The sequence below is a fragment of the Kribbella sp. NPDC051952 genome (assembly GCF_040680855.1).
Lineage (GTDB): Bacteria > Actinomycetota > Actinomycetes > Propionibacteriales > Kribbellaceae > Kribbella.
Genome location: NZ_JBFAXQ010000006.1, coordinates 1 through 113,078 on the forward strand (window position 1 = coordinate 1; position 113,078 = coordinate 113,078).

106 protein-coding genes, 1 tRNA gene, 2 pseudogenes and 1 riboswitch (1 of these 110 running past the window's edge) are annotated in these 113,078 nt (G+C 67.1%); of the genes and pseudogenes, 54 read left to right on the plus strand and 55 right to left on the minus strand.

Translation table 11 applies throughout. The features are described 5' to 3' along the window. Window positions 1-154 precede the first annotated feature (154 nt). Both AB0L70_RS13290 and AB0L70_RS13295 read left to right on the plus strand, forming a co-directional pair. A tRNA-Thr gene (locus tag AB0L70_RS13290) sits at window positions 155-230 on the plus strand. 332 nt (window positions 231-562) lie between these two features. Continuing rightward, window positions 563-745 carry a hypothetical protein gene (locus tag AB0L70_RS13295; RefSeq protein WP_363683411.1) on the plus strand — a complete coding sequence of 61 codons (183 nt, stop codon included), beginning with the start codon at window positions 563-565 and terminating at the stop codon, window positions 743-745. A 37-nt stretch (window positions 746-782) separates the two neighbouring features. On the opposite strand, the gene AB0L70_RS13300 is transcribed toward AB0L70_RS13295, so the two are convergent. After that, window positions 783-1,280 (minus strand): hypothetical protein, encoded by a 498-nt coding sequence (locus AB0L70_RS13300; RefSeq protein ID WP_363683413.1) that lies wholly within the window; start codon window positions 1,278-1,280, stop codon window positions 783-785. 176 nt (window positions 1,281-1,456) lie between these two features. On the opposite strand from AB0L70_RS13300, the pseudogene AB0L70_RS13305 reads away from it, so the two are divergent. The 3 genes and pseudogenes from AB0L70_RS13305 to AB0L70_RS13315 form a co-directional block, all read left to right on the plus strand. Continuing rightward, window positions 1,457-1,630 (plus strand): annotated as a pseudogene (locus AB0L70_RS13305) (helix-turn-helix domain-containing protein); the annotation flags it as partial. A gap of 59 nt (window positions 1,631-1,689) precedes the next feature. Continuing rightward, complete coding sequence (locus AB0L70_RS13310; RefSeq protein ID WP_363683415.1) at window positions 1,690-1,992, plus strand: hypothetical protein; 303 nt, start codon at window positions 1,690-1,692, stop codon at window positions 1,990-1,992. Window positions 1,993-2,048: 56 nt separating this feature from the next. Next, window positions 2,049-2,651 carry a hypothetical protein gene (locus AB0L70_RS13315; protein WP_363683417.1) on the plus strand — a complete coding sequence of 201 codons (603 nt, stop codon included), beginning with the start codon at window positions 2,049-2,051 and terminating at the stop codon, window positions 2,649-2,651. 1,006 nt (window positions 2,652-3,657) lie between these two features. Here the strand turns inward: AB0L70_RS13315 and AB0L70_RS13320 are convergent. Next, entirely contained in the window at window positions 3,658-6,093 is a 2,436-nt protein-coding gene (locus AB0L70_RS13320; RefSeq protein WP_363683419.1) for a hypothetical protein, read from the minus strand. 471 nt (window positions 6,094-6,564) lie between these two features. On the opposite strand from AB0L70_RS13320, the gene AB0L70_RS13325 reads away from it, so the two are divergent. Next, a complete protein-coding gene (locus AB0L70_RS13325; RefSeq protein WP_363683421.1) occupies window positions 6,565-7,200 on the plus strand; it encodes a hypothetical protein in 636 nt (211 codons plus the stop codon). Here the strand turns inward: AB0L70_RS13325 and AB0L70_RS13330 are convergent. Further along, window positions 7,107-7,805, minus strand: a complete 699-nt coding sequence (locus AB0L70_RS13330; RefSeq protein WP_363684097.1) for a tyrosine-type recombinase/integrase — start codon at window positions 7,803-7,805, stop codon at window positions 7,107-7,109. The genes AB0L70_RS13325 and AB0L70_RS13330 overlap by 94 nt on opposite strands. Window positions 7,806-8,070: 265 nt before the next feature. Here AB0L70_RS13330 and AB0L70_RS13335 point away from each other — a divergent pair, with 265 nt between their 5' ends. From AB0L70_RS13335 to AB0L70_RS13345, 3 genes are all read left to right on the plus strand, one after another. Next, on the plus strand, window positions 8,071-8,700 hold the full coding sequence (locus tag AB0L70_RS13335) for a hypothetical protein (protein WP_363683423.1): 630 nt from the start codon (window positions 8,071-8,073) through the stop codon (window positions 8,698-8,700). Between the two features lie 309 nt (window positions 8,701-9,009). After that, entirely contained in the window at window positions 9,010-9,903 is an 894-nt protein-coding gene (locus AB0L70_RS13340) for an aminoglycoside phosphotransferase family protein (protein WP_363683425.1), read from the plus strand. A gap of 43 nt (window positions 9,904-9,946) precedes the next feature. Next, a complete protein-coding gene (locus tag AB0L70_RS13345) occupies window positions 9,947-10,954 on the plus strand; it encodes a hypothetical protein (RefSeq protein ID WP_363683427.1) in 1,008 nt (335 codons plus the stop codon). Window positions 10,955-10,964: 10 nt separating this feature from the next. On the opposite strand, the gene AB0L70_RS13350 is transcribed toward AB0L70_RS13345, so the two are convergent. Together AB0L70_RS13350 and AB0L70_RS13355 are read right to left on the minus strand one after the other, a co-directional pair. Then, window positions 10,965-11,339, minus strand: a complete 375-nt coding sequence (locus AB0L70_RS13350; RefSeq protein ID WP_363683429.1) for a hypothetical protein — start codon at window positions 11,337-11,339, stop codon at window positions 10,965-10,967. A gap of 79 nt (window positions 11,340-11,418) precedes the next feature. Further along, a complete protein-coding gene (locus AB0L70_RS13355; protein ID WP_363683431.1) occupies window positions 11,419-12,000 on the minus strand; it encodes a DNA-3-methyladenine glycosylase in 582 nt (193 codons plus the stop codon). A gap of 132 nt (window positions 12,001-12,132) precedes the next feature. Here AB0L70_RS13355 and AB0L70_RS13360 point away from each other — a divergent pair, with 132 nt between their 5' ends. Continuing rightward, window positions 12,133-12,711, plus strand: a complete 579-nt coding sequence (locus AB0L70_RS13360) for a DUF664 domain-containing protein (protein WP_363683433.1) — start codon at window positions 12,133-12,135, stop codon at window positions 12,709-12,711. A 72-nt stretch (window positions 12,712-12,783) separates the two neighbouring features. Here the strand turns inward: AB0L70_RS13360 and AB0L70_RS13365 are convergent, their stop codons facing one another. From AB0L70_RS13365 to AB0L70_RS13375, 3 genes are all read right to left on the minus strand, one after another. Beyond that, window positions 12,784-14,676, minus strand: coding sequence for a heparinase II/III family protein (locus AB0L70_RS13365; RefSeq protein WP_363683435.1), 1,893 nt, complete (start codon window positions 14,674-14,676; stop codon window positions 12,784-12,786). 295 nt (window positions 14,677-14,971) lie between these two features. Then, complete coding sequence (locus AB0L70_RS13370; protein ID WP_363683437.1) at window positions 14,972-15,802, minus strand: GDSL-type esterase/lipase family protein; 831 nt, start codon at window positions 15,800-15,802, stop codon at window positions 14,972-14,974. 205 nt (window positions 15,803-16,007) lie between these two features. Next, a complete protein-coding gene (locus tag AB0L70_RS13375; RefSeq protein WP_363683439.1) occupies window positions 16,008-16,382 on the minus strand; it encodes a VOC family protein in 375 nt (124 codons plus the stop codon). Window positions 16,383-16,489: 107 nt separating this feature from the next. Here AB0L70_RS13375 and AB0L70_RS13380 point away from each other — a divergent pair, with 107 nt between their 5' ends. From AB0L70_RS13380 to AB0L70_RS13390, 3 genes are read left to right on the plus strand one after another with little or no spacing between them, the layout of a single operon-like run. Further along, on the plus strand, window positions 16,490-16,903 hold the full coding sequence (locus AB0L70_RS13380; protein WP_363683441.1) for a VOC family protein: 414 nt from the start codon (window positions 16,490-16,492) through the stop codon (window positions 16,901-16,903). Continuing rightward, window positions 16,791-17,768, plus strand: a complete 978-nt coding sequence (locus tag AB0L70_RS13385) for an alpha/beta hydrolase (RefSeq protein WP_363683443.1) — start codon at window positions 16,791-16,793, stop codon at window positions 17,766-17,768. Before AB0L70_RS13380 ends, AB0L70_RS13385 begins: the two co-directional genes overlap by 113 nt. A 37-nt stretch (window positions 17,769-17,805) precedes the next feature. Next, the gene (locus AB0L70_RS13390; RefSeq protein WP_363683445.1) at window positions 17,806-18,315 is read left to right on the plus strand and encodes a DinB family protein; all 510 of its coding nucleotides are present in this window, start codon (window positions 17,806-17,808) and stop codon (window positions 18,313-18,315) included. On the opposite strand, the gene AB0L70_RS13395 is transcribed toward AB0L70_RS13390, so the two are convergent. After that, window positions 18,308-18,775: a carboxymuconolactone decarboxylase family protein gene (locus tag AB0L70_RS13395; protein ID WP_363683447.1), complete on the minus strand. Its 468-nt coding sequence runs from the start codon at window positions 18,773-18,775 to the stop codon at window positions 18,308-18,310. The two genes, AB0L70_RS13390 and AB0L70_RS13395, sit on opposite strands and share 8 nt — an antisense overlap. 155 nt (window positions 18,776-18,930) lie before the next feature. On the opposite strand from AB0L70_RS13395, the gene AB0L70_RS13400 reads away from it, so the two are divergent. Then, window positions 18,931-19,815 (plus strand): RNA polymerase sigma-70 factor, encoded by an 885-nt coding sequence (locus tag AB0L70_RS13400; RefSeq protein ID WP_363683449.1) that lies wholly within the window; start codon window positions 18,931-18,933, stop codon window positions 19,813-19,815. Here the strand turns inward: AB0L70_RS13400 and AB0L70_RS13405 are convergent. Beyond that, on the minus strand, window positions 19,799-20,764 hold the full coding sequence (locus AB0L70_RS13405; protein ID WP_363683451.1) for a 2-hydroxyacid dehydrogenase: 966 nt from the start codon (window positions 20,762-20,764) through the stop codon (window positions 19,799-19,801). The genes AB0L70_RS13400 and AB0L70_RS13405 overlap by 17 nt on opposite strands. A 120-nt stretch (window positions 20,765-20,884) precedes the next feature. On the opposite strand from AB0L70_RS13405, the gene AB0L70_RS13410 reads away from it, so the two are divergent. Genes AB0L70_RS13410 through AB0L70_RS13420 form a run of 3 tightly spaced genes read left to right on the plus strand, consistent with a single transcriptional unit; the run spans window position 20,885 to window position 22,938 of the window. Beyond that, a complete protein-coding gene (locus AB0L70_RS13410; RefSeq protein WP_363683453.1) occupies window positions 20,885-21,889 on the plus strand; it encodes a magnesium and cobalt transport protein CorA in 1,005 nt (334 codons plus the stop codon). 45 nt (window positions 21,890-21,934) lie between these two features. Further along, window positions 21,935-22,534, plus strand: coding sequence for a hypothetical protein (locus AB0L70_RS13415; RefSeq protein ID WP_363683455.1), 600 nt, complete (start codon window positions 21,935-21,937; stop codon window positions 22,532-22,534). Next, window positions 22,531-22,938, plus strand: coding sequence for a VOC family protein (locus AB0L70_RS13420; protein WP_363683457.1), 408 nt, complete (start codon window positions 22,531-22,533; stop codon window positions 22,936-22,938). The genes AB0L70_RS13415 and AB0L70_RS13420 overlap by 4 nt, the downstream gene beginning before the upstream one ends. A gap of 63 nt (window positions 22,939-23,001) precedes the next feature. Here AB0L70_RS13420 and AB0L70_RS13425 read toward each other — a convergent pair whose 3' ends face one another. Continuing rightward, a complete protein-coding gene (locus AB0L70_RS13425) occupies window positions 23,002-24,315 on the minus strand; it encodes a Gfo/Idh/MocA family oxidoreductase (RefSeq protein ID WP_363683459.1) in 1,314 nt (437 codons plus the stop codon). A gap of 79 nt (window positions 24,316-24,394) precedes the next feature. On the opposite strand from AB0L70_RS13425, the gene AB0L70_RS13430 reads away from it, so the two are divergent. Continuing rightward, window positions 24,395-25,357 carry a LacI family DNA-binding transcriptional regulator gene (locus AB0L70_RS13430; protein WP_363683461.1) on the plus strand — a complete coding sequence of 321 codons (963 nt, stop codon included), beginning with the start codon at window positions 24,395-24,397 and terminating at the stop codon, window positions 25,355-25,357. Here the strand turns inward: AB0L70_RS13430 and AB0L70_RS13435 are convergent, their stop codons facing one another. Next, window positions 25,358-25,846, minus strand: a complete 489-nt coding sequence (locus AB0L70_RS13435) for an Lrp/AsnC family transcriptional regulator (RefSeq protein WP_363683463.1) — start codon at window positions 25,844-25,846, stop codon at window positions 25,358-25,360. 117 nt (window positions 25,847-25,963) lie between these two features. Here AB0L70_RS13435 and AB0L70_RS13440 point away from each other — a divergent pair, with 117 nt between their 5' ends. The 4 genes from AB0L70_RS13440 to AB0L70_RS13455 all read left to right on the plus strand — a co-directional run bounded on the left by AB0L70_RS13440 (window position 25,964) and on the right by AB0L70_RS13455 (window position 30,770). Further along, a complete protein-coding gene (locus tag AB0L70_RS13440) occupies window positions 25,964-27,052 on the plus strand; it encodes a thiamine pyrophosphate-dependent dehydrogenase E1 component subunit alpha (protein ID WP_363683465.1) in 1,089 nt (362 codons plus the stop codon). Between the two features lie 4 nt (window positions 27,053-27,056). Continuing rightward, complete coding sequence (locus tag AB0L70_RS13445) at window positions 27,057-28,043, plus strand: alpha-ketoacid dehydrogenase subunit beta (RefSeq protein WP_363683467.1); 987 nt, start codon at window positions 27,057-27,059, stop codon at window positions 28,041-28,043. Beyond that, on the plus strand, window positions 28,040-29,437 hold the full coding sequence (locus tag AB0L70_RS13450) for a dihydrolipoamide acetyltransferase family protein (RefSeq protein WP_363683469.1): 1,398 nt from the start codon (window positions 28,040-28,042) through the stop codon (window positions 29,435-29,437). Before AB0L70_RS13445 ends, AB0L70_RS13450 begins: the two co-directional genes overlap by 4 nt. Window positions 29,438-29,642: 205 nt before the next feature. After that, a complete protein-coding gene (locus AB0L70_RS13455) occupies window positions 29,643-30,770 on the plus strand; it encodes a hypothetical protein (protein WP_363683471.1) in 1,128 nt (375 codons plus the stop codon). Here AB0L70_RS13455 and AB0L70_RS13460 read toward each other — a convergent pair. Next, window positions 30,759-33,239 carry a glycoside hydrolase domain-containing protein gene (locus tag AB0L70_RS13460; protein WP_363683473.1) on the minus strand — a complete coding sequence of 827 codons (2,481 nt, stop codon included), beginning with the start codon at window positions 33,237-33,239 and terminating at the stop codon, window positions 30,759-30,761. The genes AB0L70_RS13455 and AB0L70_RS13460 overlap by 12 nt on opposite strands. A 167-nt stretch (window positions 33,240-33,406) precedes the next feature. Between AB0L70_RS13460 and AB0L70_RS13465 the strand changes: the two genes are divergently transcribed. After that, window positions 33,407-33,589 (plus strand): DUF3099 domain-containing protein, encoded by a 183-nt coding sequence (locus tag AB0L70_RS13465; RefSeq protein ID WP_363683475.1) that lies wholly within the window; start codon window positions 33,407-33,409, stop codon window positions 33,587-33,589. A gap of 63 nt (window positions 33,590-33,652) precedes the next feature. On the opposite strand, the gene AB0L70_RS13470 is transcribed toward AB0L70_RS13465, so the two are convergent. Together AB0L70_RS13470 and AB0L70_RS13475 are read right to left on the minus strand one after the other, a co-directional pair. Next, window positions 33,653-34,270, minus strand: coding sequence for a LysR family transcriptional regulator substrate-binding protein (locus AB0L70_RS13470; protein ID WP_363683477.1), 618 nt, complete (start codon window positions 34,268-34,270; stop codon window positions 33,653-33,655). Between the two features lie 95 nt (window positions 34,271-34,365). Further along, window positions 34,366-34,494: pseudogene (locus AB0L70_RS13475) on the minus strand (LysR family transcriptional regulator); the annotation flags it as partial. A 71-nt stretch (window positions 34,495-34,565) separates the two neighbouring features. On the opposite strand from AB0L70_RS13475, the gene AB0L70_RS13480 reads away from it, so the two are divergent. The 6 genes from AB0L70_RS13480 (at window position 34,566) to AB0L70_RS13505 (ending at window position 41,429) form a co-directional block, all read left to right on the plus strand. After that, on the plus strand, window positions 34,566-35,618 hold the full coding sequence (locus tag AB0L70_RS13480) for an SDR family oxidoreductase (protein WP_363683479.1): 1,053 nt from the start codon (window positions 34,566-34,568) through the stop codon (window positions 35,616-35,618). Window positions 35,619-35,639: 21 nt separating this feature from the next. After that, window positions 35,640-36,245, plus strand: coding sequence for an XRE family transcriptional regulator (locus tag AB0L70_RS13485; RefSeq protein ID WP_363683481.1), 606 nt, complete (start codon window positions 35,640-35,642; stop codon window positions 36,243-36,245). 102 nt (window positions 36,246-36,347) lie between these two features. Continuing rightward, window positions 36,348-37,508, plus strand: coding sequence for an FAD-binding oxidoreductase (locus AB0L70_RS13490; protein WP_363683483.1), 1,161 nt, complete (start codon window positions 36,348-36,350; stop codon window positions 37,506-37,508). Continuing rightward, window positions 37,505-39,532, plus strand: a complete 2,028-nt coding sequence (locus AB0L70_RS13495) for an FAD-dependent oxidoreductase (RefSeq protein WP_363683485.1) — start codon at window positions 37,505-37,507, stop codon at window positions 39,530-39,532. Before AB0L70_RS13490 ends, AB0L70_RS13495 begins: the two co-directional genes overlap by 4 nt. Then, entirely contained in the window at window positions 39,529-40,431 is a 903-nt protein-coding gene (locus AB0L70_RS13500; RefSeq protein WP_363683487.1) for a dihydrodipicolinate synthase family protein, read from the plus strand. The genes AB0L70_RS13495 and AB0L70_RS13500 overlap by 4 nt, the downstream gene beginning before the upstream one ends. Then, window positions 40,428-41,429 (plus strand): proline racemase family protein, encoded by a 1,002-nt coding sequence (locus tag AB0L70_RS13505; RefSeq protein WP_363683489.1) that lies wholly within the window; start codon window positions 40,428-40,430, stop codon window positions 41,427-41,429. Before AB0L70_RS13500 ends, AB0L70_RS13505 begins: the two co-directional genes overlap by 4 nt. Before the next feature lie 61 nt (window positions 41,430-41,490). Here AB0L70_RS13505 and AB0L70_RS13510 read toward each other — a convergent pair whose 3' ends face one another. Together AB0L70_RS13510 and AB0L70_RS13515 are read right to left on the minus strand one after the other, a co-directional pair. Continuing rightward, window positions 41,491-41,835 carry a UBP-type zinc finger domain-containing protein gene (locus tag AB0L70_RS13510; RefSeq protein ID WP_363683491.1) on the minus strand — a complete coding sequence of 115 codons (345 nt, stop codon included), beginning with the start codon at window positions 41,833-41,835 and terminating at the stop codon, window positions 41,491-41,493. A gap of 186 nt (window positions 41,836-42,021) precedes the next feature. Beyond that, window positions 42,022-42,660, minus strand: a complete 639-nt coding sequence (locus AB0L70_RS13515) for an HD domain-containing protein (RefSeq protein ID WP_363683493.1) — start codon at window positions 42,658-42,660, stop codon at window positions 42,022-42,024. Window positions 42,661-42,725: 65 nt separating this feature from the next. On the opposite strand from AB0L70_RS13515, the gene AB0L70_RS13520 reads away from it, so the two are divergent. After that, window positions 42,726-43,769, plus strand: a complete 1,044-nt coding sequence (locus tag AB0L70_RS13520; RefSeq protein ID WP_363683495.1) for a helix-turn-helix domain-containing protein — start codon at window positions 42,726-42,728, stop codon at window positions 43,767-43,769. Window positions 43,770-43,816: 47 nt separating this feature from the next. Beyond that, complete coding sequence (locus tag AB0L70_RS13525) at window positions 43,817-44,317, plus strand: VOC family protein (RefSeq protein WP_363683497.1); 501 nt, start codon at window positions 43,817-43,819, stop codon at window positions 44,315-44,317. 4 nt (window positions 44,318-44,321) lie between these two features. On the opposite strand, the gene AB0L70_RS13530 is transcribed toward AB0L70_RS13525, so the two are convergent. Genes AB0L70_RS13530 through AB0L70_RS13545 form a run of 4 tightly spaced genes read right to left on the minus strand, consistent with a single transcriptional unit; the run spans window position 44,322 to window position 47,722 of the window. Further along, window positions 44,322-45,158 carry a biotin-dependent carboxyltransferase family protein gene (locus tag AB0L70_RS13530; RefSeq protein ID WP_363683499.1) on the minus strand — a complete coding sequence of 279 codons (837 nt, stop codon included), beginning with the start codon at window positions 45,156-45,158 and terminating at the stop codon, window positions 44,322-44,324. 12 nt (window positions 45,159-45,170) lie between these two features. Then, window positions 45,171-45,776 (minus strand): allophanate hydrolase subunit 1, encoded by a 606-nt coding sequence (locus AB0L70_RS13535; protein ID WP_363683501.1) that lies wholly within the window; start codon window positions 45,774-45,776, stop codon window positions 45,171-45,173. After that, entirely contained in the window at window positions 45,776-46,528 is a 753-nt protein-coding gene (locus AB0L70_RS13540; protein WP_363684099.1) for a 5-oxoprolinase subunit PxpA, read from the minus strand. Before AB0L70_RS13540 ends, AB0L70_RS13535 begins: the two co-directional genes overlap by 1 nt. Before the next feature lie 15 nt (window positions 46,529-46,543). Then, window positions 46,544-47,722: an NRAMP family divalent metal transporter gene (locus AB0L70_RS13545; protein ID WP_363683503.1), complete on the minus strand. Its 1,179-nt coding sequence runs from the start codon at window positions 47,720-47,722 to the stop codon at window positions 46,544-46,546. 313 nt (window positions 47,723-48,035) lie between these two features. Between AB0L70_RS13545 and AB0L70_RS13550 the strand changes: the two genes are divergently transcribed. The 3 genes from AB0L70_RS13550 to AB0L70_RS13560 all read left to right on the plus strand — a co-directional run bounded on the left by AB0L70_RS13550 (window position 48,036) and on the right by AB0L70_RS13560 (window position 50,717). Continuing rightward, window positions 48,036-48,758 carry a GntR family transcriptional regulator gene (locus AB0L70_RS13550; RefSeq protein ID WP_363683505.1) on the plus strand — a complete coding sequence of 241 codons (723 nt, stop codon included), beginning with the start codon at window positions 48,036-48,038 and terminating at the stop codon, window positions 48,756-48,758. 110 nt (window positions 48,759-48,868) lie between these two features. Continuing rightward, on the plus strand, window positions 48,869-50,296 hold the full coding sequence (locus tag AB0L70_RS13555) for an aminopeptidase P family protein (protein ID WP_363683507.1): 1,428 nt from the start codon (window positions 48,869-48,871) through the stop codon (window positions 50,294-50,296). A 205-nt stretch (window positions 50,297-50,501) separates the two neighbouring features. Next, window positions 50,502-50,717 (plus strand): hypothetical protein, encoded by a 216-nt coding sequence (locus AB0L70_RS13560; protein ID WP_363683509.1) that lies wholly within the window; start codon window positions 50,502-50,504, stop codon window positions 50,715-50,717. A 100-nt stretch (window positions 50,718-50,817) separates the two neighbouring features. On the opposite strand, the gene AB0L70_RS13565 is transcribed toward AB0L70_RS13560, so the two are convergent. After that, window positions 50,818-52,296 carry an alpha/beta fold hydrolase gene (locus AB0L70_RS13565; protein ID WP_363683511.1) on the minus strand — a complete coding sequence of 493 codons (1,479 nt, stop codon included), beginning with the start codon at window positions 52,294-52,296 and terminating at the stop codon, window positions 50,818-50,820. A gap of 124 nt (window positions 52,297-52,420) precedes the next feature. On the opposite strand from AB0L70_RS13565, the gene AB0L70_RS13570 reads away from it, so the two are divergent. Next, window positions 52,421-52,786, plus strand: a complete 366-nt coding sequence (locus AB0L70_RS13570) for a DUF3817 domain-containing protein (RefSeq protein WP_363683513.1) — start codon at window positions 52,421-52,423, stop codon at window positions 52,784-52,786. Further along, window positions 52,784-52,876: riboswitch (glycine riboswitch) on the plus strand. (Overlaps the previous gene by 3 nt.) A 78-nt stretch (window positions 52,877-52,954) precedes the next feature. Next, a complete protein-coding gene (locus AB0L70_RS13575) occupies window positions 52,955-54,328 on the plus strand; it encodes an L-serine ammonia-lyase (RefSeq protein WP_363683515.1) in 1,374 nt (457 codons plus the stop codon). On the opposite strand, the gene AB0L70_RS13580 is transcribed toward AB0L70_RS13575, so the two are convergent. Then, a complete protein-coding gene (locus tag AB0L70_RS13580) occupies window positions 54,329-55,036 on the minus strand; it encodes an SDR family oxidoreductase (RefSeq protein WP_363683517.1) in 708 nt (235 codons plus the stop codon). 102 nt (window positions 55,037-55,138) lie between these two features. Here AB0L70_RS13580 and AB0L70_RS13585 point away from each other — a divergent pair, with 102 nt between their 5' ends. Together AB0L70_RS13585 and AB0L70_RS13590 are read left to right on the plus strand one after the other, a co-directional pair. After that, a complete protein-coding gene (locus tag AB0L70_RS13585) occupies window positions 55,139-55,969 on the plus strand; it encodes a helix-turn-helix transcriptional regulator (protein WP_363683519.1) in 831 nt (276 codons plus the stop codon). A gap of 143 nt (window positions 55,970-56,112) precedes the next feature. Next, complete coding sequence (locus AB0L70_RS13590; RefSeq protein WP_363683521.1) at window positions 56,113-56,769, plus strand: hypothetical protein; 657 nt, start codon at window positions 56,113-56,115, stop codon at window positions 56,767-56,769. Between the two features lie 4 nt (window positions 56,770-56,773). On the opposite strand, the gene AB0L70_RS13595 is transcribed toward AB0L70_RS13590, so the two are convergent. The 3 genes from AB0L70_RS13595 to lysX form a co-directional block, all read right to left on the minus strand. Further along, window positions 56,774-57,589 carry an alpha/beta fold hydrolase gene (locus AB0L70_RS13595; RefSeq protein WP_363683523.1) on the minus strand — a complete coding sequence of 272 codons (816 nt, stop codon included), beginning with the start codon at window positions 57,587-57,589 and terminating at the stop codon, window positions 56,774-56,776. Between the two features lie 34 nt (window positions 57,590-57,623). Further along, window positions 57,624-58,502, minus strand: a complete 879-nt coding sequence (locus AB0L70_RS13600; protein ID WP_363683525.1) for a hypothetical protein — start codon at window positions 58,500-58,502, stop codon at window positions 57,624-57,626. 138 nt (window positions 58,503-58,640) lie between these two features. Continuing rightward, a complete protein-coding gene (gene lysX / locus AB0L70_RS13605; protein ID WP_363683527.1) occupies window positions 58,641-61,994 on the minus strand; it encodes a bifunctional lysylphosphatidylglycerol synthetase/lysine--tRNA ligase LysX in 3,354 nt (1,117 codons plus the stop codon). Window positions 61,995-62,103: 109 nt separating this feature from the next. Between lysX and AB0L70_RS13610 the strand changes: the two genes are divergently transcribed. Beyond that, a complete protein-coding gene (locus AB0L70_RS13610; RefSeq protein ID WP_363683529.1) occupies window positions 62,104-62,790 on the plus strand; it encodes a DUF998 domain-containing protein in 687 nt (228 codons plus the stop codon). Continuing rightward, window positions 62,787-63,539 carry an alpha/beta fold hydrolase gene (locus AB0L70_RS13615; RefSeq protein WP_363683531.1) on the plus strand — a complete coding sequence of 251 codons (753 nt, stop codon included), beginning with the start codon at window positions 62,787-62,789 and terminating at the stop codon, window positions 63,537-63,539. Before AB0L70_RS13610 ends, AB0L70_RS13615 begins: the two co-directional genes overlap by 4 nt. On the opposite strand, the gene AB0L70_RS13620 is transcribed toward AB0L70_RS13615, so the two are convergent. The 4 genes from AB0L70_RS13620 to AB0L70_RS13635 form a co-directional block, all read right to left on the minus strand. Further along, complete coding sequence (locus AB0L70_RS13620; RefSeq protein ID WP_363683533.1) at window positions 63,532-64,761, minus strand: ROK family transcriptional regulator; 1,230 nt, start codon at window positions 64,759-64,761, stop codon at window positions 63,532-63,534. The two genes, AB0L70_RS13615 and AB0L70_RS13620, sit on opposite strands and share 8 nt — an antisense overlap. 179 nt (window positions 64,762-64,940) lie before the next feature. Further along, a complete protein-coding gene (locus tag AB0L70_RS13625) occupies window positions 64,941-67,862 on the minus strand; it encodes an AAA family ATPase (RefSeq protein WP_363683535.1) in 2,922 nt (973 codons plus the stop codon). 124 nt (window positions 67,863-67,986) lie between these two features. Continuing rightward, the gene (locus tag AB0L70_RS13630) at window positions 67,987-68,193 is read right to left on the minus strand and encodes a hypothetical protein (protein WP_363683537.1); all 207 of its coding nucleotides are present in this window, start codon (window positions 68,191-68,193) and stop codon (window positions 67,987-67,989) included. Window positions 68,194-68,204: 11 nt separating this feature from the next. Further along, window positions 68,205-70,922 (minus strand): type 2 lanthipeptide synthetase LanM family protein, encoded by a 2,718-nt coding sequence (locus AB0L70_RS13635; protein WP_363683539.1) that lies wholly within the window; start codon window positions 70,920-70,922, stop codon window positions 68,205-68,207. A 592-nt stretch (window positions 70,923-71,514) separates the two neighbouring features. Here AB0L70_RS13635 and AB0L70_RS13640 point away from each other — a divergent pair. Both AB0L70_RS13640 and AB0L70_RS13645 read left to right on the plus strand, forming a co-directional pair. After that, window positions 71,515-72,588, plus strand: a complete 1,074-nt coding sequence (locus tag AB0L70_RS13640; RefSeq protein WP_363683541.1) for an MsnO8 family LLM class oxidoreductase — start codon at window positions 71,515-71,517, stop codon at window positions 72,586-72,588. A gap of 33 nt (window positions 72,589-72,621) precedes the next feature. Further along, complete coding sequence (locus AB0L70_RS13645; protein WP_363683543.1) at window positions 72,622-74,079, plus strand: NAD-dependent succinate-semialdehyde dehydrogenase; 1,458 nt, start codon at window positions 72,622-72,624, stop codon at window positions 74,077-74,079. Here AB0L70_RS13645 and AB0L70_RS13650 read toward each other — a convergent pair. Together AB0L70_RS13650 and AB0L70_RS13655 are read right to left on the minus strand one after the other, a co-directional pair. Next, on the minus strand, window positions 74,076-74,744 hold the full coding sequence (locus AB0L70_RS13650; protein ID WP_363683545.1) for a polysaccharide deacetylase family protein: 669 nt from the start codon (window positions 74,742-74,744) through the stop codon (window positions 74,076-74,078). The two genes, AB0L70_RS13645 and AB0L70_RS13650, sit on opposite strands and share 4 nt — an antisense overlap. A gap of 225 nt (window positions 74,745-74,969) precedes the next feature. Further along, the gene (locus tag AB0L70_RS13655) at window positions 74,970-75,527 is read right to left on the minus strand and encodes a GNAT family protein (protein WP_363683547.1); all 558 of its coding nucleotides are present in this window, start codon (window positions 75,525-75,527) and stop codon (window positions 74,970-74,972) included. Window positions 75,528-75,607: 80 nt separating this feature from the next. Here AB0L70_RS13655 and AB0L70_RS13660 point away from each other — a divergent pair, with 80 nt between their 5' ends. Beyond that, a complete protein-coding gene (locus tag AB0L70_RS13660; RefSeq protein WP_363683550.1) occupies window positions 75,608-76,186 on the plus strand; it encodes a TetR/AcrR family transcriptional regulator in 579 nt (192 codons plus the stop codon). On the opposite strand, the gene AB0L70_RS13665 is transcribed toward AB0L70_RS13660, so the two are convergent. From AB0L70_RS13665 to AB0L70_RS13685, 5 genes are all read right to left on the minus strand, one after another. Then, window positions 76,173-76,919 (minus strand): 3D domain-containing protein, encoded by a 747-nt coding sequence (locus AB0L70_RS13665; RefSeq protein WP_363683552.1) that lies wholly within the window; start codon window positions 76,917-76,919, stop codon window positions 76,173-76,175. The two genes, AB0L70_RS13660 and AB0L70_RS13665, sit on opposite strands and share 14 nt — an antisense overlap. Before the next feature lie 106 nt (window positions 76,920-77,025). Beyond that, window positions 77,026-79,476, minus strand: coding sequence for a glycoside hydrolase family 2 protein (locus AB0L70_RS13670; RefSeq protein WP_363683554.1), 2,451 nt, complete (start codon window positions 79,474-79,476; stop codon window positions 77,026-77,028). Window positions 79,477-79,542: 66 nt separating this feature from the next. Beyond that, entirely contained in the window at window positions 79,543-80,136 is a 594-nt protein-coding gene (locus AB0L70_RS13675) for an SGNH/GDSL hydrolase family protein (RefSeq protein WP_363683556.1), read from the minus strand. A gap of 25 nt (window positions 80,137-80,161) precedes the next feature. Beyond that, a complete protein-coding gene (locus tag AB0L70_RS13680; RefSeq protein ID WP_363683558.1) occupies window positions 80,162-81,259 on the minus strand; it encodes a Gfo/Idh/MocA family oxidoreductase in 1,098 nt (365 codons plus the stop codon). Further along, window positions 81,256-82,005 carry a sugar phosphate isomerase/epimerase gene (locus AB0L70_RS13685; protein ID WP_363683560.1) on the minus strand — a complete coding sequence of 250 codons (750 nt, stop codon included), beginning with the start codon at window positions 82,003-82,005 and terminating at the stop codon, window positions 81,256-81,258. Before AB0L70_RS13685 ends, AB0L70_RS13680 begins: the two co-directional genes overlap by 4 nt. Before the next feature lie 291 nt (window positions 82,006-82,296). Between AB0L70_RS13685 and AB0L70_RS13690 the strand changes: the two genes are divergently transcribed. Next, a complete protein-coding gene (locus tag AB0L70_RS13690) occupies window positions 82,297-83,310 on the plus strand; it encodes a LacI family DNA-binding transcriptional regulator (protein ID WP_363683562.1) in 1,014 nt (337 codons plus the stop codon). Here AB0L70_RS13690 and AB0L70_RS13695 read toward each other — a convergent pair. The 3 genes from AB0L70_RS13695 to AB0L70_RS13705 form a co-directional block, all read right to left on the minus strand. Continuing rightward, window positions 83,307-85,400, minus strand: a complete 2,094-nt coding sequence (locus AB0L70_RS13695) for a molybdopterin-dependent oxidoreductase (protein ID WP_363683564.1) — start codon at window positions 85,398-85,400, stop codon at window positions 83,307-83,309. The genes AB0L70_RS13690 and AB0L70_RS13695 overlap by 4 nt on opposite strands. A gap of 35 nt (window positions 85,401-85,435) precedes the next feature. Beyond that, window positions 85,436-85,948 (minus strand): AAA family ATPase, encoded by a 513-nt coding sequence (locus tag AB0L70_RS13700; RefSeq protein WP_363683566.1) that lies wholly within the window; start codon window positions 85,946-85,948, stop codon window positions 85,436-85,438. Between the two features lie 91 nt (window positions 85,949-86,039). Further along, complete coding sequence (locus AB0L70_RS13705; RefSeq protein ID WP_363683568.1) at window positions 86,040-86,639, minus strand: TetR family transcriptional regulator C-terminal domain-containing protein; 600 nt, start codon at window positions 86,637-86,639, stop codon at window positions 86,040-86,042. An 80-nt stretch (window positions 86,640-86,719) separates the two neighbouring features. On the opposite strand from AB0L70_RS13705, the gene AB0L70_RS13710 reads away from it, so the two are divergent. The 3 genes from AB0L70_RS13710 to AB0L70_RS13720 are packed head-to-tail and all read left to right on the plus strand — an operon-like array spanning window position 86,720 to window position 88,605. Continuing rightward, window positions 86,720-87,268, plus strand: coding sequence for a 2TM domain-containing protein (locus AB0L70_RS13710; RefSeq protein WP_363683570.1), 549 nt, complete (start codon window positions 86,720-86,722; stop codon window positions 87,266-87,268). Window positions 87,269-87,308: 40 nt separating this feature from the next. Beyond that, window positions 87,309-87,950, plus strand: coding sequence for a Pr6Pr family membrane protein (locus tag AB0L70_RS13715; protein ID WP_363683572.1), 642 nt, complete (start codon window positions 87,309-87,311; stop codon window positions 87,948-87,950). A 4-nt stretch (window positions 87,951-87,954) separates the two neighbouring features. Continuing rightward, window positions 87,955-88,605 (plus strand): hypothetical protein, encoded by a 651-nt coding sequence (locus tag AB0L70_RS13720; protein WP_363683574.1) that lies wholly within the window; start codon window positions 87,955-87,957, stop codon window positions 88,603-88,605. A gap of 157 nt (window positions 88,606-88,762) precedes the next feature. On the opposite strand, the gene AB0L70_RS13725 is transcribed toward AB0L70_RS13720, so the two are convergent. Then, window positions 88,763-89,389: a transglycosylase family protein gene (locus AB0L70_RS13725; RefSeq protein ID WP_363683576.1), complete on the minus strand. Its 627-nt coding sequence runs from the start codon at window positions 89,387-89,389 to the stop codon at window positions 88,763-88,765. A gap of 306 nt (window positions 89,390-89,695) precedes the next feature. Then, window positions 89,696-90,223 (minus strand): DUF5946 family protein, encoded by a 528-nt coding sequence (locus tag AB0L70_RS13730; RefSeq protein ID WP_363683578.1) that lies wholly within the window; start codon window positions 90,221-90,223, stop codon window positions 89,696-89,698. Between the two features lie 101 nt (window positions 90,224-90,324). Here AB0L70_RS13730 and AB0L70_RS13735 point away from each other — a divergent pair, with 101 nt between their 5' ends. After that, window positions 90,325-90,924, plus strand: coding sequence for a response regulator transcription factor (locus tag AB0L70_RS13735; protein ID WP_363683581.1), 600 nt, complete (start codon window positions 90,325-90,327; stop codon window positions 90,922-90,924). Here the strand turns inward: AB0L70_RS13735 and AB0L70_RS13740 are convergent. The 5 genes from AB0L70_RS13740 to lanKC form a co-directional block, all read right to left on the minus strand. After that, window positions 90,903-92,603, minus strand: coding sequence for an ABC transporter ATP-binding protein (locus tag AB0L70_RS13740; protein ID WP_363683583.1), 1,701 nt, complete (start codon window positions 92,601-92,603; stop codon window positions 90,903-90,905). The two genes, AB0L70_RS13735 and AB0L70_RS13740, sit on opposite strands and share 22 nt — an antisense overlap. After that, on the minus strand, window positions 92,600-94,252 hold the full coding sequence (locus AB0L70_RS13745) for an ABC transporter ATP-binding protein (RefSeq protein WP_363683585.1): 1,653 nt from the start codon (window positions 94,250-94,252) through the stop codon (window positions 92,600-92,602). Before AB0L70_RS13745 ends, AB0L70_RS13740 begins: the two co-directional genes overlap by 4 nt. Next, complete coding sequence (locus AB0L70_RS13750; protein WP_363683587.1) at window positions 94,249-96,129, minus strand: prolyl oligopeptidase family serine peptidase; 1,881 nt, start codon at window positions 96,127-96,129, stop codon at window positions 94,249-94,251. Before AB0L70_RS13750 ends, AB0L70_RS13745 begins: the two co-directional genes overlap by 4 nt. Before the next feature lie 91 nt (window positions 96,130-96,220). Then, window positions 96,221-96,358, minus strand: a complete 138-nt coding sequence (locus AB0L70_RS13755; RefSeq protein ID WP_130387812.1) for a SapB/AmfS family lanthipeptide — start codon at window positions 96,356-96,358, stop codon at window positions 96,221-96,223. A gap of 5 nt (window positions 96,359-96,363) precedes the next feature. Next, the gene (lanKC, locus tag AB0L70_RS13760; protein WP_363683590.1) at window positions 96,364-98,934 is read right to left on the minus strand and encodes a class III lanthionine synthetase LanKC; all 2,571 of its coding nucleotides are present in this window, start codon (window positions 98,932-98,934) and stop codon (window positions 96,364-96,366) included. Window positions 98,935-99,210: 276 nt separating this feature from the next. Here lanKC and AB0L70_RS13765 point away from each other — a divergent pair, with 276 nt between their 5' ends. Continuing rightward, on the plus strand, window positions 99,211-99,633 hold the full coding sequence (locus AB0L70_RS13765; RefSeq protein WP_363683592.1) for an NUDIX hydrolase: 423 nt from the start codon (window positions 99,211-99,213) through the stop codon (window positions 99,631-99,633). After that, the gene (locus AB0L70_RS13770) at window positions 99,630-100,685 is read left to right on the plus strand and encodes a hypothetical protein (RefSeq protein ID WP_363683594.1); all 1,056 of its coding nucleotides are present in this window, start codon (window positions 99,630-99,632) and stop codon (window positions 100,683-100,685) included. The genes AB0L70_RS13765 and AB0L70_RS13770 overlap by 4 nt, the downstream gene beginning before the upstream one ends. Before the next feature lie 22 nt (window positions 100,686-100,707). On the opposite strand, the gene AB0L70_RS13775 is transcribed toward AB0L70_RS13770, so the two are convergent. Genes AB0L70_RS13775 through AB0L70_RS13800 form a run of 6 tightly spaced genes read right to left on the minus strand, consistent with a single transcriptional unit; the run spans window position 100,708 to window position 104,427 of the window. Beyond that, window positions 100,708-100,941, minus strand: a complete 234-nt coding sequence (locus tag AB0L70_RS13775) for a hypothetical protein (protein WP_363683596.1) — start codon at window positions 100,939-100,941, stop codon at window positions 100,708-100,710. A gap of 8 nt (window positions 100,942-100,949) precedes the next feature. Continuing rightward, the gene (locus tag AB0L70_RS13780; RefSeq protein ID WP_363683598.1) at window positions 100,950-101,333 is read right to left on the minus strand and encodes a DUF6247 family protein; all 384 of its coding nucleotides are present in this window, start codon (window positions 101,331-101,333) and stop codon (window positions 100,950-100,952) included. 18 nt (window positions 101,334-101,351) lie between these two features. After that, window positions 101,352-102,413 carry an ABC transporter ATP-binding protein gene (locus tag AB0L70_RS13785; protein WP_363683600.1) on the minus strand — a complete coding sequence of 354 codons (1,062 nt, stop codon included), beginning with the start codon at window positions 102,411-102,413 and terminating at the stop codon, window positions 101,352-101,354. Beyond that, complete coding sequence (modB, locus tag AB0L70_RS13790) at window positions 102,410-103,183, minus strand: molybdate ABC transporter permease subunit (protein WP_363683602.1); 774 nt, start codon at window positions 103,181-103,183, stop codon at window positions 102,410-102,412. Before modB ends, AB0L70_RS13785 begins: the two co-directional genes overlap by 4 nt. Before the next feature lie 48 nt (window positions 103,184-103,231). Further along, window positions 103,232-104,032 carry a molybdate ABC transporter substrate-binding protein gene (gene modA / locus AB0L70_RS13795; RefSeq protein ID WP_363683604.1) on the minus strand — a complete coding sequence of 267 codons (801 nt, stop codon included), beginning with the start codon at window positions 104,030-104,032 and terminating at the stop codon, window positions 103,232-103,234. Beyond that, window positions 104,032-104,427, minus strand: coding sequence for a helix-turn-helix transcriptional regulator (locus AB0L70_RS13800; protein ID WP_363683606.1), 396 nt, complete (start codon window positions 104,425-104,427; stop codon window positions 104,032-104,034). The genes modA and AB0L70_RS13800 overlap by 1 nt, the downstream gene beginning before the upstream one ends. A 98-nt stretch (window positions 104,428-104,525) precedes the next feature. On the opposite strand from AB0L70_RS13800, the gene AB0L70_RS13805 reads away from it, so the two are divergent. Together AB0L70_RS13805 and AB0L70_RS13810 are read left to right on the plus strand one after the other, a co-directional pair. Then, window positions 104,526-106,448 (plus strand): acyl-CoA dehydrogenase, encoded by a 1,923-nt coding sequence (locus AB0L70_RS13805; RefSeq protein ID WP_363683608.1) that lies wholly within the window; start codon window positions 104,526-104,528, stop codon window positions 106,446-106,448. Then, window positions 106,441-107,067: a hypothetical protein gene (locus AB0L70_RS13810; RefSeq protein WP_363683609.1), complete on the plus strand. Its 627-nt coding sequence runs from the start codon at window positions 106,441-106,443 to the stop codon at window positions 107,065-107,067. The genes AB0L70_RS13805 and AB0L70_RS13810 overlap by 8 nt, the downstream gene beginning before the upstream one ends. Window positions 107,068-107,711: 644 nt before the next feature. On the opposite strand, the gene AB0L70_RS13815 is transcribed toward AB0L70_RS13810, so the two are convergent. Beyond that, a complete protein-coding gene (locus tag AB0L70_RS13815; protein ID WP_363684101.1) occupies window positions 107,712-110,228 on the minus strand; it encodes a bifunctional FO biosynthesis protein CofGH in 2,517 nt (838 codons plus the stop codon). A 106-nt stretch (window positions 110,229-110,334) separates the two neighbouring features. Between AB0L70_RS13815 and AB0L70_RS13820 the strand changes: the two genes are divergently transcribed. Both AB0L70_RS13820 and AB0L70_RS13825 read left to right on the plus strand, forming a co-directional pair. Further along, window positions 110,335-110,889: a TetR family transcriptional regulator gene (locus tag AB0L70_RS13820; protein ID WP_363683610.1), complete on the plus strand. Its 555-nt coding sequence runs from the start codon at window positions 110,335-110,337 to the stop codon at window positions 110,887-110,889. Window positions 110,890-110,982: 93 nt separating this feature from the next. Then, window positions 110,983-112,800, plus strand: a complete 1,818-nt coding sequence (locus AB0L70_RS13825; protein ID WP_363683612.1) for an FtsX-like permease family protein — start codon at window positions 110,983-110,985, stop codon at window positions 112,798-112,800. Here AB0L70_RS13825 and AB0L70_RS13830 read toward each other — a convergent pair. Next, window positions 112,783-113,078: the 3' portion of a DUF2867 domain-containing protein gene (locus tag AB0L70_RS13830; protein WP_363683614.1), read on the minus strand. Its footprint extends 202 nt past the window's final position; the window shows 296 of its 498 coding nt (coding positions 203-498); the start codon falls outside the window, past its right edge — the gene reads right to left on this strand; the stop codon is at window positions 112,783-112,785. The two genes, AB0L70_RS13825 and AB0L70_RS13830, sit on opposite strands and share 18 nt — an antisense overlap.

Here is a 113,078-nt window from a genome sequence, read left to right on the forward strand (position 1 = left end):
GTCGTCGTACAAGGCAGGTCTGGTGGGCAGGAAGGCGTACCCGGCGGCGAGCTCCTTCTGCCGGCGACCCCAGGTCGCCGCCCGGCCCCCGGCCGCCGAACTATCCGATTCGGAATCCTCCCCACCCTCCGGCTACACTCTTGCCTCGGCACCCGCCGCCTTAGCTCAGTCGGCAGAGCGTCTCACTCGTAATGAGAAGGTCGTCGGTTCGATTCCGACAGGCGGCTCCACTCCGGTAGACGGAGAAACCCCAGGTCAGAGCACTGACGACCTGGGGTTCTGCATGTCCGGGCTGACTCGTGGTGCGACTCATGGTTGCGGATTTGCTAACGCCCTTGCTAACTGGGCACCAGCGCGGACGCCGGGACCCTCGTCCTCGTCAGAGTCGTCGGTGTCGTGGTCCTGGCCGTTAGCAAGCTCGGATTTGGCAGCCGCGCTACCGTCGCCCTGGACACCTTCTCCGACCTCCGCCTCTGTACGCCTGAGGAGCAGGCTGACCCGGCGATGTACATGCACCGCCTGATCGTCCCGCCGCAAGCACGCCGGCCTAGGAACCGAAATCATGGACTGGGCCTGCCACCGAGCTCACCGCCTGGGGCTGCACTGGCTCCGCATCGACGTGTGGACGGACAACATCGGCCTCCACAACTACTACCTCCACAACGGCTTCAAGCACGTCCGCACCTTCGACCTCACGGACTACCCGTCCGGTGCGCTGTTCCAGCGGTCGGCCGGGCCTGCGTAGATGTGCGTGCTTCGAGGCGTTATCTCGCCTTCGTGATCTACGCTGAATACAGCCTTCGCAGCTCCTGTGCGATCGCTTCTCGCGCTGGCAAAATGGCTGCGTCGACCCGCTTGAACCGGTCGGATATTTGCCTCGCTGTTCCCTGGCCAACCATGTCAGCAACTGCCTGAGCCATCGTCTCCAGCTCGATCCTCGGTGACTGTGCCTCTGGAAGCAGCACGGCGATTCTGCGAAGCCGCATCGCCTCCTTCCCGACAGCTGTCACAAAAGGTTCGCGGTACGACCAATGCTCATCCGTGGTGATAGCCTCCGCTCCTCCGGCGGTGCCGTGCTTGTCAGAGTTGAGCCCAATCACAACGGCAGCGTCATAGGCGTCGTCCATCGCGTCCAACGCCTCAATGAGCGCGTCGCCGACGAACTTCTCGTAGCGATCCAAACGGGCCGCCGACCGATCCCGGCGCGATCGCCACTGCGTCAGCAGCTCGTTGAGAACGATGCCGATGAGGAGGGTGATTACTGGCAGCAATGTCTTCATGTGCGCAGCCAATCAGCCGTGATGGCTCAGTGTCGCGTCGACGGTCGCTTGATCGGTCCAGGACTGTCCCCTCGGGCTGCGTCGATATCAGACCTGCCGCGCTCTGTTCGTGTGGCGCGACGCGAACCTTGGCCGGCGCGAGTGCTGCATTGCTGATCGGCTCGAAGAATCGAGATATGGGCAACGCGGGACAGGTGGGGGAGCGGACCGCCCTGCTTCGTAAGCATCGGCAGTCGACCCAGCACGGGTTAGCCTCGATGGCGAGCGTTTCCTACAGCTTGTTGACCAAGGTGGAGAGCCGTAGCCAGCCGGCCACGCCGGGGTTCCTGGCGGCCTGTGCCCGAGCGCTCGGCGTCGAAGTATCTGTGCTGCTTGGGACTCGGCGTCCGAGGCGACGCAGGACGAGCAGTTGGGCAAGATGCTCGGACGTATCCGTACCCAACTCGACCTCTACGACCTCGACCCTGACGAGACCATCACGCCACGCCCAGTGCACGTTCTCCGAGAGGCTGTTCGGGGCGCTAATATCGTCGGCCAGGCGGCGCGTTATGAGTCGATGGCTCCAGTGCTGCCAGGTCTATACGCCGAACTTCATACGGCCGCGCACACCTGGACAGGCACCGACCGTGACGATGCTTGGGGCCTGCTCGCCGAGGCATATCGCTGCGCCCACCCGGTGGGGATTGCCGCCGGCTATCCCGTCTCTCGCTGACCGCGCTCAACCGCATGGACTGGGCCGCGTCCCGCTCAGCGGATCGAGCGCCGGCCTTGAGAGCGGCTCGGGAGTACCTGCGGATCACGGCCTACCCGCGTCGCCAGGACTACGAGACGCGCTGGAACCTGAACAACTCCGGCCGCGCGCACCTCGAAGGCACCGACTCGAGGACGCCAGGTGCGCTGATCGCGTTGGGACAGCTCAACCTCGGGGCCGCCGTTCTCTCTGCGCGTGCTGGCGACGCCTCCGCCGTACGCGACTACTTGGACGAGGCCGACCGCTACGCGAGCCGAACCGGCGAGGATCTCGAAACGTTCTGGTTCGGGTTCGGCCCGACCAACGTAAATGTGCATCGCGTCATCACGATGATCGAGCTCGGCGACTACTCCCACACGATCCATCTCGGCGAATTCGTCCGATTCCTCCGCGGCTGGCTGCCGACGCGGATCGGGCATCACCACTTCGACCTGGCCCGTGCGTACCAGCGGCTTAATGTGCCGGACCAGGCGCTACGCCATCTCCAGATCGCCCGCAGAGTCGCGCCCGGCCAAGCCCGCCGGCATCCGCTTGTCCGAGGTGTTGTCATGGACCTGCCCCACGCGTCACGGCATCCGTCCGATGCGCTTACCCGCTATGCGGCGTGGATCGGTGTCTGACAGCCTCACGAGACTTTCACAAGCTGTGAAAGTTGCCCCTTACACCGATAGCCACGATTGATCACGTAGCGCACTGACGCCGCCACCGAAGCTCACCGTTTCGCCCTCGACATACGGGTGTGGATTATGAGTACGGCAACGGAGAAGCCGCTTCGCCGCGTTTGTGTCTGGCTCGGCGAGCACAAGATCATCGATCACGTCGCCGAGCCCGCGAAGGCCGCGTGGTTCGGGAACGCATAGGGCGCCGGTACGCGAGCCTGCGTGTGACGAACGAGCCCGCCGAGGCCGGCTAGTGAGCAAACCGCCGGCGGTTGTCTACGTGAACGCGAACCTGCTCATCAACCCCGCCGAGCTGTCCCGAGTCCGCGAGAGCATGGCGCGGTTCGCCGATGAGTGGGGCTATGACCTCGGACAGCTCCACGTCGAGGACCGTCGCCCGCTCCGGATGCGTTCAACGCCCTGGTCCAGCAGCTCACCACAGAAAGACATCACCACAGTCTTGGTCCCGAGCATTCACCACCTCGCCGGAGTCGGTAACCCGAGCGAGGTGAAGGACCGCCTCCAGACCCTCATGGACGGCCGAGTCTCCCCATTGGCCCCTCCTAGACGGCGGGGTTGGCGTGCCGATCCCTGCGTCCGCGCCGGCCCTGCCCACCACCCCGCGCCCTTGCCCCGGACAACCAGTCCACACCTCTCGGGGCAAGGGCGCGGTCATGTCCAAACCCCCTGACGAACGGACATGACATGCCCAAACCCACCCCACCACCACGCCAGATCTGCCCCACCTGCAAAGGCAAGTCCTTCACCATCGTCCAGAAAAGCCGCATCGAAAACGGCAAGGTCGTCACCAAGCCCGAACACGAGCCCTGCGCAGCTTGTGGTGGTACTGGCTGGACTACCCAGTGAGTTGCTCCGAAACGAATGGAAGCAGCAGGCCGAGCATCTGCTTCGGCTTGATCCGGATTCAAACGAAGACCTGCGCATGTCTTCTCGTGATTGCTCCCGATCAGTCCCCCAAGATTTTGGTGAGGCGGCGCATAGTTTGTGCCCTGTTCATGTCCGTCAGTTTCGTCAGTCCGAACGTACTGACGTCCGCATCCAACTCGGGATTCGGTCCAGGCTCGCGATTGTCGAAGAGGAGGTGGCTGAATGTGCCATCCTCGTTGAACACAATTATGGCGGCACGTAAGGCTTGAGCTTGGTGTTTTTTGGCTGCCAAGTAGCGGAGATGGTGGCGGTCGAACGATTGTTTCGTGACGTTACTGGGACGGCAGGCCCACACGAGCACGGTGAAGTTCTGACGGCGGTCGCCCAGGATGACGGTCAGGGTATGTGGCTGACGGTCGATCCTCGTGGCTTGCGCTAGCTTAGACCCGTACTCGATAAAGTCTTGCCGTGTCGTCTCGTCGCAACTCAAGAGCGAGGTAGACGTTGACAACCAGCCGGGTAGTCCGCTGTCTCGGATTTCATCAACTAATCTGAGGAGATCAGCCTGAACATTCAGCCGAGGCTTTTCTGCCGGAGTCTTCTTGCTGCCTAGCTGGTAGAAATACCAGTCATCGAGCGGGACGGTGCGACTGGTTAAGAACTGAGTCCGCTGCTTCTTGAAACGTCGCCGCTGGTCCGCAGTTGGTGGTATGTTGGGGATCTCTCTTGCGAGAATCTCGGGATCAGGTTCGACGTAAAGGCCCGCTCGCAGCATATGCAGAAAGAAATCGAGTTCGTCTGTGGCCAAGAAGGTGCGGGTTAGTTCAGGCAGTGTACGGCGACGCAAATAAAGTAGCAGTTCAGCCGGCCGCTCCACCAGTTCACCTATGATGCGAAGGTCATGGATGGAGACGGTCCACGGCAGATTTATTCCGGGCAGTAGCCCAGCTCGTACGAGTTCATCAGTCACTGTTACTATGCCCGCGAGATCATCGAGTGTAATCGTGACCGAATAGATCTCGCGGATTCCGCTCAGGTCTAACCAAGTTCTGTTGCGAAGTCTTAGACCACCATCTTTGGTGATTCGTTCTCGCATGCGTTCTGCTTGCGATGCCGCGTCGGATACGAGTTTCGTCAAATCTTGACCAAGCCTCTTCGAGTCTCCTGATCTAGCCCGTTGGGAAAGCGCACCCGACTTGGCTTCGACGATCAAGGCGACGTCATCAACGATGATAAGGCCATCACTCTCTACGAACTTCGTGAACGAGGACGGCTCGACTTCATTCGGCTTCTCTGGATGTGGAATGAAGTACTCAAACGACCCGTGGACGATGCTGTTCGGAAGCATTGATTTCAGATGGGAGAGTGCGGCGTCCTCCAGGTCTTTGGCGCGTCGACGGAGGTACCGGTCCGTTCGCCCGGCTATCTTGAGCGCCTCTTCAATACGCTCGCGAAAGGCGGGCAGGAGGAGGCTCTCGTGGACAACAAGCCGACGTCCAGAGGGGTGACGGAGTATTGGTCTCAGGCGGAGCGGGTTGTCACCGCGAAAGAATCTCTCAACCAAGTCAACGGCGGAATCGTGCTCAAGGCTGCTTGTGAACAGATCCAGGATGGACTCAATCTTGTCCGGCGGCAGGCCTGTTTCGGCCGCCACTTCGGGAATGTCGAGTATGGCTGCATTCGCCGGATTCGCCCAAACTGCTCCGAGCGCCTCGATTGCCTCAGCCTCTGTCAGTTCTGAGCGATCGCCTTCCTGCCACCGCAAGTAGATCGCGTGAACTCTCTCGAGTCCTAGAAGTCGCTCGTTCCAGCGTCGCTCGCGCACGGAATATGCGGCATCTAGTACTCGGAAAATTTCCGTGGGGGTACTGCCGGTTGCTGCGACGCAGTCAGCGATCACGTCGTCATGAGAGAATATCGCGTCAAGCGTTTGGCGCAGCATGTGAGGATAGGAGGTGTTCCGCAGTGAGGTCTCTCGGATAACGGTCTGAAAGCTGAGTCCCGAAGTGGGGTTCTCATCTTGTAGAGCTTCGAATAGACGCCATTTTGATGCAGCGTTGAGTGCCGTCATTCCACATGCTTGAACGCCGTCGACCTCTGGTTGATCCTTCATGTCATAGGCACCCGGTTGAGCCGCATTGCCAACGACGGTCCCACTTCCGGCTATAAGTGCGACCAGTTCAACAACGGCGGCGCTTCCTTCGTGATCAGTCTCGCGATATTCTTCAGGATCGGACATCAAATTTAGATAAACGATGCTTTCAAGAACATCTAAACTGTCATGGTTTCGCATCTTATCGACAATTTCACTGACACTCTGGCGTAAGTTAGCGAGCGCAAGCGCCGAGGCGGACGGCAAGTCCGTCGCCCTCTCAATGTAGCCGGCCAATTCTTGCTGACTTTCCATCATCAGCCTCAGCGGACGAGGGAGATCCGAGAAGTCGAGCCCACGGCGCCGTGCGGCTCGGTTTCTCTTCGCGCGTCGCTTCGCCCGTTTCGCAGCCTTTGAGGTCACCTAACCATCATCCTCCCTCTTCGGGATCGCATCGACGCTTCGTGGCCGGAGACCCTGAGCGAAGTCGGCCAGAATGTAGCCTCGTATGGGAGTGAGCCTCTGCCGCGCGCCCGCATCCTGCCGCGCTCGCGGCGTCGTCTGCCGGATTGACCTCTTAGTATCAAGGCGCGCCGCAAGCGGCGCGCAGCGCGGCCCGGGCTTATTATCTCCGGCCGACGCCCTACACCGCGCGTACCATATGCTCTCGCCAGTTCTTTAAACGGTCGATCGTCACCCGGTCCACTGGCTCCGTGGGGAGGCGGCGGTTTGGCCTCGTCCCCCTGGTCGCTCGATCCTACGGCCACCACGACACGCATCAAGAGCGCCAATGGCGTCCCTGCGGGATCGGCACAGCCGACTCTTGACCCGTGCCGCGGTGACCTGGTTTGGCAGCTAGCAGGGGACGGGGCAGGGTGTCGCATACTGATCGATATGAACTGGGCTCCGTTCGCGTTAGCCAGCATCCCGGCTGTTGTCTCCATTTTTGCTGCGACCACGGCGGCTCGGTCGGCGAGGAAGACCAAACAGCTAGAGCTGCTTTCGGCTCGAAAGACCAAAGAGCTTGAGCTGCAGGCCCAGCGGATCCGCGACCTTGAGAATCGTCTCGCAGAGAAGAAGTACAGCACCTATCAACCGATGACAGACACCTTCAGCAAGATGATCGATCCGAGGATGGCCAAAGCCCTGAGGACCGACGACCTTCTTGAAGAGTTCAGAAAGTTCGACGCGTGGATTGCAATTTACGGCTCAGATGACGCGTTACAAGCATGGCACAACTTCCGGCAAGGTTCGTATCACGATGCGCCTGCCCTCGTCCTGATGCGTCTTTATTCGGACTTCGTTATGGCGGCTCGGCGTGACATGGGCAATCCAGACACGTCGGTTTCGGGGTTCGAAGTGATCGGTATGCGAATCAGTGATCTGTACAGCGAGACGGCCACGGATCTGAAGACCCTGCTTGGCATCGAGTGGTCTCAGGTTGAACAGCAGACTGGGGTGGCGACCGCCATGGTTGGTTGCAGGCGTCGTACCTTCCGACCCTCACGAGGTGAACCGGGGACCAGATGAGGCATATGGCGGGATGACGAGCGACACTGCGATCCTGCTAACAATCGTGCTAACAGCAGGATGGACGGGTGTGGATCTAGAAGGACGATGCGCCCAATGGCTGCGCTCCCGGCTTTGAAGGATGAACTGCTGTAGACGCCAGCCGCGTGAGTCGTATGAGAAGGTCGTCGGTTCGATTCCGACAGGCGGCTCCACCAAACCCACAGGTCAGAGGGAAGTTTCCTCGGCTGGGGGTTCCGTCGTTCCACCCTCAAGCGCCCTCCGTGCCCCCGTGGTGTCCCCGATCTTCCGGGCAGCATCCCAGAGGTCTGATCGATCAGGTGCCCGTAGAGGTCCATCGTCATGGCCGCCGAGGCGTGCCCCGAGATCCTCTGAACGACCTTCGGGTCAGCTCCCGATCCGAGCCATACCGATGCGGCAGTGTGACGCAGGTCGTGGACTCGCAGGGTTGCTACTCCGATTGCTTTGATCACGGCCGACCAGCGGACAGACCGCTTCCAGTTGCCTTCGCTGAGCGGTCCACCTTGGGGAGCGTGGAACAGCCGGGCCACGCTCACCTTCCCGCCCGCCCACCGGTCAACCATCGGGACCAGCTCGTCGACCAGGGGTCCGAATCGGCCGGCCTACTGGGTGGGTGGTCGGGGTTCGTCTTCCCGCCTGCCGCTCAGCCCAGTCAGGACCTATCAGAAGCCACCAGAGGGGCGAAGATCGTTCGTCCAGTAGGGCGCTTCATCTTGACGCCTCTGGCGTCTCCTGATCGCGCTACGCGTGGGCTGAACGGCAGACGGGAAGACGCGCAGGGCAGTCGTTGCTGTGGAAGGGCCGAGCGCAGAGCCAGAATGGGGGCCGGTCTCTCGGAGGAGCATGCGCATGGGCAAGTTGGTGGCTGGTGACGATCCAGATCGCGATTTTGACGAGCTGACGGAGCGAGCGGAGGCCCATCCCGGACGTACCGCCGCGCAGCGATGGGCGATGTGGCGGACCGTGGTCGATATCTACGACGCTAACGAAAGGGAGCTCCTGAAGACGTTAGCACCTGCTGATCTATCGGCGGAAAAGGCGATGGATCTCATCCGCAGCGTCGGGCCTCAGCGAAGGGATCGGCCGGACTATTTCATTGAGGTCTATCGACTGCTTCACAACTACCTGGCATCGGTGAAGACACTCGTGGATCACTCCCGGGTTCTCATGCAGGGATATCCAGAGTCGTCCCCCATCAGAACCGAGTACGAGGCCCGCGCAGCGGCAGTCGGCCAGATCTCCAGTGTCAAATTCATCCAAGAACTACGCAACGTGGTTCTCCATGCTGAGCTGCCTGAACTCATCAGTACCGTCCGTTGGGACGCTGGAGATGACAAGGCGCATCATATCCTCGCTCTCGATCGCGAGGCGTTGTTGGCCAAGGGCGGATGGGCAAAGCAGGCGCGGCTCTTCATCGAGGACCAGCGCCGACCTTCCCGATCCGGAAGGCGATCGACGACTACCGGGCAGAGGTCATGACTCTCTCTGCTTGGCTGCACGCGCAGTTTCGGACGCTTCACGGGGCCGAGGTCGAGGCCTACGAAGGGCAGCTCGACGAGTTCCTTGAGAAGCATGCCCACGACATCGACCATGCCCCCGAGGTGCCCCCGAAGGGCCCTCAACAACCGTCAACGACCCCCGGCCGCTGAGCACGATCGCTGCTCGAGGTCGGGGGTCGTCGGTTCGATTCCGACAGGCGGCTCCACCAAACCCCAGGTCAGAGGTCACTCTGAGGCTGGGGGTTCTGTGATTTCGGGCCCGGATCTGTTAGCTCGAGGGGTGGCGGTGATGAATCCTGACGAGGTCGGGATCAGCGAGGGGCTGGTTCGTGGGCTGATTGGGAGTCAGTTTCCGGAGTGGGCGCAGTTGCCTCTGGTGGAGGTCAGGTCGGCTGGGACTGACAACGCGATGTTCCGGCTGGGGGACGCGATGGCTGTGCGTCTGCCGCGCCTGGACAGGGCTGCCGAGATGGTGGCCAGGGAGCTACGGTGCCTGCCGCTACTCGCTCCGCAGTTGCCGTTGGCCATACCGGTGCCGCTCGCCGCGGGAACGCCCGAAGGGGAGTTCCCCTATCCCTGGTCGGTGTATCGGTGGTTGGCCGGCGAAGATCTGGCCACCCGGACGGATCTTGACCTCGGCGACGTGGGCGGCCGGCTCGGCGAGTTCATCGCCGTACTCCGGCGCATTGAGACCGCGGGCGGGCTGGACTCACCGCGGGCTAGCCCGGTCGACGCCCGTGACGACGACGTCGTACGTGCCACCATCCGGCAGTTGAGCGAAGAAGGTTCTCTCGATGGAGATGCGGCGATCGCGGTCTGGGAGTCGGCCCTGGCTGCTCCCAGCTGGAACCGCCCGCCGGTGTGGATCCACGGCGACCTCTTTCCTTCCAACCTGCTCGCCGAGCTCGGTCGATTGACGGCCGTCATCGACTTCGGACTGGTAGGCCTTGGCGATCCAGCGACCGACATGCTTCCGGCTTGGACCTTGTTGACCGCCCGGAGCCGTGAGCTGTTCCGCGCTGCAGCGGACGTTGATGACGCGACCTGGACCCGAGGCCGCGGCTGGGCGCTCAACGCAGGGTTGGGGGCGGTACGCGTCTATCGCAAGACCAACCCAGTACTCGCGGCAGCCGGACAGCACGCCCTCGACCAACTGGTGGCCGACCACCACGACCCAAGCTGACCAGTGGGTGGCTTGGGGGAGTTGTGTCGCTCATGCTGGGCGGGTGGAGTACAACTACCCGTCGCCCGAGCATCGGCTCTACGACGCTGCCTCGCGGTGGTCCGTCGAACCGCACTCGGGCGGGCCTAAGCAGCTGATCGACGCCGCTGTTCAGTGTTTGGTGGACGGATTGGATTCGACCCACCTCCGCATGCTCGCGGGTGCATCGCCGTCCGACCGTCGGGACGAGATCGAGGATCTGCTGGAAGCGACGCTGGACGAACTCAACATCCCCCGCCCCGGCGAACTGTCGCCGTGGAAACAGCTGGTCGCCGACGGCCGAGTTCTGTCCCGCCAGCCCACCGACACCATCCGGTTCGATGTCCGCGCGGCGCACGAGTCGGTGGGTGGTCACGAACTCCTTGTGTACGTCAACGATGTCGAGATGACCCGACTCGGCGCGGGAATGGGCATGAATCCCTTCGAGATCCTGATCCCCGTCAACCGGCTGATCGCGACGCCGGACCCCAAGCAGGTGCCGATCGCGCGGTGTGAATGCGGCACGTACTGCTGTAGCTCCACCGATGTGACGATCGTGCGTGACGGAGTTGCAGTTCACTGGGACTGGCTCTATGAAGTCCCGATCGGTGGCGGGGTCAGCTTCAACGCCGAGGAGTACGACGCTGAAGTTGCCCGCATCGCCGCCGACCACGGGTGGGAGCGCCCCGAGGACACCACGGCTCGACTCGTGCTGGAGCAGATCGACCGCACGCATCTGGACAGGTACGGCCTCGGCGTGAGTTGGGCGGCGAAGGATCACGCGGACCCAGAGCTCTTCAAGGTCGCGCTGTTCACCGGAAACGACGACTACCACTCGGCCGATGCCGGCTACCAAGTGTTCCTTCGCTTCCCGCGCGACCGCCGCAGCCCCGAACGAGTCGCTGCCGAGGTGGTCAAGGAGCTTCAGCGCCCGCCCGGTGAATGGCACGCCACCTGGCACGCGATCAAGGCTGGCGTGGACCAGCCGCCACCAATGGCCAGCCGCCGCTGGCACCACGAACGCATCGGCTGAATCGACCAGGTCAGCGGCGGCGCGGCACGTTCTGCCAGATCACTTGGCGCGGCTCGGGTAGCGGCAGCGGTTCGTCGTACGAGTAGACCTCCAGCGAGGACAGCAGTCCGTCTCTGACGAACAGCAAGAGGCCGCCGATGTCTACACCGTCCGCACCCAGCACCCGGCCCTCAACTTCGGCGGGGCTACTCGAGGTTGAGCGGGGAGCGTCCCGATCTTGTGGCGTGAGGTTGATGGTCCCGCAGCCGCAGTCGCACCCCTTGCCGGCGAGGACGTTTCGAGCCTGCTCGCGTAGAGGCTCCACGCCGGCGAAGTCGTGCGCGAGCAGATCATCGAGAAGAGCCCGCTCGACTCGCGACAGACACCGCTGATCGGTCGACCCCATGCAGCAAACCTACTGCGCAGCATCCGAGAGATGTCTCAGGATTACGTGCCGTTCTCTAGGCAGTGAGGTCAGGCCTTGGTCATAGGTGGTGTCTCAGGGGCGTGTTGTGGCCGGGGTGGTGGGGGTTTAGGCCGACTCGGGGGGTGGTGCGGATTGAGGTTGGGGGGACTGGGATGGACCAGTCCTCTAGGAAGAGGTCGTCGGCGGTGAGGTTTGCGCCGTACAGGGTTTTGGTGATCTGGAAGGACTTGCAGAGTTTGCCGGGGGAGTCGGCCAGGCGGTTGGTGGGGCGGGGCTTGTCCCATTGGGCGGCCATGAGGTCGATGCCTTCGATCGGGGTCACGCCGCGGATGAAGACGACGTCGGGTACGTCGGCCCCGTTCACGACGGCGGCGAACTGGTGCCACATCCCGTAGATCAGATACACGTACGCAACCCCACCGGCCTCCCACATGACCGTGGTTCGTGGCGTCTTCTTGTTGCCGTGGTGGACCTCGTCGCTGAACGCCGGGTACGCCTCAACATCCCGGATAATGCCCGCCACCCGTCCAGACGTCGTACGACGAACCAGCACCTTCCCGAGGAAATCCGTCGCACACTCGGAGGCTGGTCGTAGGTAGAAGTCCCGACCCACTTTCCGGGCGGCGGAAGGACGAGTCACCAACTCCATGTCTCGCCCGCCAACGTGAAGGTCCACTCCCGACGTACGCCGGCATACCCCTGCATTCGGTGAGCTTAGGGGGTTGGGAGTTCCGGAAGGGGAGTGTCCGGAATGGGGGTTAGCGTGCGGGGTATGGATGAGTATTGGTGGGAACCGCCGTTGGCCGGGAACGAGGTTGAGCATCTCGTCGGGGCGTTGGATCGGTTGCGTACGACGTTCCGCTACAAGGTCGACGAGCTCGACGCGGCCGGGATGCAGGTGCGGATCGGGGCCTCGACGATCACGATCGGTGGGCTGATGAAGCACCTCGCGGCGAACGAGGACTACATGTTCCTCGTGAAGTTCCGCGGAGAGCCGATGGATCCGACCTGGGACGACAACGGGTGGCGGGACGACAACGACTGGGAGTTCGACTCCGCGGCCGAGAACACGCCGGAGGAGCTCTACGCGCTGTGGGACGGTGCGGTTGAACGCTCGCGCGCACGGCTGAGTGCGGCCCTGGCTGATGGTGGGCTGGATCAGCCGGCGCACATCTCCTGGCCGGACGGCCGGCATCCGAACCTTCGCCGGCTCGTGTGCGATCTCATCGAGGAGTACGGGCGTCATACCGGCCACGCTGACCTCCTCCGCGAAGCCGTCGACGGCCGCGTCGGGGAAGACCCACCCGCCGGCTGGCACCCCGTCGGCCCCCGCGCAACCCAAACCACCTGAGGCCGCACAACCACCTGAGCAGCAGCACCGACGGCCCGGCGTCAACCACTCGCCGGGCCGTCGTTACTTAGCTCACTTGATGCGCTGCAGCGTCCCGTCCTGGCTGACCGCGATCGTGGTGACGACCCCGTCGACCTTCAGGTTGACCAGCATGCGCGACCCCTGCTGCGTCGTCGTGTAACTGACGGCCGCGTTGGTACGGGTAGGCACGATCACCGACAGGATCGACGCACTCCGCCCGGACCGGCTGAACGTCACAACCGGCGCCGGCACCTTCTTGTCGATCGTCTTGTAGTGCCACCCCTGCACCGGCGAGGTCTCCCCACTGGCGACCTTGATCGGTGTGGTCGCCTGCTGGAACGGGATCTGCAACAGCGTCGTCTTCACCCGATCACCCGGCCGGGCAGCCACCGCGGACGAGCCCACAACCCGGACCTGCTGATCCGACGGCAAGTGCCACAGCGTCTGGTACTCCTGATCCGAAGCAGCCTGACCGCGATCCAGCACCACGATCAGATCCGGGTCCTTCAGCACCAGCACATCCCGCGTCCGGTCGATCCCGGCACCCAGCGAGTCGTGCAGTTCGTAGAACTCCGACGTCGGCAGGATCTTCGAGCGCACCAGCTTGGTGTCCGGGTGATCCGTTGCCGTCGACAACACCGTCATCTCGTTGTGGGAGAACTGGCTCTTCGCCCAGCTCCGCCACTCGTCCATCTTGTAGCCGGCGTGCCCGCCGTCGACCAGGATGTCCCGGCCGTGCGACGTGTACGTGACCGACGTGTGGTCCTCGTGCCCGTGCAGCTTCCGCGACGGCCCGAACCTGATCGAGTACGTCGACTCCTGCGTGAACGCCCGCGTCTCACCCCACCCGGTCCGCCCGAAGATGTACCCGGCGTCGAAGATCCCGATCCGCTGGGTCGGCCGAATCCCCTGCTTCCCAAGCGTTCCGGCGTACTCCAGCACTGTCCCGGTCACCGGTGCGGTCTTGACCACCTCGGAGTCACCGATCTGGTGCAGGTTGCCGAGCGAGTTGGTCGCCAACGCGAGCCACTTCGCCAGTTCCCGTCGCCGGGCCTTGATCGTCGTACCCGGGTCGACACCGCACTTCTGCAGTACGTCGATCGCCCGGCCCCAGAGCGAGTAGTTGAACTGCGCGTACGCCGTCGACTGCTCGTTCGTCGAACCCTGCGTGTCGATCGACGTCTTGATCGCACTGGTCAGCCGATCGGACGCGACCTTCTTCAGGTCGGCCCGGCCGAGCGTGCATCCGACCCCGAACAGCGCGAGGCTCTCGTCGGTCCCGTGGTTCCAGTCGCCGCTGTAGTTCTTCTGCAGGAACCACGCGTGGTCCACCAGCGCCTTGTCCAGCCAGGCGTACTCCAACGGCAGCCTGGCCGCGTGCAGTGCGGACAAGGTTGCCTGCCGCAAACAGATCAGCACGTTGGTGCGGTGCATCGTCGACTCGTACGCGCCGACGTCCGCCTTCCACGGGTACGGGTTGTCGGTCACCCAGTCGTGCGCGATCGTGCTGACCCGCTTCAGTGCCACCTTGTCGCCCTTGCCAGCGGCAACGATGCCCTGACCCAGCCAGCGCAGCGAATGCAGCCACATGTACCAGCTGGGGTTCTTGTCCGGGTTGACCCGCCAGTTGACGTTCCCCTTGCCGTCGCCAACCTTGTACGGCGGAGTCGTCCCCCAGGCGAACGTGTCCTTGTACAGGTTCGGCAACGGGTTGGTCCGGTCGATCCCGCTGTACGCCGGGCACGCGTAGGAGTCGCGTCGTGGCTGGGTCGCGGGTGCGGTCGGCGGTTCGGGGATATGTGCAACGGTCGGGTCCGGCGCGGCCTCCGGCTCGGTGCCACCCCACGGGACCACCAGTGCTGCCGCCAGTGCGGCCACGCTCACCGACACCGCGATGGCGAGCCGCAACGTCGTGCGGGCCGTCCGTGGTTGTCTCGCGGGCATGGTGTTCCCCCTCACCGCATGCCATGGCATGCCTGTAGTTGCCTTGACCTGGATTCGGGCATGGCGGTGCCTGGGAATGTGGGTCAGGTTGATTGCGCGGCTCTGCGCTTCGGGGCGGTGCTACTTCTAGATGTCTGGCCGCCCGCTAAACGTTGCGTCCGGCATCTAAAGTGATGCCGATCACTCCGGTAACAGGTTGCCCACCATCGGTCCCCCCGAGGTCAGATTCTTTCCTCTGCCTCTATAGATGCCCTGGCCCGGAAGAAGGTTGCATAGATCTTGGAGATTGCAGTCTTCATCGACTGCTTTGGTCTCCGTCGGCGTCTTCGATGGCCTGGGCGATCAGTTCGTTGCGGGCGTCCGCGCCGATCGGCTCGGTGGTGTGGACGCCGTCGCGCAGGTACTTGGCCAGGCCGTCCGGCTGGGCGGCCAGGTACTCGGCCCAGTGGATGATCCGCAGGTTGGGGTGGCGCATCGCGGCCTCCTCCAGCTGCTGGTTGATCCACGCGCTGTTGGCGCGGTCGGAGGCCTGGGCGTCGGCGTCCTGCCGGAAGCGGCTGACCTCGACATTCACCCAGTACACCGTGCGGTTCGGTCCGGCGATCTGCATCGCACGCTCTACCTGGGCGCCGAAGGCCGGCGGATTGAAGATGTCGTTGGTGCCGACCGCCATCAGGATCCGCCCGGGTAGACCGTAGTCGCGGGACCAGCCCTCGAGTGCGTCGACCGCCGCGGAGGTCGGCTGACCGGACCAGTTGTGTACGGCGATCGTGTCCCCGGTACGGGCCGCCAGCAGCCGCTCCAGCCCCGACTCGTCCTGTACGGCGATGCTGTCGCCGAACATGAAGATCCCGTTGAACGTCAGCGCGTCGCGGATGTCGTCCTCGGGCGAGATCCGCCGGAGCAGCTTCTGCCAGGGGCCGAGCGTGCCGGAGCCGTACTGGCCGGGTGGCGCGTAGTCGAGGCTGCTGGAGATCCCCGTGCCGCCGGTGGCAGGGGCGGCGGCGGTGGTGGAGCTCGGCTCGAGCACGACCAGCAGCCCGCCGACGAACGCGAACACCGCCAATGTGACGACGATCGCAGTCACCGGCCCGACCAGGAAGTCGCGAACCTTGCGCTTCAGCACCCCATCCCCCCTTCCACCGGCCGCCCCTCACCCTCTCAACGTCGTGACCCGCGTCAAACGTTGCAAACCCCTCGGGACAAAGATGCCCGGCAACTCCAAAAGGTTGTCATCTCCTTACATGTCCCAACAGCCCCGAAGAGTTCCCCGAATGCCAGAAGCACCCTCAGCCCGGGGGAACTGAGGGTGCTTCGGCGCTGCCTGAGAGTCAGGCGGTGCGTTCGGACTCGCTGCGCTCTACGCAGAACTCGTTGGATTCGGGGTCGAGCATGGTGACCCAGCCGCGGCCGTCGGGCTGGCGGTGGTCTTCGTGGATGGTGGCGCCGAAGGTGAGGAGGCGCTCGACCTCCTCGTCGCGGGTGCGTTCGGTCGGGACCCAGTCGATGTGGACGCGGTTCTTGCCCGACTTCTGCTCCGGGACGGAGATGAACAGCAGGCCGGGGACCGGCGCCGGCGCGTTCACGAGCACCTCGTCGTCGCCGGGCTCGTCCCCGTCACCGAGCGGCCAGCCGGTGACCCGGCTCCAGAACTGGGCCAGTTCGTAGGGATTTCCGGCATCGATGGTGACGTGTCGCAGGATCATGCCCAGACCTTAAACCGCAGGGGGTCGCGGACTGTCGGAACCCGGCGCTACTGTGCGGGCAAGAGTGCCGGACCATCAGGTTCGGACGGTTGGGGGAAGGAAGTTCGATGGCGTCACGGCTCAATCCGTACATCCAGTTCGACGGCGACGCGCGGGCGGCGATGGAGTTCTACCAGGGGGTCTTCGGGGGTGACCTGTCGACGAACACCTTCAAGGAGTTCGGCGCGGGCCACGGCCCGGACGACGACGACAAGCTCATGCACAGCCAGCTCGAGACGCCCAGCGGCTTCACGCTGATGGCGTCCGACACGCCGCAGGGCATGCCGTACAACCCGGGCGAGAACATCGCGATCAGCCTCAGCGGTGACGACGAGCTGCGCGGTTACTACGAGAAGTTGTCCGCCGACGGTGGCAAGGTCTCGGTGCCGCTGGAGAAGCAGGTCTGGGGCGACGAGTTCGGCATGGTGCAGGACAAGTTCGGCATCAACTGGATGGTCAACGTCTCTGCCGCCGAAAGCTGACGGACACCGGCTGCAGTGGTGGGACGGTGGCACCCCGGATGGTGCCGCCGTCCTGTTCCTGCCCGGCTGCCCCGACACCAGACACGCCGCGTACGCCGGTGACGCGGCCGCTCGGCATGCCGGCGTACGACTGATCGCCGTCAACCGTCCTGGGTACGGCGACTCCGACACGTACGCCTCGACCCACCGATCGGTGGCCGACGATGTCGTCGCGCTGGCGGATCGGCTCGGCGTCGACCGGTTCGCCGTACTCGGCATGTCGATCGGCGGACCGTACGCGCTTGCGACTGCGGTCCGTCACCCCGACCGAGTGACCGCAGTCGGCGTGGCCGCGGCCCCGGCGAGCGTGCCCGAGCTAACTCCGCCGTACCACCGGGACGACCTCGATCCACCCCAGCAGGAGTTCTTCGCCCGCCTCGCCCAACTCACGCCGGAAGAGGCTGTCGAGCTCATGCGCCCGGACTTCGAGGCGTACGTCGCCCAGCTGGACCCGCGCGATCCGGACGACAACGCGCTCGCCGAGCGATTCCTCCGGGAGCTGGATCCGCGCGACGCCGAGATCATCAAGCGGGGATCGCCTGCCGCGATCGCCGCCGCGGTCCGGGAGGCGCTCGTCAACCCCGACGGCTACCTTCGCGACGCCGCGATCTCGTTCCGGACCTGGGAGTTCCGGCCGGAGCGGATCACGTGCTCGGTCCACCTCTGGTACGGCGACCTGGACGCGAACGCCTCGACCCGCAACGGCCGCTGGCTCGCCGAGCGCATCCCACAGGCGAGGTTCGTGATCCGCGAGCAGACCACGCATCTCGCCGTACTGCAGAACCACTGGGACGACATCCTCACCACCCTGACCGCGGGAAATTGAGTACGCCGGACCAACGGCGGCCGCTAGCGTGCATCGCATGGCACTCAACGACCTGCTGTACGACCCCATCCGGCACAACAACTGGGCGACGAAGAGCCTGATCCGGTTCTGCCGGGATCAGAACCTCACGCCCGAGCAGCTCGAGATCACCGGCGTCGGCACGTACGGCGGGATCGTGGCGACCCTCGATCACATCATCCGGTGCGACGGGAGTTACGTACGCCGGATCGCCGACGCCGAGCTCGCCTTCGTCGACAGCGAGGACACCACCCCGGACTTCGACACCCTCGAGCGCTGGAACGACGAGGCCGGCGTGATCTGGGAGGACTTCCTCGCGAAGCCGATCGACGTCGAGCGGGTGATGATCGTCGACGACAACACCCGCGGCACCCGGGTCGGCATCTTCATCGCGCAGGCGATCAACCACGCCAATCATCACCGCGAGCAGGTCTGCGCCATCCTCACCGGCCTCGGCATCGAGCCGCCCGACATCCAGGCCTGGGAGTACGCCTGGGAAACCGAGCGAATCTGGGACCTGCCTAGCTGAACGCGCCCGGCTCGTACCCACCACCCAAGGTATTCGTCATGACGGACATTCGGTTGCTGGCGTTGATCATCGCGATCAGGCAGACCAGCGCGACCAGTTGGTCCTCGTCGTAATGCTTGCGCGCCAGTTCCCAGGTCTCGTCGGAGACTCCCGCGTCGGTCAATCGAGTGCCTTCCTCGGTCAGCGCGAGGGCCGCCCGCTCCGCCTCGGTGAACACGGTCGAGTGCCGCCAGCCTGCGACCAGGTTGATCCGGACCGCGGTTTCACCGGCCGCCGCGGCGTCCTTGGTGTGAATGTCGATGCAGAAGCCGCAGCCGTTGAGCTGACTGGACCGCAGCATCACCAGGTCCTGGATGGATGCGGGCAGTGTCGACTGCTGGATCGCCAGGCTGACGTTGTAGACACGCTTGCCGATCTTCGCGCCGAGCTCGTTGCTCATCAGGTCGATACGGGGTTCCATCAGTTGTCCTTACTCGTGGAGTGGACCGAACGACCACGAGATGCCGGCCACCCCGCCGGTGTGACCGTGATGCACGCCACTCCGGCGCCGATGTCACAAAATCGCGGGCTGTGTCGTCTGGTGGGGGACAGTCGACCGTGCGAAGGAGTCAGCCCATGACCGGCACCGATCAGGCCACCGAGGCGTTCGTTGCCCACCGCAACCTGCTGTTCACGGTCGCGTACGAGCTGCTCGGCTCGGCCGCCGACGCCGAGGACGTGCTGCAGGAGACCTGGCTGAAGTGGGTCGGCGTCGATCTAGAGTCCGTCCGCGATCACCGTGCGTACCTGGTCCGGATCGCCAGCCGTCAGGCGCTCAGCCGGCTGCGCACGCTCGGTCGCCGCAAGGAGTCGTACGTTGGTCCCTGGCTGCCCGAACCGCTCCTCACCGCGCCGGACGTGGCCGAGGACGTCGAACTCGCCGACAGCGTCTCGATGGCGATGATGCTCGTCCTCGAGACCCTCAAACCGACCGAACGCGCGGTCTTCGTGCTGCGTGAGGTCTTCGGCCTCGAGTACGACGAGATCGCGGAAGCCGTGGACAAGAAGCCGGGCGCGGTCCGGCAGATCGCCCACCGGGCCCGCGAGCACGTCGCCGCGCGCCGCCCCCGCGGGGTCGTCTCCGCCGGCGAGACCCGGGACGCGATCGAAGCGTTCCAGCGCGCGATCACCACCGGCGACCTACAGAACCTGGTCGACGTGCTCGCACCGGACGTGGTGTTCCTCGCCGACGGTGGTGGCGTGGTGCAGGCGGTCCTCGAACCGATCGTCGGTGCGGACCGGGTGGCGACCTTCCTGAGCCGCGGCCGCGGCCGGTTCGTGGACACCCCGGTGCACCTGGTCCAGATCAACGGTCAGCCGGCCCTCCGGATCGGCTTCGAGGGCGGGGGCGACACGGTGATGGCACTCCGGGTCGAGGGCGGGCTGATCAAGGGCATGTACGTCGTACGCAATCCCGAGAAGCTGTCCCGCCTCGACGAGGAGATCACGCTGAGCCGATGAGCCCCTCCGACTCCGGGACCGGGGTCAGCGCGGTGCCGTTGCTCAGCCAGCTGCGCAGATTGTCGACAACCAGACCGGCCATCGCGTTGCGGGTCGGGATGGTGGCCGAGCCGACATGTGGGAGGAGTACGGCGTTCGGGAGCGTCAGCAGGTCCGGGTGGACGTCGGGCTCGCGTTCGAAGACGTCCAGTCCGGCCGACAGGATCGTGTTGGTGCGAAGCGCATCCACGAGAGCCTGTTCGTCGACGACCGTACCGCGGGCGACGTTGATCACGATGCCGTCCGGGCCAAGGGCCTTCAGAACCTCGGCGTCGACGAGGTGACGGGTGCTGTCGCCGCCAGGGATCACGATCATCAGGATGTCGACGTCGCGGGCCATCTCCACCAGGGTCGGGTAGTAGCGGTACGCGACGTCCTTCTCGCTGCGGTTGTGGTAGGCAACGGAGATGCCGAACGGCGCGACCCGGTCCGCGATCGCCTGCCCGATCCGGCCGAGGCCCAGGATGCCCATCCGGCGGCCGTGCATCGTTGCCCGGGTCAACGGGTAGGCGCCGTCCTTCCACTTGCCGTCGCGCAGGTGCCGCTCGGCCTGCGGTAGCTCACGCACCGTCATCAGCAGCAGGCCGAGGGCCGTGTCGGCCACCTCGGCATCCAGCACGCCGGGAGTGTTCGTCACCACGACACCACGCTCGGCCGCGGCCGTCGCGTCGATCCGGTCATAGCCGACGCCGAAGCTGGCCACGAGCTTCACCGCGGGCAGCTTGTCCAGGAACTCCCCGTCGATCAGCGTCCCGCCGGTCGCGACCGCGACGATGTCGTCGCGACGGGCCGCGAGGACGGCGTCCGGGTCGCTCTCCTCCCAGAGCCGGATCAGCTCACAGTGAGCCTCCAGCCCCTCGGCGACCGCCGGGTGCATCCGTCCGGGCATCAGTACCACTGGTTGTCCCACGGTTTCTCCTCACCGGCACCTCGCCGAGGCGCCGACCCGTCACCGATGTTCACCGCCGCTTTCCCGCCCAACCCTATTTCCTATCGCCTTCTGCGACGACGATCGGGGGAGGAGGTCACCATGATCATCGACTGCGCTTACTACCGGGACGGACGCCGCCAGCACGTCGAGGCGATGTCGGTCGAGGATGCTGCGATGCACTGCCGGCAGGGCGGGTTCGTCTGGCTGGGGATGTTCGACCCGACCGCCGAGGAGCTCGATCAGGCCAGAAAGAGTTTCGGCCTGCACGAGCTGGCCGTCGAGGACGCCCAGACGTTCCACCTCCGGCCCAAGGTCGAGCCGTACGCCGGTGACGTCGAGCTGGTCATCCTGCGCACCGCCCGGTACGACGACGAGCGCAAGGAGGTCGACTTCGGCGAGGTGAGCGTGTTCGTCGGCCCGGCGTTCGTGATCACGGTTCGCCAAGGCGTGGCCAGTGATCTGCACGGCGCCCGGATCCGGCTCGAGCAGCGGCCCGAGCTGCTGGAGTGCGGCACGAGCTCGGTCCTCTGGGCGATCCTCGACCAGGTGGTCGACAGTTACGGCCCGGTCGTCGCCGAACTCGAACGCGATATCGAGCGGGTCGAGCAGACCGTGTTCGCCGGCTCCGTCGCGCCGACCGAGCAGATCTACTTCCTCCGCCGAGAGGTGACCGACTTCTACCGGGCCGTCCACCCGCTGATGGCCGTACTCGCGACGATCGAGCGCGGTGCCCGGGACACCCCGCTGTTGCCGTACTTCCGGGATGTGCACGACCACCTGGTGCTGGTGAACGAGGAGGTCGCGGCGCAACGCGACCTCCTCGCGACCGTGCTGGAGGCGAACATGGCGGTGATCGGGGTCGAGCAGACCAAGGTCAGTGTCCGGCAGAACGCGACGATCGAGCAGCTGACCATCCTGGCGACCGTGTTCCTGCCGCTGACCTTCGTGACCGGGTTCTTCGGTCAGAACTTCGGCTGGCTGGTCGACCACATCGGTGCCGAGTGGGACTTCCTCGCGCTCGGCATCGGCGGTCTGGTGATCCCGTGCGTGGCGCTGTTCATCTGGTTCCGCCGCCAGCGGGCAGCCCGTCGGCAAGCTACCTGACGCATCAGATTCACCCGCCGTTCCGCCGGTGACACGAGGGTCGGGGTGCAGGATTCCATTCCGTCCGGGACAGCTCATCGCGTCCCGGCCCAGGCGACGCCGTTGACGTCGTTCATCCACATGGACAGCGGTGTGGTGGTCGGCAGCAAGCTGTACGCCGTGCACTCGAACTACCCGGACTTTCCGATGGAGAGCTCGATCGAGGTGTTCGACGCCAGGACGATGCGGCATATCGACTCGTACTCGTTCGGCATCTACCGCGGTTCGCTCACCTGGCTGGACTGGCACGACGGTGCCTGGTGGGCCGGGTTCGCGAACTACGACGAGATCTCGGACGAGACCGGTGAGCCGTACGGGCAGACCGACAACACCCAGATCGTGAAGCTGAACGACAAGTTCCAGCCGCTGGCGTCGTACACGATCCCGAAGACGATCCTGGACCGGTTCAAGTCGATGTCGAACTCGGGTGGTTCGTGGGGACCGGATGGCCGGCTCTGGCTGACCGGGCACGACCTCGGTGAGGCGTATGTGATGGAACTGCCGACAGCAGATGCCGAGCTGCGCTGGATCGCGACCGTCGACCTCCCGGACGTTCCGGGTAGCGGTCAGGTCCTGTCCGCTACCTGGCCGATGCTGATCTCATGACTACCTTCCACATGTACTTCGGTTACCGCGACGCGGTCGGCGCACTGCGCTGGTTGGAGAAGGCCTTCGGGTTCGAAACCACGATGGAGGTCCCCGACGGCAAGGGCGGGATCATGCACGCCGAGATGCGGTCCGACGGTGTCGCCTTCACGCTCTTCACCGACGAAGCGGGCTACGACCGGCCCTTGCGTAAGGGCGACACCGTGGGCCATGGCGCGTACATCGCCGTCGACTCCCAAGCCGAGGTGGACGCCGTCTGGGATACGGCGACCGCCGCCGGCGCCGAGCCGATCTGGGAACCCGGTACGACGGAGTGGGGCAACTACCGCTGCCGCGTCACCGATCCCGAAGGCTACGAATGGACCTTCGGCACCCACCGCCCGGGCCTCCCGGCCGCTTGGTAGGTGCCGCCGGCCTAGCGCCAGCCGCCACCGCGTGGGGTCCGATCGTCGGCGAGTGTGATGGCCCTAGCGCCAGCCGCCCAGTTCTAGGTCGGTGATTGTGATCGGTTGGCCGGTGGCGAGGGACTGGTTGGCGGCGATGCCGACGGCAACGGCTCGGACACCGTCGTGCACGTCGGCGGCGCGGCCGAGCGGGTCGTTGCCCGGGCCCTTGAAGAGGTCCGCGTAGATCAGGCGGTCGCCACCACCGTGACCGCCTTCCCCACGGGGGATCTCGACCTCGACCGCGGAAGCCCAGTGCTTCTGCAGGATTAGCCGCTCGCCGTCGGACCGGACCTCGCCGGCGATCACGCGCCCGGACGGGTAGCTCGGGTCGATGTGATCGTCGATCACCGCGGCCCGCTCGACCACCTCGAGCTCGGCGCGACCCTCGGTGCCGTTGACCGAGACCCGGTACCCCTCCCACGGTGAGTGGGCGTTGAGCGAGTAGCTCATCCGGGCACCGTTCGCGTACTCCGCGATCACGGACATGTTGTCCTCGATCGTGATCCCCGGCCCGAACACGTCCTGGTCCCGCCGATAACCGTCGTACTGCTCGCTCTCCCAGTAGAGCTGACGGTTGATGTCGTCGGTACGCAGATCCAGCAACCACGGGTCGTTGGCCGAACCATCGACCGTACCGCGCTCAGGTCGTTGCCCAAGGCCACGAGCTGCCGCGTTCTCCGAGCCGTAGAAGGACAATCCGCCGGACGCGAAGACGCGGGTCGGGGACGAGGCGATCCACCAGTTCACCAGGTCGAAGTGGTGGGACGCCTTGTGGACCATCAGTCCGCCGGAGAATCGCTTCTCGCGGTGCCAGCGCCGGAAGTAGTCTGCGCCGTGCCGGGTGTCGAGCACCCACTGGAACTCGACGCTCGTCACCTTGCCGATCTCGCCGTCCTGGATCAGCTGCCGGAGCGCGCTGTTCCGCGGGGAGTAGCGGTAGTTGAAGGTCACGACGACCGACTTGCCGGACTCGTTCATCGCGTCGACGATCTGCCGGGTGCCGTCGGCGTCGATCGTCAGCGGCTTCTCCACGATCACATCCGCACCGGCACGCAGTAGGCGGGACACCACCGACGCGTGGGTGTAGTCGGGGCTCGTCACGACCACCCGGTCGACGGACTGCTCCTTGACCATCCGCTCCAGATCGTCAGCGCCGTACTGCGGAAGCTCCGCGCCACCCAGCTCCTGCACGTACTTCTGGTGGAACGCCAGCCGCCCCGGGTTCGGGTCGAGCAGGGCAACGAGCTGGGCCTCCTCGGGGTGCTCCTCGATGATCGCGCGAACGTACGAACGCGCTCGGGAACCGGTCCCGGCGACTGCATAGCGTCTGGGCACGACGAAGCTCCTTCTACTCGTGTAGATTCAGCACGTTAGCAATCGCTTTCCAACCCGGTCAAGGCCGTACTATCGCCTCATGCCGAAGGCCACCCCAGTCACGCGGAACGACGTGGCGCAGTACGCCGGGGTCAGCACGGCGGTGGTCAGCTACGTGGTCAACGAGGGCCCGCGCCCGGTCGCGCCGGAGACCCGGCAGCGGGTTCTGGAGGCGATCCGGGTCCTTGGGTATCGGCCGAATGCGACCGCCCGGGCGCTCCGGATGGGCACGACTCGGACCTTCGGCTTGATCACGCCTGACGGTGGCAATCCGCTCTTCGCTGAGCTCGCGAAGGCCATCGACAAGGAGGCTTCGGCTCGGGGGTACGTCGTACTGCAGACCGGGACCGACGGTGATCCGGCGACCGAGCAGGCGAAGGTCGCGGAGTTGGTGGCCCGGCAGGTGAGCGGGCTGATCCTGGTCGCGCCGGCTGAGGAGCCGGATCTCGTCGAGGTCGGTCTGCCTGTGGTCGCGATCAATCGGGTGCTGCCGGCGGTGTCGTCGGTGCGGCCGCAGTATCGCGAGGGCGCCCGGCGTGGGGTCGAGCACCTGATCAGCCACGGTCACCGCGAGATCGGCCTGGTTATAGGCGGACCGCGCGATGGCGAACGCGAACTGGGCTGGCGTGATGCGCTGTCGGACGCCGGCCTCGCCGATGGCCCGATCGCTCGTACGACGTTCAGCCGTCGGGGTGGTTATTCCGCCGGCCAGGAGTTGCTCGCCGCGAAGCCCACGGCAATCTTCGCCAGTTCAGATCTCCAGGCGATCGGCGTCCTCCGGGCCATCCATGAGGCCGGCCTCCGAGTCCCGGAAGACATCGCGATAGCCGCCTTCGACGGCACAGCCGAAACCGAATACAGCTGGCCCCCACTGACAGTCGTCCGCCAACCCCTCGAGCAACTGGCGAAGGAGGCGGTCCGCCGCCTGATCGACGGCGAGAACACGGTGGAGGCGGTCACCTATCCCACGGAGCTGATCCTGCGCAGCTCCTGCGGTTGCTAGCTAAAGCGTGCCGAGGTCTTCGAAGATCAAGGCGGTCCGGGTGGCCAAGACTTCCGGGATGGCTTGGAGTTTCTCCAGGACCACTCGGCGAAGGCCCTCGTTGTCGGGGGCTCGGACCAGGAGGATGGCGTCGAAGTCACCGCCGACCAGCGCCATGTGCTTGATTTCGGGGATCGCCTGGAGTTGCTCCCGGAGCGATCGCCACGAGCTCTGCCGGAGACTGAGGGTGACGTACGCCGACGTCGCGAGACCCAGCTTCAGCGGATCGACCGTCACCGTGAAGCCGGTGATGACCCCGGTCGAGGTGAGCCGTTCGACCCGCGCGTAAGCGTTCGCCCGGGAGATGTGGACCTGGTCCGCGAGAGCCCGGATCGACAGCCGGCCGTCCCGTCCGAGTGCCTCCACGATCTGCCGGTCGACCTCGTCCAGCGCGGGAGCCACGACCATCTGTCCAGGACCGGCCCGGTGGACCATCACCTCATCGGACATCATGCCGCTCCTCGCGATGATCGTGGACCAAACGTCTCACGATTCTCACAACTATAGATCCGAATGGCCAGAAGGACGACGATGAGCCTACCGTCCGTCTCCTGCGCAGGAGGGTCCATGACCACCGTTGAGGAGCGCTTGCTCCCCTCCGCGGAACCCGTCCGGTTGATCGACCAGGACGGCGTACCGCACGACCACCCGTCGTACCGGCTTCCCACCAGAGAAGCCCTGGTCGACGGTTACGTTCAGTTGATCAAGGGGCGTCGGATCAACGACCAGGCGAGTGCGCTGGTTCGTCAGGGCCGGCTCGCCGTCTACCCGTCGTCGCACGGCCAGGAGGCCTGCCAGGTCGCGGCCACGTTGGTGCTGCGGGACGGCGACTGGCTGTTCCCGACGTACCGCGACACGGTCTCGATCGTGAGCCGTGGCGTCGACCCGATCGAGACGCTGACTCTGCTCCGCGGTGACTGGCATTCGGGCTACGACCCGTACGCACGCAACGTCGCGCCGCAGTCCACCCCGTTGGCGACCCAGCTCACCCATGCCGTCGGCGTCGCACATGCGGCCCGGCTGAAGGGCGAGGACACCGTGGTGATGGCGCTCTGCGGTGATGGCGCCACCAGCGAGGGCGACTTCCACGAGGCGCTGAACTTCGCCGCCGTTTTCCATGCGCCGGTGGTGTTCTTCATCCAGAACAACGAGTACGCGATCTCGGTCCCGCTCGCCCGACAGACCATTGCGCCTTCGCTGGCACACAAGGGCATCGGGTACGGCGTACCCGGAGAACGGGCTGATGGCAACGATCTGGCGGGCCTGCTCGCCGTACTCGGAGACGCTGTGGAGAAGGCGCGCGCGGGCGAAGGGCCGCAGCTGGTGGAGGCGCACACGTATCGGGTCCAGGCGCACACCAACGCCGACGACGCGACGCGCTACCGCGAGGACGACGAGGTCACCCCGTGGCTGGACCGCGACCCGATCAAGCGGTTGGAGACCTACCTCAGTCAGCAGGGCTGGCTCGACGATGAGGTCCGTGAGCAAGCGGATGCGGCGGCCGCGAAGGTTGCCGATCAGCTGCGCGAGGGACTGATGCCGGAGCCGTCGGTCGACCCGGAGGATCTGTTCAACCACCTGTACGCCGAGCAGACGCAGCAGCTGCGGGAGCAGTCCGCGTTCCTGCGCGACGAGCTGGCGCGAGAGGAGGCCTGAACCCATGACGCACGAGAAGATCTCCATGGCGCAGGCGCTCAACCAGGCGTTGCGGGACGCGATGAAGGCCGACTCCTCGGTGCTGATGTTCGGTGAGGATGTCGGCGCGCTCGGTGGCGTCTTCCGGATCACGGACGGGTTGACCGCGGAGTTCGGCGAGGATCGTTGCTTCGATACCCCATTGGCCGAGTCCGGGATCGTCGGGATGGCGGTCGGGCTGGCGATGAACGGGATGCGGCCGGTGGTCGAGATGCAGTTCGACGCGTTCGGGTACCCGGCGTTCGAGCAGATCGTCTCCCACGTCGCGAAGATGCGGAACCGGACGCAGGGCCGGGTCGCGTTGCCGATGGTGATCCGGATGCCGTACGCCGGTGGGATCGGTGGCGTCGAGCACCACTGCGACTCGTCGGAGAGCTACTACGCGCACACTCCCGGTCTGACGGTCGTTGCCCCGGCCACCGTTGCGGATGCCTACACGTTGTTGCGCAGGGCAATTGAGTTCCCGGATCCCGTGGTGTTCATGGAGCCGAAGAAGCTCTACTGGGCCAAGGAGGAGGTCGACCTCACCGAGGATCAGCCGGGGATCGGGACTGCCGTCGTACGTCGGGAAGGGGCCGACGCGACGTTGATTGCGTACGGGCCTTCGGTGCCGGTTGCGCTCGAGGCTGCTGAGGTTGCGGCGGCTGAGGGGCGGCAGTTGACGGTGGTGGATCTGCGGTCGATCGTGCCGTTCGATGATGAGACGGTTTGTGCGGCGGTACGGCGTACCGGTCGGGCTGTTGTGGTTGCGGAGGCCAGTGGGTTTGCGAGTGTTTCGTCGGAGATCGTTGCTCGGGTCACTGAACGGTGCTTCCACTCGTTGGCGGCGCCGATTCGGCGGGTGACCGGGTTCGACATTCCTTATCCGCCGCCGAAGTTGGAGAAGTACCAGCTGCCGGGGGTGGATCGGATCCTTGATGCTGTGGACGATCTGCAGTGGGAGGACTCGTGAACACCTTCCATCTGCCCGATCTTGGTGAAGGGCTGACCGAGGCGGAGATCGTCCGCTGGTTGGTGAAGGTCGGCGATGTGGTGGTCGTCGATACGCCGGTCGCCGAGGTCGAGACGGCGAAGTCTTTGGTTGAGCTGCCTTGTCCGTATGCCGGGGTGGTTGAGGAACTCCATGGCGACGCGGGCACTGTGGTTCCGGTGGGCAAACCGCTCATCACCATTTCGGCTGAGGTCGAGTCTGCCGCCGATGCCTACCGCCAGGAAGAACAGGCCGGCTCAGGGAACGTCCTCATCGGTTACGGCACAGGTGAAGGAACTTCCTCAGGCCGGCGTCGTAAGCCCCGTTCATTCAGTCGGCCGGCTGAGGCTGCCTCCCCTGCGGCGGAGCCGGTCAGCGCCCCGTCCGCCCCACCCGCCGAAAGGAAGAAGGTGGGGAACGCGGCAACCTCTATGGCTGCGGCTGGGGTTGGCGCTTCCTCCGCTGCACCTGCGCAGGCGCGGGTGTTGTTGGTGGTTTCGCCTGTGGTTCGGCGGTTGGCTCGGGATGCTGGGGTGGATTTGCGCGGGCTTGCCGGGTCTGGGGCCGGTGGGGTGATTGTTAGGAAAGATGTTGAGCGGGCTATTGCGGAGCGGTTCGACGAGCCGCGGACCACTCAGCAGGTCGAGCCGTTCGCGGCCAAGGTCGAGTCGCGCACCGGGTTGGGGGAGTTGCGGCGCGAGGCTATGACCGGGTTCCGGAAGGCTGTGACGGCCACCCTGGCTCGTAGCCGAGCTGAGATTCCGGAGGCGACCACCTGGGTGGACGTGGATGCCACCGCCCTCGTCGAGCTCAGAGAGTCGTTGCGATCGGCAAGTGACTCAGGCCCTGGGCTGCTGGCGTTGATGGGGCGGTTCGTGGTGGCCGGGTTGATGAAGTACCCGGAGCTGAATGGATTTGTCGACACTGAGCGCGACGAACTGGTCCAGTACGACGGGGTGAACCTCTGCCTGGCTGCGCAGACGGACCGCGGTCTCGTCGTACCGGCTGTGCCTAACGCGCACCGGCTGACCACCCGAGCCCTCGACGAGGAGATCCGGCGGTTGACCGGATCCGCCCGCGCCGGCCGGCTCACGCCGTACGAGCTGAACTGCGGGACGTTCACGCTGAACAACTACGGCAGCTTCGGCGTGGACGGGAGTGCCGCGATCATCAACCATCCGCAGGTTGCGATCCTCGGCGTCGGCCGGATCATCGACCGGCCGTGGGTGGTGAACGGTGAGATCGCGGTCCGCAAGCTCACCCAACTGTCGCTCGTCTTCGATCACCGGGTCTGCGACGGCGGAACGGCAGCCGCCTTCCTCCGCTTCGTCGCCGACGCCTTCGAGAACCCAGCCTCAGCCTTCGCCGACCTGTAGACCAAAGCCCCAAGTGGAAGCGGTGGCCGATCCCCGTGGACCGGCCACCGCGACTCCGAAGAGTTGCGCGCTCAGGTGGATTAGAGCAAGCGATTGACAGGGCACAACGGTGACGGGTCATCCCCGTGCCACGAACGACCAAAGTCGCAGCACCGGGGACCTCCGTACGACGACTTGCCCGGCGTACCGGCGAAAACTCGGGACCATGACCATCAACCGGGCTCAGTTCCTCCAACGCGCCGCCGTCCTCGGCCTGCTCGCGACCACCACCGGACTCGCCACCACAACGACCGCCGCCGCCACCGGACAACGCAACCTCACGTTGAAAGGTGTCGCCTACGACACCGGCACCGGCTTCCTCGGCGACGACAGCCGCGCGCTCTGGCGCACCGACCTCATGCGCGGCGAACTCCGCGCCATCCGCCACCGGTTGCACGCGAACTGGGTGAGCATCTACGGCAGCGACGTACGCCGTCTCACCGACACAGCGACGGCGGCCCTCGAGCAAGGGCTGACGGTGTCGATTCAGCCGCGATCGTTCGACGAACCGCAGGCCGACGAGCTCGAGAAACTCCGCAAGGTCGCAGTCGAGGCCGAGCGGCTACGTCGGCGGTGCGACCAGGACCAGGAGGTGATCCTGGCCATCGGCTGCGAGTTCATGCTGTTCACGCCCGGCATCGTTCCGGGCGCGACCTTCTTCGAGCGCGTCGAGTATCTGACCAAGGGCGAGTTCGACTGGCCGGTCCTGGTCCGGAGGTTCCGCGAGTTCACCGCCCGCATGGTGAAGGTTGCCCGAAGCAACTTCAAGGGCAGGATCACGTACGGCGCCGCCTCCGACCTCGAGCCGGTCGACTGGTCCCTGTTCGACATCGTCGGGCTGGACTACTACTCGTACCACGCGGACCGGGCCGATCACACCAAGGAGCTGGCGCCGTTCCGCGCGTTGGGCAAGCCGATCCTGATCCTGGAGTTCGGGTGCTGCACGTTCACCGGTGCGGCCGAACTGGGCGGGATGGGCTGGGACATCGTCGACTTCAGTGGCGACGTCCCAGTGATCCCACCGCAGTACGTGCGCAACGAGCAGGAGCAGGCCGATCATCTGGCCAATATGCTCGCTGTCTTCACGGCGGAGGGGTTCCTCGGCGCATCGCCGTACACCTTCATCTCACCCGATGCGCCGCACCGCCCGCACGATCGGCCGCATGACGAGGACATGGCCGCCTACAGCCTCTGCAAGGTCCTCCGCACCCACGAGGACGATCCGGCCTCGCCGTACCACTGGCAACCGAAGAAGTCCTTCCACTCGGTCTCCCGCTTCTACCTAACGCACTAGCTCGATCGCGGTGGTGGTCGCGATGACGTCGGCGCGCCACTGGCGGTAGTGGGCCGGGTCCTCGGTGAAGTTGCGTTGGTCGGTCACCACATCACCGGCCGCGAGCAGCTTGTTCGCGTGTTGCTTCAGCACGGCGGGCACATGGTGGCTCGACGACAGGTCGTGCGAGAGCAGCCAGAGGAGGTTGTAGTCCTCCATGCCGTCGCGGAAGTTCTCGAGCCGGATCGAGGCCATCGGTCCGGTCGGACCCGGGTAGAACATCGACCCGTCGCCGGCGGTGCCGTTGAACGTCGCCGCTTTCCACGCGGACAGAATGCCGTCGTTCACCAGCAGTTGGTTGGCGTGGTCCGTGCGGAGCCACCGGTTCGTCGCGTAGTACAGGACGCCCTCGACGCCGGCCTTGTACGACATCGGACCCATCAGGGTGCGCGAGTCGATCGGCGGGTAGCCGTTGAACCAGTTCGGTAGCGGTGAGCCGGTGGCGATGTCCGGATACCACCACGCCTGGTCGCCACGGGCACGGGTCCGCTCGGCGACCGCCTGGTTGTACAGGTCCTGTTGCGGAGCCCAGATGTCGACCAGCCCGGTCAGTCCGGTATCGACGCCCATCGAGTTGTCCCGCAGCGTGGTCATGATCGGCACGTCCGGGAAGGCGGCCTTCACCGCGGCGAAGGTCTGCTTGGCGGCCTGGAGCATCGGCCCGCTGGCCTCGTCGAAGCCGTAGACGTACGCGTACTTGTCGACACCGGCAGCCCGGTAGCTGTCCATCGCGGTCCGCAGCTGTGCGATCCAGGTGTCGATCTGGGCCTGCCACGTCTCCGGCTTCGATGGATTCAGCCGCCCGGCCCACAGGTACAGCGCGTTGAAGTCGCGCAGCCCGTAGTGGTCCCGGATGTAGACCACGTCCTCGACCGGGGTCGGCACGATCACCGGGTTCGGGGCCGAGGGGATGCACGGACAGGTGTACAGCTGGTCCGGCTCGATCTTGTAGTCGTGCAGGAACGACCAGTACGTGTGCTTGGTCGCCTCCTGCTCGGCCGGATCGGTGATGCCGTAGAGGTCGTTCACGATCGCCGGCGTGAAGTGGAAGGTCGTGTTGAGCTTGGGCTGGTCCGGGACCGTGACCGGCCAGACGTTCGCCGCTACTGTCATGGTCCTGGTGTGCTTGCCGTTCGCGGTGAACGCGACCTTCACCTTGTAGCTGCCGGGCTTCGCGGTCGGCGACGCCTTCAGCCGGATCCAGTACGGCTGGATCGTGTCGGCAGGGACATCCACCGTGTGCAGGTCGTCCCGGATCGGGTCCGGTGTCCAGCCGGCGTACGTCGGTCGGTGGTACTGGCTCGTCGGCGTCACGTTCAGCGAACCGACCGGCGCCACCGAGGCGGTGAGCGCGCCGGCTGGGCCGGACACCGAGACCACCCGCGCCTGTACGCCGGTGAGTTGCTCGGCGAACGGCAACACCACAGCCTGCACGCTCTCGTACTCACCACGGGTCAGCGACACCGACGGCGCTGGCCCGGTTGACGTAAACGGCAGATCCTTCGGGTACACGAGGGCCATCGAGTCCGCCGACTCCAGCCCGAAGTCCGCGTGCCGGTCGCGCAACCGCGCCTGGATCGTGTTCGCCAGCCGCGGCACCGATCGCTGCAACGCAGTGACCGCGGTGTTGAACGGGGCGTACTGCGCGTATGTCATCGGCCCCGCTGACAACGTGTCCTGCAACGCGACGCACTGTGCCTGCGCAGCCTCGACCTGCGCCCGCAACCGCGCGTCGGTCGGGCCAGGTCCGAGCGGGCGATCCAGGTCGGCGAGCTGTCGCGAGAGCTTGCTCAGTACGCCGTCGAAGTCGCTCAGCCGGAGCAGTTGCGCCGTGGCCTGATCGCTGTACGGCGTCTCGTCGTACGGGTAGCTGTCGACCAGGCGGAAGGCGTCGTAGTGACCGGTGACCGGTGTCTTCGAGCGTGGGATCGAGATGCCGATGTAGGCGATCCGGCTGATGTCGACGCCGGCGGCGGTGATCGCGCTCAGACGCAGATCGACGGGCGTCCAACCGCGGCCGCTGATCGTGTAGTCGAGGCCCCACGCCTTGTTGGCCTGGTCCCGCACGGTGACCCGGCCGACGGTGGTGTAGTCCAGCTCGGTGAAGAAGTCGAACCCGAGCACGGTGTGACCGCTCCAGTCGCTGACCGGCAGGCTCGGGGTGCCGGCGTACAGATTGACGCCTGCCGAGGCGGTCGCTCCCGGCGTACCGGCCGGTGCGACGGTGAACTTCACACCGGAGCCGCCGTGCGTCGGGTTGGCGGTCCGCTCGAGTTTGTCCTGTGGCAGCGAGACGATCGCGCCCTGCAGGTCGGCATCGGTCTCGAAGTCCTGGAACACTCCCGCAGGTACGGCGGCCTGTGCCGTGCCGACGGGGACCAGGCTTCCCGCGGTCAAAGTGAGTGCCGTGAGCAACAATCGCAGCTTCATGGGCGGTCGCCTCCGGTGACGGATCCGGAATTACGGTCAGGGCCTTAATTGCCCCTGGCTGCACACCGTAGGAGTGCGTTTCCGGACTGTCAAGGCTTGAAGCTGTGCATTAAAGAGCGGTTCCGCGCACTAGTGTGCGCATTTCCGCCAGGGGTAGCCTGGCGGTTGTGGGACGCAAGTACGACAATCGCAAGCTCTACTACTGGTTGATGGGCAGCTGCCTTGCTCTCATCGGCCTGGCCTGGTTCGTCGTGCGCCTGTTCTCGATCCCGGCCGCGATCGGGATGAGCGCGGTCGCAGCCGTCCTCCCACCGATCGCAGTGATCGTGGCCAACTGGGGTCAGGACTGAGCGTTGCGGCCAGGCGTCGGACTGCGCTTCAGCGCGGTCAGGAGGAACACCTTTCCTCTGCCATCAACTCCGCGTGCCCGCGGCGCGGCTGCTCCAAACCAGAACGTCGATGAACGCGGCGGCGAGCGGGTCGGGTTCACCGCGGGTGTACGCCGTGAGCGTGCGGTGGACCCGTGGCTGCGGATGCAGGATGTGGCCGTCGAAATCCTTCGGCAGGATGTTGTCGGGGACCAAGGCAGGACCTAGACCGGCCGCCGCGAGGGCAGGTGCGGCCGCGGTCTGCTCCGTGCGTACGGCGACTCGCGGTTCGAAACCCGCTTGTGCGCAAGCGATATCGAGTACGTCGGCCAGTCCGTGGCCCGGGGTGTAGTGGACCCAGGCGCGGTCCGCGAGGTCCTTCAGGGCGATGTCCTCCCCGACGGCGGCGGGGTCGTCCGCGGCGACCACCACGACGAGCTCTTCGGTCCCGAGCGTCCGAGTGACGCCGGTCCAGCCGGCCGGCTCCGGGCCGACGGCGAGATCGGCCTCACCGGCGTTCATGGCCTCGATGAGCTCGTCGGTATGCCGATGCTCGAAGAGACGGATGCCCACGTCGGGATGGGTCTGCCGCCAGCTTCGCAAGGCTTTGGGGAGCACGCCGAGGGTGATCGAGTACAGCGTGGCGATCTGCAACTCGCCCACCTCCAGACCGGCCGCCTGTCGCGCGGCAGCATCGCGCGGCCGGTCGGGGTGAGCCGAACATTGCGCGGCAACCGCTCCAGCAGCGGCCCGCCCGCGGAGCGCTCCAGCGCGCGGATCTGGTGGGACAACGCCGGCTGGGTCACGTGCAGCACCTCGGCGGCCCGGGTGAACGAGCCCTCATCCACCACGGCGACCAGGTACTCCAGCTGCCTCAACGTAGTCATGAGCTGAGTTTATGGGATCGGTGAAAACTATGCCTTGGTCTTATCTGTGCAGGTCAGGCAGGCTGTTTGGTATGGAGAACGTAGCGTTGGTGGTCGGAGCCCGTGGAGTCATCGGGACGAATCTGGTCGAGCATCTGTCGTCTTTGCCCGAGTGGCGCGTGATCGGGCTGTCTCGCCGTGGCGGGACCGACGTACCCGGTCGGGTTCGGCACATCGGCGTCGATCTGCTCGATCCGGACGACACCCGCGCCAAGTTGGCCGGTCTGTCCGAGGTGACGCATGTCTTCTACGTCGCCTACCAGGATCGCCCGACCTGGGCCGAGCTCGTCCCACCGAACCTCGCCATGCTGGTCAACGTGGTGGACGCGATCGAGCCGGTCGCCCGCGGACTCCGGCACGTCAGTCTGATGCAGGGCTACAAGGTGTACGGCGCGCACCTCGGGCCGTTCAAGACGCCGGCCCGGGAGGACGATCCGCCGCACCTGCCGCCGGAGTTCAACGTCGACCAGCAGCGGTTGCTGGAGGATCGCCAGCACGGCAAGGACTGGACCTGGTCAGCGCTTCGGCCCTCTGTCGTCGGTGGTGTTGCCCTCGGCAACCCGATGAACCTGGCGGTCGGAATCGCTGTATACGCGTCGATCTCGAAGGAGCTCGGCGTACCGCTGCGCTTCCCCGGCAAGCCCGGAGCGTACGACGCGCTGCTTGAGCTGACTGACGCCGGATTGTTGGCCAAGGCAACCGTCTGGGCGGCGACCGCACCGGCCGCGGCGAACCAGGCGTTCAATATCACGAACGGCGATCTGTTCCGATGGAACGAGCTGTGGCCGAAGCTGGGTGCCTGGTTCGGCCTCGAGGTCGCGCCGCCGTTGCAGATGTCGCTGGCGGACGTGATGGCCGATAAGGAACCCGTGTGGAAGGAGATGCAGGTCGCGCACGACCTGACCACGACCTCCTTCGCCGAGGTGTCGTCGTGGCCGTTCGCGGACTTCGTCTTCGGCTGGGACTACGACTTCTTCGCCGACTCGTCCAAGGCCCGCCGGGCCGGCTTCCACGAGTACGTCGAGACCGAGCAGATGTTCTACAACATCTTCACCGCGCTGCGGCGTGGGCGGATCATTCCCTGATCACTGCTTGGGTGATGTGGCATGCTCCGGGCTGTGACGGCGATGGGTGCGGGACGGTTGCTCGGGACGAATCTGCGGACGCGGCGGGACGAGCAGGGCATCTCGCTGTCCGAGCTCGCGCGACGGTCCGGGATCGCGAAGGGGACGCTGTCGCAGCTGGAGTCCGGGGCGGGGAACCCGACGATCGAGACAGTGTTCAGTCTGTCGAACGCTCTGGGAGTCCCGGTGTCGGCGCTGCTGAGTGAGTCGCCGACCGCGGATCTGGTGCTGGTGCGGTCGGCGGAGATCGACGTACTACATGGCGACGCGATCGATCTGCGGATGCTGCGGCGGCTGGAGAACCCGGGTGGGCTGTTCGAGATCTACAACCAAGAGGTCCGGCCGGACGCGGTCCAGCATTCGGATGGGCATCCTGGGACCGAACACCACATTGTCCTGTCTGGGCGGCTGCGCATCACTTCGCGGGGACGGACTGAGGAATTGGGGCCCGGGGACTACCTCGCGTTCCGGGCCGGCGGGCCGCACGGGTACGAGGCCGTGGACGGGCTGGTGCGGTCGGTGCTGCTGCTCGAGTACCCGCCGGATGCGTACCCGATCACGCTCGGCGGGCCGCATCTGCAGGGATAGTTCCTGCAGAGTGCCGGTTGAGTGCATTGACCGGGCCGAGGCGGGGCGCGTACGCTCGGAATCGTTCATTTTAGTGAACGGTTCTGTTCGGAGGTGAGTGCGATGCCCGGAGCTGCGACACCCGATGTGGTGGTCGTCGGTGCGGGCATGGTCGGTGCGGCCTGTGCGGAGGCGTTGTCCGCGGCCGGGGTCCGGGTGCTGGTGATCGACCGCAACGGACCTGCTGGTGGCACGACGGCGGCCGGTGAGGGCAACGTGCTCGTCTCGGACAAGGAGCCCGGGCCTGAGCTCGAGTTGGCGGTGGCGTCGCGGGCCGAGTGGGACGTCGTACGCGATCGGTTGCCGGCGCGGGTCGCGGACGTGGAGTGGGAGTCCAAGGGTGGGGTCGTGGTGGCGACCGGGGATCCTGAGCCGCTCCGGGCGTTTGCGGCCAAGCAGGTGGCGGCCGGCGTGGACGCGCGGGTGATCGGGCCGTCTGACGTTTTCGAGCTGGAGCCTCTGCTCACTCCTCGGGTGACCGTCGGCGTGCACTATCCCGACGATGCGCAGGTGCAACCGGTGCTGGCGGCAACGGCTTTGCTGGCTGCGGTTCGAGATCGCGGGGGTGAGGTGCGGTCGGGCGTGACTGCGCTGGGGTTGCGGGTGTCGGGTGGACGTGTCGTCGGGGTTGAGACGTCGGACGGGGACATCGCGTGCGGCGCCGTACTCAATGCTTGTGGGCCGTGGGCTGGTGCGTTCGGGGCGGCCGCGGGTGCGCCGATCCAGGTGCTGCCGCGGCGCGGGATGATCTTGGTCACGGCGCCGCTGCCGGAGTGCGTGCGACACAAGGTGTACGACGCGGATTACGTCGGCGCGGTCGGGAGTGGGGACGCGGAGCTGCAGACGTCGACGGTGGTCGAGTCGACGCGGGCCGGGACCGTTCTGATCGGGTCGAGCCGGGAGCGAATCGGGTTTGACGACTCGGTCCGCGTGCAGGTGTTGCGTGAGCTCGCGCGGAAGGCGGTCGGGCTGTTCCCGTTCCTGCGTGAGGTTGCGGTGATCCGTGCGTACGGCGGGTTTCGGCCATATGCGCCGGATCATTTGCCGGTTATCGGTGCTGATCCACGGGTGGCCGGCCTCTGGCACGCGACCGGTCACGAAGGGGCGGGCATCGGGCTCGCTCCGTCTACAGGTCGCTTGATCACCGAGCTGTTCCTGGGCCTCGCGCCGCACATCGACCCGTCTCCGTTCCGCGTCGATCGCCCGGCGGTGGTGGCCGCATGACCGCCTATCTCCGGTCGTCTGCGGACGACCCAGCCGAAGTCGGTACGCCGCCTGCTGTCGGCGTCACCGTCGACGGCGTCCCGGTGACGGCCCGCGCCGGCCAGACAGTGGCCGCCGTACTCCTGACTGAAAACCAGCCGTCCTGGCGAACCACCCGGCTCGCCGCCCGCCCGCGAGGCACCTTCTGCGGCATCGGCGCATGCCACGACTGCCTGGTAGTGGTCAACGGAATCCCAGACATCCGGGCCTGCCAACGCACCATCCACCCAGGCGACACGATCACAACCCAACCCGGCGCAGTCCTCCCCACCGCACCCCCGCCAACCGACGAGGTGCCTCCGCGAGCTGGGCCGGCCGAGCGGGTGGAGGGTCACCTCTCCTCCGCCAAGTCGCGGACCGTTTCTTCTCAGCCGCCCCGGAATGCGGCTGATGTTGTTGTGGTGGGAGCTGGTCCCGCGGGGATCGCGGCGGCTCTCGCGGCTGCGGACCAAGGGGCGTCCGTGGTGCTGATTGACAGCGGACGAGCGCTTGGCGGTCAGTTCAACCGTCAGCTCCCGGTGGAGTTTGCAGCTCGACGGCCGGAGAGTCTCCAGCATGGATGGAGCGGGTTTGCGGCGCGCCGAGATCGGGTCACTGCGCATGAGCGGATTACGCACCTGGCCGAGAGCTCGGTCTGGGCGATCGAAGGCCTACGCCTGTGGGTGCAACGCGGTCCGGCTGACGCTCCCGGCCGGGACGTATTCGCCGTAGACGCAAAGGCCGTCGTCCTGGCAACGGGTGCCTACGATCGCGTACTTCCCTTCCCTGGTTGGGATCTGCCCGGCGTCTACAGCGCCGGCGCAGCCCAAGCATTAGCCAAGGGACAACGAATCTCGGTCGGCAAACGAGTCCTCGTCGCCGGAACCGGACCGTTTCTCCTTCCAGTCGCAGAATCCCTGGTAGGCGTAGGTGCCCAGGTCGTCGGACTCCTCGAGGCCAACTCGCTCAAGACCGTCCGCAGAGGCTGGTCCACCGACCCATTAGTTGCCGCCAGCAAACTTCCCGAGGCGATCGGGTACGCCGCCCTCCTCGCCAGACACCGCATCCCGCTCCGCCACGGCTGGACCGTCATAGCCGCCCACGGAACCGACCACGTCGAGGCCGTAACCGTCGTACGCATCGACGAGAACTGGCGTCCCGTCCCCGGCACCGAACGCCGCCTAGAGGTAGACGCCGTCTGCCTGGGCTTCGGCTTCACCGCCCAACTAGAGCTAGCCGTCTCCGCCCGCTGCGACCTAACCACCGGCCCCGACGGCGGCCCAGCCGTAATCGTCGACCACAACCAGCAAACCACCACCCCCGGCATCTACGCCGCCGGCGAACTAACCGGCATAGGCGGCGCCGACCTCTCCACCCAAGAAGGCCACCTAGCCGGCACCCAAGCCGCCCACCACCCCCAAACCACTACAAACCCAGTGAGCGGTCCCGCAACACCCCCCACCAACCCGGTAACCGGTCCCGCGGTGCCTTCCACCAACCCGGTCGGTGGTTCCGCCGCAGCCTCACGTTCCGCCGACTCGGTTGGTGATGCCGCAGCGCCTTCCCCCCACTCGGATGGGGGTGTGCCTTCTTCTTTTCCTTTGAACCCAGTGCGTGGGGTTGAGGAAGCTCGGGCTGGGGTGGGGAAGGGGCGGCGGTTTGCGGCTGCTCTTGCTAAGGCTTACCCGGTGCGGGACGGGTGGAAGGAGTGGAGTGGGCGGGAGACCGTGGTTTGCCGGTGTGAAGAGGTCACGCGCGGGGACATCGAGGACGCGGTCGTCGGGCGACAACTGGACGACGGGCGCGGGCTGAAGCTCACGACCCGGGCAGGGCTAGGAATGTGTCAGGGCAGGGTCTGTTCGCGGACCGTCGCCGCATTGGCAGCCGGGCAGGACGACTTACGAATACCAAGCATGAAACGACCGATCGCCGTGCCAATTCGGCTGGGCGATCTGGCTGGGGCGCAGGCAGCGCCTGGTGATTCCACGACCGAGGAGGAAGAGTGAGCGAGAAGTTGGACGGCGTGATCGTCGCCACCGCGTTGCCGTACGCCGAGGATGCGACGGCGCCGGCGGGTTTGCGTCCTGACCTGGACAAGTTCGCCGAGCACTGCCGGTGGCTGATCGACAACGGCTGCCGCGGAGTCGGCCCGAACGGATCGCTCGGCGAGTACTCGTCCCTGACCGACGACGAGCGAAGAGCAGTAGCGCGGACCGCGATCGAGGCCGTCGGGGACGACGGTGTCGTGGTCGTCGGCGTACACGGAGTCGGCGCACACCAGGCACGTGCCTGGGCGGAGAAGGCGGCCGAGGACGGAGCGGACGGCGTACTCTGCCTGCCGCCGACCATGTACCGCGCGAACCGCGGCGAGGTGATCAACCACTTCACCGAGGTCGCGAAGGCCGGCCTCCCGGTGATGGTCTACAACAACCCGATCGACACCAAGGTCGACCTCACCCCAGACATCCTCGCCGAGATCGCACAGATCGAGAACATCGTCGCGGTGAAGGAGTTCTCCGGTGACGTCCGCCGCATCCTCGAGATCCGCGAGCTCGCGCCGGACTTGGCCGTCATCGCCGGCGCCGACGACCTGACGCTGGAGGCGCTGCTGATGGGTGCCACCGGCTGGTTCGCCGGGTTCCCGAACGTCTTCCCGGCGGAGTCGGTCCGTTTGTATGACCTCGCCGTACAGGGCAAGCTGGAAGAGGCCCGAGCGCTGTACGAACCGCTGGTCGCCGCTTTCCGGTGGGACTCGCGGCCTGAGTTCGTCCAGGCGATCAAGTGGGGCATGGACTACGTCGGCCGGTACGGCGGACCGTGCCGCCCGCCGCGTGGGCCGCTGGTCCCCGAGCACCTCGCGCAACTGGAGCAGGACATGAAGAAAGCCGTGGAATCCCTCACATGAGGTCCATCCGCACGATCAGCGCGATCGACTCACACACCGAGGGGATGCCGACCCGCGTCGTGACCGGTGGCGTGGGTGTCGTCCCCGGTACGACGATGGCCGAGCGGCGCGAGTACTTCATCAAGAACCTGGACGACCTGCGGTTGTTCCTGATGAACGAGCCGCGCGGTCATGCGGCGATGAGCGGCGCGATCCTGCAGCCGCCGACCCGTTCCGACGCGGACTGGGGTGTCCTCTACATCGAGGTCTCCGGTTGCCTGCCGATGTGCGGTCACGGGACGATCGGCGTGGCGACCGTGCTGGTCGAGTCCGGCATGGTCGAGGTGACCGAGCCGACCACCGTGGTCCGGCTCGACACCCCGGCCGGCTTGATTGTCGTGGATGTTGCCGTGAGCAACGGTCGCGCGGAGCACGTGACCTTGCGCAACGTCCCGTCGTACAGCCATGCCCTGGACGCGAAGGTGGACGTGCCGGGTCTCGGTCCGGTGACCTACGACCTCGCGTACGGCGGCAACTTCTATGCGATCCTGCCGCTGGACCAGCTCGGGATCCCGTTCGACCGGGCCGAGAAGGACCGCATCCTCCAGGCCGGTCTCGACATCATGGATGCGATCAACGCAACCGACCGGCCGGTGCATCCGCTCGATCCTGGGATCAACGGCTGCAAGCACGTCCAGTTCACCGCCCCGGGGACGGGCGGCGCCGACTCACGCAACGCGATGGCGATCCATCCGGGCTGGTTCGATCGGTCGCCGTGTGGGACCGGTACGTCGGCCCGGATGGCGCAGTTGCATGCCCGCGGCGAACTCGCCCTCAACACCGACTACGTGAACGAGTCCTTCATCGGCACCCGCTTCACCGGCCGCCTGATCGAAGAAACCACAGTCGGCGACTACCCAGCCGTCGTACCCACCGTCACCGGCCGAGCCTGGATAACCGGCACAGCCAACTACCTCCTAGACCCAGACGACCCCTTCCCATGCGGCTTCGTCCTGTAGCCGCATGGGTGAGCGTTCCAGCCGGACTCATCCGGTCAGCTGGGGTCCAGGTGCTGTGGGGTTAGCGGTGGAGTTGGGATTGCCAGTCTTCGGGGACGTTGCCGCCGGGGACGGATTGGTCTTCGGGGCGGGATTCTGGTGGGGCTAGTTTCGGGCCGTCGTAGTACTGGGACTCGCCGTAGTGCCAGAACCAGTCTTCGCCCGGCTCGAAGCTGCGGACGATCGGGTGCCCGCTCGAAGCCGCGTGGGCCGAGGCGTGCTGGGCCGGCGACGAGTCGCAGCAGCCGATGTGGCCGCACTGGGCGCAGCGCCGCAGATGGAACCACCAACCGTCGACCGCCAAGCAGTCCGCACAACCGGCCCCACTCGGTGGGACCGCACTGTCGATCCCCGCAGTTTCCGTCATAGCCGACATCCTCGCGCGCCCACCGCCCCCGGACAACCCACCCGGACAAGCGACCCCGGACAACCCACCCGGACATGCGACCCCGGACGAGCGCCCCGGCCCAGCGGCCCCGGATGAGGCGCCTGGGACAAGCCATCTCTCCGGCAGCAGCTGCCCGAGCCGCCTACCCGACCGCCTGTGGGGCGGTTACTCGGGCCAGGGGGAGGTCTTGATTACTTCTACGAAGTCGGCGCGGTGGAAGCCGGGGTGGAAGTGTTCGAGTACGTCGGCTTTGACGTTGCCGAAGGTGGTGTCCGGCCGATCCTTGATGCCTTCGGTGAACGCGGCCAGGATCTGATTCTTGAAGTTTGGGCGGGGGTGGGCTGTGGTGACGGCTGTGCGTTGGGCATCGGTGATCGCGTTGTAGCCGATGCCGAGTACGTCGAGTTCGACGCCTCGGGTGACGAGTGCGACCTCGGCGGCCATGTGCAGGGGGATTTCTGGGGTCGTGTGGAGGGCGATGCCTGTCCAGACTCGGTCGGCCGGATCGCCGGTGATGCCGTGGGAATGCAGGAAGCGGCGGGCTTCGTCAGCACCGTCCAGCTCGAAGCGCTGGTCCGTACGACGGAACCGCTCGGTCAACCCGAGATCGTGGAACATGGCGCCGACGTACAACAGCTCCGGATCGAACTGCGATCCATGCTCGAGCCCACGCAGCGAACCGAACAGGAACACCCGCCGCGAGTGGTCGAACAACAGCGGCGACGCCACCTCCCGAACCAGCTCGGTCGCCTCGCGAGCCATTGTGCTGTCCGGGATTCGCACGCCGGCAATCTCTTCGGTCATCGTCTGCTGCCTTCCGCTGAACTCGTTGTCCTGCCCAGATTCGCCGGAACGGCTACGCTGGCGCCATGTCCATCACGCCATCTGAACCACAGATCCGGACACGGCGGGTCGCATTCGTGGTGTACGACGGAGTGACGCTGCTCGACGTCACCGGCCCACTCGAGGTCCTCCACCAGGCGAACCGCGACAGCCCGCGCTACGAGACCGTGCTGGTGTCTCCGACTGGTGGTGAAGTGCGGGCCGCGTCCGGAGTGACGCTCGCCGGCACAGTCAGCTCACTGGCAAAGGTCGACGCAGTGGCACAGGGCTCGCTGGCACCGGGCTCGCTGGCAGAGGTCGACGCGGTGGCAGGGGTCGACACGGTGGTTGTGGCCGGTGCGGATCATCTCGTGGATCGGGTGCCCGACGAGGTCCTGAAGCTGACCGCCGAGCTGGCCGAAGGAGCCGGACGAGTCACGTCGGTCTGCAGCGGTGCGTTCGTGCTCGCGGCGCTCGGCCTGCTCGACGGCCGTCGGGCGACCACGCACTGGCGGCATGCGGCCGCGATGGCGCGGCAGTATCCGGAGGTGGCGGTCGAGCCCGACGCCCTGCATATCAGCGACGGGCGCTACATCACCTCGGCCGGGATCAGCGCGGGTATCGATCTCGCGCTCGCGTTGGTCGAGGCGGATCACGGTGCCGAAGTGGCACGGTCCGTCGCCCGCGAGCTGGTCGTATACCTGCAGCGGCCAGGCGGGCAGTCGCAGTTCTCGACGGCGATCGCGACCCCGCCGGCGCGGAGCGACGTACTGCGAGTGGCGACAGACGCGGTCGTGGCAGATCCGGCGGGAGACCACAGCTTGTCGCGTCTGGCGGCGTCGGCGGCGGTGAGTGCGCGGCACCTGACCCGTCTCTTCCACAGCGAGTTCCGGACCACCCCGAGCCGGTGGGTCGAACGGGTGCGCCTGGATCGGGCTCAACAGCTGTTGCTCGACGGTCACAGCATCACCACGGCAGCCCGGCTGAGCGGTCTGGGCAGCGACGAGACTCTGCGCCGGGCCTTCGCCCGCCATGTCGGCACCACTCCCACCGAGTACCTCAAACGATTCCACCGGACGGCTCGAAGTTGAGGCAGTAGCGGACAAAACCTGGCCGCTATCACCGGAAGACTGAGGGCATGACGACACAGCAGATCCCCGGTGGTAAGTCGACCGTCACGCCGTACGTAGCGGTCAAGGGAGCCGATCGGTTCCTCGAGTTTGTCGAGCAAACCTTCGAGCTCCCCAGCACCTTCCGCGTACTCAACCAGGACGGCACGATCGGCCACGCCGAGATCACTGTCGGCACGTCGGTGCTGATGGTGTTCGACGCCGCGCCGGAGTGGCCGGACACACCGAGCTTCCTGAGTGTGTACGTCGACGACGTCGACACCGTCTACGCACGCGCGCTCGCCGCCGGCGCCACGGTGGTGACCGAGCTGATGAACTCGAAGATCACCGGCGACCGCGGCGGCCGGGTGAAGGATCCGCTGGGCAACATCTGGTGGCTGCAGACCCACCTCGAGGACGTCGACCCCGCTCGCCTCGGGGAGTTGTTCGCCGATCCGGACGAGGCTGCCCTGATGCGGCACGCACAGCAAACGTTCGCCGACGAGATGCTGAGCCGCGTCACCCGCTGACCAACTAGCCGATCAACCGGACGGCCTGGCCGGGGCGGGCCTGGGCGCAGAGGTCCACGTCCGTCCCGGCGACGTAGGCGATGACGGGATAGCCGCCGGTGACGGGATGGTCGGCGAGGAAGATGACCGGGGTGCCGGACGGTGGGATCTGGATCGCGCCGAGAGACATCCCCTCGCTGGCGAGTTCGCCGGTGAAGGCCCGTTCGAGCGGCTCACCGTCCAGCCGTACGCCGACCCGGTTGCTCGCACTGCTCACCTGATAGGTCTGCGTCACCAGCGACCTCCACCCGTCGTCCGTGAACCAGTCCCGCCGCGGCCCAGGAGTCACGCGTACGACGAGTTCGCCGCCCGCCGGGTCCGCCACCGGAGCCAGATCGACCCCCGGCATCGGCCCGTACGACTGCCCGACCGTCAACGTCTGACCCGCAGCCAGCGGCGCCGGCCCGAGACCGGACAGCAGATCGGTAGAACGAGATCCCAGCACCGGAGGTACGTCGATCCCGCCCCGCACCGCGACGTACGTCCGCAATCCACTGCGCGGCGGGCCGAACCGCAGGACCTGCCCGGCCTGCACCAAAGCAGGTGCGTTGAGTGGAACGCCAGGACAAGGAGCCCCGGTGACAGCAATGACCAGGTCGGTGTCGGCGTGCAGGACGAGACCGCCGAAGGTGACCTCGATGGCCGCCGCGCCGACCTCGTTTCCGACCAACCGGTTGGACAGCGCGTACGACGTACGGTCGCAAGCACCCGACCCGGGGATACCGAGCGCGGCCTGACCGGCCCGGCCGCAATCCTGAATCGTTGCCAAAGGCCCCGATTCCAGCACCGTGAGGCTACCCATCGACGGCCCCGCTCATCCACGACCCGCGTCGACGAACCGGACCCGGCGACCCGGATGGAACAGCGCCGCGGGATCACGGTCGGGGTCGAAGACCCTCACGTCGGTCCGCCCGATCAACTGCCAACCCCCGGGCGACTCCCGCGGATAAACCCCGCTGAACTCACCAGCCAGCCCCACCGCCCCCGTCGGCACCTTCGTCCGCGGGGACTTTCGCCGCGGAATATCCCACGACCCCGCCCCCGTCAGGTAGCCGAAGCCCGGCGCGAAGCCGCAGAACGCCACCGTCCACTCATCACCGGTATGGCGTTCGATCACCTCGTCGACGCCGCACCCGAGCAGCGAAGCCACGTCCGCAAGATCCTCGCCGTCATAGACCACCGGCAACTCGATCAGGTCACCCTCCGCACGAGCTCCCGACGCCGGGACGACCGCGCGAAGCGCCGCATCCAACGCATCCAAACGACCACCAGTGCTGACCATGACGGTGCGACCGGCCGGAACGATGTCCACAACGTCAGCGGGTGGGTCGGCGGTCAGAGCGGTGTAGAAGCCCAGGACCTCGTCGAGGTCCTCGAGTTCGACCAGCAGGGCGTGATCGCCGGACGGCAGGATCCGCATCACCCGGCGAACGGGCTCAGAGTCACGCCCGCTCCCTCCATCGCCGTGCGCACCCGACGCGCGATGTCGACCGCACCCGGGGTGTCCCCGTGGACGCAGATCGATGCCGGCTCCAACTGAAGCGAGCCACCCGAGTTGTCCTGGATCGGCTGACCTGTCGCCATCGCCGTACACCGAGCGGCGATCTCGTCCGCGTCGTGCAGGACGGATCCATCGAGCCGCCGCGACACGAGCGTGCCCTCAGGCGTGTACGCACGGTCCGCGAACGCCTCATGCACAACGGGGAGCCCGGCCTCGGCCGCGAGCCGGAGCCAGGCCGATCCGGGGAGCCCGAGCACCGGAAGCGTCCGGTCGTAGTCAGCCACCGCACCAACCACAGCAGCGGCCTGCTCCTCGTGGTGCCCGATCGTGTTGTACAGCGCTCCGTGCGGCTTCACGTACCGGACCCGGTCGCCCGCGATCCGGGCGAACGCGTCCAGCGCACCGATCTGATAGACGACCTCATCACGCAAGACAGCCGGCTCGATGTCGACGAACCGCCGGCCGAAACCGGCTTTGTCGGCGTACCCGACGTGCGCACCGATCGCGACCCCGCGCTCGACCGCCACCGCAGTCACGCGGCGCATGATCGACGGATCACCGGCGTGGAAACCGCAGGCCACGTTGGCACTGGTGACGACCTCCAGCAAGGCACTGTCGTCGCCCATCGACCACGAGCCGAACCCTTCGCCGAGGTCCGCGTTGAGATCCATCAACATCCCTCCAAGTTAGAGCAGCCCGACAATGGACCGAACGGCCAGATACACAGTGAGCAGCCAGGCGGCCCCACCCAGCCAGAGCAGCCACCGCGGATACCGGTGCCCGCGCAGCAGGTCGGCACGCTGCCACGCCACCCACAGCAGTACGCCGACTCCCAGCGGCAACAGCACGCCGTTGAACGCGCCGGCGAAGACCAGCAGCCGAGCAGGTGCAGTGCCGAGGGCCAGATAGATCACCGTCGCGACGGCGATGAACAGCACAATCAGAACCGTCCGGGTCCCGTCCGAAGTCTTCGTCCGCGACGTGACGAAGGAGACGGTCGTGTACGCCGCTCCGACCACAGAAGCGATCGCACCCGCCCACAGGACCAGGCCGAACGCCCGCAACCCGAACTCACCCGCCGCCTGCTCGAAGGCGGACGCGGTCGGGTTCGCCGGATCCAGCCGGGCGCCGCCCGCGACGACTCCGAGGACGGCAAGGAACAGTACGACGCGCATCAGTCCGGTGATCAGGATCCCGCCGACCGAGGCCAGGTTGATCGTCCGCACCTCGCGAGGTCCGGACACCCCGGAGTCCAGCAGCCGGTGCGGACCGGAGTACGTGATGTAGCCGCCGATGGTGCCGCCGATCAGGGTGAGGATGACGAGGAAGTCCACGTGTGCGGGCAGTACGACGTTGTGCAGGGCCGAACCCACGGGCGGATCCGACGTGATGGCGACGTACCCGGTCAGCAGGATCACCATCGAACCGAGGACGATCACCACCCGGTCCAGCGCGACGCCGGCGCGCTTGCCCAGGAAGATGCCGATGGCAACCACTGCGGAGAGTGCGGCGCCGAGCCGCGGGTCCAGGCCGAGCATCGCCGAGGTCCCGAGCCCGGTCCCGGCCACGTTCCCGACCGTGAACACCAGGCCACCGGCGAACAGCAGCGCGGCCATCGTCGTGCCGAGGCGTGGTGCGACCAGGTTCCCCAGCTCCTGAGCCCGGCGGCCCGAGACGCCGATGACCCTCCAGACGTTGAGTTGGACGGCGATGTCGATCAGCACCGACACCACGATCGCGAACGCGAACGCCGCTCCGAGCGAGACCGTGAAGAGCGTGGTCTGGGTCAGGAACCCGGGCCCGATCGCGGAGGTGGCCGTCAGGAACATCGCGCCGATCACCGTCGAACGGCTGCCGGTCTTCATCGCAGTGTGCGGAGTCTTCCGTCCAGCCACCGGTGTGAGCTGGCGGGCGTAGGGATTGGTACGGCGTACTACCGGCTTGGAACTGGGACGTCGGTGCGGTCGTTTCGCGACGGGCTGGGACATGGCGGTGGCTCCTGGATCGGCAGTGAGCTATCGGATGGTCTCCACGGTTTCGGCGGCACCACAGGTAGGGGTGCATAGGTGGCGGTGAGTGACGGGCGGATGACACGAGAGTAGAGATTGTTCAACAATCCTGCAAGAGTTTTGTTCTACTAAACTTCCGTGAACGCCTCAGGTGAGCGATGATGCGGAGATGAGCACGGGTGAGGCCGAGGTAGGCAGACAGGCGTGGTTGCGGACAGTCGCGGCCGATGTCGCGCGCCTGGACCGGAGCAGTTCGGCCGAGCGGGCCGCCGACATCCTGCGGCGCAGCATCACCGAGGGGGCCTTGCCGCCCGGCGCCCAGCTATCCGAGGTCGAGCTGACCGAGGTGCTGGAGGTCAGCCGGAACACGCTGCGCGAAGCCTTCCGGCTGCTGACCCATGAAGGACTTCTGGTCTACAAGCTGCATCGCGGCGTCTTCGTCCCGGAGCTGGACGAGAACGACGTGGTGGATCTCTACCGCCTCCGCCGGGTGCTCGAGGTCGACGTGATCCGCGGACTGATCGATCGGGATCCGGAGCTGCCGGCCGATCGGCTCGAGCCGTTGCAGGACGATGTCGAAGCCGCCGAGGCGGCCGCGCGCGCGGACCGCTGGCCGGCGGTGGGTACGGCGAACATGCGATTCCATCAGCACCTGATCGGTCTCGCCGACAGTGCGCGGATGGACGCGATGACGGGCCGGCTCCTGGCCGAGCTGCGGCTCCTCTTCCATGTGATCGCGGCCCCGCGTGAGCTGCACGAGCCCTACATCGCCCGTAACCGTGGGCTTTTCGAGCTGCTCGAGGCGCGCAAGTACGACCAGGCCGCGGCCGACTTGCATCAGTACCTGATCGACTCCGAACAAGGCATCCTCGGCGCGTTCCGCACGCGCTGAACGGGGAACGATCCGCCCTGATCTTGAATTGATCCGATAAGGGCTTGCGAGCGCTTAAAAGACCTGCGTTGATGAACAATGACCGTCAGCTGCAAAGGGGAGCTCAGCTCATGACCGACGACCGGACCGAACAGACGCCGAAGTCCTACCGCCCCATCGACGCCAAGGGTTTCCGGGAGTTCATCTCGCGTGGCTGGGGGCCGGTCGACCGGTCGGTGACGTTGCCCGACGGGCTGGCCGAGGCGGCCGCCGAGCATCGGCGGAAGCTGTCGGCCGCGCTGCCGGGCCGGCGGATCGCGCTCGGGGCCGGACGGGCGCCCGTACGGTCGAACGACACGGACTTCCAGTTCCGCGCGGACAGCGACTTCGTCTGGCTGACCGGGTGCCAGGCGGAGGGTTCCGTACTGGTGCTGTCGGGCGACGGCGAAGCGACCCTGTACCTGCGTGAGACGGCTGGGCCGGAGGAGGCGGACTTCTTCGCCAACGCGCGTGACGGTGAGCTGTGGATAGGCCCGGTGCCGGGGCTCAAGGACTGGTCGGACGCGCTGCAGATCGCCTGCCGCCCGATCGAGGAACTGTCGTCGGCCGTGCGCGGCGCGGTGCCGTTCATGCTGTCGGTCCCCGGCGTCGAGCCGATGCTGGACGCGCTGGTCCGTACGTCGCCGACGGACGGCAACTCGCTGCGGCAGACACTGGCCGAGCTGCGCCGGATCAAGGACGACTGGGAGCTGGACCAGCTGCGCGAGGCCGTCGCGGCCAGCGTGCTCGCGTTCGGTGACGTGGCGAGTGAGCTGCCCGAAGCGATCCGGGGTGGCGGCGAGCGGTGGCTGCAGGGCACCTTCGACCGGCGTGCGCGGACCGCGGGCAACGGCGTCGGCTACGCCTCGATCGTTGCTGCTGGCAAGCACGCGCCGGTGCTGCACTGGGTCCGCAACGACGGCCCGGTGAACGAGGGCGACGTGATCCTGCTCGACGCCGGCGTCGAGACCCGGACCCTCTACACCGCCGACGTGACCCGGACGTTCCCGGCCACCGGTGAGTACACAGCGGCCCAGCGGCAGGTGCACGACCTCGTCCACAAGGCACAGCTGGCCTCACTCGAGGCGGTCAAGGTGGGAGCGCCGTACCGGGCCTTCCAGTACGAGGCGCTGCGGGTGCTGGCCGAGGGCCTTCGGGACTGGGGTCTGCTGGACGTGTCGATGGACGAGCTGCTCGGCCCGGACGGGCAGCAGCACCGGCGGTACATCGTCTGCGGGACCGGGCACTACATCGGCCTCGACGTCCACGACTGCGACGCGTCCCGGCCGGAGGCCTACTTCGCCGGCGACATCGAGGCCGGGATGGCACTCGCCGTCGAGCCCGGCCTGTACTTCCACCCGAACGACGAGACCGTCCCGCCGGAGCTGCGCGGTATCGGCATCCGGATCGAGGACAACGTCGTCGTCCACGCCGACGGCCTGGAGATCCTCACCAAGGACCTCCCGATCACCACCGACGGCCTGGAGCAGTGGACCAAGAACCAGCTCAACCGCCGGTAATCAAGCGATCGCTCAAAATTAACCGTCACCTGCAGTAACACTTCTCGGGCCGGGCCCGATATAGCGAGCGGGGGAGGGTCGAACTCGGCCCGGCGCGTGGAGTGGGGGGCCGCGGACCACGCGCCGGGGCCGAGTCGGCCTGGACTGGGACCAGGGGGGACCCAGCATCCTGGGGCCACGGGGAGTAGTCATCATGAATCTACGGGTGCGTGTAGTTCATTACGGAGTTCAGCACTGGTACGCCGACATCGACGATGCCGACGATCCGCAACCCGACGATCCGTTCTGGTACGTCGACCATTGCCGATCGCAGCGCCAGGCACTCGAAACCGCCTGCGCCGAGCTGCGGCTGCTGGCGAACCGAGTGGTCCAGGGCGATCATCTCGACCGCGTCCTCGACGTCAGCGGCGTACCGGTCTGAGCCACGACTCCCGGGCCGGCGTTTGTTGGGAACGCCGGCCCGGGGCTGCTCAGCCGGCTGGCTGCCCAGCCGACCAGGGTCCCCTCAGCCGGTCGGCTGGTCAGCCGGTCGGTTGGACGGCTGCGCAACTGGTGCCGCGCTTCGGCACCCGGCGGTCGATCAGGTAGGCGTCGATCGTCGACAGCATGCACGGGCTCGAGTTGTAGCTGCCGTGTCCCCAGCCTTCATACGTGAGCAGTACGCCGTACTTCCCGAGCTGCCGCTCGACGTTCCGGGCCGAGGCATAGCCGGTCGCCGGGTCGTGGATCGCGTTGGCGAGCAGGACCGGCGTCTTCAGGTCGCGGACCTTCAGCACGTGCTGCGGGTTGTTCGACTTGGGTCCACCGAGGCAGTTCGAGACGGCCATCAGCTGGCCCGGATACGGCATGTCCGGATACTTCCGGGCGAGCCTGTCGAGGAGTCCGGCGTACTCGCGGTAGTCCCGCACCGGCAGGTTCCAGTCCTGGCAGAACGGCGCCAGGGTGTTGTTCACCAACCCGGTCGGCACGGGGGCCTGCCCGGTCGGCGGCTCGCTCTCGTCGAGCGTCTTCAGCATCGTTGCCAACGCACGCCAGTCCGGGTCGTAGAACTGCCGGAACACCGTGAAGCTCAGGTTGAACGGCGTGATCGCGACGGTCGGCCGGCGCGGATCCGGGATCTCACCGTTGCCCGCCCGCTTCAGCAGGTCGGCCCAGAGCGCCCGCACATCGCGACCGTGCAGTACACAGTCCGTTGCCTGATCGCACCATTTCACGAACTCGTCGAACGAGTCCTCCACCGGTGCCGCCTGCGAGTCGAGGAACGCGCGCGTGGTCGGGGAGCTGTGGTCGTGCACGCTCTCCAGGACGAGTGCGCGAGTACGGCGCGGATAGGTCTCGGCGTACTGCGCACCGAGCATCGTCCCGTACGACGAACCGTGGAACGAGATCTGCGCTTCGCCGAGGGCCGACCGGATCGCGTCCACGTCACGCACCGTCTGCCAGGTGTCGATGTGGTCGTAGAGCGGGCCGGTGTTCTTGCGGCAGTCCGTGGCCAGCGTGCGGTTGAAGCGTACGGTCGCGTCGAAGTCGGCCTGGCTCGTCAGTAGTGGCGACGGCTGCTGGGACAGCAGGGCAGCGGAACACATCACCGGGTTGCTGCGGGCGATCCCGCGCGGATCGAAGCTGACGATGTCGAAGCGGTCCTGCAGTTCGGGGCTGAACCGGCTGATCCCGGTCTTGATCCGGTCGACGCCGGAGTCACCGGGACCGCCCGGACCGAACACCAGGACCCCGACGCGTTCGCTCGGGGACTTCGCCGTACGCCGGGCAATCGCCAGGCCGAACGTCGGTCCGTCGGGGTGGTGCCAGTCGATCGGAAGCTGGAGGGTCGCGCACTGCGATCCCTTCACCTCGTCGGGATCGTCCTTGCCTTCGGGCTTGCAGTCGGACCACTGGATCGTGGTCTTGGTGGTCGTTGCCGATACCGGGAGCGTGATGAGCCCAGCGGTCGCGACACCCAGCGCCACTCCACCTGCGAGGACGCGTCGTGTGAACTTCATACGGAGGATCTCCTGTCTGCGGAAAGCCTCTTCATCGTTCGGCAATCGGTTGCTCGGGCACATCGGTGATGAACCCGGTGCGACCCGGGGCCGGGCTTGGGGGACTTGTTAGGGTCGGTCGCTGATGACTACTGGTGTGGGTAACAGGCATGCGGTGTGGTTCCGGACGGTGGCGATCGCCGAGGCGATCTCGTGGACCGGATTGCTGATCGGGATGCTGTTCAAGTACGTGCTGTCCGACAACGAGATCGGGGTGAAGATCTTCGGCCCGATCCACGGCGGCATCTTCATCGCGTACGTCGTGACCGTGCTGCTCGTGCGTGGGCCGCTGCGCTGGTCCTGGCCGGTGACGCTGGCCGCGCTGGCGGCGAGCGTTCCCCCGTTGTTCACCTGGTTCTTCGAGATGTGGTTGGTGCGGACCGGCCGGATTGACGTTGGTGGGCGGACCGCCGTACCGTCCACAGCGTCAGTCAACTCAACAGCCGCATGAACCCGTGCGGGAGAGTCCCAGGCGTGACCTGGGCGCCGTAGGAGCAACTCTCCCCAAGAATCTCTCAGGCACCTTCACCGCACGGGCGAGGCACCTCTGGAAGGCATCTGCCCAACAGAGCGGGGAGGACACCAACGGTCAACGGCGACCGGAAGGAACCTCCACACGATGGCGATCAGCGTCTTCGATCTGTTCAGTATCGGGATCGGCCCGTCCAGCTCCCACACCGTGGGACCGATGCGTGCCGCCCGCACCTTCGCGCTCGGTCTGGCCGACGCCGGCCTGCTGGCCGCGACCACGACCGTCGAGGCGCAACTCTTCGGCTCGCTCGGGGCGACCGGGCACGGTCACGGCAGCAACAAGGCCGTCCTGCTCGGGCTCGAGGGCGAGGATCCCGAGACGATCGCCACGCATGCGGTGGACGCGCGGGTCGAGACGATCCGGGAACGCGGTCGGCTGCGGCTCGGCGGGACGCACGAGATCGCGTTCGACGAGAACACCGATCTGATCATGCACCGGCGCAAGGCGCTGCCGTACCACCCGAACGGGATGTCCTTCCTGGCCCGTGGTTCTGGCGGCGAGGTGCTGCGGGAGCGCACGTACTACTCGGTCGGCGGTGGCTTCGTCGTCGACGAGAACGCGGCCGCCGGTGACCGGATCGTCCCGGACACGACCCCGTTGAAGTACCCGTTCACGACCGGCGCGGAGTTGCTCGACCGGTGCCGCGAGTCGCAGCTCTCGATCAGCGAGGTGATGCTCGCGAACGAGTTGGCCTGGCGGACCGAGGACGAGATCCGGTCCGGGCTGCTGCACATCTGGCAGGTCATGCAGGACTGCGTCCGCGAGGGCTGCGAGACCGAAGGCATCCTGCCGGGCGGTCTGAAGGTGCCGCGGCGGGCCCATGCGCTGCACACCAAGCTCACCCAGGATCCCTGGTCGGTCGATCCGCTGAAGGTGATGGACTGGGTCAACCTGTTCGCGCTGGCGGTGAACGAGCAGAACGCGTCCGGCGGCCGGATCGTCACCGCTCCGACGAATGGTGCCGCCGGCATCATTCCCGCCGTACTGCACTACTACCGGCGCTTCGTGCCGGGGGCAACCGATGACGGCGCGGTCCGGTTCCTGCTGACCGCCGGCGCGATCGGCGTGCTGTACAAGGAGAACGCGTCGATCTCCGGTGCCGAGGTCGGCTGCCAGGGCGAGGTCGGCTCCGCCTGCTCGATGGCCGCCGCGGGGTTGTGCGAGGTCCTCGGCGGTACGCCGCTCCAGGTCGAGAACGCGGCCGAGATCGCGATGGAGCACAACCTCGGCCTGACCTGCGACCCGGTCGGCGGCCTGGTGCAGATCCCGTGTATCGAACGGAACGCGATGGCGTCGGTGAAGGCGATCAACGCGTCCCGGATGGCGATGCACGGCGACGGCGTCCACGTCGTCACGCTGGACAAGGTGATCAAGACGATGCGCGAGACCGGCGCGGACATGAAGATCAAGTACAAGGAGACCTCCCGCGGCGGCCTCGCCGTCAATGTCATCGAGTGCTGATCACCAGGGCACGGTTCCGGTCAGGCTGAGGTATTCACCGGTCGGTCCGTCGGGGCCGATCTGAGCCAGCCGGACGATGATCTCGGCGCCCTGCTCGACGGTCTGGTCGCCGCGGTGCCCGTTGAAATCGGTCGCGGTGTAGCCGGGGTCGACTGTGTTGATCCGCAGTTCCGGCAGTTGCCGTGCGTACTGGACCGTGAGCATGTTGAGCGCCGCCTTCGACGAGCCGTAGCCCGGTGCCGGGACCCAGACCGGGACCGCGGCGGGATATGCCTCCGGGTCGACCGCGGCGGCGATCGAACCGAGACCGCTGGACACGTTCACGACGACCGGGTTGGCGCTGCGCTCCAGCAACGGGAGGAACCGGTGCAGCATCCGGATCGGCCCGAACACATTGACGTCATAGATCAGGTGAAGGTCGTCGGCGGTGAGTTCGCGAGCCGTCCGTCGCGGACCGAAGACGCCGGCGTTGTTGACGAGTACGTCGAGCCCACCCGCCTCGGCCTCGAGTTGCTGGGCCGCGCTGTCGACGGACTCGTCGCTGGTGACGTCGAGCGGCAGGTACTGCGCGCCGAGGGTGGATGCAGCCTCCTTGCCGCGCTGAGGATCGCGGGCGCCGATGTAGACGGTGTGTCCGGCGGCGATCAGTTGCCGGGCGGTCTCGAATCCGAGGCTCTTGTTGCCTCCGGTGATGAGTGTCGTGGTCATGCCTTCACCCTCGCGCCAGGGCGCCGGGCCAGGTAGTACCCGCGATGACCTAGGGACTGGCAGTACCAGGCTGTTCCGGCCGAGGCACGGAATACTGGCGGTATGAACGAGCTCGGCCGGACACTGCACGCGTGGCGTGATCGCGTCACCCCGGACGCGGCCGGGCTCCCGGCAGGTGGTCGGCGGCGGGCGCCGGGGCTGCGGCGCGAGGAGCTGGCGCTGCTCGCCGGGTTGTCGGTGGACTACATCGTCCGGCTCGAGCAGGGCCGGTCGGACTCGCCTTCGGTGCAGGTGCTGACCGCGTTGTCCCGCGCGCTCCGGCTGTCCGATGCCGAGCGCAACCATCTGTTCATCCTGGCCGGCCAGGTCGAGCCGTCGCGCGGCCGGATCTCGGCGTACATCCCGGCGAGTGTGCAGCGGATGGTGGACCAACTGGACGCCGCGCCGCTGTGCGTCTGCGACGCGGCCTGGACGATGATCACCTGCAATCCGCTCTTCGCGGCGATGATCGGGGACCCGACCGAGTGGCCGGGCCGCTGGCGCAACATCATCTGGCGGCACTACGCCTCGCAGGGAGACCGGGTCGTACAGACGCCGGAGCAGCGGCGGAGCTTCCAGATCGCGATGGTGACCGACCTGCGCGCCTCCGTTGCCCGCTATCCGCACGACCCGGACCTGAAGGCTCTGGTAGATGAGCTTCGGACCGGGTACGACGAATTCGCCCAGCTCTGGGACCAGCCGGTCGTGGGCTTCCACCAGACCGAGCAGAAGACGATCCGCCACCCCGAACTCGGTGAGTTCACGGTCGACTGCGACGTACTCACGGTGCCTGGCAGCGATCTCCGCCTCGTCGTCTACACCGCCGCCCCGAACTCCGAGGCCGCCGACAAGCTCCGGTTGTTGTCGGTGATCGGCCTGCAAACCCTGTCCTGAATGCTGAACTTGCTGGTCCTACTAACGGACCGGAATGGTACGAATACGTACGGGTATTCCGGTGACGAAATGTTGCGATCTAGCGTGGAATTTCTTCCAAGGGGTGTTTCAAGCGCAGGTTGTACAGCTACTCTGCGGGTCTTGTGAAACCGTTCTCGCCCGCGGCGGAAAGCCGCCCGCCCTGGCAGAACCCCGCCCGCTTGCGCCAGCTCGCCGCCGTGGTGGGCATCCTCCTGCTGCTGTACGCCGTCCTGTTCCTGACCGCCCTCGTCGGCGGGCCGCGGATCGGCGCGTCCTTCCTGCCGCTGCCCGGCGGGGGTCCTGATCCGGCCAGCCCGGTCGCAGGCCTGCAGCCTGGTCAGCCGACGCAGAACATCCCGGCGATCCCGCCCGGCGGCACCACCACCTCCAGCACCACGCCGCCGCCCGCGGCCGTCACCACCGTGCCGACCCCGTTGCCCACAGCAACCACGCCGAGCTCGGCCAGCACTCCGCCGCTCGTCGTCGGCAGCACGCCGTGGCCGAAACCGACGACCCCGGTCGACCCGACGACTCAGATCGTCGAGCAACTCAAGCCGAGCCCCCCGGTCGTCACCAAGACTCCGCCGCGCCCCACCCGTACCACCACCACCGCCCCGCCGCCGACCACGACCAAGCCCACCCGGCGGCCGACCACCCCGCCGCCGACCACCACCACTCCGACGACTCCGCCTACCACGCCCGACAACCCACCGCCGCCTCCTGGCGACACGGGTCTGGGCGGCCTGGTGGGTTCTCTCCTGGACGTACTGGGCCTGTAGTTCCTCAGGCCGTTTGCAGGATCGTGTTCGCGACCAACGTCGGGGCGTCGTTCATCGGGACGTGACCGCAGTTGAGCAGTGGGACGGAACGCGCCTGCGGGAGTTGGATGTGGGCGCGCGCGGCCTGGGTGGGGATGAGGACCCGGTCGTGGGTGCCCCAGGCAATGGTCACGGGGATGTCGGGGATGTCGCCGGTGAAGGTGATGCCGGTGCGGGCGTGCGCGGCGACGCGGTCGAAGGCGGGTGCGTCCCGGAGCGCTCGGGTCTCCGCCACGACCGCATCCGGGTCGCGTAACGCAGGGCGGTGATAGATCGCGCCGGTCATCACCCGGCGGCCGGCCGGCGTGCGGGACAGCCGGCGTACGGCGGACTCCGGCGTACGGCGAGCCACTTGGCGGAGCCTGGTCAGCAAGCCCAGCGCCCAGGCATTCTCACGGGGTGTCCAGAAGCCGGCGGGGGCGAGAGCGGTGACGGAGCGAACCAGACCGAGCTGGCCGAGGCGGAGCGCGACCAGACCGCCCATCGAGTTGCCGGCGACGTGTGGATGGTCGAGATCGAGCGCCGTACAGAAGGCCTCGATCGCGTGCGCGAAGGTGTCCAGCTCGTTCGGGACGCCGTCCGGTACGTCGGGGGACTCGCCGAAGCCGGGGAAGTCGAGGGCGATCACGTCGCGGTGTTCGGCGAGCCGGTCGAGGACCGGGTCGAACGCCTGCCGGTGGTGGCCGATGCCGTGCAGGAGCAGCAGCGGCTCGCCCGCGCCCTTGCGGTGGTACGCGATCTCCACGCCCGGGACGCCCGCCACGGTCACGGTTGCTCTCATCACCTCATCGTGACATACCCGATGTCACATAGGCTCAGTAAGCCTCGACCTCGGTGGTTTTCGCGTTGCCGCCGACGGTCGGCTCGAGGTTGATCTGCCAGCCCTGGTTCTTGCCGAAGACCCGGTCGAACTTCTGGAACGAGCAGTCCGCGCTGAACTGGCGACGGGTGCCGTTCCAGTCCGTCCCGCTCTTGAAATAGATGTGGTACTCGCCGCCGATCCGGGTGATCGTCGCGGTCTTCGACGCCTGGACGTAAATCATCACGTGTGGCTGGTTCGGCGGCTGGCCGGCCAGGACGACCGAGAGCACGACGTCGTTCGTCGTACCGTTCATCACCTTCAGCCGGCCGGTCCCGGCGTCGCCGGCCCGGGTCAGGATCTCGCCGTTGTCGGGGCGTTCCACCTTCGGCTCCGGGCCGGGGTTGGGCAGCGTGTCACCGAACTTGATCTTCAGTCGCGACAGCGGCAGGATCGCGCCGCTCAGATCGGCGCGCAGCTTCCGCTGCACCTTCTGCGAGGTGTACGCGACCCCACCACAGCGTGCGTTCAGCTCGGTCTGGTCCGAGTTCGCCAACGACTCGGCCGCGGCGGTGAGCCGATCCTGCAACACCTCGTGTACGGCGCGCAGCCGCGGGCTCACGTTGAATCCGGCCAGCTCCGACGACGCCATCGTGAAGGAGTCGGCGAGCGTGTTCATCGCCACGCTCAGGCCCTCCGCGGTCCGCACCCGGGTCAGTGTCCGCAACTGACCGGCCCAGGTCTTCTCGATCCTGGTCAGCTCCACCTGGTACGCCGGTGAGCCCATCGTCCCGGTTGGTGGCACGGACGATGCCGGTGCCGGCGCCGCCGTACCGGTGGTCGAGGGTGACGACGCGACCGGGGTCTCTTCGGGCGCGCGACTACAGCCGGCCACCAAAGCCAGCGTCCCCACCCCTGCGCAGAGCGCAGCACAAAGCCTCACGTAACCCCCCAGGTCGCTCCCCAAGCCCTGTGTCGCAAAGAGTATGCGGACACGGGCCTTCGTTGCGAGGGGGCTTATGTCACATCGCAGTTAATCCCTTGGCGCGGGGCGGACGAACGGGAAGGCCAGGGTGGCGCGGATGTTCTGGCCGGTCAGCATCATCACGACCCGGTCGACGCCGATGCCGAGGCCACCGGTCGGGGGCATCGCGTACTCCAGGGCGGTCAGGAAGTCCTCGTCGAGCGACATGGCTTCCGGGTCGCCGGCGGCGGCCTTCAGCGACTGCTCGGTCAGGCGGCGGCGCTGCTCGATCGGGTCGACCAGTTCGGAGTACGCCGTACCGATCTCGGCGCCGAACGCGACCAGGTCCCAGCGTTCGGCCAGTCGTGGTTCGGTCCGGTGGTTCCGGGTCAGCGGTGACGTCTCGAGCGGGAAGTCGGTGTAGAAGGTCGGCATCACGGTGTTCGGCTCGACGAGTTCGTCGTACAACTCCAGCACGAGCTCACCGGCCGACATCTCGAACGTCGTGTGTACGCCGTGCTCCGCGCAGAGCTCCCGGAGTCGCTCGACCGACGTGTCCGGGTCGATCGTCTCGCCCGCGGCGCGGCCGACCGCGTCGTGGACCGTGATGACCGGCCAGTCGCCGGAGATGTCGAGGTCGCCGTCCGGCCGGCGGACCATCGGCTTGCCGTGCACCGCGGTCGCGGCCTCGATCAGCAGCTCCCGGGTCAGCTCGCGCATGACGTGGTAATCGGCGTACGGCTGATAGGCCTCGACCGAGGTGAACTCCGGGTTGTGGGTGGCGTCGGCGCCCTCGTTGCGGAAGTTCCGGTTGAGCTCGAAGACCTTGCCCATCCCGCCGACGCTGAGCCGCTTCAGGAACAGCTCGGGCGCGATCCGCAGGAACAGCTCGGTATCGTAGGCGTTGATATGCGTGGCGAACGGCCGGGCGTTCGCGCCGCCGTGCACGGCCTGCAGCATCGGCGTCTCCACCTCGATGAAGCCGCGCGTCTCGAACCCGTTGCGCAAGGCCCGGACCGCAGCGCTGCGGTGCCGCATCATCCGCAGCGAGTCCGGGTTCATCACGAGGTCGATGTGCCGCTGCCGGACCCGCGCCTCCGGGTCGGTGAATCCCTTCCGCTTATCAGGCAAGGGGTGCAGGCACTTGGCCGCCATCAGCCAGGACGTCGCCGCGATCGACAGCTCACCGCGACGGCTCGTGACCACCTCGCCGGTGACGCTGACATGGTCGCCGATATCGACCAGCCGGCGCCATTGATCCAGCGGTACGTCGCCACACGCATCGGCCGTCAGCATCACCTGCAGCTGTGCCAGCCCGTCCTGCAGCTGGGCGAACGCCAGCCCTCCGTGGTTCCGCATCCGCATCACCCGGCCGGTCACCGACACCGTGTGCCCGGTGTGGTGATCCGGCGGCAGGTTCTGGTGCAGTTCGAGGATCCGCTCCAGTGTCTCCGTCCGCGGCACGCTGACCGGGTAGGGGTCGATGCCAGCGGCAACGAGTTCGACGAGCTTGGTCCGGCGGATCTGCTCCTGCTCGGTGAGCTTGCGATCCGGCAGGGCCGGGCGCAGTAGTTCCTCTTCCTGCTCGCGTACGGCGCTCGCGAACCGGCTACCGTCCGCCGCCATGATCGCGTGCCTTTCGGCCGTTTGCGCGCTGTCCACACGGGTCCACGGCCGCGGCGCGGGCAGGAAGCCCTCCGCGGTCCCGGCCGCCAGCAGCACCTGGGCAAGCGACGCGCCCCGCGAGTAGCAGATCAGCCGCGGCGACCACCGTGGCAGGTACTTCTCGTTCGACTGGTAGAGACTCTCCAACTGCCAGAACCGCGAGGCCGCGGTCAGCAACGCGTTCGTCAGCCGCAGCACCGGCCCGGCGCCGACCCGCTCGGCATCGCTGAAGATCTCCCGGAACATCGCGAAGTTCAACGAGATCCGGTGCAGCCCGAGATCGCCACAGGCATCCACGAGCGACGTGACCATGAACTCCATCAGCCCGTTCACGGACTCCGGATCGCGCCGCATCAGATCCAGCGAAACACCCCTGACACCCCAAGGCACAAAGGACAACAGCCCGCGTACGACGCCATCCGCATCGCGCGCGATCACCATCACGCAGCGCGCGTCGGCGGGATCGCCCAGCCGCCCGAGCGCCATCGAGAACCCGCGCTCCGTCCGCGCACCCCGCCACTGCTCGGCGAGATGCACGTACTTCGCCAAGACCTCCGGCGACAGGTCGCCGTGCCGAACCACCTCGGCGTGGTACCCGGCTCGCTGGGCCCGCGTGACCGCCTGCCGGACCGGCCGCATCGTCCGGCCTTCCAGCGTGAAGTCCGCGACATCGATGATTGCCTCGTCACCCATGGCGAGCGCGCGCAGGCCGGCATCGACGTACGCCTGGGCGGCCTCTTCACTCGCCGACAGCACAGCGGGGGACCAGCCGTACGTGCGTGCTTCGGCCAGCCAGCGTTGGATCGCACCCGGCCAGGCGGCCGGATCGCCGAGTGGATCCCCACTCGCGAGACTGACCCCGTTGACCACCCGGTAGGCGATCGCGGCGTCGTTGTCGGGGGCGAAGACGACCGCCTTGTCGCGCCGGGTGGCGAAGTACCCGAGTGAATCCCGCTCACCGCTCAGCAGGAGTAGTCGCCGTACCTCGAGCTCCTCGGGCTGGGTCAGGTAGCGGACCCGGCGGACCGAGCGGAGGAAGATCCAGAACGCGATCACCAGCGACGCGGCCGAGATCGCGCCGACGGTCAGGCCGATCCAGCCGTGGCCCTCGTGGCCGCCCATCTTGTTGCGGGACTGGCCGAGCGCGGCGATGACGGCCCAGCCGATCTTCTGCCGCTGACCGCTCAGGGTCCGCGGGAAGACCTGGGTCAGAGTGACACTGACCGCGATCGAGATCAGCAGGCCCAGTACGAGCGAGCCGACCGCGAGGCGCCGGGTGCCGGGCGCCAGCCGGGCCGGGAACGCGCCCCGGATCTTCCACAGCAGCACGATGATCGCGGCCACCACGACCACCTGGACGATGCCCCACTCCAGGTCCTGCACCGTGGCCGGGCCGAAGTCGCTCAGGAGTTCGGCGTCGTTCGGGTTGGCCAGCCGGACGCTGGTGAACGCGACCGCGGCGGTCTGCGCGAACAGCCAGAGCGCCTGGAAGACCCACAGCACCCAGAGCAGCGCGGCGCGCTTTCCGCGCAGCAGCGCGCTTCCGACGACGGCCAGGTAGACGGCGGAGAAGAAGGTGTGCCCGGCCGGGATGCCGAAGAAGTCGAACGCCTGGTCCACGCGCTTCACGTACGCCGGCGCGAAAACGTGCAACGGAATCGCAATGAACGACCACACCGAGGCGAGCACCACGATGCGGCCGACCCACACCGCGGCGCGATGTTGCCACGCGGGAACTACTTCCGATTCCGACCGCACCCAGCGATCATCCCACTTGCCGGTTGCGACTTCGGTCGCCCTAGGTCTACCTCGAGGGTATAGCTGACACCACAGTCAAGACTTTGGTTGCCGTGCCAGGCTGGCGAGCGTGATCATCGCAGCGGACGCCGTGCCGTACCGCCTGCTGCGCAACGTGATGATCGCGGCCGGAGTGCTGTACTGCAGCCTGATTCTGGAAGTGGCTGCCGGATTTCCACTCGATGTTCATCGGTCGTTCCTGAGTGAACTCGGTGCGCGGGATCAGGCGACCAGCTTGCCTGCGCGGGCGATGGATCTCAGCACCGGTGTGCTGCTGCTGATCGCGGCGATCCTCGGCCGGGCCGCTGCCCGGGTGCATCGCGATGTGGCCGGATTGCTGACCAGTGCGGCAATTTTCGGGGCCGGGACACTGTTCGACTCGTTCTCGCCGATGGATTGCGCGCCGTCGGCCGGCGAGGCCTGCCGGCTGGCCGAGGCGAACGGTCAGGCCGGGACCGCGTTGGTGCTGCACGAGGTCACCTCGACATTGGCCGGACTGGGCAGTATCGCGATGGGTGTCTTCGCGGTGCTCGTCCTGCGCCGCCTGGGCTGGGGTGGCGGGTGGGGCCGGGTGGTCGCCGTACTGGCTGCGGGGGTCGCGGTGACGCAGACGTGGCTCGGGATCGAGACCGGGGTCGAGGTGCTCACCGGTGACGACCTGCACGCTCCCGGGATCCTGCAGCGCATCTCGATCCTGCTCGTCTGCCTATTGTTGGCGACATTGCTGCCAGGCCTGAGGCAAGCTTTCTCTCGATGAGGATCACCTGGATCGTGCTGCCCGGGCTGGCCGAGACTCCGGAGGAGTTCGGCCGGCTCGTCGAGCTGCTCCCGGACGAGGATCTCCGCGTCATCGATCCGTGGCGTACGCCGGTGACCTCTGACGTCGACGAGTTGCGGGCGGCGACCGGCGTACCGGCGGATGCGGAGATCGGGCTGATCGGGCACTCGATCGGCGGACTGGCGGCGTTGCGGTGGGCGTTGACCCGGCCGCTCGAGGTGACCCGGCTCGTGCTCGTCGATACCAGCCTGACCTCGGAGACCGGAGTGCGGTGGCTCTATCCGGGGACGCGCGGTGATCGGGCGGTTCGGACGTTCCTGCGGTTCCTCGGGCGGATCGGCGTACCGCAACTGCTCGGACCGACACTGCGGCGGCCGCTCGTATGGATCGGCAGTGTGTCCAACCGCGACCTGTTGTCGAAAGCAACCGCCAGAGCCCGGTACGGCGCTGGGTCGTCCTGGCTGCTGTTCTGGGACGAACTGGCGAGCAGCTGGGAGCTTGCCGCCGAAGTCGCCAAGCTAACCGCCGGCCCCGTCGGTGCAGTAGCCCCGACCGTCCTTCTGGTCGCCACGGGCGGCAGCTCCCGTCCGACCGCCGGTCGCTGGCTAGCCGGTCAACGCCGCCTGGCCGCCGCCCTCGGCGGCACAGTCGACGTACTCCCCGACTCAGCCCACCTCGTCCACCTGGACCGCCCAGACGCCATCGCTGCGGCGGTAAACCCTAGGTAGTGCTGGTGAGTGCCGGGGTCGGGAGTTTGCGTTGCCAGACCTCGTCCAGGGCCATGCGCATCGCGCCGGTGACCACGGCGTCCTCGGCCAGGGCGGACAGCTCCAGCTTCGGGTGGTTGAGGGTGAGGAGGCGCAGCTGGTCCGAGATGGCGTCGAGGAGTACAGCGCCGGCCCGGGCGACACCGCCACCGATGACCACGGCCGTCGGGTCCAGAACCAGTACGGCGGGAGCAAGCGCGCGGGCGAAATCCCGGGCGACCCGCTGAACGACTGCCTGCGCCACAGGGTCGCGCTCTGCCGCGGCCGCGAACACATCGGCCGTGTCGAGCTGCTCTCCGCCAAGCTCAGCGAGACGGGACTCCGGGTGGTCCAGAGCGGCCTGCCGACCGAGCGCTGCGATTGCCTCCGAGCCGACTGCACGCTCCAGCGGCCCGCGGCTGTCCTCCGGGTTGATGACGTCGTCCGGAGCCGTAGCGATGAAGCCGATCTCACCTGCCGCGCCAGTGCCGCGGTGCAGTCGACCGTCGATCACGATGCCCGCACCGAGCCGCTCGCCCCACTGGACAGCCAGCAATGTGCCAGTGCCACCACGGGCCGCAGCGATGGCCAGCGCGGCCAGGTTGGCGTCGTTGTCGAGCATGACCGGGCAGTCCAGCAGGCCGCGGACGTGCTTGATCAGGTCGATCGCAGACCAGCCCGGCACACTCGGGACCAGCTGGACCCGACCGGTGTGCTCGTCCACGATGCCCGGGCTCGCGGCGACCGCGGCGGCGACGTCCTCGGCCGGGACCTCAGCCTCCGCGAGTGCCTCGGTGATCACCTCGCTGATGACCCCGAGCAGCTGCTGGGCGGTCCATCCCGGCCCAGAGCGCCGTACCAGGGACAGCTTGCGGCCGGCCAGGTCGGAGACCCCCACGGTCACCCGGTGCGGGCCGACGTCCAGGCCGAGCACCGGTGCCGCGCGACCGCGCAGCGATACGCGGATGGCCGGGCGACCGAGTGAACGGTCGGCCGAATCCGGGCCGTGTTGCTGCAACCAGCCGGCATCCAGCAGCTCGTCGACGGCCTGGGCCACGGTCGGTCTGGCCAGACCGGTCCGTTCGACCAGTTCCGCGACGCGCAGTGGTGCGGGCGCAGATCGGCGGACCGCGTCCAGGACCGCCGCGACGTTGATCCGCCGCAGCATCGTCGTACCGCCGCCGCCGACCGTTCCCTTGCTCATGTCCGACCCCTTGCTTGCCACTCGCCCAGTATAGATAGCGAGCGTTCGTAAATTACGTGATATCTCGTGCCGCACACGGCGGGCGGACGCCGATGCGTGAGTTGACAACTATCACCCTCCGGCCGCCCGGTGCTCCAGCACACGCGTCAGTGCCGGAATCGGTCCCACGATCCACGATGTCAACCCTGGAGAACGGTCCGGGCGAAACTGCTCAGTGCCTCCCGATCTGGTTGCTGTGTCTTGGTCATCAGGCTCGCCACATGTTTCTCCACGGTGCGCGGCGAGATGTGCAACCGGGACGCGATCGACTTGTTCCCGATCCGGTCCACCAGCAATCGGCAGACCTCGTACTCGCGTGTCGTGATGCCGAGCTGGCGCAGGTGTGCAGGCACCTGCTCGCTACCGCTCCGCCGCTGCGAGACGGTCGCCCCGAGCTGTCGCAGGAGACTACGGCACGCACTGGCCACTGCCTGGATGTCGGCGTTGTGGAAGTAGTCCTCAGCCTGCCGCAACCACGTGACCGGCTCACCCCACCCGTCCGCGTGCGCCGGCTCGGCCACCAACCGCAGTCCGAGGAAGCGTGCGAGCGGATAGAGCGCTGCGGTCTCCAGAGCCTCCACCACCTTGGCGTTGGCCGCCTCGACCTGCCCGTCGCGTCCCAGCAGTACGGCGTGGGCGAGTTGAACGAATTGTTTGTTCCAGCGCATCCCACTCGCGGCCGTCGCGGTGATCGCCTCGAAGTGCGCCCAGCTGTTCCGCCCGGACAGTACGCCGAGCAACAGGCTCAGACCGTTCTTGCCGGAGGTATGGAAGGTAGTCGGATTCTGAGCGTCGTACGCGAGGGCCTGGGCTAGCTCGGAGTCTGCGAGCTCCCGGTTCTCCTCCAACAGCGCACAGAACGTGCGGGCCAGCCCGTAGGAGTAAGGCAGCTCGTACGACGCGCGCTCGCCACCCCACGTGGCGACCTCGGCGAGCGTCTCCTCCATCGCGGTCCGGCGTCCCCGGTGTGCTTCGAGGATCGCCTTGGTCGCCAGGAAGTACGTCGCCGACCGGCCCATCCGGAGTCGCCGGGTGACCTCGAGACACTCGTCGATGATTGCGGCGGCCTTGTCGTACTCGGACCGCAGAATCGCTTGCTGGCCGAGGATCCCGTCCACCTCGTACACCAGCGGGATCGCACCGATCCGCAAGGCCTGCTGCCGGGCCCGTTCCAGTTCGAGGATGCTGCCGTTGGCCAGGCAGATCGTGCCGGCCTGGAAGATGTGTGAGCACACCCGCTGGAACGTCATCCCGTGCTCTTCAGCCACCTGGCGGGCGCGATGGAAGTAATCGATCGACTGATCGAGATCGTGTTCGCGGGCCAGAATCCCCAGCAGTTGCAGGGAATCGCAGGCCACCGCCGGCAGCTTCGCGCGTTCGGCGGCTTCGGCCGCGCGGGTCGCCAAGGCGGTGGCAGCCTTCAATCGGCCCGGACTCGAGCGGGCGAGCTCGAGGTTGGCGGCGATCGCGTCGACCGGCGCGATGTCGGTGTCACTGGCGTTGACGCCGAGCAACGACCGAGCAGTCGCCACCTGGGTCAGTGCGGCCGACCAGCGGCCGGCCATGTGTTCGAGGTTGGCCAGCTGCACGTGCAGTGCGGCGACCTTGCGGCTGTCCAGGTTGTGGTCGGCCATCTCCTCGATCGTCGCGGCGTGGGCCGCGCTGGACTCGAACTGGCCCGTCTCACCCAGTGCGATCAGCAACGACCCCAGCACCTCGGCCCGGTAGCTGGTGTCCGGATCGCCTGCCAGTAAGCCGTTCGAGCGGTCCAGCAGGTTCACCGCCGACGCCATCGATCCTTCGTCGAACGAACGTCGCCCGGCCAGTGCGAACAGTCGCCCGGCCCGCGCCTTGTCACCGCCGGTCTCAGCCAGCTCGGCGACCATCGGACACCACTCACCCGGCAGCCCCGGATGCAGTTCCTCGATCGCGTCCGCACACCGGCGCGCGAGGGTGGACCGTTCAGTGGGTGTCAGCCCGGCCAGCAAGGCATCAGCGGTCAACGGATGCCGGAACGCGTACCAGTCCGGCACCGGCTCATCCGGCCCGACCAGCTGTGCCGCCAGCCCGGCCCGCAGTGTGGCCAGCAGCAACCGCTCGTCGGTCCCACTGGCCTTGCGTACGACGCTCAACGGAAAACGGTGGCCGATCACCGCAGCGAGTACGAGCAGGTCGCGTGACTGCGCTCCGAGCTGATCCGTCCGGCTACTGATGCTCCGGACAACGGCCGCGGGTACCTTGGTGTGCAGACCCTCGACGACCTGGACGCTGCCGTCCTCCTTGGACAGCTGTCCGGTCCGGCTGGCCTCCTGCAGCAATTCCTCAACAATGAAAGGGACTCCGGCGCTGTCACGCCACAGTCCCTCGACCAGCTCGTCGGGAACACCGTCGGCCGGCACTTCGAGGCAGCCGGCCGCCAGTTCGCCGACCTCGGCGCGATCCAACGGCTGCAACTCGATCAGCTCGGCAGAACCACGTTGCGCCGACAGCCTGGCGAGTTCGAGCCCCGCGCATGCCTCCGAGCGCAGTGTCGCGACCAAGGCGATCGGCTGGTCCTCCAGGTTGTCGAGCAGGTACTCGATCACTGCCAGCGTTTCAGGATCGGAGCCGTGCAGGTCCTCCAGCACCAGCAGGCAACCACGGTCCTTCGCGACCAAGGCGAGCAGCCGCAGGACGGCCTCGCCGAGGACGACTGTGGAGGTCGCGGTGTCATGCGCCGTACCGTCGTCCCAGTCCGGGATCAGCCGGCCGAGCACCTGCCGGTAGGGGCCGAGTTGTTCAGCCGCAGGCATCTCACCGCGGCGGATCAGTGACAGCAAGGCCTCGGTGAACGGGCGGAACGCAACCATCGCGCCGATGGCTCCGACCCGGCCGCGCAGGGTCGCCATCCCCTCGTCGAGGGCCTGCGTGGTGGCGACCGCGGCCAGCCGGCTCTTGCCGATACCGGGTTCGCCGACGAGAAAAACCGCACTCCCGTGACCGCTTCGGGTCCCGGCCAGCAGGCGCTGGAGATGATCGATCTCCTGGTCCCTGCCGACCACTCTGGGCGAACGGGTCTGCATGCTTGCCAACTCTAACGACGTATCGATGCCACCGCAGCGGATCCGCCGGTTGGCCGGCCGGGCGCAGACGGTCGGCCAACCGTTGGATCAAACGTTTCGTCGTGACGTCGTACCCCGGGCCGGACTAGGCGCTGATGGTCGGCCAGGTGCTGGCGGCGTCGGCCACGGCGGCGATTCCGAGGGCACTCAGGCCGACGGTTCCGACCAGGGCCAGCGCGCGGGCGCCGACCTTGTTACGGGTTGGCAGAGCGATCGGACCGAGCGGGTCGGTCTGATCCGGAGTGGTGGATTGAACGTCGATCTGGCCATCGTTGTCGTGCTGGGCGGTCATGCTCTTCCCCTTCAACTGGATGGGTTCCGGCGCACTGGTGGGCGCTTGGACCCGGTGGATGGTTCGAGCAGCAGGACGGACGGCACGCGTTCGGAGAACGCCAGCCGGAGCAGGCCGTAGCCGATTCCCGCCAGACCGGTCAGCAGACCTGGAGATGGAACCGCTCGGGGTGTTCCGCACTGTGGCCCGTACTGCTGTATTGCGGCGAGGACCAGCCCGGCACGGCGTCGCCGTACCCCCTCCACGGCTGGGTGATCTCGTTCGGCCAGCCACACCAGTGGCTCGGCCGCGCCGAGCTCGCCGTGACACAGACTCATGTCGGCGAGCACCGGACGTTCTGTGGCGGCCCTCAGGTAGCTGTAGAGGTCCGCGGGTACACCGGCCGCCAGCCGGGCCAGTGCGGTGCCGGCGTCCCCCGAGCACCAGCCATGGCTGCCGGACCGCGCGCGGCGATCGAGATCCGTCGCCGTCCGGGCGGCATCCAGATACCTGTCCCCGGGGGTGCCGTACTGGCCGAGCGACCACGCGATTCCCTGGTACCCACGAGCGAAGCCGTGGTCCGCTGCTACTCGGCCACGGAGGCCGCTCTCGACGGTGGTGACCAGTTCGTTCGCGTAGCGCTCGGCCAGTCTGGAGGCGGCCGGAAAGCCCTCGATCGCTTGCATCGCGGCGAGTCCACCGGCGGCGCCTTCGGCGTACGTCGGGAACTCTGAGGGCTGGGGTTTGAGTTGCTCACTCAGCTCGAGCGACGCGGCCAACCAGGTGGTCAGCTCGGAGTCGCCGAGGAGTGTGCTGAGGCGGTTGAGGCCGTAGCTGATGCCGCCGAGTCCGTGGAAGCCAGGGCCGACCAGCTGGGCCGACTCCAGGTCCGCGGCCAGGGCCTGCAGGAGTTGGGGGATCGGACGGATCGCGTCCCGGGCGAGCTCGCAGTACTTCTGGGCTCCGGTGAGTACGCCGACCTGCGCGAGGAAGAGCGCCGTACCGGTGTAGCCGTTGGACAGGCCCGCGCCCATGGGCCGGATGGCCCAGTGGTGATCGTCGAGCAGTTCGAGACCGAGCCAGTTGGCCGCACCGCTGCGTTCACTGATCACCTGCGCGACGATCTCGTCGGCGATGTCCGTGGCCGCGGCCAGCATGCGTTCGGGGTCTGCCTCGGTGACGCCGACCCCTGGCCTGCTGGCGGTGCTGGCGTGCACGATCGGCTCCGGCCGGGTGGCGAGCGATGCGGAGATCAGCCACTTCTGCCGGTGCTCGTCGATGTCGTCGAGACTCGCGATCTTCGCCTCGACCGCGGCCAGCCCTTCGGTGTGGAGGACGTTGGCGACGCGGGTGCCGTCCGAAGCCCAGACGTCCCGGCTGTCCGGACGAGCAGTGAAGAGGGGTACGTCGCCCGCCCACAGGTCAGCCAGTTCGTACGGCACCACCTGGTGCAGGGTCTCGTCGGCGTCCCACAGCAGGTCCAGCAGTTGGCTGCGACCGGCTGCATCTCGCAGTGCGTCCGGATGCGTCGACTCGTCCAGCAGACCGGTGTAGAGACTCGTGCTCCGCGGCACGAACCTGATCTGGTCCGCGGCGCAGCGAGCCAGCATCCCGTCCGGTCCGATCAGGTCGTCGCGGTGCCAGGCAATCGCCTCATACGCGGCCCGGAACCCTGTGAGTACAGCGATCTCGTGGTCCCGTGGTTCGATCACCACACCGTCGAGCAAGGGTCGGTTGCTGGCGCTCTGCGTGCGGCCCGGCCGCCTCACCAGGTGCATCGAGTCCAGACCCGCATCGGCCCAGTCGACGATGCTCGTGGGGGTCGTGCCGTCAGCGTCCCCACCCAGCCCGGACATGTCCGCCACACCGTGCTCACCACTCACCAGAAGCGGTAACAGTGCAGTGCGATAGACCGAGCTCTGGAGGGCCCGGTACGCCGGGTCGAGGCTGAGCGCGAGCAGCGGGGTGTGGCTGGGATGAAAGAGGGTCTCGACGTCGACGAGCACTGGCTGATCGCCGGCCGCGATCAGGTTCTCGAAGTGCATGTCGGTGCCGTCCAACACGTACAGCAGGGCCAGTAGAGCGCCTTGCCGGTGGTAGAAGCGCCGTACCGCAGCCAGGTCCTGGCAGGGCTCGTGGACGACGTACGCGAGCCAGCCGTAGCCGTCGCGGGGGAGTAGTTCGACCGTGCGGATGCCCAGGGCGGTCTTGTCGTTCAGCCAGTCGACGAGCTCGTTGAAGTGCCCGTGCAGGTCGAGCGGCCGAGGCTTGTAGACAACCCGCCGCCCGTCCGCGAACGTGAGGATCGCCGTGCACCGCCCGCCCCGGTGGGGATCGCCACCGGGCTCGATGGCGGTCAGGGCGCCGGGGTCCCGGCCGTCCAGCAGTCCGGTGACGAGCGACTCACGGTCCTCGGCGAGTCGTGCCAGCAGCTCGAGGTGACCCTCGACGCCCTGTCGGCACGACTCGCCCAGGACCCGGGCCAGCACCGGGTAGGTGGCCAGGAACTCCGCCAGCTCGCTCCCTCCGACGAGCCGGTGGGTGAAGTCCAGAAAACGCTCGGCCGGGGTGGCGCCGGCCAGTTCGCCGCGATCACGTGCCCGGGCGAGCTCCAGCACCAGCGTCCGGGACGCCAGCTTCACCAGCCGCAGCCCGAGCCGGTGCAGGAACTGCTCGGTCAGTACGCCGGTGTGACCGGCGGCGGCGAGATCACGACGCGCTGCCGCGAGGAGGGGTTCGAGGCAGCGCATGAGCGCCTGCCGCCAGTCTGTGCCAGACCCACCCGCTGGCCCGACCGCCCCACCTGATGTGTGGCCATCGTTGACAGCGGTCCCTGCAGGGCCTCGACCGGCGGCAGGCGCGCTTGGTGGGAGGGAGGTACTGCGCTCCACGTACTCGGCCCAGGCCGGTGGTGCGGTCCGGGTCAGCTCGTGCGGCCGCATCCCCGGGGACCACCAGGTCTCGTCCTGGCCGGTCCGGGTCTGACCCGCTGTCGCTGAGTTGAGCACGGGCACAGGCTGTCATCGGCACTGGGGTCCGGGCATGGGTAAGGAGCCCCCATATTTGTGTGGGAGCTCTCCTGCGTGCCTGGATCGCGCTGCCTGCCGCGGAGTGACGACTGGGGGTTGACCACTCCGCGGCAGCCGCGCGGCCGATCGGCCTCTGGTGGAAGGCCGGCCGGCTCCGGTCAGGAACGATGCCCCCACCCGCCACGGCGCGGCAAGTGCTCCGGCTACCCAAATTCCCGCCGCCGGAAGACGCCCTCCCTATGGGTGCGCACCGGCCGGAACTTGGGGGCCGAACACCCATGTGCGAACAGATGGACACTGCGACGGTGAGCACGTGCACTCCCCTGTCGCTCCTGGTCTGCCCGTCTCGGCCCACTCGGTCCTGGACGTCGTACCGCAGCTGCCCGGTCAGTCGGCTGCGGCCGCTCTCCGGGAGACCGCGGAAGTGGCACAGGCTGCCGACGACCTCGGCTACCGCCGGTTCTGGGTGGGGGAGCAACACGGCGTCCGAGGCGTCGGTGGCGCGGTACCGGCTGTACTTGCGGCGATCCTGGCCGCACGGACGGACCGGATCCGGCTGGGTGGCGGTGGGGTGCTGCTGACCAACCACCAGCCACTGGTTGTCGCAGAGCAGTTCGCTGCGCTCGCGGCGGCGTACCCGAGCCGGATCGATCTTGGCGTGGGTCAGCAGCACAACATGCTTGCCAGTACGGCGGCCGCGCTCGGGGGCGGCCCTCGTGATCTGTTCCCGGAGCGGTTGGACGAGCTGTGTGGGTTCCTGCGGGACGGTCTGCCGGGCCGAGCGCCGGTTGGCGACGTACGGCTTGCACTGGCCGGACTGCCGCCACCGGTGTTCGTCCTGGCCGATCACCCGAGTGCTGCCGTGACTGCCGCCGTCCGTGGGTTACCGGTGTTCTTCATGCATCACTGCGCTGCCGGGCTGACGTCTGCGGCGGTAGCGGCGTACCGGGATCACTTCGAGTCGACCGGGCCGACTGTGAAGCCGTACGTCGCTGTCACGGTCGGCGTGGTCGCGGCTGACTCCGAGGAAGAGGCGATCATCCGGTTCGCCGAGTACGTGCGGGTGAAGGCACGTCTGAGTACGGCGGGACCGCGGGCGACACCGGCCGAGTTGATGGCGCTCCTGGACTACCCGCTCACCGGGCGCGAACGTGGCCGGGCCGAACGGCTCCTCGATGACTCAGGCACCATCGTCGGCTCCAGAGCGACCGTGGTGACCGAACTCGCCGAGCTCGTCGCAGCCACCACCGCCGACGAGCTCCTGCTCGTCCCGCTCGCCTTCGACGGCCTGGTCCGGTCGGCGATCCTGCGCACCATCGCAGCCGGCCTCACCCGCATGGTCCGCACAATCCCCAGACACGCCCCACCCCTGATCGCGACGGCCTAATGTGGGAGCTGCCGACTAGGGAAAGGCAGGCTCATGTCACGGGAGCAGGAAGTCGTTGAGGGGTGTCCGACCGAGCTGTTCATCGGAGGCAAGTGGGTAGCGGCCGACGGCGGCAAGACGCTCGCCGTGGAGGACCCGGCCACCGGTACGACGATCTGCGACGTAGCTGATGCGAGTCCGGCCGACGGTACGGCCGCACTGGACGCAGCCGTCGCCGCGCAGGCGGACTGGGCAGCCACGCCACCGCGCGAGCGTGGCGAGATTCTTCGGCGTACGTATGAGCTGATGACCGAGCAGGCCGATGAGCTCGCGTTGCTGATGACGCTCGAGATGGGCAAGCCGGTCGCCGAGTCCAAGGGCGAGATCGCTTATGCGGCCGAGTTCTTCCGGTGGTTCGCCGAAGAGGCGGTCCGGATCGAGGGCGGCTACCAGGTCGCACCGAACGGCAAGGGCCGCTTCCTCGTGATGCGGCAACCGATCGGGCCGTGCCTACTGATCACGCCGTGGAACTTCCCGGCCGCGATGGGTGCCCGCAAGATCGGACCGGCCGTCGCCGCGGGCTGCACGATGGTGATCAAGCCGGCCGCGCAGACGCCGCTGTCGATGCTCAAGCTGGCCGAGCTGATGACCGAGGCCGGGCTGCCCGCGGGCGTGCTCAACGTCATCACGACGCACGACGCCGGTGGTGTGATGGAGCCGCTGATCCGCGACGGCCGGGCGCGCAAGCTGTCCTTCACCGGCTCGACCCAGATCGGCCGGAAGCTGATCGAGCAGGCGGCCGAGCAGGTGCTGCGGACGAGCATGGAGCTGGGCGGCAACGCGCCGCTGCTGGTGTTCGCCGACGCCGATCTGGACCAGGCGGTCGAGGGCGCGATGCTGGCCAAGATGCGCAACGGCGGCGAGGCCTGTACGGCGGCCAACCGGATCTACGTGCACTCCTCGGTGATGTCCGACTTCGCCGCTCGGCTGACCGAGCGGATGGCGGCCTTGAAGGTCGGGCGGGGCACGGAGGACGGTGTGGACGTGGGGCCGCTGATCGACGGGACCCAGCGCGACAAGGTCCGCGATCTCGTCGACGACGCGGTGTCGCAGGGCGCCCGTGCGTTGACCGGGGGATCGGTTGCCTCGGGCAATGGATACTTCTACCCGCCCACCGTGCTGGCCGATGTACCGCGGAGTGCCCGGTTGCAGAAGGAGGAGATCTTCGGGCCGGTCGCGCCGTTGACGTCCTTCGAGACCGAGGACGAGGCGGTCGCGATGGCGAACGACACGGAGTACGGCCTGGTCTCGTACCTGTTCACCAACGACCTCAGCCGCGCGCTCCGCGTCTCCGAACGCCTGGAGACCGGGATGATCGGCCTGAACCAGGGCATCGTCTCCAACCCAGCGGCACCGTTCGGCGGCGTCAAGCAGTCCGGCCTGGGACGCGAGGGCGGGACGGTCGGCATCGACGAGTACCTGGAGATCAAGTACGTCGCGGTGAATATCTAGCCCTTCATCAGCTGGGTCACCGTGACGAGTTGGTAGCCGCGGGTGCGGAGTCCCTTGACGATCGGGCCGATGGCTTCGTCGGTGTACGGCGCGTTGTCGCCGCCGTGCATGTGGAGTACGACGATCGACCCGTCGCGGGCGTTGGACAGCACCTGCTTGATGATCGGGGCGGGAGACTTCGCGAAGCCGTCCGCGCCGGGGACGTCGAGTCCTACCGCGGTGACGCCGGCCGGTGCGAGTTCGTGCAGGGCGGTGCCGTCGTAGCAGCCACCGGGGAAGCGGAACCACCTGGTCGCATGTGAGTCCAACTGGTCCAGCTGGACGACGGCTCGCCGTACGTCCGTGAGCATGTCGGCTCGGGGGACCGTGCCCAACGTGTAGCAGTGTTTGGTGAAACCGCGGTGGTCGTAGGTGTGCGTGCCCAGCTCGAACAGTGGGTCGGCGGCTAGTTGCCGGGTGACGTCCGGGTACTGCTCCATCCACATGCCGGTGAGGAACATCGTAGCCGGGACGTGCATGGTCCGGAGCTCGTCGATCAGGGTCTTGTTGTAGTAGGAGTGCACCTTGCCGTTGACGAGTCGGCGTCGCATCAGCGCGGTCAGGTCCGCGTCGAACGTCAGCGCGACGCGGGCCTTGCCACGCGGGCCGTGGTCGACGACCGGCATCAGGTTGGCGTGCGATGTTCCAGGTCGAGGCGGTGCTGCGGACGGCGTGGTTGCCTTTGGCATCCTCGGAGTCGCTGTCGTTCTCGGCGTACCGACGACTGCTCCGGTGGAGGAGTCGGTGTCGCCGCAACTACTTAGGACGAGTAGGGCAACTAAAGACAGTGCGGTGAACTGCTTCCCCCAGTGGCGTTTCACAGGGGTCCAGTATGCCTGGAGCCAGGGTCGTCAGTTCCGCCAGGAGCGGTGCTGCCAGTCGTCGCGGGTGATCGACCAGACCTCGAGGTCGTGAATCGTGCCCCGGTACGGGAAGGCGTTGCGTAGCGTGCCTTCGAGCACCATGTCCAGACGCTGGGCCGTGGCCGCGCTGCGGGTGTTGCCGACCGCGCACCGCCACTCGACCCGGTTGAGCTCGCGGGCTCCGAGTGCCCAGTCGATCAGCACCTGAGCAGCGCGTGTCATCAGGCCGCGGCCCTCGGCCTCGCCCGACAACCAGACCCCGAGCTCGCACGTCCCCCAAGCGGCCTCGAACACCCGGAACAGCAACCCGCCGACCAGCGCGCCGTCCAGCCAGATCCCGTAGATCCGGCCCTCGTCCGCCGCCTGCCGCTGGGCGTAACGGCCGAGGAAGTTCCGCGCGCTCGCCTCGTCGACGATCAACTCCGCCCACGGGATGTACGGCGAGATGTTGTCGCGCGCCTTCTCCACATGCGCCAGGAATTCCGCCGCCTGCCACGGCTCCAACGACCTGAGCTCGGCATCCTCGGTCAGCTGTACGGCGAACATCGCGGCCTCCCCATCGCGTACATAACAAGTGTTCGGTACTATACATAACAAGTGTTCGGTACGGCCCGCAGGGAGAAGAGATGCCGGCGAAGGTAGATCACGAAGCCAGGCGCCGCGACGTGTCCGCCGCGGTCTGGCGCGTTCTGGCCGAGGGTGGATTCGGCGCCCTCACCATGCGCTCGGTCGCCGCCGAGCTCGGTGGCTCCACCGGGCTGGTCATGCACTACTTCGCCTCGAAGCACGAGCTGATCAAGCACGCCTTGGAGCTGGCCGAGGAGCGCACCCGCGCGCTCATCCCGGCTGCCACCGACCTACGTACGGCGCTGACCGCCGCCCTCCCGCTGACCCCCGAGGCCACGGAGATCAACCGCGTCTGGGTCAGCTCCTGGGATGTCGCCCTCACCGACCCGGAGCTGCACGCCCTCGAGAAGGCTCGCTACCGCCGCTGGCGCACCCGCCTCCGTCCACTGGTCATCAGGGCTCAAACCGATGGTGACCTCCCGCACGGCGACCCAACCGACCTGGCCACAGCGCTGGCGGCCTTCACCCACGGCCTGGTGGTCCAGGCTCTCTTCGACCCGACCACCTACACCCCCAAGCGCCTCCAGCATCTGCTGGACGCGCACCTCTCCGCGCTCAGCCCAGCTACTCGACGGTGAGCGTCAGCCGCTGGATACCCCAGTTGTCGGCCGAAGGCCCCGGCGGGAACCACACGTCGACGATGTCGTCCTTGATCCAGCTGCCGATATCCGCGGCGTAGCAATGCCCGTAGCCCGGAACCCACAGCCGAGTACCCCACGGGACGATCCGGGCATCAACCGCGCAGATCCCGGTCCCCGCGTTGTACCCGAGCGCGGTCTGCGCCACATCGTTGTACGCCGACACCCGGTAGTTCAGCGTCGTCCCAACCGCCAGCCTGAACGCGGCCAGGTGATTCGACGAATCCAGCCGGTACGACGTACTGATCTGCCCGATCGACGACGCCGCCGTGTCCTCGGCCGACATCGCATAGACCTGGTAGTGCGCACCGGCACACGGGCTCGCATCGGTGACCTGTAACGTCGGCTGACCCCAGTCGCTGATCCACTGCAACGCCTGACCGTTCTTGAATGCGCGATACGCCTTCGCACCCGTCACGCGGTTGAACGTGAACGTCACCTTCCCGTCCGAGCCGAGCCCGCCGCTGATCCCGCCCGGTGCGGGCAGCCGTCCGCTCACGTCGTACGGCGGCGCGGTCGTCCCGTCCCCGTGACCACCAGAGATCGGCCGGTCGGGGATCGGGCCGGTGTAGAAGTGCTGACAGGCCGGCAAGGCCGCTGATGCGGTGGCCGGGGCGACGAGAAGTGCGCCGAAACTCAGCAGCGCGACGGTGAGGGCGCGGAACTTGGGCATGACGGCAAGACCTCCGTGGTGGGGCGGGACCAACGGGGTGAAACCGAGCAGGTTTCACCCCCAAGTAGCGGTCCCGCCCACCACTTAGTCAAGGTCTCGACGTAAGTCAGTTCACCAGATCGTTCGCCGACCGCAGCACCGGTACGCCGAGCTCGGCCGGAGCGGTCCCGCCCGTGACTCGGAATGTGTGGCTCTCGCCGGCCGACAGCGTGACCAGACACGAGTCGACCCGCGCCGCCGGGTCCAGCCGGTCCGGGAACAGCGCCAGGTCCTTCGCCAGCGCGGTCGCCGTCACGGTCACGTCGTACCCATCGGCGGTCGACGCCACCGACGCGGTGTAGGCGTCACCGGCCAGCCGTAGTGCGGTGTCCTCGACGAAGTACCAGTACGCCGTCGAACCATCCGCGGCCCGAACCTCGAGATACTCGGCCGCCGCATCCCCAGCGGTCGCGACCGACGAAGGCAAGGAGCTCACCACAGCCGACCGTGGCTCGACCTCAAGTGCGAAGGTCTCCTGTGCGAGCACCTTGCCATCGGCAAACGTCGAGCGCCGGCGGACGGTGATCTCGCCCGTCCAGGCCGCATCCGTGTCGTTGTGTGCGGCAATCACCAGCTCACCTTCCCGCGGCTGCACGGTCAGCAGGCGCTCGGCGTACACGCGCTTCAGCGCGAACCACAACGGCTTCCGGATCCCATGCCCGTCGACAGCCGCCCACGAGACCACCGGCCAGTTGTCGTTCAGCTGCCACACCACGGCACCGGTGTTCAACGGGAACAGGCTGCGGAAGTGCTCGATGCCATAAGCAACTGCCCGCGCCTGGTTCAGCTGCGTCGTCCAATGCCAGTCGTCGATGTCCTTCCAGGCCGGCAGGTGATCGCCAAGACCGCGCTCGAGCTTGAGGTTCCCCTCGAACGCCTTCTGGTGCACCAGCATCTGCTGGCCATACGGATCCAGCGGCGAATCATGCACCACGGACACCAGCGTCGACCACGCGGGCGGTCCCTGGAACCCGAACTCCGACACGAACCGCGGCTTGTACTTCCGGTACGTCGTGTAGTCCACCTGGTTCCACACATCCCAGATGTGCATGGTCCCGTGCCGCTCGTCGTTCGGGTGGATGAAGTGGTCGTACGAGTACGGGCTACCCGGCGAGTACGGCGTACGCGGGTCGAGCTCGGCCACCACCTTCGGCAGTACGTCGAAGTAGTAGCCCTCACCCCACGCACGTCCGGCGAGCGGGACGCGCCAGCTCCACTCGACGTACCCCCAGATGTTCTCGTTGTTGCCGTTCCACACCGCGAGGCTCGCGTGCGAGCTCAGCCGCGTGACAGCCTGCCGAGCCTCGGCCTCCACCTCGCTGCGCAGCGGCTCGTCCTCGGAGTACGCCGCACAGGCGAACAGGAAGTCCTGCCAGACCAGGATTCCCAGCTCGTCGCAGACGTCGTAGAACTCGTCGCTCTCGTAGATCCCGCCGCCCCAGACGCGCAGCAGGTTCATCCCCGCGTCGACCGCATCCTGGATGCTGGTCCGGTAGGTCTGCGCGTTCAGCCGGGTCACGAAGGCGTCGTCGGGGATCCAGTTCGCGCCGCGGACATAGATCGGCTTGTCGTTCACCGACAGTACGAACGGCGTACCGTCGTTGTCGGGGGCAACATTCATCGACACGGTCCGGAACCCGACCCGGCCGGTCCATTCCTCCTGGTCCGCCACCGAGATCTTGACGTCGTACAGCGGCTGCTCGCCGTGCCCGCGCGGCCACCACAACGAGACGTCAGGGATGACCGATGACACCACGGCATTCTCGGTGCCCGCGGCAACGGTCAGCTCGGTGGTGACGCCGCCGACCTCGACGGTGACGGTGGTGTTCTCCGACGAGGAGGCTGTCCAGGCGAGCGCGAGGTGGGTGTCCAGAATGCCCCGGCTGCCGTCAACAGAGGCCAGCGGCCGGACCGAATCGATCCGGACACCTGACCACGACTCGATCCGGATCGGCCGCCAGATACCGACGGTCGCGACATCCGGTCCCCAGTCCCAGCCGAAGTTCGACGCCATCTTGCGCAGCTCGTTGTACGGGTGCAGGTTCGTGTGCGGCCAGTCGCCGACCTTCGCCCGGATCGCCTCGGCCGCGGTCACCGGCCCGGCGAACTCGATCACCAACTCGTTGGCCCCGGCAACCAGCACGTCGGTCACGTCGAACCGGTACGACCGGTGCTGGTTCGCCGTCCGCCCGATCTCCCGGCCGTTCAGCGTCACCGTGGCCACCGTGTCGAGACCCTCGGCAACAAGTTCCTGCCGATCGTTGCCGTCCGCGGTCCAGTCGAACGACGTCCGGTAGCTCCAGGACGTCCGCCCGATCCACGCGACCGAGGACTCGTTGTCACCGTCGAACGGATCCGGGATCTCCCCGGCCGCGAGCAGATCGGTGTGCACCTCGCCGGGAACGGTCGCGGTGATCGACTTCCCGATCACGCCGTCCGGCGCGGGCCCCTCGACCGCGTGCACAGTCCAAGCGGCACCGCCGTCGGTGGTCAGGGGAACGACATTGATCGAAGTCACAGGCGGTCTCCAAGTGAACCGGTTTAGTCAGCACAAACCGCTCCCCGCCCAGGGAGAGCGGGGATTTCAGTCTTCCAGCACGATCTTTCGCCACAGGTCCGCGAGCGCCTGATGCCCGGCGGCGCTCGGGTGCACCCCGTCGTCGGCCAGGGTCGCCGCGCCGACGGTGGTGGCCTGGCGGTTCAGCTCGACATCGGCCGGCACCAGGATGGCGCCGTACTCGACGGCGAGCTTGCGGACCACGTCCAGCTTCGGGTCGAGGTCTTCACGCCACTCCTCCTGCCCGGCCTTCACCGGCAGCAGGAACGGCTCGATCAGTACGACGGGACACGCGAGCGGATCCAGGATCGCCCGGTACGACGCCTCGAAGGACTCGGCCGTCGTCGGGTCGGACTTGTCGTAGCGCCGCCAGGTGTCGTTGATCCCGATCAGGATCGACACCAGCGACGGCTCCTCGGCCAGCACATCCGTGGACCACCGGCCGGCCAGATCGACCGCCCGGTTGCCACTGATGCCGACGTTGACGATCCGCGGCCGGCGTTCGCCGAGATCGTCGTACAACTTGCGCACGTAGCCGTCGCCCAGCCCGTCCGGGTCGGTGCGACGGCCGCAGTCGGTGACGGAATCCCCGGCGAACACGAGTGTCCGCCGGGGATCCATGAAGGTGATCGTCACAGCATCCGTCTCAGAGGGTCGCCGCGCTGACGTCCCAGTCGTCCGGCAGGATCGGCGCGACCTCGACCGTGCTCTGGACGTCGACGAACGCACCGGTGTCGATCGAGTCGGTGATGGAGGCCATCACGTCGACGATGTGGAACGCCAGTGCTCCGGTCGCGCGGTGCGGCCGGTCGGCCCGGATCGCCCGCGCCATCTCCAGTACGCCGGTGCCACGCTGAGCCACCGCCTTGGTCTCGGCGATGGTCTCCCAGTCGTCGGCACCACGGCGACGGATCTTGATCTCCCCGTCGAAGCCGTTCGGGTCCGGTACGGCGAGGGTCGCGTCGCTGCCGGTGATCTCGACGAACCCGCCCCGCGACAGCGGCGAGTCGAAGCTGAAGATGCTCTGCGACGACTGCCCCGACTCGAACCGGGCGATCGCGCTGACGTGGGTCGGCACGGTCACGTCGAAGTCGGTCCCCGCCAGCGGACCGGATCCGATCGTGCGCTTCTCCCGCGACTTCGAGCCGATCCCGGCCACGGCCGCGACCGGACCGAACAGCTGGACCAGCGTGGTCAGGTAGTACGGGCCGATGTCCCACAGCGGTCCCGCGCCCTCCTGGAACAGGAAGGCCGGGTTCGGGTGCCAGGACTCCGGGCCGGGCGACTGCATCAGTGTCAGCGCGGTCTGCGGCTGGCCGATGTCACCCCGCTCGATGATCCGGCGCGACTCCTGCAACCCCGGACCCAGGATGGTGTCCGGTGCGCAACCGAGCCGTACGCCGGCGTCCTGGGCCGTGGCCAGCAGCTTCAGGCCACTGTCCTGGTCCAGTGAGAACGGCTTCTCGCTCCACACATGCTTGCCTGCGGCAACCGCTGCCAGGGCCACCTCGACGTGCGCGATCGGGATGGTCAGGTTGACCACGATCTCGACGTCCGGGTGGTTCAGGACGGCGTCGGGACCACCGTGGGTCTCGATGCCGTACTGCTCGGCCTTCTCCGCGGCGGCCTCCGGGCGGAGGTCGCCGATCGCGACCACCTTCAGGTCCGGGAAGCTCTGCATGCTCTTGATATAAGCGTCGGAGATGACCCCGGCGCCGATGACACCTACACCAACAGCGCTCATTCAGGTGCACCCTCTCCGGTCAGGAAGGTGTAGCTGCCCTCGACCGCGTCGAAGATCTCGCCGGTGTAGTCGTCCAGCTCGACCACGCGGAGCGCGCCCGGCGCTGCGGCCAGGATGTCCGCGACCGCGATGACGCCGTCGCCGACCGCGACCTGGGCCTTGTTGTTCAGCGTGCCGTCGCCGTCCTTGACGTGGATCGCCTTCACCCGGTCGCCGAACTTGCCGAGCAGCGCCGGTACGTCGGCACCGCCGACGGCGGCCCAGTACGTGTCCACCTCGAGGATCACGTCGTCGGACAGGTTGTCCACCAGGATCTCCAGTCCGTGCGCACCGCCGATCTTCGACTCGAGCTCGAACTGGTGGTTGTGGTAGCCGACCGTGATGCCGTGGTCGGCGGCCTCGATCGCAGCCTTGTTCAGACCGTCGGCGATCACCTTGATGTCGTCGGCGTTCTGCCACCGGGCCGGGTCGGTGTGCGGGTCGATCACCGTCGTGATGCCGAGCCGCTTGGCCGCGGCGTAGATCGGGCCGGCCTCGTCACGCAGCAGCCCCGCGTGGGTGGTGGGAGCCGAGAGTCCGTGCTTGGGCAGCGCGTCGGCAAGACGGTCCGCGAAGCCGGTCACGCCGAAGGGTTCGACCTTCGTGTAGCCGATCTGCGCGATCCGGGCCAGGGTGGCGTCGAAATCCTCTTCGAGCTTGCCCCGGACCGTGTACAACTGGAGGGACAGGTTGTCCACTGCGACCATGGTTTCTCCTCGTCGCCGGCGCGTCGCCCGCTGCCCTGGGATCTGCACCGACTGATAAGCCGAACCGGTTAAGTAACGGCGCCAACGGTATCTCACCCGCCCCCGCCGCCACCACCCTCCGCCCAACGACTGGGCGGTCACCAACTTGTGAAGCCAAGCCCTCCAGGCCTGGTCAGGGTTTGATCAAACGGTTACTCTGTGCGCCGATTTGATGACACGGCGTAGAAATCGGCGCACACTGAAGGATTCCGGACCGGCCGCCAGCGGTCCGGCCGCCGTGAGGAGTTCGTTGTGTCCCGAGTGACCATCAAAGAGATCGCCCGTCGGTGCGGGGTCTCTCAGGGCGCGGTGTCCTACGCGCTGAACAACCAGCCCGGGGTTTCCGCGGCCACCCGGGCCCGCGTCCTGAAGGTCGCCGCCGAACTCGAGTGGGTGCCCAACCGGGCCGCCCGCCAGTTGTCCGCTGCCCGCAGCGAGACGTTCGGCCTCGTCCTCGCGAGATCCGCGCAGACCCTGGTCGAAGAGCCGTACTTCATGGGCTTCGTCGGTGGGGTGCAGTCCGTGCTGAGCGACAAGTCGTACGCGCTCGCTCTGCAGGTGGTGGCCGACCTCGACGAGGAGCAGGCGACGTACCGGAAGTGGGCCGCGGAGCGGCGGGTGGACGGCGTGATCGTGGTCGACCTGCGGGTCGACGACCCGCGCATCCCGCTGCTGCGGAAGCTCGGTCTGCCGGCCGTCCTGGTGGGGGATCCGGCGCTGGCGGACGGGATGCCGTGCGTCTGGACCGACGGTACGGCGGCGATGAACGCGGCGCTCGATTACGTCGCATCCCTCGGCCATCGCTCGGCCGCCCGTGTCGCCGGCCCGCCGGAGTACGGCGATGTGTGGATCCGCGACCGGGCCTTCGACGTCGCCGTACGACGGCTCGACCTGGAAGGGCAGGTCTGCCATACCGACTTCTCCGCCGTGGAAGGCGCTGCGGCAACCCGCGAACTGCTCACCGTCGGGCCGCGGCCGACCGCGATCATCTACGACAACGACCTGATGGCGGTGGCCGGTCTGGCCGTGGTCCAAGGCCTCGGTCTACGTACGCCGGACGACGTCACGCTGGTCGCCTGGGACGACTCGACGCTCTGCCGGATCACCCATCCGGCCCTGACCGCGATGAGCCACAACATCGTCGGGTACGGCGCCGAAGTAACCCATCGCCTGCTCGACCTACTCAACGGCGCCCGCCCGCAGGCCCACCTCTACTCCACCCCCTTACTGATCGTCCGTGACAGCTCGGGGCGACCGCCGAGCTAACCAGCCGTCACTGTGACCGGTACGCCGTTCACCGCGGCGGTGCCGGCGACCGGGTCGGTGAAGTCGGCGTCGGTGATGTCGTTGGCGCTGGCGCCCGCGACCTGGTTGGCGACAGTCAGGCGGGTGGCCGCGCGATTGTGGCCGAAGCCGTGCGGGAGGCTGACCACGCCGGGCATCATGTCGTTGCTAGAGGCAACTTCAACGTCGACGGACCCGGCCGCGGACGTCACCGTGACCAGCTGACCGTCGGTCAGGTCGCGTTTGACCAGGTCATCCGGGTTCATCAGCAGCTGATGCCGCGGCTTGCCCTTCACCAGTCGCGCCGAGTTGTGCATCCACGAGTTGTTGCTCCGCAGATGCCGCCGCCCGATCAGCAGCAGCTCGTCATCACTGCCGGTCGCCAGGGCCTCTAGCCGGGGCAGATTATCCAGGATCATCCGCTGCGCCAGATCGATCCGCTTCGTCTTGTGGTGCAACGCCTCCGGCAAGGCGGGCTGCAACGGCCCGAGATCGATCCCGCCCGGCGACTTCCGTAGCTGCCGCAGTGACAGCCGATACGGCCCGATCCGTAGCCCGAGGTCCACGATCCGTCTCGGCGACAACCGAAGCCGCGCCATCACTTCGACCTTCCGTCGGCTCCACGGAGTTCGCCGTACGAAGGCCAGGCCGAGGTCCCGGAAGATCTCCCAGTCGTGGCGCGCCTCGGCCGGCTTCGGCAGTACGGCGTCATTCCATCGAGACGTGTTGCGGACGGCGAGCTGGTGGAAGATGACGTCGTAGTGATCGCGCTCGAGCGGTGGCGCGGGCGGCAGGATCACGTCCGCGTGCCGCGTCGTCTCGTTGATGTACGGATCGACCGCGACCATGAAGTCCAGCGCTCCGAACGCCTCGTCGAGCTTCCGGCCGTTCGGCGTGGACAGCACCGGGTTGCCGGCGACCGTCACCATCGCGCGGATCTGCCCGTCACCCGGCGTCAGGATCTCTTCGGCCATCACCGACACCGGAAGCTCACCACCGAACTCGGGCAACCCACGGACGCGGCTCTTCCACACCCCCACGTGTCCACGGCCCAGGCCGAGCAGGGCATTCACCGCCGGCCGCGGGAACATCGTCCCGCCGGGCCGATCGAGGTTGCCGGTGATGATGTTGAGCACCTGGATCGCCCACTGACAGATCGCCCCGAACTGCTGCGTCGACACGCCAACCCGCCCATAACAAGCAGCCCGGTCAGCAGTCGCGAACTCACCGGCGATCCGCCGGATCACGTCCGCCCCGATCCCCGTGATCGCGGCCGCGCGCTCGGGTGTCCACGGCTCGACCGCAGCCTCGACCGCCGCCAAACCATCGACGTACGCCGCCGGTCGTGCGTGGCCGTCCTCGATCACCTGGTGAAGCAGTGCGAGCAGGAACGCGGCATCAGTACCCGGCCGAACGAAGTGATGCTCGTCCGCGACCGCCGCCGTCTCGGTCCGCCGCGGATCGATCACCACGACCCGCCCGCCCCGCTTCCGTACGTCCTTCAATCGGCGACCGAACCCCGGCGCCGTCATCATGCTGCCGTTCGACGCGAGCGGGTTCGCACCGAGCATCAGCAGGTACGACGTCCGGTCGATATCCGGCACGGCCACCATCAACTGGTGTCCGTAGAGCAGGTACGACGCGAGCATCTGCGGCAGCTGATCGATCGACGTCGCGCTGAACCGGTTCCGGGTCCGGAGCTGCCGCACCATCGCCGGCATATGCGTGAGCGCACCAAGACTGTGCACATTCGGATTGCCGAGATAGACCCCGACCGAGTTCCGGCCGTGCTCCCGCTGGATCCCGGTCAGCCTGTCGACGATCAGTTCGTACGCCGCCTCCCACGAGACGTCCTCCCACCCGTCGGCCGTCCGTCGTACCGGCGTGGACAGCCGATCGGGGTCGTCCTGGAGATCGCGCAGTGCGACCGCTTTCGGGCAGATATGGCCGCGGGAGAGCGGGTCCGACTCGTCGCCGCGGATGTCGGTGACGTGGCCGTCCTCGACCGTCACGAGGACACCGCAGATCGCTTCACACAGATTGCACGAGGTCCGCCGTACGGTGGTCGCCATCCAGCCAAACTACCCCTGGGTAGCCTCCGCTGCCATCACTCGAAGCGCGCCTCGTCCAAGCGGCCGAGGATCGCGTCGACGGTTTCGCCGGCGGACAGATCGGAGTTGTCGAGCCAGAGTCCGCGGCGCGGACTGAACGCATGCAACTCGTAGTCGAGCTCGTCGACCAGGTGGTGTGCGCCACCGAGCCGGTTGGAGATGACCTCGGGACGTGGCGTCAGTACGACGAGGTACCGCGGGCGGGTCCGGATCCCGTCGAGGAACTCACGGAGCAGTTCGCCGATCACGACGTCCTCGAGGACCACGGTGAAGCCGGCGTCGGCGTACCCGTCGGCCACCTGACAGGCGAGCCGGTAGCGCAGTTGCAACTGCTTCTGGGCCGCGGCGCTGTCGTCGCGCATGGAGGCCTGACCACTGACGATCATCCGGCGGAAAACGTCGCCGCGGAGGTGCACGCCGAACTGGAATCTCTCGGCCAAGACTTGGGAAACAGTCGACTTCCCGGCCGCCATGATCCCACTGACGACGATCACCCCCTCGGACTCCATGGTGGTGATGGTGCCACGCTCTGCAAGGTTTTAGTCAGGTCTCCTTGAATCTTGTCTGTAACCGGACACACACCTTGGTTTGCAAGGCTTTTCAGGCCAGCAACGTCTCGATGTGATGCCGCAGAAGTTGCCGGATCCGGGCCGGACCGGTGCGGTCCGGTTGGATCGCGCCATGGAGGGCCAGGCCGTCGATCAGAGCATGCAAACGTTCGACCTCGCGGCGCAGGTCGAGACCTGCTTTCAAGACACCTGCTTGATCGAGTGCGCGCAGTAACGAGTCGCACAATTCGCGTAGTCCGTCGTGCACTTTGTCGACGTGCTGGCGCAGTGTGCTGACGCCGGTTTCGGCCCGGGCCTGAGCGATGAATGCCAGCCAGACGTCGAACTCGGCGCGACGATCGGCGTCGAGGGGGAGGACCTCCTCGAGGTAGCGCAGCGCGATCGTGGTCACGCTGCCCTTCACCTCGAGTGCGTCGATCCGCTCGGTCACCCGCCGCGTGACCAGCTCCATCGCGAAGTTGAGCAGACCGTCCTGGTCGGGGAAGTAGTACCGCACGGCGCCCGCGGACCAGCCGGCCTCGGCGGCGATGGTGCGGACCGAGGCGGCGCGGATCCCGTCCCGGCGGACCACCCGCCAGAGCGCTTCGGCGATCTCCTCACGGCGGGTCTCGTGGTCGACGATCTTCGGCATGTGCTCTTTTTAGCACACCTGTGTTAGTGTCTGGTTGTGACACAGTCGTACGGAATAAATTCTCGGGAGGGTGAACTACTGTGCTGCTCGCTGTGATCGCCGCGTGTGAGATCGGCTTCTGGGTCCTGCTCGCCGCCGGCATGGTGACGCGTTATCTGCTCCGCCTGCCGAAGGTCGGCCTGGTCCTGCTGGCCGGGGTTCCGCTGGTCGACGTGGTGATGCTGGTCGCGAGCGTGGTCGACATCCACCGCGGCGGGGAGCCGTCGTTCAAGCACTCGCTGGCCGCGATCTTCATCGGGGTCAGCGTCGGCTTCGGCCATCAGACCCTGAGGTGGGCGGACAAGTGGGCCGCGCACTATCTCGGCGGGGCGCCACGTCCGGTCAAGCCGCCGAAGCGCGGTCCGGAGCGGGCCCGGCGCGAACGCGCCGGCTGGTTCCACCACCTGCTCGCGTATGTCGTCGGTGTCGTCATCATGATCGGTCTCGGCCTGCTGTCCGGCCGTGGGTACGACGCCGCCCTCGCGCCGGCCTTCACCTGGACCATCGTGCTGGTGATCGACGCGATCGTCTCGTTCAGCTACTCGTTCCAGGGTGCCGAGCCGGAGGCCCGCGAAAAGCAGTCGGTCTGAGTTCCCGCCGCTGGTCGCTCCGTCGTCGTACATTGCGATCATGACGACGACGGGGCGTAGCTGGGCCGGACTGACCGCGCTGGTCGTGGCGGTCGGGATCGTGGTGCAGTTGTTCGTGACGGCGAACGGGACCGAGGGGTTCTTCCCGGAGGCCTCGGAGCGGACCTTCAACGTGTTCGCGTACTTCACGATTCAGTCGAACCTGCTGCTCGGTGGGACCACGCTGATGCTGGCGCTGCAACCGAATCGTCCGCAGAGCACGTTGTTCAGGACGCTGCGGTTGAACGGGGTGCTGTGCATCGCGGTGACCGGGATCGTCTATCACGCGGTGCTCGCGGGACACGACGAGCTGCACGGCTGGGCGTCGGTGGCGAACCTCCTGCTGCACACGGTCACCCCGATCCTCGGCGTACTGGGGTGGCTGTTGTTCGGTCCGCGCGGTCAGACCGATTGGCAGATCGTCGGGTGGTCGATCGTGTACCCGTTGCTCTGGCTGGTGTTCACCCTGGTTCGCGGTGAGTTCGTCGGGTTCTACCCGTATCCGTTCATGGACGTCAGTACGCACGGTTACGGACGGGTGCTGCTGAACTGCCTCCTGGTCGCGATACTCTTCCTGGCTCTGGCGGCCGGAGCGACCTTCCTGGACCGTCGGTTGCGCCGGAAGACAACCGTCGAAAGGTAGACCTGTGCTGGTGACCTCGCGCTCGTACGCCGAGTACGAAGCGATGTTCGACCTGACCCAACTGCCCGAATCCGTCCTCGACTGCTGTGCGGGCGGTTCGAGCTTCACCGCGGAGGCTACCGACCGTGGCGTCGACGCCGTCGCGGTCGATCCGGCGTACGAGCTGGCAACGCCCGAGCTCGTCGACACGGTCCGGCGCAGCCTGCCGGCCGGATCCGGGATCGTGGACGCGCATCAGGGCAGCTTCGTCTGGCATTGGTACGGGACCCCGGAGCGCCGCGACGAGATGCGGATCGAGTCCGCCGACCGGTTCCTGCAGGACATCATGACGGCGCCGGAGCGGTACGTCGCCGGTGGTCTGCCGGAGCTGCCTTTCGACGATCGGCGGTTCGAGCTGGTGCTCTGCTCGCACCTGCTGTTCACCTGGGCGGACACCTTCGACCGGGCGTGGCATCTGGCCGGCCTGCGTGAACTGGTCCGGGTCAGCAGCTCCGAGGTCCGCGTCTTTCCGTTGGTCCAGCAAGGCGCGGGCGATCCGGTGCCGTTCCTGCCCGAGATCCTCGACGACCTCGACGGCATCACCTGGGAGATCCGCAAGGTGCCCTACGAGTTCCAGGCCGGCGCCGACGAGATGCTGGTCATCAGTCGCACCTGACGTTTGGTGCTTCCCACCCGTTCGCACTCGCGAATGAGTTGCGCACTAACCCGCCACGAGGGGTGGGAAGCGCCAAACGGCAGCTGCTTCTTTTGAGGGGCCGGTCGGGCGGTGGGATGACGGTCCACCACCACCCGACCGGGTTGGAGCGGGGGTGTCAGCGAAGATACTTGCCGCAGACGGGCCACGGGGAGGCGCCGCGCTGCGCGTACAGCTTCTTCGCGCGCATCAGCTGCTCGGCCGCCGACGCCTTCGCCGGGTTGCCGGAACCGCCGACGCTGCGCCAGGTCTGCAGGTCGAACTGGAACAGCCCGTAGTACCCGGCCGGGTTGACGGCCCGCGGGTTCCCACTGGACTCGCAGTTCGCGACCTTGGCCCAAGCGCCGCTGAGGTTCGCCTTGCCGGTGCTGGCCGGGCGGTCTTCCGAGCGGCTGGTCTTCACCTTGCGCTCGACCTTGCGGATCTTCTTGGACTCGACCTTCTTCGGGGTCGCCTTCCTCGGCGCCGGTGCGGTGGCCTTCTTCACACCGTCCAGCGTCAGGCTCTGCCCGATCAGGATCAGGTCAGGGTCCTTCAGGTTGTTGATCTTGGCCAGCTGGTGCCAGTCGGCGCCGTTGGCCTGGGCAATCTCGGAAAGAGTGTCGCCCGCCTTCACCGTGTAGTCGGTCGCGAACGCCGCTCCGGCGCCGGCTGCGGTGATACCGGCTCCCAAGCCGGCGATGGAGATGGTCCGGGCCACCCGGCGAGTCGATCGCCGGGGGCGCGCATGTCGGGCCTTGGACATCAGAAACGCGCTCCTTGTGAGGCTTCGGGCATGGTGGGAACGCACCAGGCCCCCCATACAGGGGAGGGGAGGGGCATCCGGACTTATCACAGGACAGCGTCCGAATGGTCACGCCACGGTAACGACGCGACCTGAGTCATCCTGTGCGACCATCGCCACAAACGCAAGACCAATCCGTGATCTGCCCCGGATTTTTCTCACGCTTGACGTTCCGAAAGCCCAACAACAGAACGGTTTCCGCCTCAACACGCCGAAGGTTTGAGCCTCGCTGGACGCGGGTAGCACGCGTTTGAAACCGACCTGTTTCTACCGACGGAAATACTTCTCCGGCACCAATTCGATGGTCAGCTTCCGGATGATCTCCTGGTCCTCCGGGGGCCAGGATTCCCACACCTCCCGCGCCCAGCTGATCAGCGCGCTCTCCACGTCGTCGGCCAGCAGGACGTCGTACGCCGTGAGTCTTCCGACCTGCTCGGGTGGGGTCATGGCCGGCCAGTCGTCGTACGAATTGGCCATGATGCCGTGGGCGGTGCGGACGTCGAGATTGCCGGAGCCGCGCTCGAGGTACATGTAGAGGCCGTTGAGTGCGAATACCCGTCCGATCCGTGGTGCGTCCGGAGTGACGTGCTGAGCGCCGTACGCGTCGATGCGCAGCTGGTGCAGGTAGCCGAGCTGCGCCGCATGCTCGACCTCGTAGCCGAGGAGCTCGCCGGCGACCTCCAAGCACTCCGCGGACGCGTTGTATTTCGCGTCGCCGGGCCATTCTGACCTTGGGAGTACGGCGCGGCAGCCGGGGCAAGTGGTGGATTCGTGCGTGTCATCCGGGCGGTTCACTCGTTGATCGAATCACGGGCACCGCCACCCCGGCAGCTGTTTTACCGTCGCGGGGGCGTTGGCCGGTAGATGAGGCGACGGATGTGATGGGGGCAGAACCGGTGATCCGAGTGGCTCTCGGCCATCGCGGCACGTTGGTGCGTGGTGCACTGGCCGCGGTGCTGTCAAGGGAGAACGATCTGGACGTGGTGGCCGAGCTCGACCGCTCGGAGGACGTCCTCCAGGTGGCCGGCCGGCGACCGCACGTGGTGCTGCTCGATCCACAGCTGCCCGGGCGGATCCGGATCGAAGAGTTGTGCCGCAAGCTCACCGGGCGCGGTGTCCTGATGCTGATCGATCACGAGGCGATTGCCGCGACGAGTCTGGCGCTGGTGAAGCAGGCGCCACGGATCGGCCTGATCGCGACGGACGCGACCACCGACCAGTTGGTGCAGGCCGTGCGCGATGTCGCGAAGGGTCTGCCGGTGGTCGACGTACGGCTCGCGGTTGCCGCGTTGAAGGCGGGCGACAATCCGCTGACCGATCGTGAGTGTGAGGTGCTGCGACAGGTGACCACCGGCGCGACCGCTCAGGAGGTCGCGCGGACGCTGAGCTTGAGCGCTGGGACGGTTCGCAACTACCTGTCCCGCATCCTCGCCAAGACGGGCGCCCGGAGCCGGATCGAGGCGATCCGGAAGGCTCAGGACGCGGGCTGGATCTGAGTCCGGCGCTGATTGAGGTTCGGTGCCCAGTTTCCGTGCAGGTCGCGGTAGAGACGGGACGTGCGCATCAGGCTGACGTGCGTGCCCAACGCTGCCTTGTTGCCGTCGAGCACGAGGATGCGGCGGGCCCGCAAGGCTGAACTGATCCGGTGCGCGATGACGATGAGTGTGCCGCCGCGTTTGGCGAACGCCTCCTCGGCCCGTCGCTCGGCCTCGGGATCCAGGAAACAGGTCGCCTCGTCGAGCACGACCAGGGGCGCCGGCGACAAGTATGCGCGGACCAACGCGATCAACTGCCGTTCCCCCGCGGACAACTCACCCGGCTTCACGTCCGCGCCCAGCCCGCCGATCCGTTCGATCAAGCTGCCTGCGCCGACGCAGTCAATGGCAGTGCCGATCTCGGCAGTTGTTGCGTCCGGCAACAAATACGTGAGGTTGTCCAGCACCGAACCACTGAAGACGTACGCCTCCTGGGGGATCAGCACCCGTGTCGCCGCCAACCGATCCGGCGCGACCTCGACCGGAGGTACGCCGCCAACCAGCAACCCACCGCCCGTCGGCGCGAGCATCCCGCAGACCAGACCCGCGAGCGTCGACTTCCCGATCCCGCTCGGACCCACGACCGCCAGGTGCTCACCCTCAGGAATGGTCAGCTCGAGTTTGTCCAACACCGGCTCGGCATCAGGCCCGTACGCGAACGTCAATCCGCGCAGCCGCACGTCGTAGCCCTTGACCGCGACTGCTCGGCGAGGTGGCGCGGTCGGTGTCGACGTGTCCAGGATCCGTCCGAGCGTGATCACGTACCGCAGACCGCTGTCTCCGAGCGCGCTCATCACCGTGTTCAAGGCCGGCTGCAACCCGATCAGCACATAGGTGAGGCCGCCGAGCAAGGTGCCAGTGCTGACCCCACGCCCAACCAACCACGGCCCGGTTGCCAGCAGGATCAGCAGCGGCAACCACCCGCCGACCGCGAAGCACAACGTCCGCAGCGCCGCGACCTTGGCCAACGCTCGCTCCGCCGACGCATGCGCCTCGATCGGCTCCCCGACCAACTCCCCGGCGAACTCCTCGGTCCCCGCCGCCGCGATGTCCCGAACCCCGCCGAACACCATCCCCGCCGACGCCGCCAACTCCTCGTCTGCCGTCAACGACGCCCGCACACGATCGGCCGCCATCCCGAGGACCGCCAACGACAACACAAACCCCAGCAAGAATGGCGGTACGACGAACGCCGCCACCAGCGGCGCCAGCGACAACAACCCGGTCAGTACGCCGAACAACGTCACCGCGAAACTCCGTAGCACCAGGACCAACCCGGCGTACGTGTCCCGAACGATCTCGACCTGCCGGTTCAGCCGCGCCACCGCACTGTCGTCCCCGGTCCGGAGTGCGCCGGAGACAACCCGTCGTACCAAGTCGTCCCGTAGCGGCTCGACCAAGTCACCGAGCCGTCCGTAGACCTGCCGGGCACCCGCCGCGCCCAGGCACGCAGTCGCGATCAAACCGCCGAGCCACGCGATCCCTTGCCAGGCGTGTCCGGCCAGGAAGCTGTCCGTCGCCTTCGCCACCGCGAGTCCGTACACCGCGGTCGGCAGGATCTCCGGAATCGACCACCCGATCAATCTGACCGTGGCCCGTTTCCTCAACCCAGCAGCGCCGTACGCCAGCTCTCTTCTCATCCGAACACTTGGCGGTAGGACGTGTCGTGCCAGAGGTCGGCGTGCGGAGCCACCGCGCGGACCTGGCCGTGGTCGAGCCAGACGACGAGGTCGGCGCGGGCGGCGGTGGCGGAGCGGTGGGTGACGATCAGGCGGGTGCGGTGGTGCCGATCCTCGGTGAGGGTGCGGCTGATCTGTCGTTCGGTGGCCGTGTCGAGGCTGCTCGTTGCATCGTCGAGGACCAGCAGGCGACTCGCGGACCAGGCCCGGGCGAGGCCGAGCCGTTGGCGTTCGCCGCCGGACATCGGTGCTCTGCGCAACGAGGTGAAGTACCCGTCCGGCAGCCGGCTGACGAAGTCATGGGCGTGTGTGGCTCGCGCTGCGGCCAGTGTGCGGATCGGGCTGATCTGGTTCGGTGCGATCGCCTCGCCGATGGTCCGGCCGACCAGCTGTGGGCGTTCGAACGCGCACCCGACCGCGCTGCGCAACGCCCGCCGACTGACGGCCTGCAGCGGTACGCCGTCCAGCGACACCTGACCGGCCGACGGGTCCCGCAGTCGCGCCGCGATCGCCGCGAGTACGGACTTCCCGGCGCCGCTCGGGCCGACCACTGCGACGGTCACGCCGCCGGGTAGGTCGAGGTTCACGTTGTCCAGCAGGACATTCCCGCCGGCCACCACGCTGACACCGTCGAAGGTGAGGTGTCCCGGACCGATCGGGAGTGCCAGGCTTCCGTGGGCGATCGGCTCGATCGCGATCACCTCGGCGGCCCGGTGGACGCCCGCCTTGGCCCGGGCGATCTCCCCGAGCACGCCGGTCAGATTGCCGAGGCCGGCCCCGAGTACGGCGTACTGGGACGCGGCGAACAGGTCACCCGCGGTGATCCGGCCGGAGACGAGTTGGAGGCCGCCGACCGCGAGGACGGCGACGAGCACGAGCGGGCCGACGATCGCGGCCTGGGCGCCGGAGCGGGCCAGGATGCGCCAGGTGACCACACCCTGCTTGTGCAGCTCGGGGAGGAGGCCGAGGATGCGGCGTTCCTCGCGTTCCGTCGTACCGGCCGCGGCGATGGTGCGGATGCCGGTGAGTGATTCGGACAGCAGGGCGGCGATCCGGCCCTGGGTCTCTTGATAGGCGAGGCTGACATGGGCGGTGCGTTTCGCGAACGTCCACAGGACGAAGATCACCAGCAGTACGCCGCCGAAGAACGCCGCGGCCAGCCAAGGGTCGATCAACGCCAGCAGGACCAGGCTGCCAACCGGGGGAGCGATCGCCGCGACCGCGGTCACAGCTGCGGGACCGGCTTGGGCGGCATCGGTCGCGTTGGCGGAGACGCGGGTGACCAGGTCGCCGGTCTCGAAGTCGCGCGTACCTTCAGGGCCGCCGTGAATGACGTGCCGGACCAGGCGATGCCTCAGCCAGGCGGTGGTTTCGGCAACGCAGGCCGCACCCGCGAACGCGTCGACGATGCTCGCCGTGATGCCGAGTGCGATCAGGCCGGCGGCCGCGATCAGCCATTGGGTGTACCCGGACCCGGCCACGATCGAGTCGACCGAGCGGCCGAGGATCGTGGGCAGCGCGAGGGTGACGCCGCTGCCGATCAGGGCGTTGAACCCGATCAGCGGCAGCCAGCCGCGACCGCGCTTCGCGACCTCGCCGAAGGTGATCATGACGCGAGTCCGGTCTGATCTGCCAGGAATGCGAGCATGTCCGCGGCGAGGCTGATGCCGCCCGACACGTGGCCCGCGTCGGGCTCGTTGCGGAGCAGGATCGTGCTCTCGGTCGCATGCTGAAGCGCGGCGCACATCTTCCTTGCGTGCAAGGGATCCACGCGCGTGTCGTTCCCGAAGACGGTGAACAGCACGGCCGGATACTTCACGCCCGCCGCCACTTGGTGGTACGGCGAGTAGGCCAGCAGGGTCCGGAATTGGTCAGGGTCCTTGGCGGACCCGAACTCCGGGACCCACCGCTCGCCCAAGCCGGACAACTCATACCGGGCCATGTCGGTCAGCGGCGCCGAGCAGACCGCAGCCGCGAACAACTCCGGCCGTTGCGTGAGTGCGGCGGCAACCAACAGGCCACCGTTCGATTCACCGCAGAGCGCCAACTGCTCGGGTGTAGTCCAGCCTTCGGCGATCAGGTACTCGGCGGCGGCGATGAAGTCGTCGAAGACCTTCTGCTTGTTGTGCAGGATCCCTTCGCGATGGGACTCCGCGCCGCGCTCACCACCGCCACGGACATGTGCCGTGACGAAGACGCCGCCGGCCTCCACCCAAGCGAGGGCGAAGGCGGAGTACGTCGGGGTGAGGGTCTGGCCGAATCCGCCGTACCCGTAGAGGATCGTGGGCCGCGGGCCGTCGCTGTCGGGCTTGGTGATCGCGCGGAGCTCGAGCTCGGTGCCGTCGGGGGAGGTGTAGGTGCGGCTGTTGGTCTCGACGGTCGGTTGATTGCCGGCGGATTGCGAGCTGGTCTGGCCGGTGCTGGCGTCGTAGCAATAGACCCTTGGTGGCGTGACGCTGTCCGTGTACGTGAACCAGGCACGGTTCTGGCTGTCGGCGCTCAGTGAACCGATCGAGCCGATGCCCGGCACATCGACGGTGCCGAGTTCCCGCCCGGACTCGCGGTCGTGGATGGTGATCGCTTGGCCTGTCCCGACCAGGACGATGTCGTCGAGGATCGCCAACCCGGTCAGCGGCTTGTGCGGGCTGATGTAGCCGTGCCATTCGGTCGGCCTGGTCGGATCGCCGATGCAGATCCGGCCGGTGGGAGCGCCGCGGGTGGTGACGACGTACAGGCGGCCGTCCGGGCCAACCGTCATGATCGTGGTCGCGTCGACCCCCTGCTGGATCGGCCTCGGCGGCTCGTCCGTGGACAGGTCCGCGAGCCAGAGATCGTTCGCCGCGCCGCGCGCCGCAGAGATCGTCAACCAGCGGCCGTCGGCGCTGATCTCCAGCCCGTACGACGCTTCGCCGGGGAGGATCGTGGTGTCGTCAGGGACGCCGAGCTCGTGGCGTCGAACCTGCCGGAAACGTACGTAGTAGAACGACTTTCCGTCCGGGAGCCAGGCGATCGGGGAGTAGCGGCAACCGTCGATCGGGCCGTCGATGAGCTGACCGGTGGTCACATCGAGGACATACAGGACGGACTGCTCGTCGCCGCCCTGCGAGACCTGGAACGCGAGCCGGCTGCCGTCCGGGGAGGGCTGCCAGGCGTCGAGCGTGGTCAGGTTGAGATCCAGTGGCGTGTCGTCGACGTACAGGACCGGGTGCTGTTGGCCGGGCTCACGGCGTACGGTGAAGCACCGCTCGCCTCGCCAGACCGGGGTGGACACGGTGGCGACGTTCGACAGCTCTCGGACTCTGTTGCGCAGGCGGTACCTGCTCGACAAACCCGCGGCGTACTCGAGCCACGCGTCGTCTTGTTCCTCCAGCCAGCGCTGGGTTTCCGCGGTCGAGGCATCCTCGAGCCAGCGGTACGGATCCGCGACGGCATAACCGTGCACCTGCTCCACGAGCGGTAGCCGCTCGGCGCATGGATGAGATTGCACGAATTCGCTCCCTCCGCTGCAAGACAGGTATGGCCCTGGGTGGGTATGCCGCCCACCCAGGGCCGTCAGAACCTGGTTACCCAGGTGCCGATCAGTGGCAGAGCAGAAGGCTCAGGTTGCTCGGGGTCTGCGAAGCGCAGCCCAGCACGGTCAGCGTGGAGCCGCCGTGGTGGTGACCGCCGTGGCCGTAACCCGGGGTCTCGAGACCCTGAAGGTCGAGAAGTGCCATTGTGTTTACACCTCCTTCGGTGTGAATCGTCGGGATGGAGACTCGGACCACTGGGGAGGTCCGAGGAACGGGAGGGACACCGGCGCGTCGTGCAGCGCCGTACCCAGAGCCAGCAGGACGCCGGCCGATCCGGTCGCCAGGTCCATCGAGAGACGGAGCAACTGGTTGCCCGGGTACGCGAGGCCGCCCTCGAACGGCATCGCGTGCCAGCCGAGCCCGTACACCAGGTCGTCGACCGTCGACTGCTCCTCGCCGAGCTCAGCGGCGGTGAGGAGCAGACCGGCGCGACCCATGAACAGGCCGGGCTGAACGTAGAAGGAGCAATGTGTCACGCGCTTCAGCTCGGCGAGAGTCGCGGCGAGCTCGGCGGACGGGCGGTGGCGCAGGTAGCGCTCGAGAACGAGTGCGACCCCGGCCGAACCCTCTTCGAGATAAGGCAGGGTGCGCCAGCCCTGGTTCACCTGGCGCATGCCGTCGTCGGTGAGGACGGTTCGTTTGAGGTCCTGCCGGATCGCGATCTCGGCCAGGTCCAGCAGCCCGGTGTCGCCGAGTCGCTCGAACGCTTCGAGGAACAACAGTGCCGGGCCGGACGACCCGTACATCAGACCGGCCCGCGCATGCGGACCACCACTGATCTCGGGTACGTCGCTGTCCAGCCGGTCCGCTACCAGGTCGAGAATCCTGACCGCCTTGGCCCGCAGCGTCGGCTCGGTGTCGAAGTGCAGGAGGTTCAGGCCGATGCCGGCGAGGCCGGAGTGCAGCCCGAGCTCGCGGGAGCTCCAGTCGTCGGCGAGCGTGCGGTCGACCAGGTCGAGCGCGTCCTGCCGGTAGCCGAGCTCGTCGAGGACGTGCGCGACGCCGTGCAGACCGTCGTACAGGCCCGGTCCGGTCGCGGTGTCCACGGCGCGGTGGCGCAGCCATTCGTCGTACTGCGGGAATCGGCCGGCGCCGGTCTTCGCGAGGGCGTAGAGGACGCCCGCGGCGCCGGTGGCGAGGTTGATGCCGCCGCCGTCCTGGAACTGGGCGATGTCGCCGGGGAAGAGGCGGTCGGTGCGCTCGGGTGTCGCGCTGGCGACGACGGCCTTCGTGAGCGCGTCGCGGACCTCGGTCCACTCGGCTTCGCCCGGCAGGGCGAGGTCGACCATCTCCGGGTCGTGCGTCAGCGTCGGGCCGACGATCGTCCGGACGGCTTCCTCGATCGTTGCCCTGGGCACGGGGAAGGTCTCGGTGATCATGTCGGCGAGCTGGAACGCCTTGCCAGGATGCATGTTCAGCAGGATCGTCGCCTGCGGCGCGTAGACCCCGAGCGCGATGCAGGCGAGGGCGTAGCGGTCGACGTCGACGCCTTGCCGGTCCTGCGGTGCCGCGTAGCCGGGATGGGCGAGCGTCGAGCGGGCCTTGTCCTCGGCCTTCGTCGCGACCTCGAAGTCGATCAGCGTGAGCCGGCCGTCCGCGTCGAGCAGGACGTTGTCCGGGTGCAGGTCGCAGAACACGACCCCGCGCTCATGCAGTTGCCCGACCGCCTCGGCGACCTTGGTGATCATCGTCGTGGCCCACTCGGCGTACTCGGCCTTGTCGGCCTCGGTCGCATCCGGGTGGGTCAGCGGATACCGCCGGACGAGCTCGCGCTGCAGCGACACCGAGTCGATGTGCTCCTGCACGAGGAAGTGATGCTCACCGAGCTGGAGGTAGTCGTGCATCCTCGGTACGACGTCGAGTCCGTCGAGCTGCTCGAGGATCTCCTTCTCGTGCGAGATCCGAGCCACCGCATCCCGGCCGGCCATGTCGAGTCCGGCGTACGGGCGTCCTTCCTTCAGGACGACGCGGTCACCGGTCTCGTTGTGGTGGCCGACGTACACCCCGCCGCCGTTGGAGAACTGGATGACGCCGTCGACCGTGTAGGCGAGGTCGTTGGTGGTGACCGCGTTGCGCGCGTCGAGGTGCGGCTGGAGGAAGTCCGGCAGCGTCACCCACGGCGGCGTGGCGAACGTCGGGCCGCGATGGTCGGGGACCAGCTGGCCGCGGTCGTCCTCGAGGGCGAGCACCCGCTCGCCGGTCTCGGACAGGCAGTACCTGCTGACGAAGGCGCCGTACCGCACGAAGAGCGGGCCTTCGCCGATCCGGAGATCGCTCAGGATGTAAGGGCCCTGGACGCCGTGGAGGGTCTCGTCGAGCTCCTTGAGGATCAGCTCGAGCTGCGTCTCGTCGGTCGGGTAGATCGTGACCAGCTTGCCGCTCGACCCGCGGGGAGCAGCCTTGGAGTTCACCATCACCAGGACGGGCTCGTTGCGCAGGAACTTGAACGCGATCCCGCGCGGGACGCAGTAGTCCCAGATCGCCTCGAGCGTCCGCCCGACATCCGCGAGCCGCGCCGAGACATGGATCTTCCAGCCCTGCTGCGGCAGCTGGAGGCCTTCCGGCGCGTAGTGCATCCAGGTCTCGCCCGGTACATGGCGCCAACCGTCCGGCACCGGCCGCTGGAAGATCGGGAAATCCGGATGCTGAGCACCACGATTGGCCGGCGTCTCGTAGAACCGCCGATCCGCAAGGCAGTAGAACTCGTAACTCTCATGCATGACTGTCCGACCCCCTCTCTCGTGGTGCCCCGGAACATCTTGGGCGCCGAGAGAGGGCCGGCGTAGTGCACGATGTCATCACTCAGGTGTGAATAATCCACACACTACGAGTGAGTAACTAAACACTCTTCGTTACCTGACCGCCGCCTCTGAGCGTGAATCCCCCCGTAACAACATGTCAATCCGCGACAACCCTGTCACACCACGTAACTTCATTCCGTGTGCATCGTGCTCGCTGCATCGGTTTCCGTCACCTCTACCCCTTACCGTCAACTCGTGGCCGAAAGCACATCCTGGAAGATCCACAACGAACGCCTAGTGGACGACACCCGCCGCCTCCGCCTGAGCATCGCCTCGGTCGAGCGCTGGGTCTGGGAGCTCCCCGGCGGTTACGTCGACCCCGACGAGGATCCAGCCGCCACTGCGTCACGCGAGGTCGAGGAGGAAACGGGCTGGCGCCCGCGATCCGTCAAGCCACTCGTCTCCCTACAACCCTCAGTGGGTACGACGGACGCCGAGAACCTCCTCTACATCTCGTACGGCGCCGACCACATCGGCGATCCCCCAGACATCAACGAAGCCGAACGCATCGCCTGGCTCCCCTTGCGCAACATCCCAGCCCGCATCCAGTCCGGCGAAATCATCGGCGCCGCCTCGCTGGTAGGACTCCTCCACGTACTGGCGTTCCCGCACCCATGACCGACGCCTGGCTGGACGTACGTCGCCAACTGCAGACCAACCGTCACGCGTGGGGTACTGATGCGGCCGCCGACTACCCTGCCGAGCGTTGGGTGGCCGGCACACCTCTGCTCGCGCCCGCGTCGTGGTTCCCGGTGCAGCCGATTCCGTTGGGGGCTATTCGGTTGGAGTACGACGCTGCCGCGGTGTTCAACGGGGTTACGGGTGAGGGGTCCAACGCTGTTCCCTCGTCGTACTCGTCCTATGCCGACGCGATCGCCGCGTTGGCCCGGCCGGCTGTCTTCGAGAACCGGCCCACCTACCGGCTCTTGTCCGCAGACCTCACGGCGCCAGATCCCGTGCTTCGGCTCGGTCGCGGGACCTACTTCGACAGCATCAACACCGGTGAGGCCTCGGCCCACGAGTACGCCGCTCGCCGTCTGGGCATGCAGTCCTCGACACCCCTGCGAGATGCGATCGGCCATCCCTGGGAACCAGCCCGGCGCCCGACCAACCTCGCCATCAGCACGCTGGTGATTCGCAAAGACACCACCTCCACTTTCCTGATGCACTGGCGAGACCCCACGAAGGTCGGACACGCCGGCGGCCTGTATCAGGTAGTCCCCTCCGGCATCTTCCAACCCAGCGCCGACGCCACCTGGAACGAACTCCACGACTTCAACCTGTGGCACAACCTCACCCGAGAACTAGCCGAAGAACTCCTAGGCACCTCCGAAGACCACGGCAGCAACAACGCCCCCATCAACTACGACACCTGGCCCTTCGCCACCACCCTCACAGCCGCCCTCACCAACGGCACAGCCCACGCGTACTGCGTAGGCCTAGGCGTAGACCCCCTAACCTTCGCCACCGACCTCCTAACCATCCTGATAATCGACGCCACCACGTACGACGCCCTTTTCCCCACAACCATCACCCACAACACCGAAGGCCGAGTCCTAACCCCCCAACCCTTCACCCCCGCCGTCCTAAAAGACTTCATCCACCACAAACCCCTCCAACCAGCCGGCGCCGCAATCCTCCAACTCGCCTGGGACAACAACCTGGCCTAAGGCCGGCGCGAGCAGGTTGCAGTCAACCGACCCAGGTGACATCGAAGATGCGGATCAGTTCGCCCTGCTCATCGACATGGAAGGACAGCAGGCCGAGGGAGCCGAAGATGCACTGACGAAAGTGGGGGTCGTGCGGGTCGAGGATGTGAGCTTCCCACGGAGTACCAACCAGCTTCGTGACGCGCTCGACCAAGGCGTCGAACGCCTGAGGAGGCAATCCCTGAAGCTGAGCGAGTGCTGCCGCGTGGAACTCCACGCGAAAGGTCACTGGCGATCTGGCCAGCCCGGGATCACCCGTTCAGCGGATGTGAACTCGTCTGCTCTGTTCTCACGGACTGCTTGGAGTGCGTCGCTGAAGCCTGGACTGGAATAGGCGACGGCCCGGAGGTGCCACAGATGGAGCACATCTCGCAGGTGCTGAAAGCGCCAGACCTCGTGAGCGGCGTCGAGCGCCTGGTGATATTCGTCGAGGAACTGCTCATGCCACTCAGGCGGCAGCAGACGGAGGATCTGTGCTGGATCCTCCGGCGAGCTGTCTACAGGCTGCGCAGTCATGCCCTCACAGTACTGGGTGAACCCCCGGCCGATCGAGATATCCACAGGCCAGATCGGGTCGGGCCGGTGCAGCGATTTATGTTCAGTCTGCACGCGTGGGGAGGAAATCTCTCACACCGGGTAGGTGGTTATTTCGGTGGCTTTTAGGGTGGTGTGGAGGGGTTGGCCGGGGGATAGGTGGAGGTCGGCTACTGCGGCGGTGGTTATGTCGGCCAGGAGGACGGGTGGGCCGGCGGGGGTGGCGTCTAGGCGGACTCGGACTGTGTGGGCGTGTTGTTCAATGCCGGTGACTGTCGCGGGCCAGGTGTTGCGAGGGCTGCCTGCGGGTGGGGACACGTAGAGGCTGACCGCGGTGGGCGGGAAGGCGACATGGACTGGCCCGGTAGCTGGTTCGGCGAGGGTGATCGTGCCGCCGTCCATCAAGGTGACCGCAGTTCCGGAGGCGGTGCCTCGGTAGAGGTTCAGGCCGACCAGCTGGGCTACGTAGTCGGTGCGCGGGCGGCGGGCGATCTCCGTCGGGCGGCCTTCTTGGACGATGCGGCCGTCTTCGATGATGATCAGGCGGTCCGCGAGCACCATGGCGTCCAGCGGGTCGTGTGTGACCAGCAGAGTGCGCCCCGCGAAGCGACCAAGGTGCTGACCCAGTTCGGCGCGGACGTGCAGCGTCGTACTGGCGTCCAACGCAGCCAAAGGCTCGTCCAGCAACAAAAGCTCGGGCTCGGTCGCCAACGCACGAGCCAGCGCCACCCGCTGAGCCTGCCCGCCGGACAACGACCGCGGCCGAGTACGCGCGTACGACGACAACCCAACCGTCTCGAGCCAACGCAAGGCCTCGGCGCGTGCTGTCTGTTTGTCGACACCGCGGGCACGGAGGCCGAAGGCAACGTTCTCCAAACAGCTCAGGTGATCGAACAGCAGGTAGTCCTGGAACACCACGCCGATCGGCCGGCGGTCCGGCGTACGGAAGGTCCGTGGCGGTTCGTCCCACACCTCAGCCCCCAGAGCGATCCGCCCACCGCCCAAGGGCAGCAGGCCCGCGATCGCCCGCAAGGCAGTCGTCTTACCAGCACCGTTGGGCCCCAGCAACGCAACGACCTCGCCGGGTTCGACAACCAACTCCAGCCCGAGCTCAAAGGCTCCACGCGCAACCCGGACGTCGGCGTACAGAGTCATCGGAGCCCACTGATCCAGCGCTCGCGCAGAGACGCCAATACGGCGACAGACACGATCAGGAGCACCAGGCTGAGTACGACGGCCACGTCCGGGTCGGTCTCCAACGCGAGGTACACCGCCAGCGGCATGGTCGTCGTAGTACCAGGCAGGTTGCCCGCAAACGTGATGGTGGCGCCAAACTCACCCAATGCACGAGCCCAGCACAGTACGGCGCCAGCCACGACACCCGGTGCGATAGACGGCAACGTCACCCGCCGGAACGTCAGCCACCGCCCTGCGCCGAGTGTTGCGGCCGCCTCCTCGTAGCGAGGGTCAGCGGCCCGCAGTGCACCCTCAACCGAGATCACTAGGAACGGCATGGCAACAAACGCCTCCGCCACGATCACCCCGGCCGTGGTGAACGGCAAAGAGATGCCAAACCACATATCCAGGTGCTGACCGATCAGACCGCGCCGCCCCAGCACCAGCAGCAACGCAACACCACCCACCACAGGTGGCAACACCAGCGGAACCGTCACCAGCGCGCGAATAAGGCCACGGCCAGGCAGACCCCCGCGAGCGAGCAGCCACGCCAGCGGGATGCCCAAGAGCAGGCAGAGCACAGTGGCAGCCGTTGCGCACAGCAAGGACAGCTTCAGCGCGGTCCACACGTCCGCACTGAACAGGCGGCTCGGTAGCGTCGACCAAGGTGCCTTGACCAGCAGACCGATCAGCGGGACCAGCAGAAACGCCAGTCCGAGCACTGCGGGCAGCAGAAGCACCAGGGGCAACCGCCCACTGGTGCTTCGGCCACGACGACTCACAGTGCGTCGAAACTACTACGACTTCGGCGCGTCGAACCCTGCGGCGCTCAGGACCGCTTTGCCCTTGTCGGACAGCACGTAGTCCACGAAGGCCTTGGCGCCGTCCGGGTTGGGCGCTTTGGTCAACGTGGCGATCGGGTACTCGTTGATCGCCTTGTTCGCCTCGGGGAACTCGATGCCGTCGACCTTGCCCTTGGCGGCCAGTACGTCGGTCTTGTACACCAGCGCGGCGTCCACCTCACCGAGGCTGACTTTGGTCAGCGCGGCCTTCACGTCCTGCTCGAGGCTGTCCGGCTGCGGCGTGATCCCGACCGCCTTGAACACCTTGTCTGCCGCGGCGCCACACGGCACCTGTACGGCGCAGAGCGCGATCTTCTTGCTCTTGTCCGAGAAGTCCTTGAGCCCAGTGATCTTGGCCGGGTTCCCCTTCGGCACGGCGATCTCGAGCGTGTTCTGTACGAACGTCGTCGCCGTGCCCTTCTCCTTCACGTCGTCCATGTTCTTCGGCGCGGCCGATGCGAATACGTCCGCGGGAGCACCCTGGTTGATCTGCTGCGCCAGGGCCGAGCTGCCGGCGAAGTTGAAGGTCACCTTCACGCCGGGGTTCGCGGCCTCGAAGTCCTTGCCCAGTTGGGTGAACGTGCCGGTCAGCGAGGCCGCCGCGAACACGGTGATGCTCCCGGACACAGCCGGCGTGCTGGAAGTGCTGCTGCTGCCCGAGGGCGAGGACGACGCGGCCGGGCTGTCGTCACCGCAGCCGGCGAAGGTGAGCGCGGCAACAGCGGCGAGCGCGGCGAACGCGGTACGGCGGAACATCAGGCCTCCGGGATTTCGACGACGACATGGGTGGACTTGATCGAGGCGACGGCGACCACACCTGGCTCCAGACCGAGCTCATCGGCGGCCTCGCGACTCATCAGCGACACGACGCGGAACGGCCCGGCCTGCATCTCGACCTGGGCCATCACACCGTCCTTGAGGACGCGGGTGACGATCCCCCGCATCCGGTTGCGCGCCGACGCCGCGGTGGTGTTGCCCGGCTCCGGCGTCTCCGCCAGTTCCTGGGCGAACTTGGCGAGCGCTTGCCCTTCGACGGCCATCCGGCCGCTCTCCTGGATGGACGGCAATCGACCCTGGTCGACCCAGCGGCGAACGGTGTCGTCGCTGACTCCCAAGAGTGCCGCCGCCTCACTGATCCGCAAGTTCGGCACGGGAGACAGCATACTGCCGCAAATGCGGATCGCTCCTGGTTTTCCACACTTACGAAGTGGTGACGGAAAGTGGCCACGAATCCGCATAAGTTAAGAGCATGAGCAGATCGGGGATGCGGGACTACCTGGACGGGCCGCATAAGGCGGCCCGCGACACCGTGCGCGCCGAGTTGGCGGCGCATGCGGAGCTGGGCGACCTGGCCGTGCGGCTGCCGCGGGACGAGTACCGGGACAAGGTGCTCGAGCTGCTGCAGCAGGCGGCCGCGGCCGGCCCGCCGGCGCGCGGTTTTCCGAAGGAGTACGGCGGTGAGGGCGATCTCGGCGGGTTCATCGCCGGCTTCGAGACGCTGGCCTTCGGAGACCTCTCGCTGATGGTGAAGGCGGGCGTGCAGTTCGGCCTGTTCGCCGGCGCGATCCTGCACTTGGGGACCGAGAAGCACCACGAGCGCTATCTCACCGACGCGGTCGCCGGCCGGCTGCTCGGTTGTTTCGCGATGACCGAGACAGGCCACGGTTCGAACGTCCAGGCGCTCGGTACGACGGCGACGTACGACGACTCGACCGGGGAGTTCGTCGTCCACACACCGGATGAGGCGTCGCGGAAGGACTACATCGGCAACGCGGCGCGGCATGGGCGGATGGCGGCCGTCTTCGCGCAGCTCGTGGTCGGTGGTGAGACGCACGGGGTGCATTGCCTGCTGGTCCCGATCAGGGCCGAGGACGGTACGGCGATGCCCGGTGTGACGCTGTCCGACTGCGGGCCGAAGCTGGGGCTGAACGGGGTGGACAACGGGCGGATCGTGTTCGACCAGGTCCGGGTGCCGCGGGAGGCGCTGCTGGACCGCTATGCCCAGGTGGATGCTGACGGCAACTACCAGAGCGAGATCGAGAATCCGGACCGCCGGTTCTTCACCATGCTCGGGACGCTGGTGCAAGGACGGGTGTCGGTCGGTGGTGCGGCCATCAACGCGAGCAAGGTCGCACTGACGATCGCGATCCGGTACGGCGCTGAGCGGCGGCAGTTCGGTGCGCCGGGGAGTGCGGACGAGGCGCTGCTGCTCGACTATCGGATGCACCAGCGGCGATTGTTGCCGTTGCTCGCGCGGACGTATGCGCTGCACTTCGCCCAGGCTGAGCTGGTCGAAGAGTTCGTGCGGGTGTTCGAGGACAGCAGTAACGAGCACGACCGGCGGGCGTTGGAGGCGCAGGCGGCCGGGACGAAGGCGCTCGGCACGTGGCACGCGACCGAGACGATCCAGATGTGCCGCGAGGCGTGTGGTGGAGCCGGTTACCTGGCGGAGAACCGGTTGGCCACCTTGAAGGCGGACACCGATGTGTTTACCACCTTCGAGGGGGACAACACTGTTCTCCTCCAGCTGGTGGCCAAGGGGTTGCTGACCGATTATCGGGAGTCGTTCGGGAAGCTGGATCCGCTCGGCACGGCCCGGTTCATCGCCGCCCAGGCGGTGGAGATAGCGGTCGAGAAGGCGGCCCTTCGTCCGCTGATCGAGCGGCTGCGCGACGTCGTACCGAATCGGAGTGATGCGGCGGACCCGGATGCAGGGTTGCGGGACGACGCTTATCACTCCGGGCTCGTGCGGTTCCGGGAGGAACACATGCTCGCCGGGGTAGCGCGGCGGCTGAAGGCGGGGATCGACGCCGGGGATGATGCGTTCGACGTGTTCAACCGGTGCCAGGACCACGTCATCGCGGCTGGGCGGGCGCATGTGGACCGGGTCGTCCTCGAGGCGTTCCAGGTTGCGGTTCAGAATGCGCCGGACGAGATTCGCGAGCTGCTGAAGGATGTGTACGACCTGCACGCGCTCGCGACGATCGAGGCGGAGCGGGCCTGGTATCTCGAACACGGGCGGTTGTCGCCGGGGCGGTCGAAGGCGATCACGGCGCTGGTGAACGAGTTGTGTGGGGCTGTCCGGCCGGCCGCGATCGAGCTTGTGGACGCGTTCGGCGTACCGGGCTCGGCAGTCGATGTGCCGATGGTTGTACGGTCGCAGCATGAGTGAGCCGATCGAACCCGCGTCGGCCGCCGAGGCCGCCCGCGAACTCGCCCGGGTGCTGCTGGAGCAGGCCGACGCTCTGGACCTGCACGACCTGCGGGCCACCGGCGCGATCGAGAACGTCCGGGTCCAGGCCCGGGCGCTCGCGGACGCCGTGCACGAACGAGGCTGGGGTGACATCTTCCTCGGGATCGACTCGTACGACCCCGACGAGCTGGACGACCTGCCGCTCGGGCCGGACGACTTCGACGATCCCGCGGACTACCGCGAGATCGTCGAGGGCGACAACCCGGACGATCTCGACGAGCTGGAAGAGTCGCTGCTGCCGACCGACGGCGTCCGGGTCAGCTACCAGGCCCGGTACGACTATGTGGTGACTGACCCCGACGCGTTCGTCGAGTACGTGCGCAGTCGTGCCCACGAGGCGCAGAACGACGAGGTCATCGACGACATCGAGGACGCGCAGTCGGCGTTCGAGCTGCTCTGCTACCTCGACGGGCTGGGTTCCAAGGACTACGACAACACCGGTCTCATCCCGGCCGGCGGCGAGGAGTCCCACAAGATCGTCGAGTTCTCCCTCTGGGACCTCGACCCCACCCGCCGCGACGACACCTACCCGTACTAACCCGTCCCCGGACCAACCACCCGTCTTCGGACCAGCCACCGGTCGTAGCCCCGCGCGAGAAATCGCCGGGGCTACTTCTACGTGTCCCCTCACCCAACTCGTAAGTTCTGCACCCCTGAGCGCCAACTCCGGGGAGCCTGCCGCGTGCCTGCAAGCTGGTTCCTGGTCGGTGAGTGCACCGTGAACACGCGTACCGGTCGTGACCTGAGCGGACGCCCACTGAGGCCCGGGTTGTTGTTGCGGAAGGCAACATATGCACGGTAAGTGAGGGAAATTTCACAGAGCGTCGCCTTATTCAAAGGCAATGCAAATGTTTGATCGGAGGGATTCTCGGGGAGAGCGCCGCCGTGACAACGTTCTTCTTGTCGGCGGCGGACGGGTCGCTGACACAGGCTCCAGGTGGTTCCCGACATGCTCCCGTCCGCGACCGGACTGTACCTCCCCTGCTGGTCGCGGAATGAGCATCGGGCCCGCCCTCCTTCGGGCCGACTTGCCCTCTCGGGGCAACAGCAGGACGCCGGTCGTGCCGCGTGGGCAGCCGGTCGCCAGTGAGGTGGCGACCGACGCCCGGCACGGCCGGCGTTTCTTTCCCGGGTGGTGTCTGGTGCTGCTGGGGACCAGACACCACCGGGAACTTCCAGAGGTCAGGCGAGTTCGAGAGCCGGTCGGCTCGGGACTTCGCCGTACGTCGTGGTGCGTTGGCGGGCCGGGCGGCCGGCGGCCGTGGCCATCGCGGTGAGTTCGGCGATGGACTTGCGGGAGCCGTGTTTCGAACCGGCCATCCGGCTGATCGTCTCCTCCATCAGCGTGCCGCCGATGTCGTTGACGCCGCCGTTCAGGACCGCGACGCAGCCGTCGACGCCGAGCTTCACCCACGAGCACTGGATGTTGTCGATCCGGCCGTGCAGCATGATCCGCGCCATCGCGTGCACCGCGCGGTTCTCGTCGTACGTCGGTCCCGGCCGGGCCACGCCGGCCAGGTAGATCGGCGAGTTCTGGTGGATGAACGGGAGCAGCACGAACTCGGTGAATCCGCCGGTCCGGTCCTGGACGGCCGCGATCGTGCGCAGGTGCTGGACCCAGTGGTGCGGTGCGTCGACGTGGCCGTACATCATCGTCGAGCTGGACGGCAGTCCGACCTTGTGGGCCGTGCTGATGACCTCGATCCACGATGCCGTCGGCAACTTTCCCTTGGTGAGGATCCAACGGACGTCGTCGTCCAGGATCTCCGCCGCGGTACCGGGGACGCTGTCCAGCCCGGCCTCTTTCACCGAGATCAGGAACTCCTCGATCGACAGTCCGGTCCGCACCGAGCCGTTCACGATCTCCATCGGCGAGTACGCGTGGACGTGCATGTCCGGCACCCGGTCCTTGACCGCGCGGACCAGATCGGCGTACGCCGTCCCTGGCAGGTCGGGGTGGATACCGCCCTGCATGCAGACCTCGGTGGCGCCGATGACCCAGGCTTCCTCGGCCCGCTGCCCGACCTCGTCCATCGACAGCGAGTAGGCGTCGGCGTCGGTGCGGCGCTGGGCGAACGCGCAGAACCGGCACCCGGTGTAGCAGACGTTGGTGAAGTTGATGTTCCGGTTGACAACGTAGGTAACGTCATCGCCGACCGTTGCCTTGCGCAACTCATCCGCGATCCCGGCGAGCGCGTCCAAGGCGGGACCGGTCGACGTCATCAGCGTGAGAGCTTGGGCGTCGGACAATCCGGCCGGATCGCGCTCGGCCGCCGCGAGAGCAGCCTTCACATCGGCCTCGATGCGCTCCGGCACGCCCGCGGCTGCATCGACGGCACGACGCGCCTCGACGTCCTCGCGCAGTACATCCCAATCGCCGTACGCCGCATCGAAGTCCGAACGCGTCTCGGTCCGGCGTCCCTCGGTGTCGATCGCAGTGTGCAGATCGGTCCGCCCAACGCTGTCCCATCCACCGTCCGGCTCCTGCCACGGCAGGCCAGCCGGAAGAGCAGCCTCATCGGCCAGCCCGGTTGCGGGATCAAGCAGTGCCTCGACGTGCGAGATCAACCGCGGGTCGAGCCAGGGCTCACGCAAGTACTCCGGATGCGCGGTCAATCGCTCGCGCAACTCGAAGCCCGCCGCAGCAGTCACAGCCCTCAGGTCATCGATCTGCGGCCACGGCCGCTCCGGGTTCACGTGGTCGGGCGTCAGTGGCGACACCCCGCCGAAGTCGTCGATACCGGCGTCGAGGAGTAGCCGGCATTCGGCCAGATCCACCAGGTTCGGCGGCGCCTGCACCCGGACGCGCGGCCCGAGCACGACGCGGGTGACAGCGATCGCGGCCAGCCACTCGTCCAGCGGTACGTCGGCGTCGTTGCGCATCGCCGTATCCGGCTTCACCCGGAAGCCCTGGATGATCACTTCCTGGATCCCGTTGTACTGCCGGGCAATGCGACGCAGCGCGAAGATCGAGTCGGCCCGCTCCACCAGGTTCTCGCCGATCCCGATCAGCAGCCCGGTCGTGAACGGCACGTTCGACCGGCCCGCATCCTCGAGCACCCGCAGCCGGATCGCAGGGTCCTTGTCCGGCGAGCCGAAGTGCGGCTGACCCTTCTCCTCGAACAGCCGCCGCGACGTCGTCTCCAGCATCATCCCCATGCTCGGCGCGACCGGCTTCAACCGCTGCAGGTCCTGCCACGACATCACCCCGGGGTTGAGGTGCGGCAGCAGCCCGGTCTCCTCGAGGACGCGGATCGACATCGCCCGGACGTAGTCGAGCGTGCTGTCGTACCCGGCCTCCTCCAGCCACTGCCGAGCCGCCTCCCAGCGGTCCTCGGGCGCGTCGCCGAGCGTGAAGAGCGCCTCCTTGCACCCCAGTGCCGCACCCTGCCGCGCGATCTCGAGCACCTCGTCCGGCGAGAGGTACGGCGAGTGCACCCGCCCCGGCGTGGTCGCGAACGTGCAGTAGTGACACCTGTCCCGGCACAACCGGGTCAGCGGGATGAAGACCTTCTTCGAGAACGTCACCACACCCGGCCGGCCCGCATCCGCCAGACCCTGGTCGCGTACCCGGGCCGCCGTCGCCATCAGGGCGGTCAGCGCGTCACCCGAAGCACCGAGCAGTACCTCGGCCTCCGTCGCGTCGAGGGTCTTGCCGTCGGCCGCCCGCTTCAGCGCGCGCCGCATCGCCGTACTCATGTCATTGGTTGTCACGTCACCCGAGCCTAGGTCTCGAACGGCGGTCGAACCCGCGATTCCTGGCACGAAAAACAATCCGTACAGACGTCCTGATAGTTTGCTGTTCGTGCAGGTCAGGAGGGTGATCGACGGCCGCCGGGTGCGCGGTGAGCAGCGGCGGAACGAGCTGCTGCGGGCAACGCTGGCCGTGATTGAGCGCGACGGAGTCGCAGGTGTGAGCCATCGCGCGGTGGCCGCGACGGCGGATGTGTCGGTCGCGTCGGTCACCTACCACTTCGCGACGCTGGACGAATTGCTCGTCGCAGCGCTGACCTGGGCGGCGGAGGATCTGGCCGCCGAGCTGCACGCGCGGGGGAGTGAGTGGGGCGCGCGGCCGGCCGATGAGCTGGCACGGTTGATCGAGCACAGCGTCGTACGGCGACGTGGGCGGACGCTGGCGCTGTACGAGCTCTATCTGTACGCCGCTCGCCGGCCGGAGCTCAGGCCCGCCGCGGGTGCGTGGCTCGAACCGTTGACGGAGATCGCGCGGGCCTTCACCGCGGATCCGCAGAAGGCGCGACTGTTGGTGGCGGCGCTGGACGGCCTGCTGATGCAAGCGTTGATCGGCGCCCGCGAGGTGGACCGGGCCGACTTCGCCGCGCTGCTCGAGGTCCTGAGGTAGCGCGCGGGCTACCTCACATCGGGCGCGACGGCCCGGTGCATCCGACCACCAAGCCGGTTGGGTGGAGGCATGCTGAGGTTGTCTGTGGGAGCCGTGCGTACAAGGTGGCAGTTGTTCGCGGGCGCGGTGGTCGCTGTCACGCTCGGAGTCGGCCTGGTGCAGTCGGGCCTGCAGGTGCTCGCCGCGACCGATCACCCCGACCTGCCGGCCGGACTGTCGGCGTACGACCGGGCCAGGGTTCGCGAGGGGTACGTCGGGGCCGCGACGCTGCTCGGGATGTCGGTGATGCTGGCGGTCTTCCTGACCGTGTTCATCGTCAGTACGACGTTCGGCTTCACGGTCGTCCAGCGACGACGGGAACTCGGCCTGCTGCGGTTGGTCGGCGCGCAGCGCGGTTACCTCTGCCTCATGCTCCTCACTGAGGCGGGACTGCTCGGCCTGCTGGGAACAGTGGTCGGGGTGCCGCTCGGTCTGATCGGGACCTGGGCGCAGTCCTGGCTGCTGATCAAGCTGGGCATGCTGCCGACGTGGTTCCACGCGCCTTGGGACCAGGGCGCGGTCTGGGCCGCGATGATCATCGGGGTGAGTACGGCGTTGACCGGCGTACTCGCGGCGGCCTGGCGCGCGTCTCGGGTCAGCGCGCTCGAAGCGCTCGCCGAGAGCCGGGCGGCGTTGCGAGTGATGACCGGGTGGCGATGGTTCTGGGGATTGTCGGCCGCGGCGTGCACTGTGCTCCTGGTGATCACCGCGCAGGCCGCGCGTGATCTCGTTGCCGGCTTGATGATCGGGCTCGTCGTGATGATCAGTGGCTCGGTCGCTCTCAGCCAGCTGAGCCCGGTCGTGGTCCCGCTGGCCGGTCGCCTTCCCGCTGCGATCCTCCGGGGCAACCTGATCGCAGACCTGGCCCGGGCCGGCGTCCTGCATGCGGTACGACGAAGCGCGGCGACGGCGGCGCCCTTGATCGTGTTGGTGGGGCTCGTGGTCGGGTTGTGGGGCACGTTCGGGTCGCTGGCGAAGGCGGTCGGGGTCGAGCAGGAGCGGCTGATCACCGCAGACGTGGTCGTCGATCGTGCGGTGCTCGCTGGGCCGGGTATCGCGGTCGCGTCGGCGCAGACCGCCGTACCCGTGACTGTGCGGAGGGGGAAGAGCACGGTCTACTCGGAGGCGATCGGGATCGATCCGGGAGCTTACGAGCAGACGCACAAGCTGCGGCCGCGGAAGGGTTCGCTCGATCGGCTGACCGGCCGGACGATTGCCATCGGCCCCGGAATGGCTGCCGAGGGCTACAAACTCGGATCGACGGTGAAGATTGCGCTGGGCGACAGGACGATGAGCGTCAAGGTTGTCGCGATCATGCCGGAGACCCTGGATGTCAGCGAGAACTTCTTCATTCCCAGGGCGTTGCTGCCCGCGGGCGGTCGAACCGAGACGCTGGTCAAGCTGAAGCCTGGGGCGACATTCGACGGTATGACGGTAAAGAAGTGGGCGGAGGGGCGCGGGGAAGCTCAGCAGCGCAGCAACTCCGGACTATTCGCTGCGTTGATGGGACTGGCGGGCATCTTCGCGGCTGTTGCCGTCGTCAACGCTGTGGTGATGTCGACGGCCGATCGGCGACGGGAGTTTGCCCTGGCCCGGATGGCTGGATTGACTCGTGGGCAGGTTGTTGCAGTCGCTTTGGTGGAGTCGGCGACCGTGGTGGTGGTCGGCGTACTGCTCGGATCCCTTGTTGCTGCGGCTGCACTCGCGGGGATCGCTGCTGGGCCGTATGGCCTTGCTGCGTTGGCGATTCCGTGGCAGCTGCTCGGTCTGATCTTCGGTGCGGCGCTGGTGGTTGTCGGTGCGGCTTCGGCCTTCACCGCCTATCAGGCGACGAAGGCGCATCCGGTCAGGTTGCTAGCGGCCCGCGAGTGAGCCGGTCCGGCACATGTTCAGCAGCACGAGGTGATGGAACGGGCGGATCAGGTTGTAGTAGAAGCGGCCGCTCGCTCGCAGATACTGCACCAGCGTCACGACTTTGAAGTTGGCCGGCCGGTCGTTGTCGGTGATGATCGCCAGCCAGCCGATCAGGTGCTTGTCGGTCACCTTCAGCAGCAGGTAGTGGTCCTCCTCGCCACGCACCACCGTGAAGAACGCGGCCGGATCACCTGGGGTGAAGCTCACGGTCTCCGGGGTCAACTGCTTGGACCGCG

Excerpts from the sequence above, each read along its gene's own strand:
- lanKC (WP_363683590.1), bottom strand. The coding sequence starts at position 98,934 with ATGCATGAGAGTTACGAGTTCTACTGCCTTGCGGATCGGCGGTTCTAC.
- AB0L70_RS13705 (WP_363683568.1), bottom strand. The coding sequence starts at position 86,639 with ATGCCGAAGATCGTCGACCACGAGACCCGCCGTGAGGAGATCGCCGAA.
- AB0L70_RS13410 (WP_363683453.1), top strand. The coding sequence starts at position 20,885 with ATGATCATCGACTGCGCTTACTACCGGGACGGACGCCGCCAGCACGTC.
- AB0L70_RS13665 (WP_363683552.1), bottom strand. The coding sequence starts at position 76,919 with ATGCCCAAGTTCCGCGCCCTCACCGTCGCGCTGCTGAGTTTCGGCGCA.
- AB0L70_RS13785 (WP_363683600.1), bottom strand. The coding sequence starts at position 102,413 with ATGACTCTGTACGCCGACGTCCGGGTTGCGCGTGGAGCCTTTGAGCTC.
- AB0L70_RS13615 (WP_363683531.1), top strand. The coding sequence starts at position 62,787 with ATGAGGATCACCTGGATCGTGCTGCCCGGGCTGGCCGAGACTCCGGAG.
- AB0L70_RS13350 (WP_363683429.1), bottom strand. The coding sequence starts at position 11,339 with ATGGGGTCGACCGATCAGCGGTGTCTGTCGCGAGTCGAGCGGGCTCTT.
- AB0L70_RS13815 (WP_363684101.1), bottom strand. The coding sequence starts at position 110,228 with ATGAGTACGGCGATGCGGCGCGCGCTGAAGCGGGCGGCCGACGGCAAG.
- AB0L70_RS13770 (WP_363683594.1), top strand. The coding sequence starts at position 99,630 with ATGACCGACGCCTGGCTGGACGTACGTCGCCAACTGCAGACCAACCGT.
- AB0L70_RS13575 (WP_363683515.1), top strand. The coding sequence starts at position 52,955 with ATGGCGATCAGCGTCTTCGATCTGTTCAGTATCGGGATCGGCCCGTCC.
- AB0L70_RS13805 (WP_363683608.1), top strand. The coding sequence starts at position 104,526 with ATGAGCAGATCGGGGATGCGGGACTACCTGGACGGGCCGCATAAGGCG.
- AB0L70_RS13565 (WP_363683511.1), bottom strand. The coding sequence starts at position 52,296 with ATGAAGTTCACACGACGCGTCCTCGCAGGTGGAGTGGCGCTGGGTGTC.
- AB0L70_RS13485 (WP_363683481.1), top strand. The coding sequence starts at position 35,640 with ATGCTCCGGGCTGTGACGGCGATGGGTGCGGGACGGTTGCTCGGGACG.
- AB0L70_RS13595 (WP_363683523.1), bottom strand. The coding sequence starts at position 57,589 with ATGAGAGCAACCGTGACCGTGGCGGGCGTCCCGGGCGTGGAGATCGCG.
- AB0L70_RS13655 (WP_363683547.1), bottom strand. The coding sequence starts at position 75,527 with ATGTTCGCCGTACAGCTGACCGAGGATGCCGAGCTCAGGTCGTTGGAG.
- AB0L70_RS13695 (WP_363683564.1), bottom strand. The coding sequence starts at position 85,400 with ATGGCGACCACCGTACGGCGGACCTCGTGCAATCTGTGTGAAGCGATC.
- AB0L70_RS13340 (WP_363683425.1), top strand. The coding sequence starts at position 9,010 with ATGAATCCTGACGAGGTCGGGATCAGCGAGGGGCTGGTTCGTGGGCTG.
- AB0L70_RS13540 (WP_363684099.1), bottom strand. The coding sequence starts at position 46,528 with ATGGATCTCAACGCGGACCTCGGCGAAGGGTTCGGCTCGTGGTCGATG.
- AB0L70_RS13490 (WP_363683483.1), top strand. The coding sequence starts at position 36,348 with ATGCCCGGAGCTGCGACACCCGATGTGGTGGTCGTCGGTGCGGGCATG.
- AB0L70_RS13530 (WP_363683499.1), bottom strand. The coding sequence starts at position 45,158 with ATGGGTAGCCTCACGGTGCTGGAATCGGGGCCTTTGGCAACGATTCAG.
- AB0L70_RS13570 (WP_363683513.1), top strand. The coding sequence starts at position 52,421 with ATGACTACTGGTGTGGGTAACAGGCATGCGGTGTGGTTCCGGACGGTG.
- AB0L70_RS13660 (WP_363683550.1), top strand. The coding sequence starts at position 75,608 with ATGCCGGCGAAGGTAGATCACGAAGCCAGGCGCCGCGACGTGTCCGCC.
- AB0L70_RS13535 (WP_363683501.1), bottom strand. The coding sequence starts at position 45,776 with ATGCGGATCCTGCCGTCCGGCGATCACGCCCTGCTGGTCGAACTCGAG.
- AB0L70_RS13445 (WP_363683467.1), top strand. The coding sequence starts at position 27,057 with ATGACGCACGAGAAGATCTCCATGGCGCAGGCGCTCAACCAGGCGTTG.
- AB0L70_RS13375 (WP_363683439.1), bottom strand. The coding sequence starts at position 16,382 with ATGATCCTGCGACACGTCACCATCGATGCCGGAAATCCCTACGAACTG.
- AB0L70_RS13420 (WP_363683457.1), top strand. The coding sequence starts at position 22,531 with ATGACTACCTTCCACATGTACTTCGGTTACCGCGACGCGGTCGGCGCA.
- AB0L70_RS13550 (WP_363683505.1), top strand. The coding sequence starts at position 48,036 with ATGAGCACGGGTGAGGCCGAGGTAGGCAGACAGGCGTGGTTGCGGACA.
- AB0L70_RS13360 (WP_363683433.1), top strand. The coding sequence starts at position 12,133 with ATGGATGAGTATTGGTGGGAACCGCCGTTGGCCGGGAACGAGGTTGAG.
- AB0L70_RS13440 (WP_363683465.1), top strand. The coding sequence starts at position 25,964 with ATGACCACCGTTGAGGAGCGCTTGCTCCCCTCCGCGGAACCCGTCCGG.
- AB0L70_RS13515 (WP_363683493.1), bottom strand. The coding sequence starts at position 42,660 with ATGACCGAAGAGATTGCCGGCGTGCGAATCCCGGACAGCACAATGGCT.
- AB0L70_RS13380 (WP_363683441.1), top strand. The coding sequence starts at position 16,490 with ATGGCGTCACGGCTCAATCCGTACATCCAGTTCGACGGCGACGCGCGG.
- AB0L70_RS13435 (WP_363683463.1), bottom strand. The coding sequence starts at position 25,846 with ATGTCCGATGAGGTGATGGTCCACCGGGCCGGTCCTGGACAGATGGTC.
- AB0L70_RS13685 (WP_363683560.1), bottom strand. The coding sequence starts at position 82,005 with ATGGTCGCAGTGGACAACCTGTCCCTCCAGTTGTACACGGTCCGGGGC.
- AB0L70_RS13680 (WP_363683558.1), bottom strand. The coding sequence starts at position 81,259 with ATGAGCGCTGTTGGTGTAGGTGTCATCGGCGCCGGGGTCATCTCCGAC.
- AB0L70_RS13390 (WP_363683445.1), top strand. The coding sequence starts at position 17,806 with ATGGCACTCAACGACCTGCTGTACGACCCCATCCGGCACAACAACTGG.
- AB0L70_RS13505 (WP_363683489.1), top strand. The coding sequence starts at position 40,428 with ATGAGGTCCATCCGCACGATCAGCGCGATCGACTCACACACCGAGGGG.
- AB0L70_RS13295 (WP_363683411.1), top strand. The coding sequence starts at position 563 with ATGGACTGGGCCTGCCACCGAGCTCACCGCCTGGGGCTGCACTGGCTC.
- AB0L70_RS13365 (WP_363683435.1), bottom strand. The coding sequence starts at position 14,676 with ATGCCCGCGAGACAACCACGGACGGCCCGCACGACGTTGCGGCTCGCC.
- AB0L70_RS13460 (WP_363683473.1), bottom strand. The coding sequence starts at position 33,239 with ATGAAGCTGCGATTGTTGCTCACGGCACTCACTTTGACCGCGGGAAGC.
- AB0L70_RS13400 (WP_363683449.1), top strand. The coding sequence starts at position 18,931 with ATGACCGGCACCGATCAGGCCACCGAGGCGTTCGTTGCCCACCGCAAC.
- AB0L70_RS13480 (WP_363683479.1), top strand. The coding sequence starts at position 34,566 with ATGGAGAACGTAGCGTTGGTGGTCGGAGCCCGTGGAGTCATCGGGACG.
- AB0L70_RS13630 (WP_363683537.1), bottom strand. The coding sequence starts at position 68,193 with ATGACCGCCCAGCACGACAACGATGGCCAGATCGACGTTCAATCCACC.
- AB0L70_RS13635 (WP_363683539.1), bottom strand. The coding sequence starts at position 70,922 with ATGCGCTGCCTCGAACCCCTCCTCGCGGCAGCGCGTCGTGATCTCGCC.
- AB0L70_RS13520 (WP_363683495.1), top strand. The coding sequence starts at position 42,726 with ATGTCCATCACGCCATCTGAACCACAGATCCGGACACGGCGGGTCGCA.
- AB0L70_RS13580 (WP_363683517.1), bottom strand. The coding sequence starts at position 55,036 with ATGACCACGACACTCATCACCGGAGGCAACAAGAGCCTCGGATTCGAG.
- AB0L70_RS13810 (WP_363683609.1), top strand. The coding sequence starts at position 106,441 with ATGAGTGAGCCGATCGAACCCGCGTCGGCCGCCGAGGCCGCCCGCGAA.
- AB0L70_RS13300 (WP_363683413.1), bottom strand. The coding sequence starts at position 1,280 with ATGAAGACATTGCTGCCAGTAATCACCCTCCTCATCGGCATCGTTCTC.
- AB0L70_RS13335 (WP_363683423.1), top strand. The coding sequence starts at position 8,071 with ATGGGCAAGTTGGTGGCTGGTGACGATCCAGATCGCGATTTTGACGAG.
- AB0L70_RS13555 (WP_363683507.1), top strand. The coding sequence starts at position 48,869 with ATGACCGACGACCGGACCGAACAGACGCCGAAGTCCTACCGCCCCATC.
- AB0L70_RS13650 (WP_363683545.1), bottom strand. The coding sequence starts at position 74,744 with ATGCCGGTCGTCGACCACGGCCCGCGTGGCAAGGCCCGCGTCGCGCTG.
- AB0L70_RS13325 (WP_363683421.1), top strand. The coding sequence starts at position 6,565 with ATGAACTGGGCTCCGTTCGCGTTAGCCAGCATCCCGGCTGTTGTCTCC.
- AB0L70_RS13620 (WP_363683533.1), bottom strand. The coding sequence starts at position 64,761 with ATGAGCAAGGGAACGGTCGGCGGCGGCGGTACGACGATGCTGCGGCGG.
- AB0L70_RS13430 (WP_363683461.1), top strand. The coding sequence starts at position 24,395 with ATGCCGAAGGCCACCCCAGTCACGCGGAACGACGTGGCGCAGTACGCC.
- AB0L70_RS13700 (WP_363683566.1), bottom strand. The coding sequence starts at position 85,948 with ATGGAGTCCGAGGGGGTGATCGTCGTCAGTGGGATCATGGCGGCCGGG.
- modA (WP_363683604.1), bottom strand. The coding sequence starts at position 104,032 with ATGTTCCGCCGTACCGCGTTCGCCGCGCTCGCCGCTGTTGCCGCGCTC.
- AB0L70_RS13495 (WP_363683485.1), top strand. The coding sequence starts at position 37,505 with ATGACCGCCTATCTCCGGTCGTCTGCGGACGACCCAGCCGAAGTCGGT.
- AB0L70_RS13745 (WP_363683585.1), bottom strand. The coding sequence starts at position 94,252 with ATGATCACCTTCGGCGAGGTCGCGAAGCGCGGTCGCGGCTGGCTGCCG.
- AB0L70_RS13715 (WP_363683572.1), top strand. The coding sequence starts at position 87,309 with ATGACGACGACGGGGCGTAGCTGGGCCGGACTGACCGCGCTGGTCGTG.
- AB0L70_RS13625 (WP_363683535.1), bottom strand. The coding sequence starts at position 67,862 with ATGCAGACCCGTTCGCCCAGAGTGGTCGGCAGGGACCAGGAGATCGAT.
- AB0L70_RS13725 (WP_363683576.1), bottom strand. The coding sequence starts at position 89,389 with ATGTCCAAGGCCCGACATGCGCGCCCCCGGCGATCGACTCGCCGGGTG.
- AB0L70_RS13675 (WP_363683556.1), bottom strand. The coding sequence starts at position 80,136 with ATGGATCCCCGGCGGACACTCGTGTTCGCCGGGGATTCCGTCACCGAC.
- AB0L70_RS13755 (WP_130387812.1), bottom strand. The coding sequence starts at position 96,358 with ATGGCACTTCTCGACCTTCAGGGTCTCGAGACCCCGGGTTACGGCCAC.
- AB0L70_RS13585 (WP_363683519.1), top strand. The coding sequence starts at position 55,139 with ATGAACGAGCTCGGCCGGACACTGCACGCGTGGCGTGATCGCGTCACC.
- AB0L70_RS13395 (WP_363683447.1), bottom strand. The coding sequence starts at position 18,775 with ATGGAACCCCGTATCGACCTGATGAGCAACGAGCTCGGCGCGAAGATC.
- AB0L70_RS13525 (WP_363683497.1), top strand. The coding sequence starts at position 43,817 with ATGACGACACAGCAGATCCCCGGTGGTAAGTCGACCGTCACGCCGTAC.
- AB0L70_RS13740 (WP_363683583.1), bottom strand. The coding sequence starts at position 92,603 with ATGAGAAGAGAGCTGGCGTACGGCGCTGCTGGGTTGAGGAAACGGGCC.
- AB0L70_RS13645 (WP_363683543.1), top strand. The coding sequence starts at position 72,622 with ATGTCACGGGAGCAGGAAGTCGTTGAGGGGTGTCCGACCGAGCTGTTC.
- AB0L70_RS13510 (WP_363683491.1), bottom strand. The coding sequence starts at position 41,835 with ATGACGGAAACTGCGGGGATCGACAGTGCGGTCCCACCGAGTGGGGCC.
- AB0L70_RS13545 (WP_363683503.1), bottom strand. The coding sequence starts at position 47,722 with ATGAAGACCGGCAGCCGTTCGACGGTGATCGGCGCGATGTTCCTGACG.
- AB0L70_RS13455 (WP_363683471.1), top strand. The coding sequence starts at position 29,643 with ATGACCATCAACCGGGCTCAGTTCCTCCAACGCGCCGCCGTCCTCGGC.